At 58.8% G+C, this 95,169-nt stretch carries 77 protein-coding genes and 8 pseudogenes; 44 read left to right on the top strand and 41 right to left on the bottom strand.

Features of this window, described 5'->3' with window-relative positions:
• Window positions 1-174: 174 nt before the first annotated feature.
• The 11 genes and pseudogenes from OWC48_RS40505 to OWC48_RS40465 all read right to left on the bottom strand — a co-directional run bounded on the left by OWC48_RS40505 (window position 175) and on the right by OWC48_RS40465 (window position 13,117).
• Window positions 175-516 (bottom strand): transposase, encoded by a 342-nt coding sequence (locus OWC48_RS40505; protein WP_282525018.1) that lies wholly within the window; start codon window positions 514-516, stop codon window positions 175-177.
• Window positions 513-731, bottom strand: a pseudogene (locus tag OWC48_RS47245) (transposase); the annotation flags it as partial. The gene OWC48_RS40505 and the pseudogene OWC48_RS47245, both read right to left, overlap by 4 nt.
• A 326-nt stretch (window positions 732-1,057) precedes the next feature.
• Window positions 1,058-1,300: pseudogene (locus OWC48_RS47240) on the bottom strand (aldehyde dehydrogenase family protein); the annotation flags it as partial.
• Between the two features lie 776 nt (window positions 1,301-2,076).
• A complete protein-coding gene (locus tag OWC48_RS40500; RefSeq protein ID WP_282525017.1) occupies window positions 2,077-3,240 on the bottom strand; it encodes a M20 aminoacylase family protein in 1,164 nt (387 codons plus the stop codon).
• Entirely contained in the window at window positions 3,237-4,412 is a 1,176-nt protein-coding gene (locus OWC48_RS40495) for a Xaa-Pro peptidase family protein (RefSeq protein ID WP_282525016.1), read from the bottom strand. Before OWC48_RS40495 ends, OWC48_RS40500 begins: the two co-directional genes overlap by 4 nt.
• Before the next feature lie 683 nt (window positions 4,413-5,095).
• Entirely contained in the window at window positions 5,096-5,956 is an 861-nt protein-coding gene (locus OWC48_RS40490; protein WP_282525015.1) for an acyl-CoA thioesterase II, read from the bottom strand.
• Between the two features lie 987 nt (window positions 5,957-6,943).
• The gene (locus OWC48_RS40485; RefSeq protein ID WP_282525014.1) at window positions 6,944-7,804 is read right to left on the bottom strand and encodes a MaoC/PaaZ C-terminal domain-containing protein; all 861 of its coding nucleotides are present in this window, start codon (window positions 7,802-7,804) and stop codon (window positions 6,944-6,946) included.
• Between the two features lie 115 nt (window positions 7,805-7,919).
• Window positions 7,920-8,972: a KamA family radical SAM protein gene (locus OWC48_RS40480; RefSeq protein ID WP_404979886.1), complete on the bottom strand. Its 1,053-nt coding sequence runs from the start codon at window positions 8,970-8,972 to the stop codon at window positions 7,920-7,922.
• Between the two features lie 1,126 nt (window positions 8,973-10,098).
• A complete protein-coding gene (locus tag OWC48_RS40475) occupies window positions 10,099-10,800 on the bottom strand; it encodes a hypothetical protein (RefSeq protein WP_282525012.1) in 702 nt (233 codons plus the stop codon).
• A gap of 541 nt (window positions 10,801-11,341) precedes the next feature.
• Window positions 11,342-11,581 carry a hypothetical protein gene (locus tag OWC48_RS40470; protein ID WP_282525011.1) on the bottom strand — a complete coding sequence of 80 codons (240 nt, stop codon included), beginning with the start codon at window positions 11,579-11,581 and terminating at the stop codon, window positions 11,342-11,344.
• Between the two features lie 1,263 nt (window positions 11,582-12,844).
• Window positions 12,845-13,117 carry a hypothetical protein gene (locus tag OWC48_RS40465; RefSeq protein WP_282525010.1) on the bottom strand — a complete coding sequence of 91 codons (273 nt, stop codon included), beginning with the start codon at window positions 13,115-13,117 and terminating at the stop codon, window positions 12,845-12,847.
• A 536-nt stretch (window positions 13,118-13,653) separates the two neighbouring features.
• On the opposite strand from OWC48_RS40465, the gene OWC48_RS40460 reads away from it, so the two are divergent.
• The 4 genes from OWC48_RS40460 to OWC48_RS40445 are packed head-to-tail and all read left to right on the top strand — an operon-like array spanning window position 13,654 to window position 16,992.
• On the top strand, window positions 13,654-14,346 hold the full coding sequence (locus tag OWC48_RS40460; protein ID WP_282525009.1) for a DUF2604 domain-containing protein: 693 nt from the start codon (window positions 13,654-13,656) through the stop codon (window positions 14,344-14,346).
• Window positions 14,346-14,936 (top strand): putative metal-binding protein, encoded by a 591-nt coding sequence (locus OWC48_RS40455; protein ID WP_282525024.1) that lies wholly within the window; start codon window positions 14,346-14,348, stop codon window positions 14,934-14,936. The genes OWC48_RS40460 and OWC48_RS40455 overlap by 1 nt, the downstream gene beginning before the upstream one ends.
• An 8-nt stretch (window positions 14,937-14,944) precedes the next feature.
• Window positions 14,945-15,445 carry a Mov34/MPN/PAD-1 family protein gene (locus OWC48_RS40450; protein WP_282525008.1) on the top strand — a complete coding sequence of 167 codons (501 nt, stop codon included), beginning with the start codon at window positions 14,945-14,947 and terminating at the stop codon, window positions 15,443-15,445.
• Window positions 15,446-15,447: 2 nt separating this feature from the next.
• The gene (locus OWC48_RS40445) at window positions 15,448-16,992 is read left to right on the top strand and encodes an E2 ligase fold family C protein (protein ID WP_282525007.1); all 1,545 of its coding nucleotides are present in this window, start codon (window positions 15,448-15,450) and stop codon (window positions 16,990-16,992) included.
• Between the two features lie 695 nt (window positions 16,993-17,687).
• Here OWC48_RS40445 and OWC48_RS40440 read toward each other — a convergent pair.
• From OWC48_RS40440 to OWC48_RS40430, 3 genes are all read right to left on the bottom strand, one after another.
• Window positions 17,688-18,200, bottom strand: a complete 513-nt coding sequence (locus OWC48_RS40440) for a hypothetical protein (protein ID WP_282525006.1) — start codon at window positions 18,198-18,200, stop codon at window positions 17,688-17,690.
• A 610-nt stretch (window positions 18,201-18,810) separates the two neighbouring features.
• The gene (locus OWC48_RS40435; protein ID WP_282525023.1) at window positions 18,811-19,743 is read right to left on the bottom strand and encodes an MATE family efflux transporter; all 933 of its coding nucleotides are present in this window, start codon (window positions 19,741-19,743) and stop codon (window positions 18,811-18,813) included.
• Complete coding sequence (locus tag OWC48_RS40430) at window positions 19,640-23,488, bottom strand: amino acid adenylation domain-containing protein (protein ID WP_282525005.1); 3,849 nt, start codon at window positions 23,486-23,488, stop codon at window positions 19,640-19,642. Before OWC48_RS40430 ends, OWC48_RS40435 begins: the two co-directional genes overlap by 104 nt.
• Before the next feature lie 746 nt (window positions 23,489-24,234).
• On the opposite strand from OWC48_RS40430, the gene OWC48_RS40425 reads away from it, so the two are divergent.
• The gene (locus OWC48_RS40425; protein WP_282525004.1) at window positions 24,235-24,462 is read left to right on the top strand and encodes a hypothetical protein; all 228 of its coding nucleotides are present in this window, start codon (window positions 24,235-24,237) and stop codon (window positions 24,460-24,462) included.
• Window positions 24,463-24,584: 122 nt separating this feature from the next.
• Here the strand turns inward: OWC48_RS40425 and OWC48_RS40420 are convergent, their stop codons facing one another.
• The 3 genes from OWC48_RS40420 to OWC48_RS40410 all read right to left on the bottom strand — a co-directional run bounded on the left by OWC48_RS40420 (window position 24,585) and on the right by OWC48_RS40410 (window position 25,713).
• Window positions 24,585-24,767, bottom strand: a complete 183-nt coding sequence (locus OWC48_RS40420) for a hypothetical protein (protein WP_282525003.1) — start codon at window positions 24,765-24,767, stop codon at window positions 24,585-24,587.
• A gap of 203 nt (window positions 24,768-24,970) precedes the next feature.
• Window positions 24,971-25,135: a hypothetical protein gene (locus OWC48_RS40415; RefSeq protein WP_282525002.1), complete on the bottom strand. Its 165-nt coding sequence runs from the start codon at window positions 25,133-25,135 to the stop codon at window positions 24,971-24,973.
• A 92-nt stretch (window positions 25,136-25,227) separates the two neighbouring features.
• Window positions 25,228-25,713, bottom strand: coding sequence for a recombinase family protein (locus OWC48_RS40410; RefSeq protein ID WP_308777025.1), 486 nt, complete (start codon window positions 25,711-25,713; stop codon window positions 25,228-25,230).
• A gap of 471 nt (window positions 25,714-26,184) precedes the next feature.
• On the opposite strand from OWC48_RS40410, the gene OWC48_RS40405 reads away from it, so the two are divergent.
• Together OWC48_RS40405 and OWC48_RS40400 are read left to right on the top strand one after the other, a co-directional pair.
• On the top strand, window positions 26,185-26,910 hold the full coding sequence (locus OWC48_RS40405; RefSeq protein WP_282525001.1) for a hypothetical protein: 726 nt from the start codon (window positions 26,185-26,187) through the stop codon (window positions 26,908-26,910).
• Between the two features lie 14 nt (window positions 26,911-26,924).
• A complete protein-coding gene (locus OWC48_RS40400; RefSeq protein ID WP_282525000.1) occupies window positions 26,925-27,386 on the top strand; it encodes a hypothetical protein in 462 nt (153 codons plus the stop codon).
• A 1,751-nt stretch (window positions 27,387-29,137) separates the two neighbouring features.
• Here OWC48_RS40400 and OWC48_RS40395 read toward each other — a convergent pair.
• The 3 genes from OWC48_RS40395 to OWC48_RS40385 are packed head-to-tail and all read right to left on the bottom strand — an operon-like array spanning window position 29,138 to window position 32,135.
• Window positions 29,138-29,761 (bottom strand): hypothetical protein, encoded by a 624-nt coding sequence (locus OWC48_RS40395; protein WP_282524999.1) that lies wholly within the window; start codon window positions 29,759-29,761, stop codon window positions 29,138-29,140.
• A 9-nt stretch (window positions 29,762-29,770) separates the two neighbouring features.
• Window positions 29,771-30,703, bottom strand: coding sequence for a hypothetical protein (locus OWC48_RS40390; RefSeq protein ID WP_282524998.1), 933 nt, complete (start codon window positions 30,701-30,703; stop codon window positions 29,771-29,773).
• Complete coding sequence (locus OWC48_RS40385; protein ID WP_282524997.1) at window positions 30,684-32,135, bottom strand: hypothetical protein; 1,452 nt, start codon at window positions 32,133-32,135, stop codon at window positions 30,684-30,686. Before OWC48_RS40385 ends, OWC48_RS40390 begins: the two co-directional genes overlap by 20 nt.
• 713 nt (window positions 32,136-32,848) lie before the next feature.
• On the opposite strand from OWC48_RS40385, the gene tnpA (OWC48_RS40380) reads away from it, so the two are divergent.
• The 10 genes and pseudogenes from tnpA (OWC48_RS40380) (at window position 32,849) to OWC48_RS40335 (ending at window position 43,626) form a co-directional block, all read left to right on the top strand.
• Window positions 32,849-33,286, top strand: coding sequence for an IS66-like element accessory protein TnpA (gene tnpA, locus OWC48_RS40380; RefSeq protein ID WP_404979882.1), 438 nt, complete (start codon window positions 32,849-32,851; stop codon window positions 33,284-33,286).
• Complete coding sequence (tnpB, locus tag OWC48_RS40375; protein WP_282524996.1) at window positions 33,283-33,636, top strand: IS66 family insertion sequence element accessory protein TnpB; 354 nt, start codon at window positions 33,283-33,285, stop codon at window positions 33,634-33,636. Before tnpA (OWC48_RS40380) ends, tnpB (OWC48_RS40375) begins: the two co-directional genes overlap by 4 nt.
• Window positions 33,637-33,686: 50 nt before the next feature.
• Complete coding sequence (gene tnpC, locus OWC48_RS40370; RefSeq protein ID WP_282525021.1) at window positions 33,687-35,234, top strand: IS66 family transposase; 1,548 nt, start codon at window positions 33,687-33,689, stop codon at window positions 35,232-35,234.
• Window positions 35,231-35,845 carry a UPF0149 family protein gene (locus OWC48_RS40365; protein ID WP_282524995.1) on the top strand — a complete coding sequence of 205 codons (615 nt, stop codon included), beginning with the start codon at window positions 35,231-35,233 and terminating at the stop codon, window positions 35,843-35,845. The genes tnpC (OWC48_RS40370) and OWC48_RS40365 overlap by 4 nt, the downstream gene beginning before the upstream one ends.
• A 127-nt stretch (window positions 35,846-35,972) precedes the next feature.
• Window positions 35,973-36,716, top strand: a pseudogene (locus OWC48_RS40360) (IS5 family transposase).
• A gap of 2,933 nt (window positions 36,717-39,649) precedes the next feature.
• On the top strand, window positions 39,650-40,072 hold the full coding sequence (gene tnpA, locus OWC48_RS40355) for an IS66-like element accessory protein TnpA (protein WP_282524994.1): 423 nt from the start codon (window positions 39,650-39,652) through the stop codon (window positions 40,070-40,072).
• Complete coding sequence (tnpB, locus tag OWC48_RS40350; protein WP_282524993.1) at window positions 40,069-40,422, top strand: IS66 family insertion sequence element accessory protein TnpB; 354 nt, start codon at window positions 40,069-40,071, stop codon at window positions 40,420-40,422. The genes tnpA (OWC48_RS40355) and tnpB (OWC48_RS40350) overlap by 4 nt, the downstream gene beginning before the upstream one ends.
• A gap of 69 nt (window positions 40,423-40,491) precedes the next feature.
• A pseudogene (tnpC, locus tag OWC48_RS40345) lies at window positions 40,492-42,081 on the top strand (IS66 family transposase).
• A 196-nt stretch (window positions 42,082-42,277) separates the two neighbouring features.
• A complete protein-coding gene (locus OWC48_RS40340) occupies window positions 42,278-42,559 on the top strand; it encodes a helix-turn-helix domain-containing protein (RefSeq protein WP_282524992.1) in 282 nt (93 codons plus the stop codon).
• Window positions 42,560-42,717: 158 nt separating this feature from the next.
• Window positions 42,718-43,626, top strand: coding sequence for a LysR family transcriptional regulator (locus OWC48_RS40335; RefSeq protein WP_282524991.1), 909 nt, complete (start codon window positions 42,718-42,720; stop codon window positions 43,624-43,626).
• A gap of 249 nt (window positions 43,627-43,875) precedes the next feature.
• On the opposite strand, the gene OWC48_RS40330 is transcribed toward OWC48_RS40335, so the two are convergent.
• From OWC48_RS40330 to OWC48_RS40320, 3 genes are all read right to left on the bottom strand, one after another.
• A complete protein-coding gene (locus OWC48_RS40330) occupies window positions 43,876-44,412 on the bottom strand; it encodes a DUF2285 domain-containing protein (protein WP_282524990.1) in 537 nt (178 codons plus the stop codon).
• 46 nt (window positions 44,413-44,458) lie between these two features.
• Window positions 44,459-44,653, bottom strand: a complete 195-nt coding sequence (locus OWC48_RS40325) for a transcriptional regulator domain-containing protein (RefSeq protein ID WP_282524989.1) — start codon at window positions 44,651-44,653, stop codon at window positions 44,459-44,461.
• A gap of 163 nt (window positions 44,654-44,816) precedes the next feature.
• Entirely contained in the window at window positions 44,817-45,089 is a 273-nt protein-coding gene (locus tag OWC48_RS40320) for a DNA -binding domain-containing protein (RefSeq protein WP_282524988.1), read from the bottom strand.
• 618 nt (window positions 45,090-45,707) lie between these two features.
• Here OWC48_RS40320 and OWC48_RS40315 point away from each other — a divergent pair.
• Entirely contained in the window at window positions 45,708-45,989 is a 282-nt protein-coding gene (locus OWC48_RS40315) for a helix-turn-helix domain-containing protein (RefSeq protein WP_282524987.1), read from the top strand.
• A gap of 905 nt (window positions 45,990-46,894) precedes the next feature.
• Here OWC48_RS40315 and OWC48_RS40310 read toward each other — a convergent pair.
• Window positions 46,895-47,782 (bottom strand): TauD/TfdA family dioxygenase, encoded by an 888-nt coding sequence (locus OWC48_RS40310; RefSeq protein ID WP_282524986.1) that lies wholly within the window; start codon window positions 47,780-47,782, stop codon window positions 46,895-46,897.
• Between the two features lie 745 nt (window positions 47,783-48,527).
• Here OWC48_RS40310 and OWC48_RS40305 point away from each other — a divergent pair.
• A complete protein-coding gene (locus OWC48_RS40305; RefSeq protein ID WP_282524985.1) occupies window positions 48,528-48,668 on the top strand; it encodes a hypothetical protein in 141 nt (46 codons plus the stop codon).
• 308 nt (window positions 48,669-48,976) lie between these two features.
• Here the strand turns inward: OWC48_RS40305 and OWC48_RS40300 are convergent, their stop codons facing one another.
• From OWC48_RS40300 to OWC48_RS40285, 4 genes are read right to left on the bottom strand one after another with little or no spacing between them, the layout of a single operon-like run.
• A complete protein-coding gene (locus OWC48_RS40300; protein ID WP_282524984.1) occupies window positions 48,977-50,146 on the bottom strand; it encodes a Wadjet anti-phage system protein JetD domain-containing protein in 1,170 nt (389 codons plus the stop codon).
• Between the two features lie 2 nt (window positions 50,147-50,148).
• Complete coding sequence (locus OWC48_RS40295; RefSeq protein WP_282524983.1) at window positions 50,149-53,586, bottom strand: SbcC/MukB-like Walker B domain-containing protein; 3,438 nt, start codon at window positions 53,584-53,586, stop codon at window positions 50,149-50,151.
• Window positions 53,583-54,221 (bottom strand): DUF4194 domain-containing protein, encoded by a 639-nt coding sequence (locus OWC48_RS40290; protein ID WP_282524982.1) that lies wholly within the window; start codon window positions 54,219-54,221, stop codon window positions 53,583-53,585. The genes OWC48_RS40295 and OWC48_RS40290 overlap by 4 nt, the downstream gene beginning before the upstream one ends.
• Window positions 54,214-55,755 (bottom strand): Wadjet anti-phage system protein JetA family protein, encoded by a 1,542-nt coding sequence (locus tag OWC48_RS40285; RefSeq protein ID WP_282524981.1) that lies wholly within the window; start codon window positions 55,753-55,755, stop codon window positions 54,214-54,216. The genes OWC48_RS40290 and OWC48_RS40285 overlap by 8 nt, the downstream gene beginning before the upstream one ends.
• 179 nt (window positions 55,756-55,934) lie before the next feature.
• Between OWC48_RS40285 and OWC48_RS40280 the strand changes: the two are divergent.
• The 3 genes and pseudogenes from OWC48_RS40280 (at window position 55,935) to OWC48_RS40270 (ending at window position 57,321) form a co-directional block, all read left to right on the top strand.
• Window positions 55,935-56,451 (top strand): annotated as a pseudogene (locus OWC48_RS40280) (transposase).
• Between the two features lie 191 nt (window positions 56,452-56,642).
• Complete coding sequence (locus tag OWC48_RS40275; RefSeq protein ID WP_282525020.1) at window positions 56,643-56,963, top strand: type II toxin-antitoxin system HigB family toxin; 321 nt, start codon at window positions 56,643-56,645, stop codon at window positions 56,961-56,963.
• The gene (locus OWC48_RS40270) at window positions 56,938-57,321 is read left to right on the top strand and encodes a type II toxin-antitoxin system HigA family antitoxin (RefSeq protein ID WP_282524980.1); all 384 of its coding nucleotides are present in this window, start codon (window positions 56,938-56,940) and stop codon (window positions 57,319-57,321) included. The genes OWC48_RS40275 and OWC48_RS40270 overlap by 26 nt, the downstream gene beginning before the upstream one ends.
• 427 nt (window positions 57,322-57,748) lie before the next feature.
• Here the strand turns inward: OWC48_RS40270 and OWC48_RS40265 are convergent, their stop codons facing one another.
• Window positions 57,749-58,921, bottom strand: a complete 1,173-nt coding sequence (locus OWC48_RS40265; RefSeq protein WP_282524979.1) for a hypothetical protein — start codon at window positions 58,919-58,921, stop codon at window positions 57,749-57,751.
• 423 nt (window positions 58,922-59,344) lie between these two features.
• Between OWC48_RS40265 and OWC48_RS40260 the strand changes: the two genes are divergently transcribed.
• The 5 genes from OWC48_RS40260 to OWC48_RS40240 all read left to right on the top strand — a co-directional run bounded on the left by OWC48_RS40260 (window position 59,345) and on the right by OWC48_RS40240 (window position 62,739).
• Window positions 59,345-59,638: a helix-turn-helix transcriptional regulator gene (locus OWC48_RS40260; protein WP_282524978.1), complete on the top strand. Its 294-nt coding sequence runs from the start codon at window positions 59,345-59,347 to the stop codon at window positions 59,636-59,638.
• Complete coding sequence (locus OWC48_RS40255) at window positions 59,635-60,927, top strand: type II toxin-antitoxin system HipA family toxin (RefSeq protein WP_282524977.1); 1,293 nt, start codon at window positions 59,635-59,637, stop codon at window positions 60,925-60,927. Before OWC48_RS40260 ends, OWC48_RS40255 begins: the two co-directional genes overlap by 4 nt.
• Before the next feature lie 329 nt (window positions 60,928-61,256).
• Window positions 61,257-61,607 (top strand): hypothetical protein, encoded by a 351-nt coding sequence (locus OWC48_RS40250; RefSeq protein WP_282524976.1) that lies wholly within the window; start codon window positions 61,257-61,259, stop codon window positions 61,605-61,607.
• A gap of 7 nt (window positions 61,608-61,614) precedes the next feature.
• A complete protein-coding gene (locus OWC48_RS40245; protein WP_282524975.1) occupies window positions 61,615-62,232 on the top strand; it encodes a hypothetical protein in 618 nt (205 codons plus the stop codon).
• A 183-nt stretch (window positions 62,233-62,415) separates the two neighbouring features.
• Window positions 62,416-62,739 (top strand): hypothetical protein, encoded by a 324-nt coding sequence (locus OWC48_RS40240; RefSeq protein WP_282524974.1) that lies wholly within the window; start codon window positions 62,416-62,418, stop codon window positions 62,737-62,739.
• On the opposite strand, the gene OWC48_RS40235 is transcribed toward OWC48_RS40240, so the two are convergent.
• A complete protein-coding gene (locus OWC48_RS40235) occupies window positions 62,693-63,574 on the bottom strand; it encodes a hypothetical protein (RefSeq protein ID WP_282524973.1) in 882 nt (293 codons plus the stop codon). The genes OWC48_RS40240 and OWC48_RS40235 overlap by 47 nt on opposite strands.
• Before the next feature lie 1,029 nt (window positions 63,575-64,603).
• Here OWC48_RS40235 and OWC48_RS40230 point away from each other — a divergent pair.
• The 3 genes from OWC48_RS40230 to OWC48_RS40220 all read left to right on the top strand — a co-directional run bounded on the left by OWC48_RS40230 (window position 64,604) and on the right by OWC48_RS40220 (window position 71,629).
• Window positions 64,604-67,822 (top strand): hypothetical protein, encoded by a 3,219-nt coding sequence (locus OWC48_RS40230; protein ID WP_282524972.1) that lies wholly within the window; start codon window positions 64,604-64,606, stop codon window positions 67,820-67,822.
• A gap of 124 nt (window positions 67,823-67,946) precedes the next feature.
• The gene (locus OWC48_RS40225; protein WP_282524971.1) at window positions 67,947-69,302 is read left to right on the top strand and encodes a hypothetical protein; all 1,356 of its coding nucleotides are present in this window, start codon (window positions 67,947-67,949) and stop codon (window positions 69,300-69,302) included.
• 71 nt (window positions 69,303-69,373) lie between these two features.
• Window positions 69,374-71,629: a di-heme-cytochrome C peroxidase gene (locus OWC48_RS40220; RefSeq protein WP_282524970.1), complete on the top strand. Its 2,256-nt coding sequence runs from the start codon at window positions 69,374-69,376 to the stop codon at window positions 71,627-71,629.
• A 675-nt stretch (window positions 71,630-72,304) separates the two neighbouring features.
• Here the strand turns inward: OWC48_RS40220 and OWC48_RS40215 are convergent.
• Entirely contained in the window at window positions 72,305-72,658 is a 354-nt protein-coding gene (locus OWC48_RS40215) for a P-loop NTPase fold protein (protein ID WP_282524969.1), read from the bottom strand.
• Between the two features lie 357 nt (window positions 72,659-73,015).
• On the opposite strand from OWC48_RS40215, the gene OWC48_RS40210 reads away from it, so the two are divergent.
• Window positions 73,016-73,684, top strand: coding sequence for an XRE family transcriptional regulator (locus tag OWC48_RS40210; RefSeq protein WP_404979884.1), 669 nt, complete (start codon window positions 73,016-73,018; stop codon window positions 73,682-73,684).
• Window positions 73,685-73,819: 135 nt separating this feature from the next.
• Window positions 73,820-74,287, top strand: a pseudogene (locus tag OWC48_RS40205) (RES family NAD+ phosphorylase); the annotation flags it as partial.
• A gap of 712 nt (window positions 74,288-74,999) precedes the next feature.
• Here the strand turns inward: OWC48_RS40205 and OWC48_RS40200 are convergent.
• From OWC48_RS40200 to OWC48_RS40180, 5 genes are all read right to left on the bottom strand, one after another.
• The gene (locus tag OWC48_RS40200) at window positions 75,000-75,482 is read right to left on the bottom strand and encodes a hypothetical protein (protein WP_282524967.1); all 483 of its coding nucleotides are present in this window, start codon (window positions 75,480-75,482) and stop codon (window positions 75,000-75,002) included.
• Window positions 75,483-75,513: 31 nt separating this feature from the next.
• Window positions 75,514-76,227: a hypothetical protein gene (locus OWC48_RS40195; protein WP_282524966.1), complete on the bottom strand. Its 714-nt coding sequence runs from the start codon at window positions 76,225-76,227 to the stop codon at window positions 75,514-75,516.
• A gap of 102 nt (window positions 76,228-76,329) precedes the next feature.
• Window positions 76,330-77,613, bottom strand: coding sequence for a hypothetical protein (locus OWC48_RS40190; RefSeq protein ID WP_282524965.1), 1,284 nt, complete (start codon window positions 77,611-77,613; stop codon window positions 76,330-76,332).
• A gap of 174 nt (window positions 77,614-77,787) precedes the next feature.
• Window positions 77,788-77,964 carry a hypothetical protein gene (locus tag OWC48_RS40185; RefSeq protein ID WP_282524964.1) on the bottom strand — a complete coding sequence of 59 codons (177 nt, stop codon included), beginning with the start codon at window positions 77,962-77,964 and terminating at the stop codon, window positions 77,788-77,790.
• Window positions 77,965-78,023: 59 nt separating this feature from the next.
• Complete coding sequence (locus OWC48_RS40180) at window positions 78,024-81,227, bottom strand: NACHT domain-containing NTPase (protein ID WP_282524963.1); 3,204 nt, start codon at window positions 81,225-81,227, stop codon at window positions 78,024-78,026.
• Between the two features lie 411 nt (window positions 81,228-81,638).
• Here OWC48_RS40180 and OWC48_RS40175 point away from each other — a divergent pair, with 411 nt between their 5' ends.
• Genes OWC48_RS40175 through OWC48_RS40165 form a run of 3 tightly spaced genes read left to right on the top strand, consistent with a single transcriptional unit; the run spans window position 81,639 to window position 85,727 of the window.
• Window positions 81,639-82,946, top strand: coding sequence for a hypothetical protein (locus OWC48_RS40175; protein WP_282524962.1), 1,308 nt, complete (start codon window positions 81,639-81,641; stop codon window positions 82,944-82,946).
• A gap of 16 nt (window positions 82,947-82,962) precedes the next feature.
• Window positions 82,963-84,354, top strand: coding sequence for a caspase family protein (locus tag OWC48_RS40170; protein WP_282524961.1), 1,392 nt, complete (start codon window positions 82,963-82,965; stop codon window positions 84,352-84,354).
• The gene (locus OWC48_RS40165; protein ID WP_282524960.1) at window positions 84,351-85,727 is read left to right on the top strand and encodes a hypothetical protein; all 1,377 of its coding nucleotides are present in this window, start codon (window positions 84,351-84,353) and stop codon (window positions 85,725-85,727) included. Before OWC48_RS40170 ends, OWC48_RS40165 begins: the two co-directional genes overlap by 4 nt.
• Before the next feature lie 104 nt (window positions 85,728-85,831).
• Here OWC48_RS40165 and OWC48_RS40160 read toward each other — a convergent pair whose 3' ends face one another.
• Both OWC48_RS40160 and OWC48_RS40155 read right to left on the bottom strand, forming a co-directional pair.
• Window positions 85,832-86,236, bottom strand: a complete 405-nt coding sequence (locus OWC48_RS40160; protein ID WP_282525019.1) for a response regulator transcription factor — start codon at window positions 86,234-86,236, stop codon at window positions 85,832-85,834.
• 79 nt (window positions 86,237-86,315) lie between these two features.
• Window positions 86,316-86,774 (bottom strand): TIR domain-containing protein, encoded by a 459-nt coding sequence (locus OWC48_RS40155; RefSeq protein WP_282524959.1) that lies wholly within the window; start codon window positions 86,772-86,774, stop codon window positions 86,316-86,318.
• A 190-nt stretch (window positions 86,775-86,964) separates the two neighbouring features.
• Here OWC48_RS40155 and OWC48_RS40150 point away from each other — a divergent pair, with 190 nt between their 5' ends.
• The 5 genes from OWC48_RS40150 to OWC48_RS40135 all read left to right on the top strand — a co-directional run bounded on the left by OWC48_RS40150 (window position 86,965) and on the right by OWC48_RS40135 (window position 89,029).
• Complete coding sequence (locus OWC48_RS40150; protein ID WP_282524958.1) at window positions 86,965-87,303, top strand: N-acetylmuramoyl-L-alanine amidase; 339 nt, start codon at window positions 86,965-86,967, stop codon at window positions 87,301-87,303.
• Complete coding sequence (locus OWC48_RS47235) at window positions 87,272-87,628, top strand: N-acetylmuramoyl-L-alanine amidase (protein ID WP_368860683.1); 357 nt, start codon at window positions 87,272-87,274, stop codon at window positions 87,626-87,628. Before OWC48_RS40150 ends, OWC48_RS47235 begins: the two co-directional genes overlap by 32 nt.
• Entirely contained in the window at window positions 87,589-87,816 is a 228-nt protein-coding gene (locus OWC48_RS40145) for an N-acetylmuramoyl-L-alanine amidase (protein WP_282524957.1), read from the top strand. Before OWC48_RS47235 ends, OWC48_RS40145 begins: the two co-directional genes overlap by 40 nt.
• Window positions 87,817-88,377: 561 nt before the next feature.
• Window positions 88,378-88,668, top strand: a complete 291-nt coding sequence (locus OWC48_RS40140) for a type II toxin-antitoxin system RelE/ParE family toxin (protein ID WP_282524956.1) — start codon at window positions 88,378-88,380, stop codon at window positions 88,666-88,668.
• Between the two features lies 1 nt (window position 88,669).
• A complete protein-coding gene (locus OWC48_RS40135) occupies window positions 88,670-89,029 on the top strand; it encodes an addiction module antidote protein (RefSeq protein WP_282524955.1) in 360 nt (119 codons plus the stop codon).
• 628 nt (window positions 89,030-89,657) lie between these two features.
• Here OWC48_RS40135 and OWC48_RS40130 read toward each other — a convergent pair.
• A protein-coding gene (locus OWC48_RS40130) for an IS3 family transposase (protein ID WP_282524954.1) occupies window positions 89,658-90,760 on the bottom strand; the annotation gives its coding sequence in 2 pieces (ribosomal slippage) (window positions 89,658-90,499 and window positions 90,499-90,760; 1,104 coding nt in all).
• A gap of 282 nt (window positions 90,761-91,042) precedes the next feature.
• The gene (gene nodU / locus OWC48_RS40125) at window positions 91,043-92,704 is read right to left on the bottom strand and encodes a nodulation protein NodU (protein ID WP_282524953.1); all 1,662 of its coding nucleotides are present in this window, start codon (window positions 92,702-92,704) and stop codon (window positions 91,043-91,045) included.
• Between the two features lie 553 nt (window positions 92,705-93,257).
• Here nodU and OWC48_RS47095 point away from each other — a divergent pair.
• From OWC48_RS47095 to OWC48_RS40105, 4 genes and pseudogenes are all read left to right on the top strand, one after another.
• Window positions 93,258-93,542, top strand: a complete 285-nt coding sequence (locus OWC48_RS47095; RefSeq protein ID WP_308777024.1) for a transposase — start codon at window positions 93,258-93,260, stop codon at window positions 93,540-93,542.
• Between the two features lie 3 nt (window positions 93,543-93,545).
• Window positions 93,546-93,725 carry a hypothetical protein gene (locus OWC48_RS40115; RefSeq protein ID WP_282524951.1) on the top strand — a complete coding sequence of 60 codons (180 nt, stop codon included), beginning with the start codon at window positions 93,546-93,548 and terminating at the stop codon, window positions 93,723-93,725.
• Window positions 93,722-94,074: pseudogene (gene tnpB, locus OWC48_RS40110) on the top strand (IS66 family insertion sequence element accessory protein TnpB). The gene OWC48_RS40115 and the pseudogene tnpB (OWC48_RS40110) overlap by 4 nt, the downstream one beginning before the upstream one ends.
• 318 nt (window positions 94,075-94,392) lie before the next feature.
• Window positions 94,393-94,701: pseudogene (locus OWC48_RS40105) on the top strand (DUF736 domain-containing protein); the annotation flags it as partial.
• A 151-nt stretch (window positions 94,702-94,852) separates the two neighbouring features.
• Here the strand turns inward: OWC48_RS40105 and OWC48_RS40100 are convergent.
• A partial coding sequence (locus OWC48_RS40100; protein WP_282524950.1) for a DUF3422 family protein occupies window positions 94,853-95,169 on the bottom strand: 317 nt, incomplete at its 5' end.

Below are 95,169 nucleotides of genomic sequence, written 5' to 3'. Positions count from 1 at the left end.
GTGGTGGCGAGCAACAACAGGACAGCTCGATCGCGAAGGTCGATCGGCGTCGCCTTGCCGATCGCATCGATGGCGCGGCGAACATCATCCCACGAAAGCCGGGGCGGTAAATGGGCCAGTCGCCAATGAAGTCGACCGGATGGCTGGCCAGGAACACCTTCACACCAGAGGGAATCATGCCGAACGGACCGCCCGGATCACGCGCTGCAAATGCGCCTCGTCGACATCCCGGCCGGCGCGCACGACCACCTCGCCAATGGCAATCTCGATCACTGACATGCAAGCCATCGCGGCTTCGCGACTCGAACGCTGCGAGGGGTAAGTTCGTTCGGCCCGCGCATCACGGCGCCAGGCGAACAGCTGCGAAGGGTGAATGCCGATCCGGCGGGCGATCGCCGATACGCTCGCGCCGGGCTCGAGCGCCTCTGCCGCAACTTGCGCTTTGAACTCGTCCGACCAGCGTCGCCGAAGCTGCCGCGGCGCTCCCTCAAGACGCTCGGCGACCGCTTCGATCATATGGAAGGTTCTAGTTTCAGAACTAGGCGCAGACATAGAAACTCACATCGGCTCACAACTGAGCATCCGATAGCCGATCGCTCAGCCAGTCCGCCAGATGGGGTCTCTTTGTCGCTTACCTTGCAAAGCTCTTTGCGCCACCTGAACAGCTGGCTGACATGCAGGCCAGCCACGCGAGCTACCTGGGAAACACTCGCTCCGGGCTCGAGCGATGCTGCAACGAGCCGTTACTTCTCGTCCTGCGACCACCGGCGCCGCCGTTCGACCGATGTGATTACCTCCGCCCTCGAAATCGTCATAGCGCTCGTCCTAGGATTACCCCTAAGACCTGCAGCCATCCCGCTCATCAGGCAAGGCCGCCCTCAATGGAGGGATATGGAGAAGCGTAACCAGCGGCCTCTGCTTCTGCCGGCTTAAGAACAATCGTATTTCCTGAAGCTAAGATTGGCGGAAACTTCGCGCTGCATTTAGCAAGGGATAGTTCCGCGCCGGAATCGCGCCTACGCCCCCAAATCGCTCCCGATCGACAAGTGTCGCCGCGTCACTTCCGCACAGTGGGACCGTGCTTGTCAGTTAAGCCAGCGTAACAATCGAAAAGCGCAGCTGCGTGCTGCACGGAATCTGTTGTGGTCTCGCTGATCGGTCTTCCACTGTCTAGCGTCTCAATCGTTCCAAGCTCTTTGGCGTGTTTGCGGATCTCCCGCGCGATGCGGAGCATTAGCGTCGCACGCCTGCCGCTATCGTCAGCCCACGACGTTGTGACGGCCTCCGCTGCCCGCACTGCCCGATCCGCATCTTAGGCCCGCGCCCTCGAGGCCGCCATCAGATACCGACCGTCAATTGGGCTCGTCACTGCGAACGAGTCAGCATCCTCAGCGCAGCACCATTTCCCATCAATCGAAAGCGTGCCTCTGTCAAAGCATTCCGCTGGCAGTAGACCTCGAATCTCCTCGTGCATCTCCACCGCCGATTTCACAGACGCCTTTTGATATTTGTCGACAACTGACCGGACCCGTTTGATGCATCTGACTTGCCAACGCGCACATCTAAACGGGGCTGACTTTCCCCGAACATTTTTGGCTGGAGAAGGGTCCGCTGGCTGAGCTCAGTTGATTACGCTCCTCCACATTGCTCTTCATTTTCGCTCTCCCATGGCTATTAGTGCTGTGGCCCGTCCGCCGGCATTCGCAACTGATCTGCGAGACTGCTCGACGCGACCTAGGTCGTGCGGAAGCGGCAATGGCGGCGCGCAGAGCACGCGTGAGTTTGCGAGTGCCATGCTATTCATCGCCCGTCGCAGCTAGCGCCGATAAAAAACTCGCGTTAGCTAATGCCGCTTCACTCGAGTAGCCGACTCACTGACCAGCGGAGGTATTTGCATGTTCGGCGGCTTGTCCTTTTTTCAAGTTTCAAAGCGAGCATCAGCGGATCGCAGCGACCGACAGTTCGAGATTTGGAAGGAGCCTGTCGCGATTGCCAACACCGGAAATGCCAAGCAGTTCTATCGAACCTCTTCGCCCGACTAGATGTAGACGAGCACTGGTGCGGTCTCCGTGGTCTTTAGAGAGCCAGCACCGTCTCAACCACATTCGCCCTGTAGCCGATTCCATAAGGCAAGGCCTCATCATTGAAGTCATACCCTGGGTGATGTAGGCTAGCTGTCGATCCGTTACCCAGAAAGATGATTGCACCCGGCCTCGCTTCAAGCATGTAGGCGAAATCTTCCGAGCCCATCCGCGGGCTTATCTTTTCATCGACGCAAGCAGGTCCAACCAAGTCGCGCGCCGCTTTTACCGCCAAGTCAGTTTCTCCCGGGTGATTGATCGTGACGGGAGCGGACCTTCGGTACTCAAATTCGACATCTGCGCCAAATCCGCGCGCTATGCCTCGAGCCGCAGCAAAAATCTGCCCTTGTGCGAAGTCCTGCAGGTCAGGCACAAGAGTTCTGACACTGCCCGCCAAGTCTACTTGATCAGGGATGACGTTGTAGGCCTGCGCCGCCTTGAGTTTGGTGACAGATATTACGAGCGCCTCCATCGGGTTTGTCTTACGAGACACCAATGCTTGCAGCCCGACGACAATCTGTGCGGCGATAACTACCGGATCAATGGCCTCCTGAGGTTTAGCGGCATGGCCACCCCTGCCCTTCACAATAAGATCGAACTCGTCGAGAGCCGCCATGATCGGACCTTGGCAGATGCCGAAATGGCCGACTTTTATTCCTGGCACATTGTGCAGGCCGAACACCTTGGCTATTGAGAAACGGTCCATGATTCCTGCCTGAACCATCCTTTGGCCGCCCTCTCCACTCTCTTCAGCCGGCTGGAAGATCAAGGCGACCGATCCCTTGAAGCGCCGAGACGCAGCAAGGTATTTCGCGGCGCCCAATAGAATGGCCATGTGACCGTCATGCCCACAGGCGTGCATCTTGCCCGGTACTTTGGAAGACCAGAGTTTGTCGGACTGTTCAAGTATCGGAAGCGCGTCCATATCCGCGCGCAGTGCGATCGTGGGACCCTTTCGAGACTGGCCGTAAATCAGGGCGACGATCCCAGTTTCCGCTATCCCCGTCTCGATATGATCCACGCCGAAAGAAGCGAGCTTCTCGGCTACAAATCTGGCCGTCTTATCAAGCCGATAGTCAAGTTCAGGATTTTCATGCAGTTGGCGGCGCCAAGCAGTTGCCTCGGCCTGCAGATGCTGAAGCGCTTCGATGCCATTCATGCCGAGCCCACAGCTTGAAACAGCTTGCGATCTGTACAGCTGAGCACTTCGGCGCCCGATTCTGTAACAAGCACGTGCTCGCTGCAGCCGAACAGATGCCCAGTTTTCCCGAACAAGATAATCGGAAGATGAAAGGTCATTCCGGGCTCTAAAAGATCCTCCGCGGCAGGCTCCAGACTGAGGTTTCCACGTTCTGTCCAGTGGATGCCAGTTTGGTACCCGGTACGATGCCGAAAGGCCGCTGGCCGTCCAGATCGCTCAATCACCTCGCGGGCCGCGGCGTCCACTGCCTTCGCGGCCACCCCTGGTTTTATCGCGGCCATGGCGGATTCAAGAGCTTCCACCGAAAGAGCGTGCAGCGCTTCGGTCTCACGATGCCGACCAAGCACCGCGCTCCGGACCAGGCCTGCGGCATAGCCGTGCTTGACGCCGCCAATCTCGATCATGGCCGGTTCATTGTTTCGGATGGCGTGAGGCGTTGGGACACCGTGCGGCATCTTCGTCCGGTCGCCGAACACGAGAGTAACGGATCGCCATATTTCGCCGCCAGCTTTGCTGACTTCTCGAGCTATGGCAGCGTACGTTTCCGTTTCGCTTACACCTTCGGACACCGTGTTTTGAAACACGCGTACGGCGAGATCGGTTATAGCCATTGCTTGACGCATCACATCGATCTCTAGAGGGCTTTTCACTGCGGCGACTGATGCAACTAAATGAGAGGCGTCGGCGATTTTCATGCCCGGACACAGTTCTCGTATGGCACTCAGGTCAGCCGGAGCAAGATTCCAGCATCCGAATTCGAGACCCACTCTCCGATCCTGCAGCCGATGCTGGCGAAGAACATCGGCACAAGTCCTAGCAACATCACTTGGATGCCTATAGCAAACGACCTCGTCGACGCATCCCTCGGCACGGACAGCCTCGGCGTCGTACTCTCTTGCAACGAAAACCGGCGCGTACCCCGGTGCTAGAATTAATGGGAACGGAGCGAAGTACCCGCCAAATCCATGATAACCGGTAAGGTATCTGAGGTGACCAATAGCGGTGACCACAATTGCGTCAAGCTCGGCGCGCGCTACCGCTTCAAGCACCGTCCGCTGACGGCGATCGTACTCCGACGTTGGGAATGGAAGCCCAGCCCAGGGGATTTCCGAACCTGTCGTTGCGAGCATAGAATTCTCCAGCTTCGGCGATCCTGCGCCAGCGACTTTCCGCCAGCTCGCGTACTCGTCAAACACTCAGCGATTGGATGAGCCATCCGTACCTGGCCCCTCAACCGTCTGCAGCAAACATTGAAGCGCCTCGAGAAGGAGCTAGCAACTGCCCGGTTTAGTAGTTTCAGGTCTTTTAGAGAGCTGACCGGCTAACATTCAGGCAAAAGGAGTACGGTCAGGGTCACGTCTCAGTTGATCACCTGGATTAACTACACAAGGCGCCGAGCGGTCTGGCTTCATAAAGGGCATATTCGCACCCAAAAGCATTGCGAAGCAGCTCAACCGGCCAGTGCGCGACTTGAGTTTGCGCGAGGAACGCCACGCTCCAACAGCTGCTAATCCTGATGGTGCAGCGCTGGCGTCAGTCTGCGAAAGGTGTTTGACAACGGCACGACCAAATATGGTTATGGATAGAGTAAAGTTCTAAGGTGACCGCCTCTCTCGCAAAAAACAAGTTCCTTACACCCGGAACGACCGCGCTGACAGTCTCCTGCTGTAATCGTGAGGATGAGACTTGCTAGGATATCAACAAAGCGTTGATCCCGTCCTTTGTTTCTCGCGAAGGCAGGATAACAGGCGGCACGACAGAGCCGCCGCCGCGTTTGCTCACACAAGCCCCGAATTTTCCCGTTTGCGCAAGCTCAGCGCCGCTCGCGCACCGAGCCCTCCTGGGCGACCGACGCTACGAGCGTACCGTCTCGCCTAAATATAAGCCCTCGGGCGAGACCGCGTCCGCTCTGCGCGCTGGGCGAGTCCTTGGCGTAGAGCAACCACTCGTCGGCACGGGAAGGACGATGAAACCACATTGCGTGGTCAAGACTTCCGGACAAGATGCGTCCGTCAAACAGTGTGCGCCCATAACGTGCCATCACCGCATCCAGCAGCGACAAGTCCGAGGCATAAGCCAGTGCACATATGTGCAGGACCGGATCATCCGGCAGCTTTTTCGTGGCCTTCATCCACATATGAAGCCTTCCGTCCTCAATTCTTTGGCCAACATACCTGCCGATTTCGACCGGACGAAGCTCGACTGCACGATCGGGCTCATAGTAGCGGCGGACGATGTCGGGCAGATCGGTATGTAGTGCCATCTTGGACAACTTTTCCGCTGCGAAATGTTCGGGCGCTGGGACCGGCGGCATTTTATCCTGGTGTTCGAACACCCCTTCTTCGCCTCTATGGAACGAGACCATGCTCGAAAAGATTGTGCTACCGTGCTGGGTCGCCGTGACGCGGCGTGTCGAATAACTTTTGCCATCGCGGAGGCGCTCGACGCTGTAGATCAATGGCACCTGGGGATCGCCGGCTTGGATGAAGTAGCAATGCAGCGAATTCGGCAGTCCGGACTCGATTGTGCGACATGCCGCAAACATCGCCTGTCCAATGATGAGGCCTCCGAATACCCGTTGCTCCCGGACGTTTGGGCTCTTGCCGAGAAATACGTCGCCCCCAATCGAGTCAAGGTCGAGAATTGCCGCAAGGTCGATCAGATTTTTTTGCATTCAAGAACTCGTGTTCAGTGTCACTGCAGCGGTGCAGCCAAAGGGCCCCCTTGCACACAGCGAAACTTCAAATAGCCTTCCGCTTGTGACAATCATTTATGGCTGCTGCAATTGGCGTGCCGCTCCGCACATCAGCTCACCAGATGCACAATAACGAAGTTCTTGTGGCATCAGCATTGGGAGCGTTGAGAGCAATTGGTTCCGAGCATGTCGTGAACCAAACAGCCGGCATGTGATTGGCTATTCGTTGCGAAAGCTTATATAAGCTCCTTCCTAGATTCTCCGGCCGAAGGGCTCAAGGAACTCCGGATTTACGAAAGCGGCTTAAGCCGCTTCTAGCTTCATCTCGACGGGCTGCTGTAGCAATTGGCCGCGTGTCTGCGGTGGCGGTTGTAGAAGAGATCGATGTACGTGAAGATCTGGCGCTCCGCATCATTTCGGATTTCATAGTAGGCTGAGGGGTCAGTTCGGCCTTGATCCTGTTGAAGAAGCTTCTCACCGGGCATTGTCGTAGCGACCGGCCTTTACTTCTCGCCAGACGTCAGAAGCCTGCGGCGTTTGGCGACACTTGGTTCAATCATCTTAGATGCCGCGATCGGAGTGACGGATCATCTCCGCATCGGATTTTTGCCATTATCGCATATTCAATGCCGCAACCGGAAACTCGGCGCCCACATGCTGCGGATCTGCAAGCCGGCCCCTTTTCTTTAGAGCACACAAAGCGAGCTTGGACGTCGCCCACGCGTCGGCCTGGCTCCAAGAACGACGAAGCGGCTCACCGCGCTCTCTCGAGACCTCAGCGCGCGATCAGCCGGATCGTCCAGGCATAAAGGCCGCGATTCGAATGCTCATACATCGTAAGGTACATTCGTGCGGCGCCGCGCGTCCATGCGGACGTCGCCTCGGACCTTTCGTGCATGTCGGCGAGAACCGCTAAAGCGAGCCAAACTGGCAGCCGATCGGATGCTGGGAACCGACGCCCCCTGCTTAGTGCAGCACTGCCAGCCCATTCTTGACGACGGTAACTCGACGCACTCGTACGCAAGCTTCGAACGAGATGGAATTGCCGTCCTTCCAAAGATTGACGGTAACAACTTCTCCCGGGAAAACCGGCGCCGAAAAGCGGGCGCGGTGACGATTAAAGGCAGAGGGATCGTAGTCGGCGTAGGTCTGCAGGACCGCTCTGCAGGTCAGCCCATACGTACACATTCCGTGCAGAATGGGCCTTGGAAAGCCGGCTCGACAGGCGAACTCTGGATCACTGTGCAAAGGGTTTCGGTCGCCAGAAAGACGGTAGACCAGGGCTTGGTCAGGTCGGGTCGAGATATCGAGTGATCTATCTGGCGGCCGGCGCGGCACTCGATGTGGCTCGGGCATCCCATCCGATGGACCGCCAAAGCCGCCGTCCCCTCTGGCGAATGTCGATGAAACGATCGTGGCAATTCTATCGCCGCCCCTGTCTCTGACAACCACCTCGTTCTGAATGATCGCTCCTTTCTCTTTGCCTTTGTCGTAAATTCCCCTCACACGCGCGTCCGCTGTCACATTCGCCGCGGCCGGCATCGATTGGTGAAACGTGATGTCCCGCTCGCCGTCAACAACCATGACGCGATTGAGATCGATGACTCCAGGGCGAGCGCCCCAAACGCAGACGGAAGCAAACGTCGGCATCACTTTTAGTGGTTTGGAATTTGCAAATGCCTCATTGACAAATTGCAGCTCCTCCTTGTTCAAGGGATTTGACCCCATGCCCACTCCAAGCGCATAGAGCATGACCTCCCGGTCGCTCCAGGAATAAGGAGCTCCACAAGTCTTCAGGTTTAGCGCAGCGGGATAGTCGATCGGCATCCGAACCTTTCCACCCTCGCGACGCTGGGCGCCGCCAGGTTGTCAAGTGAATATGCTTCGTGGGGCAGCGTGTGTACAGCATGTGCTCCTTGACCTGGAGGGCGTGCGGCCGATCTCATTCGTCGGGCAGATCATCAAGCCAGCAGGCTGTCGCTACGTGCGGTCGGGAAAAGATCTTGCCGATCTTCTCGGGGACTTTATTTTGATGGTATCGCATATACACCCGCCCATCCTGTCCTAGATCCAATATCTCAATTTTTCCTGTGTAGTGGGACATGATGTATTTAAATGTCTTCTCAAGCCCGCTCAGACGTTGGTTGATGCCGCGCACAATTTCGAGTCCGCGCCCCAGCGCGACTTGGAAGTGCGAGGCGCCCTTCACCGGCCTCGCTTGAAATAAGTAGTACGGCCGCACTCCGATTTCGTGGCATTTGGCGAAGGTCGCAGCCAATATCTCGGGATCATCGTTGACTTTTGCGAGAAGCACAGACTGGTTAAGAAATTGCACTCCCTGTGCTCGCAAAGCGCGAACTTTGCGCTCCGCGCCGGATGAGATCTCACCGACGTGATCGAAATGCGCGACGATGATTGGGGATTTGCCCGCCTTGTGGATACGCTGGAATAGCGCCGGTAGAGCGGAGTCATCAAACCGCTTTGGCGCATAGGCCAGCATTTTCGTGCCAAATCTGATCGACTTCAAATGCTTTATTGAAAGCAGATGGTCGACGATCTTGTTCAGATTGGACGTGCTGAGCACGAACGGGTCACCTCCGGAAAGGAGTACGTTCGTCATCTCAGGATGGCATGCAATATATTGCGCGACCCGACCAAAGTCGGGTGCGATTTCATCCGAAACTTTGCCCACGATGCGCTTTCGAAAACAGTAGCGGCAATATGAACCGCAGCGTTCCGTGACCAGTAATAAGCCGGTTTGGGCGTACTTGTGCTGGAGTCCCGGCACGACCGTGTTGTCGTGCTCGCCGCTCGTATCCAAGGTGCCTGGGCTGTCAAACTCTTGGATTGAGGGCTCGACAATGTACTTCAGCTGATAGTAATACCCGCTCTTGATGATCTGTTCGCGATAAGACTTTGTGACATGATAAGGTGTTATATTGTTGGCTTGCAGTTCACTCTCGCTAACGACGCGGGTTTTTTCAATGAACTTCAACACGTGTGCTCCGCAACTCAGGGGATTAGCTGGTGTTTCCATTCCGCACCTCGTCTTGCCGTATCAGTGCGTTTGATTGAATGTGAGTTTCCTCGTCTACAATACAGCATCAACAGTGGATGGATACCTACCTGATGTGGTGAGGACTTCTTCGAGAGTTGAGAAAGGCGCACTTGGTACTCGTCAGATGGCTGCGCGCCGAGGACAACGGCGCGATGAGGAACCTAAGTTGCAGCCGTTAGATCGTGTTGAGATCGAATTGAATCGCAAGAGATTCCAAAGCGGGCGGCGCTTGATGCATCCTCGAGGCGGCGAGGGGGGCGGCGTGGCGCATGGGGAGGCTCTGGGTGAGGGTTCGAGGAAACGAGCCGCACAGCAGCTTTGCTAACCGGGCGCGGAGCGACGCTCCACGTTTGAAACGGCACCGCGATTAGCTTCTGGACGATCTGACGCTCGATGCGATCGCCGAGCGCGTGCTTCGCGCGCAGGGGGCGCCAAGACGAGTCGATGCTGTCGCGGTTTTTCGTCGGCGAGGAGGTCAGCTTCCTTGATGAAACTTGACCACAACCGTAATGGCGCGTCGTTACGGTTGACGATGGAAGTGATCTCGGAATAGCTGTCGTGCCGTATCGTGCTAAGTTGAGGGCAACCGCATGCCGGTAACGACCGGCACCAAAACGTTTTTGTTTCCCGGCCGGTCCTGCCCCTGCGGCAAATCCAACCTGGAGATTGCAATGCCTGCAAAAGCCCAGAAGCCGAGCTACGAGGTTGTCTCATCACAGGCGAAGTCGAAAGTGCGTTCTGGGCAAAGATTGGCGCGGCCTGGCCGCATGACGTGGCAAGGGCTTCAACGTCGATCTGATCGCCCTACCCATCACCGGAAGGCTGGTCATCCGTGTACGAAAGAAAGCCACCGGCTGATCATTCGAGGAGCCTGACTGCACCGACGTGGCTCTGTGCGATCCTTCCCGGAGCAGCGGTTGGGCGCGCTGGCGTAGCAAGGGAGACCATCCCCAAGCCTTGAAATGGTTGAAGTCCGTTGAGAGCTGATGACCCGCAAGGTGCAGAGCTACTTGTCCCGCATTGGAAACGATGCGGGGAACTTTTGTTGAACAAATATTCGGGCTCAGCCTTTAGGTTCGCTGCATTTCAGAGATGCATCGGAAGTGGTCGCCTTTGCTGGTGGGGCACCACCGACGGAGTTTCTGAGCAGATCGCCGAACCTTTGTTTCTCCTCGGCAGGGCCGATTACCGCCCAGTACGAGACGATCGTGCAGTGCCCATCCTTGCCGTGGCCCCACCCACTAAGGTTTCCAATGAAGATGTCATCGTTGTCGGTGTCGAGCCGCTGCCCCACAAATGCGCCCATCCCTAGTTTGTCAGTGCTCGATATGTACGTGAACATTAAAAGATCGCCGGAACGGGAGCCCTTTACTTTGAAGTTGCGGGGATTGTCTTTCCTATTGTCACGTTCAGCGACTGCTCGATCCTGGATCATCCTTCCGGACGCGAGAATATATCGGGGCACGAGAAATTCGTATTGATCGTCTGCACTGCCGGAAGGATCTGTATAGATGTACAGCGCCTGCTCGAGGCTCAACATTCTTATGAGCAGGGGAATGACGTTCTGCTCGAAAGGGTCACGTACAAAACCGACGACAACAGCTGCCACGACGAAGCCTAGCGCCGCCTTCAGGCCCTGACGAACCAGGTCAGGCGCCAGCGGCCGCACCGCGTCGCGAACCCGCTTCCAACACCTTTTTGCAGCCAGAAATCTCGGAGGTAATACGAGCTGCTTGCCCGCCCGTGCTTTGCGCGAATTGCCCATACTCCCCCTCAAAGATCTTCTCGGGCGAAAAACGCCCGAGAGCCTTTTGCATTCTTAACCGCCGCAGAGCGTCAAGTTTGCCCTGACGATGACCGGTGCCGACGGACGAGAGCAGCGCATCTGTTCCTCCATGCGAGCAGTCGAGTTACTCGCTCTTATTATGTTGGAAGGCGAAAGAAGCGGTTCAAGAGAGTCGATTAAAAAACCAGAGCTTTCCATCTAAGTGCCGGATATCATTTGCTTCTCACCGTCCGCCGCAGCGCAACACTACCAACCCCTAGGCCTACCGCGACATTACAAGCACGCCGCACGTCATTTTACAGCTCGCATATGATGTAGTCGATGATTCAGCACCTCGTTATTTTTTTGCTTTTTCCGAATTTTATCATAGCATCCCGCATCTCCGACACGTTAGCGTCGCAGCCGCCCAAAAGCGCCATAGCCGCCGCGCAAAAGCATTCGTCGGTCTAACGGTCATGGTCCGTTCGTAACTCAATCTTGCGCTCTACATCCGTATCCGTTCGGCGTAGGCCGCGCAGCGTCACCGCCTGAGCAGTTTAGGGTTTTCTTTGTAGAACTTGATGAGCTCGATCAAGTTGTCGATGCCGAAGTCGGTGAACGCCTGGACGCCGTCTTCTCCGACGCCATAGACCCAGATGACGCTATCCTCGATCTCCATCTCGTTGGCGATGTCCCACAGCCAATCTTCATCTTCGCCGAGGTCTTTGGCGACTTTGGCGAGGGTGGTGACGTGATGGACCTTGTTGATGTGCGTGGTCATGCTGCTTGAGCGGAGAGCGTTGATGCCAGCGTCCAATTCCAGGGCAGAAGCTCGTCCAGGCGATAAGCCGGGTGGGTGGCGATGCGAGCAAGGGCATCGGCCAGCCACATTGCCTCTTACCGGCGAGCATCACCTCAGAAAACAGCCAACCAACGGCGTGGCCGGCGGGGCATTCCGAACACTCGTATCACCGATCAAAACCCAATCCGGGTCTGCCCTGGCACGATCCAAGCAGGGGGTTCGCTTCTCTAGGGATAAGAATAGCTCGATCGTTGTCGTGGCGGAGGACCCAACGATGGAGAACGGTCGCGCGGCAGTAAATGCAGAATGCCTCACACCTTCAAAGCGTCAGAGCAGCGCCCCTTTGGGACATGGCTTGCTGAGGACGAGATGATGTTATCCTGGTGCGGCAGGGCTAGGCGGCTTAAACCCCGCTAAGAACGCGATTGAGCTGATCCTTTAGCCGAGAGCTTTCGCCAGACAATTGCTCGGTTGATTTGAGCACCTGCACCGCGCTCCTCCCGTTTCGCTTTCCCGGTTTTTGACTGCGCCCGCTCGAGGCCACCTGGACAGTTTTCGCTCGCAAGTTCAGCGCGATACTCTGCCCGGTCGCGTGCTGATCCTCAATTAAGGCGAGGGCACCTGTGGCGATGTCTGCGAGCGGTGATGACGCTGACCTCACTATTCTCTCGCACCGCTTCGCTCGTAGCTGCCTGAATAGCGCCAATCTGATCGCCAATTTCGACAGTAGCCTAAGCGGTTTGTTACGCAAGGGACTTCACTTCCTGGGCTACAATGGCGAAGCCTCTGCCCACCTCCCCCGAGCGCTGCTTCGATTATCGCGTTGAGCGCGAGTAAATTGGTCTGCTGCGCGATCGCGGCAATCAATTGGACCACGCTCCCAATCCCCTCCGCTGCGGCTGCGAGCCGGCCGACTTCTGCAATCGTCGCCGCCAATTTGCCCGTCGCGACTGCGACATGTTGAACATTCGCGGAAGCCTCTTCCGAAGAGACGGCGACCTCGACGTAGAGCTTCCGGCTTTGATCCGCCGAACAGGCGAGAGTTCGCGCGGACGCTTCCAGCTGCGTGGAGGCGGACGAGAGACCGTTTCAATCACCCGCCCAACCGCCTCCTCGAATTCAGCTGTGAGCCGAGCGACGTCGGCCCGACGCTGATCGGTAGCTGCTCGGTCCCGTTCGGTTGATGCATGGAGATCGGCCAGCGCCTTCTCACTCGCTCGCAGCTTGAACATCTCAATCGCTTCAGCCATATCCCCAAGGCTTGCGCTCGAATTCATTCGCCATTTGGCCGGACTCCAGGAACGTTTGCGACAACACTGTGACGTGAGCTTTGAATTCGTTACTTGCAGTCGACTCTCGTTGCGCCGCGCTGGCGGAGAGCATGGCGACAGGGCAGATTGCGCCTGTGACAATAACCCCTGAAATCCCCAGCAGTGCCAGCTGCTCGCGCAGCCCGCCGCCGCAGCCGCGAAGCAGTGACGATGTCCAACGAATTCTGATCACGACTTTGCGCATTGTGCCCCGCAAGTAAGTTTGTTCGACGCGGCTGGTGCTGGTACGCGCTGCCAGGACGCACAGCGATCATGCTGAATCGCGGACCGGATGTTTATCTGCCGCCTAATTGAGATTGATTTCGAAAGCCTGAGGCCAGCTCCATCAAACGTAGGGGCGGATATACAGATCTATGTGCACGATCACGATAGCCTCGATGAGCAGCACGCAACCTCGAACATTCTCGCGAGGACGGCTTCAGAACTGCAGTAGCTGCAAGCTGGCCGCCTTTTACGCACAAAAGCTGCAAGTTATCCCGGGGAACGCCGCTAATCCGCTCAATGAAATGAGTATGCGATGCTGGCTTGCACGATTTGACGACGTTTCGTGCAAGATTGGAGTTGCCAGCGAGTTCATCTACTCACTGCGCTCCTTTCAGTGCCCTTAGGGGCGTTTCCTCCCTGACTTGGCCGCGCGGTATCTCGCGCTGCCGTTTTTCGCTATCGACGACTAAAATCGGATCGCTCGGATTTGGGCGGAATAACTTGAGAGGCACATCAATGAGCGACTTGAAAGAAAAGTTTGCGTTCGAAGTCGACGGCGTAGAATACTATAGCGAAAACCATGAGATGAGCGGCCGTGACATCCGCTCGCATTCGGGGCACGACCCGGCGGCCGACTGGTGCCTGATCCAGGTCAACGACGGCTACACGAGTTCGGTCGGTCTCGAGGCGTCGGTGAAGCTCGGCGTTGGAGCCAAGCCGAACTTCCGCACCATGAAGAGCGATCGGGTCTTCGAGTTCACCGTCGAGGATCTCGGCTGGGAGTGGGGCTCCCCGACCATCGCCGAGGCGGACGTGCGTACCTACGGCAAGATCGCGAACGACCGCGAAATCGTGGTCGAGGTCATCGGTCAAGAAGAGATCGTCGTGCCGCGCGGCGGAGCAATCGATTTGGCAGGACCGAAGATCGAGCGCATCCATACCCGCGAAAGCCACTTGCCCAACAAGTTGCACGTCATCTTCGTGATCAACGGCGACCCCACCCCCGTTGAGGGCAAGCCTGCCGAGCAGTTGGTCAAGCTGCTCGAGAAGGCGCTCAAGGAGAGCGAAAACACTGGCCAGCCCGTCGATTCCTGGCAGGTGACCGACGAGCCTGGCAACGTGCTGGACGTGTCGAAGACGCTTGCCGAACTCGGCATCAAAGACGGGGCGACCCTGCTGGCGAGCCTCAAAGCCGGAGCGGCAGGTTGATGCAGGCCGTCGATAGCGAGGTCAGCCGGCGTAAATTCGAGCGCGAAGTCGGTCATCTCCGCGAGATCGAGCCCACGCTGATCTCGCGCGGCTGGTGGGTGATGTCGACCGAATTTCCGTACGTGAAAATCGCCTTCGCGACTGTCGGGATGCACCCGCGGGTCATCCCATTCGCGGTCAAGGTGGATTTCACCGACTACGACGTCCGGCCTTTGGCGATCACCTTCGTCGACCCTTTCGAGAATCGCGAGCTGGCTGCGTCGGAGATGTTGACACATCTTCCGCGGCTGCTGCCGGTCGATCCCGCCGTCCCGACAGAGGTCGCCGCACAAATGCCGCCGCAGAGGATTAACCTGTACCAGCACTATCCGCACATGCCGACCGCGCCGGGCTTCCTTTGTCTGCCTGGTACGCGCGCTTACCACGAGCATCCCGCGCATTCCGGCGATCCATGGGAGCTTCATCGGAACACTGGCGAGGGGCGCCTTTTCGCCTTGCTGGAGACGGTGTGGCGCTACGGCACGGCGCCCATCAAGCAGTTTCAGTTTGCGGTCAATGTCGTGCTCGTCCCATCAGAGGTTCCGGCATGAAGGTTCCCTTGACGGAGGTCGTCTCGGTTACGCTGCCGCGCTCCGTGGTGACGCGTACTCACGCGCACCTTACCGCGACGGGCATGCGTGGCCTCGAGGGCATGGCGCTCTGGGCAGGCGTGCAGGAAGGCCGGGTCTTTAACATCCGAGAAGTCATCATTCCGGAACAACAGGGCATTCGCAGCGATCACGGTCTAGCCGTCATGGTGCTGGGTCCGGAGCTGCAGCGCATCAACCTGCACCTTTACAGGTCAAAGTTGCGGTTGTTGGCGCAGATCCACAGCCATCCGACGCACGCCTTCCACAGCGAGATGGACGACGAGTACGCGATCGCGACGACGCTCGGTGCGTTCTCGCTGGTCGTACCGGACTTCGCACGCGATCCCTTCTCCATCGCGCGTTGCGCGACTTATCGGCTCACGCCGCGTCCTTGGTGGAAGCCCGGTATTCGCCCCGAATGGAAGTCGGTCGACGCCGCCGTCGGCATCTTCAACATCGTGGAGGGCTGACGATGGGCGTTGCTCCTTTCTTCGACCGCGCGCGCCAGAGCGTTGCGCAAGTGCTGCGCGACATCCATCCCGACGCCTTCGAGCGTCGATTGGCCGAGACGGTGGTGACCCTCGCCTTCGATTCGCAAGCGGCTTCGACCGCAGAGGGCCTGGCATCGCTCGATATGGCGGCGCGGCTCATTGCCCGGCTCTATGCGCGCGTTCGCGTGCGGATGCTCGATGGCGACGACGTGCTGGCGGACGAGCTGATCGCATTGATGCGAAACATCAATCCAAACCTGGAGATCGTGATCGAAATCGGCAACGAACTCCACGTGGCGGTGGTCGCCGGCGGAACGAACCTCGAGGCCGACGCGACAGTCTACATGGGGTCCAATCGGTGGATCGCCCGCGTCTCGACAGTCGCTCCGGTTGGCTCGGTCGAAAGTCCGAACCCTTTCGGGGCCGGCGCGGCGGCGTGTATCGCCATGGCGAACGTGTTCCGGGCGGTTTTCGCATCATGGATAGCCAAGCCGGGCCTCGACATCGAGGTCACGTTTTCTCTGCTCAACTTCGAGATGGGAGCACTTGCCGCCAATACCGACCTTCCGGCCGGTCTTGATTTTGGCTTGGTCCCGCTCGCCGGGGTGGGCGCGATCGGAAACGCTTTTGCGTGGGCCATGTCGCGGTTACGGGGCGTGAAGGGCAAGATCGACCTTATCGACCACGAAGCGGTCGATCTCACCAATCTGCAGCGTTACGTGCTCACCGCAATGACGGACGTCGACGCCTCCAAGGTTGCACTGGCGGCCTCGGCCTTGAAAGACAGCGGCATCGACGCGCGAATCTTCGCCATGCCATGGGCCGGATACGTGGAACAGACGGGCCATTATCGTTTCGACCGCGTCGCTGTGGCGCTCGACACCGTGCGCGACCGCATTCAGGTCCAAGGCTCGTTGCCGAGACGCGTGTACAACGCGTGGACCCAAGCCGGCGATCTCGGAATCTCGCGACATGGGTTTGACGGCAACGAGGCATGCCTGGCGTGCTTGTATTTGCCCACTGGCAAGCGCCGGAATGAGGACGAGATCGTAGCGGAGGAATTGGGGTTGGGGACGCAAGAACAAATTCTTCGCGTGCGTGCCATGCTTCATCTGGGCACACCCGTCGGGGAACAGTTTGTGCGGGAGATCGCCGCCAATGTCGGCACGGACGCGGCGACTCTCCTGCCGTTTGCTGACCTACCGCTCCGCGCGTTTCGTCAGAAAGCGATCTGCGGCGACGCCATCTTGCGCGCTGCCGACGGTGCAGGACCAGAACTCGAAGTACCCATGGCGTTCCAATCTGCACTGGCGGGCGTGATGCTCGCCGCCGAGATCGTCGCGTCGACACCTAATGTTCGGACAGCGCCGCCTGCAACGCGTTCGGTTGTCGATCTGACGCGTGCTCTGCCCAACCGCATCACGTTTCCTACGTTGAAGCGAGGGCCGGGACCGCTTCGGTGCGTCTGTCAGGACCCGGATTACGTCAGCGTCTACCGCGCGAAGTACGGGGCAGAATCTGTCTGACGCAGGCCTACGCCCGCTGGTGGTCGTGACAACTAGGAACTCCATCGAGCGGACCGCGCATACTATCGGCTTCCTCCTCGCAGTGGTCGCCATCGTCTGGATCGGCGTGCTGGCGGGCCGCCCTGCAGAGAAGAGCGGGAGCCGAAGTAAAGAGAGAACGTCTTTACGAAATCCGCCAGCCCGTGCACCGCAAGTAGCGGCGAGCAAGCAATCCAAACACCTCAACGCGAGAACTTACTCGTCCACGTCTAGTTTCACGACGACCGACCAATCGCCAGAACCTCAGAAACCCGCCTCTCCACTCAGCTTGACGTTGTAGACCCGGCGCCTGCGCAAGCACTCAACTCTTTGCAAATCGGCCGCCTACCCTCAGCAAGACTCTTGCAATTGGTTAGCTGCTCGGCCGCCGCGCCATGTCAAATGCGGAAAGAGGTACCAGCCTGTATCCGTCCCTCAGATGCTCCAACGTGTCCACACCGACCCTTGTCACGATGTGAACGTACCAATGCCAACTCTCCATTAGCAACACCCAGATCAGGATGCTCACCGCCTGGATAAATCCCCAAGTAACTTCGGCTGATCCGGCCCTAACAGAACTTTCTGGCGACATCACGAGGGCAAGCCCCAGCATAACAAAAATCCAAACGAGCCCGACAACTCCCCGCCGCCATTTCCAGGTGCCGCAGACTTGGTTCTCAACCAATCGCAACTGCTCCAACCCAATTGCGTCGTACGAGTGACTGTATACTTGGCGGGCGTGCTGAATCATGGGCTGAAGAAAAGTTACCATATTGCCACGCGGCATGGTCGGTAAACAGCGCCAGGACCCCGACGAACTGTAAGAATGTATCCACCCACACCAAGGCTGCACCAACAACGAGGATCGCAAAGGCCATTCCAAACGCCTGCAAGGGCATCTTGCCTTTGTTAGGTGCGTCCAGGTAAACCCGCTCCTGCAGCCCAACATCCCAGAGCGTTCCCCACACCCATGCGAAGAAATAGACGACGAGGGCGGTCTTCCAGACGATTCCACTGGCAGACGCGTTAGAGATCAGCTGCGCGATCTCTGACGAGGACAAATTACGGAGCTTCAGCCATGTGAAAGCGAGCGGCAAGACGAAAAATATCGAACGGACCATGAGCCGAGCAACGGCCGCGAGTTTCGTTCGAGAGGCAATGTTCGTCGATGTTACGATTGGATCGGTCATAGCCGGGCCCCCGGTCACTACCTTTCCTATCGGACGCGATAAGAAATTAACCCGAACGTGTCCGCAACGCAATTGTGGCTCAATCGTCACATCCGCACCAAAGCTCGAACACCTCAGACTGACGGCCAGTCGCGAACACCCCATTCTCGACAAGGGCATCGCTCCTGGAATCGCCGTTATTCTTCAGTGATGCTGGCGGCAGGAGCGCAATACACCGCCCTGACCAAACTCCGTATCCCATAGACTAGAGTAGCGGCGGCGCTGATTTTTTGCATTTCAGCCGGTACTTGCGATGAACAAGAGCGCGAGCTCTCGTTTTCTAGCCGCAAGACGTCGAAATCGAAAGTCGCTCGATCGCAGATTCGTCGCGGACTATCTCGGGCCCTGTGCCCGGCTAGCGCGTGTTACGGCCTGCAAGCCATCGCTGCGGTTCCTATTGACCGCTCGCGATCAGCTTTATCAGCACGGGACATGCGTCGGTGAGCGATTGGCGCGACGATGCAAAGAAGTTGATTCATTCGGAGAAAACTCTGCGATCGCAGCGTTTCGGCAACCAGCCCGGAACGGATGACGGCTAGCTGTTTCGCCGCGAGCCTGATGCCGGATCATGTCAAGGAGCCCTCTCGATTCTGGCTGAACGTGCTGGTCCTCCTCGCCTGAGAGCAGCGAATTGGCGCAACATAACGAATAGCGCGATCATTCCAGCGCCGAGCTCAGCGATGGCTTGACTGGCTAACAATCCACTGAAGCCCGATATGAGGGGGAATAGAAGTACCGCCGGTATGAAGAGATACCCCTGCCTAGCGAAAGACACCACCGCGCTAAGGCGTGCTCTCCCCAGCGACTGAAGCATTGTCGTCACGAAACTCTGAATACCGTAAAGGCCAAAAAACAAATGAAAGGCGATGCAGCTCGTGACGGCAATCTCGGTGACCTTGTCGCTATCGCTGAACAACCTGACCAAAGGCCGGACAAAAACCATAACAGCTGCGGAATACGCAAAGGAAAGCGCAACGGTGATAGGGAGCACGAACTTCGCAACCTTCAGTACACGGGCAAAGTCGCGGGCGCCCCAACCGAACCCCAGGACAGCTTGAGAGCCGATACAGAATCCGGTGATAGGCAACGCGCCGATTGTCAGGATTCTTACAGCTATTCCCACTGCGGCGATGAACTCGTCGCCGAACCGCGCAGCAGCTCCGTACAAGAACATACCGGCAAGAGCCGATAAGATACTCGTCATCGTCGCCGGTGCCCCAATGAGCGCGAGCTGTCTGATGCGATCTACTCGCAACGAGACCTGAGATATCCTGACGAGCACAGTGCCGAGCCGCTTGGTAAAATACGCGATGTAGAGGCTTATAGCGGCGATCTGAGATAGCAGCGTCGCTAGGGCTGCGCCTCGCACACCCAAGTCTAGTAAGAATATAAAAATGGGATCAAGCACGGCGTTCAATATGAAAGCGCTCAGCATCGTCCACATGCTGAATTGTGTGTTGCCTTCGGCTCTGGCGATGAAGCCGCTGACGACGTTTAGGAGCATCATAATAGCCCCCGGCGAGAGGATCGTGGCGTAGTCGAGCGCCATAGGATCCGCTCGTTCCTGGTGCGGGGCTCAGCTGATGGACTAGTTCCAAGAGCTTTGCCTGACTATCTCCCAGAATATGTTGGATCCGATCGCGCGGATAATCCGGCGCTATCTGCACAACAACAGCATCCAAGCTTCGCGCCGCAAGCATGACAGCGGCAACGTCCGGCGACCGGTCAACAAGCATGGCGACCAGATCGCCGGCCCCCACCTTCATATCCTGCAGTAACGAGCGGATAGCTGCTACGCGCTCACGCAGCTGGCCAAACGTGACCTCTCCGAACTCGCCAAAATATGCTACTTTGCCGGGATTAAAGACGCTGATCTGCTCGAAGGCTTCAACAAGCGGACATTCAGATTCGTATCGCTGGGTCGACCCATCCAGCGAATGCAGTAAAGTGAGGTCTGAGGCGCCAAGGCAGCTTAGTTCCTCAATGGGCACATGTGGTTTATCAACGCAGGCGGGAATCAGACAGCGCAGATTGTTGGCCATGCGGACAGCCAAATCACCTGAGATTATGTCTTCCGCATGCGCCAGCTGGAGCGCAATCTCATCGCCGTGATCTTGCGCGTACAGTGTTAAGTCGAATTTGACATAGCCTGTGTCGTACTCGCGGAATGTCAGAGCCACCTCGTCTTGACCAAGTGGCTCGGCGGCTTCGGAGTACATGTTGAACATGACTTGGAAGATCGGTGATCGACCCGGTTCGCGACATAACCTGGTGTCCCTGACCATCCATCCGAATGGATACGCCGAATGTGCGATGGCATCGCTGACCAGGCTCTGGATGCGCCTGGCATGAGCAGCAAAGGACTGACCGACATCGATCGCGGCTCGGATCGGCAGCATATTCAGGAAGAAGCCAATGATGTCGGCGCTGCCAGGTTGATCCCGCACAGCGTGTGGCATGCCGACGACAATATCGTCCTGACCGCTATACATTCGTAGCAGCAGCTGGAAGCACGCCAGCAGTGTCGTCGACGTGGTGCAGCTATTTTGGCGCGCGAATTCTCTTACCCGACTGGAGAGATCGCTGCCAAGCAGCGCCGGATGCGAGGCGCCGCGGTATGAAACTGTTTGCGGACGCGCTCTTCCAAGCGAAAGCACCGGCGGATCATTACCAATCTGGCGATGCCAATAGAGACGTTGGCTTTCCAGCGCCTCTGGGGAAATGTGTTGTTTCTCCCAAGCCGCGTAACCCGAGAGTGACGCACGATTCTCTGGCCAAGGCGCCGCGGCATCTAAATATCTCTGCTGAATATCTCTGAGCAGCACAGAAATCGACCAGGCATCAAGGATGATTTCGTGAGCGGTGATCAATATGAGATGATTGTCAGGATCAAACCGGACCATGCGCGCGCGAAACAAGTGGCCCTGTCCGATATCGAAATTGTCTTTCAGCTCCGTTCGCCGAAACTGTGCGATGAGCTCCTCAGCCTCGGAGGAGGTGAGATGAGATGCATCGATCAATTCAAGATTGGCGCATGGCGGAGCATCAAAGCATTGAACCGGACCGTTCTCGTCGATAAAGCGCGCCGAAAGTGCCTGGTGGGAATGAATGACCTCGGTCCAGGCGCGATTGAACCGAGCTAAATCGATGTTTCCCTTAATCCGCAGCCCGCCTTGAATGATGTAGTTCCGGGCAGATGGATCGAGCTGCGCCAGAAACCAAAGGTGCTCCTGGAGTCGCGTCAGAGGTGATCGGTCAAGCTTTCGGTATGTCAAGGCTGCGGAGGGATTGGGCTCAGCGCGAGCCTCGATCGAAGCGGCAACAGATCGGATCGTCCCATTCAGTACCAGCCTGAAATCCGCTCTCACTCCCAGCAAAGTCTGCAACTGTCCCAATATGAGCATTGCGCGGAGCGAGTCTCCGGCGAGGCTCATGAATTGGTCATTCACACCTATGTTCTCGATACGCAAAATGCCCGACCAGATTTGACGTAGCCGGACTTCGAGGTCTGATTGCGGCTCCTCGAAGGGCGTTGACAATGCCGACCGAACACTCCCCGGGTCAGGCAATGCTGAAAAGTCGACCTTTCCGTTCCTGGTCAGTGGAATACCGCCGACGTAGATGATTCTTTCCGGAAGCATGTAACTGGGGAGTGCCTCGGCAAGAAACTTCTGAAGGTCGCTTTCCGCCAGTTCAGCTGGAGCCGACACGTAAGCAACCAGCCGCCGCGATTCGACTTGCGCCTCCGCCCCAGCGATATCTCGCGCCGTAAGCTTTACACCTGCGCAAGAAGAGGCGACTGCGACGGCGCCATGCACCAAGGGATGACCGGACAAACGAGCTTCGATTTCTCCCAGCTCGATTCTGTGCCCGCGAATTTTGACCTGACGATCCCGTCGCCCGAGACACTCCAAAAGGCCGTCGGAACGTCGGCGCCCAAGATCACCCGTCCGATATAGGCGCCGGAAGGACAGGTCGTTTGAGAATGGATTTGGCCCAAACGCATCCTTGGTGCGGACCTGGTCATTGACGTAACCGGTAGCGACACCGACGCCGCTAACACAGATTTCGCCGACTTCTCCTACGTTGCAGAGCCGTGGTCCGTCCGCGACGTATACCTCAACGTTTTGAATTGGCCTGCCGATCGGCACATAGGGCTCAGCGAGCGCAGGCGGCACGGAAACCAGATGATGTGTCACGCCGTCTGCGCACTCGGTCGGCCCGTAATGATTAAGAATGGAAGCGCGGGGATACAAGGCAAGCCACGCACGCGCCAATCCGGGCGTTAGAGGTTCTCCGACCGTAGAAATGATCCGCAAGCCGTCCATGGCTCGCTCTGCCGGGGTAAGCGATTGCAGATATTCAACAAACACTGCCAGCATCGACGGCACGAATTGGACAACCGTAGCCCCGCATCGTTGAATTGCTTGAAGCAGCGATGGCGGCGATTTCAGTGTCGCATCATCGATGATTGATGTAGAGGCTCCGACGCAAAGCCCGGAAAGAAGCTGCCAAAGCGAGATGTCAAAGCAGTGCGATGCCGTTTGCGCGACGCAATCCGTCCGAGTGAGAGTTAGGGCATCAATCTTTGCCGCCAAATGATTGTTTAGGCCGGCGCGCTCGATCATTGCGCCCTTAGGCCGGCCCGTCGAACCAGACGTAAACAGAATATAGGCAAGTCCATCCACGTTCGGCGATGGCATAACGGACGGGGTCTGGATCCGGCCCAGTGCCGCCTCTATAGCTACGAATTGCGGAGCTGTCCTGCTGCTCCCCTCGAACAGGCTGAGCGAATCCGGACGCTCTCGGCCCATCAACAAAGCGCAGCGGCTCTGCTCGATCATGAATGATGTACGGGAAGCCGGCAGCGATGGATCAAGCGGTAGGTACGTTGATCCAGCCTTCAAAATTGCGATGACCGCCGTCGCCCAGTCGAGGTCCCGTTCCCCCCAATAGCCGACAACCGCGCCGCGAGCACCCTGTTCTCGTAAGGTCCTTGCAAGGGCATCCGATCTTGATCGTAGGGCCTCATATGTGAGTTCGTCTGCGCCGTGCCTCAGCGCAACTCTCTCCGGATCCGAACCGGCAAACCGATTGATCGCCGTGATCGCGTCAACCGGTTGACGTTCCATGGACTGCTTCTTGGCTGATTGATTTTGCGTAGTCACACGCCCCCGCCATTCGTCGCCTTCTTCGGCGCCAAAGTCGGAGCGCCGGAGCTCGTCATCAAGGTGTGCATGCGCAGCCACCCTGATTCCGCACGTCGTAAGGTTTTGTCCGTATGAGCTTCTCGGTGTTCGCTTCCGGCTCGGTGATCGGCAGAGGAACAGGAGGACGCTAGGACGGCGCGTCCACTTTGGCACCTACCTGCTCTTGTAGAGGACTCTGCATGGCGACCCCCAATCAACGCGTCCACAGGCTGGTCATGGCTTGTGATTATCGTAATTGTCCGATTTCCTGGCTCTTGAGCGGCACCACCAACCCATCGAGAGCGTGCTGGCCATCCCGGCGATACAGCTTGTACGGACGAGAGGCTTTTTACCGCAATCACCGCCAAACCGATGGTGTTCAAGCCGGTGATCGTCGCATCAAGGACCCGGCGGCGCTCAACATTCCAACGAGTTATCGAAGCTCGCAGCAGCAGCCCCGACCGCGGCCTTGAGGTCATCCAAGTACTGGCACCGGTAAACAAAGCGCCCGATCGCCTGGTCACCTACATCCGAATAGCTCAGCTTATTTGGCCGTTATCCAACGGAGATCTATTTATGAGTAAGGATAACGTGAGCTGGAAACTGAGACGTCGTGTCATCGACGTAGCGCGCGGAGGTGAGCACAAGCCGCTGTGGACAGGCGCCGAGGGCATATTTTCCAGGCGGCGCACGGTTGAACGGCTGGCCGTCTGCAGGGACGACGAAGACTCCGATCGACAGAGACGCAGCCTGCCCAGGGTCCTCTGGGTGAGGTTTAATCCCTCCAATGCGCTCGCCAGACTTGCTTGAGCTACTTCGAGCCCGTCGATTCAACTATGCTGGACTGCATTAGCAGCATTATCCATGCCACAAACCTCAGCCTGCTGATGCGACGAAGCGACGGAAGCTTCGCGTCGGCCCACAGCGGGGGAATGTTCTGGTGCGCAGGCACCCTGGTGATCCATCCCAAGATCCTCACCGACCTCGAGCCGCTGTGCGATCACCTCCTTCACCATCAACTCGAGGGCGATTGATGCCTCGCGTACGAAGCCATCGTACGCGCCATGTCCCTCCGCTCTATCCAGCACGCTGGCACGGTAGAGCGCGTTTGCAGACCTCCCCTCGAAATGCAGAGGCGCGCGGCGGCTTTCAAAGCTCATCCGCCCACTGCCGACACAACGGCGTCGTAGGCAAAGCGCAGTCCAAGCAGGAAGGCGACGAGAGACCCAACCAAGGGGACGTAGGCCAACCGGTGAAGTAGCTGCATCGGGCGTGTGGTGCCTTCATTGCCGTACCCAAGCTGCACCAGGTAAGCGATCAAGAACAGCACCACGCTCATTACCGTTCCGATCCCGAACGAAACCAGCGCAGAGCCGAACGAGGGCGTGACGACCCGGACACGGGCACCGAAGAACGTTAGCAGCGAAGCCGCAGCGCCGCCGTTGACAAGAGGAGCGACTTAATCGTCTCCAGGGCGTACTTATTGCCCTCGCCCCAGTGCCAACACTGCTCTTCGGGATTCGGTCTCGCCACCACAAACCCTCAGGAGTTCTCCAAGGCTTTCAGACGCTTGTCGATGTCCTCGAATGCTAACGCGATGTCCTGCAAGAGCGGTTGGAGGTCGCTGTATTTGACGACCACGCTTCGATCGGGACGGTTGGTAAACTGGAGCAGATTCGTAACTGCCTTGCGCACGTCGTCAGCCATCTGGCCTCCTGACGAATCGGGTGTGCGCAAGCTTAGATGCGCTCCAGTACTCGCGCAACTTGCACCGCAGACCAGGCGCCAGGATACCGCGGCTATTGAGCCCATCCGCGATCGCGCTCAGGCTGGCTGCGCCGGCGGCCTGTAATTCCGCGATCACCGGCGCGATGTCGGAGGCCCCTCGCGGTGGCCCGCTTCTGGAGGGCCGCCGTGGAGGCAGCGCGCATCTTCGCGGTGGGCTTCACGCCGCGGTGACCACCGAGCTTAACCCCCTTCCGCTTGGCGGCCGCCAACGCCTTCTTGGTTTGATCGGAGATCATGCCAGCCTCAAGTTCTGCCACAGCAACCATCTGCTGAAGCATAAAGCGGCTCGTTGCGCCATCGATCTGTGGAAGGTCTGCGAAGCGCACGTCGACACCGGCCTCCAGCAGACGCGAGAGGAAGGCCGCGGAGCGCGTCAAGCGATCGACCTTGCTAACAACCAGCGAAGCGCGGTGCAGCCGCGCAGCAGCCAGCGCCTTCTCCAGCGCCGGCCTATCCGATCGCTTGCCCGACTTGACCTCAGCGTATTCGTCGACGATCGTCCAATCGCCGCCACCTTCTGCGCCTCCAGGCCTAGGCCGCTCCTGCCCTGCTTGCCGGTGGAGACTTGGTAGTAAGTGACGAACTTCCCGTTGTTCTGAGCCATGGCCGCCCTGTTACAAAACGGGCAACCTATGGAGTCAAACGTCTCTTCGGAGTGCTCCTAGGAACATTTTGCGGGACATCGAGGGGACAAAGGGACATTGGGACGAGCCGAGCGTCTCCATTGGCGGGGCGCTGGAACGCCCGCCGGGCGCCAGATATAGGTGATGGCGTTGATCGGGCGGCCAAAAAAAAATTGCAAGGCTGGCGTGCCTATGTGAAGGCTATGTGGAGGCAAGTCATTGAGGCACGCAGGAAGCCCTGTTCGACAAGATTTGAGGATGGTCGGCCGCCCCAAGGAAGAACATGTAATGGCTCGTGATCCCCGCACTACTGATCGCCCGAGGCGGCGACGTCGCGCCCCACAGGTGGCCGCAATCCAAGAAGCGAATACAGCCGGCGCCGCCGATGGGATTTCGTCGGCCGCCGCAGAGGGTGCCGCGATTTCTGAAGCCGTCGGGACGGCGAAGGGCGATCCTCGCATTGCGATGGCTGGCATGGGACAAGCCGGTGCAATGATAGCGGGCTTTTCAGAAGGCGCTGAAGCCGTCGGCAACTCTAGTGGTAGCCCAATGAACCGGGGCGTAGCTGGTGGCGGAGTCGCCGGCATTATCACCGCTCGCCGCGAATCCCCCGACGTTGCCGAGATTAAGGACGACGTGACAAACCCCGATCCCGTCGATGCACTATGGGACAACGTTCGTGCGCAACGTGCGCTGATGCAGGCTATTCTGCAAAATCGCCCGCAGACGCCGGTGGGGCCAGGGCACAATCGCGGACCTGAATTTGCTCCCACAATTGCGCAGGATTTGGTCGAAACAAACCGTCTTATCGAGCTGCTCTCTGAAGCCGGTCCGCACAGCCGGGTAAGGGCCGGAGAGATTTTGGAGGTTGCGAGGTCGGCGGCGAATACAGCTGAGAGAGGCAAGACCGCGATCAATGCCTTCGCGCTTGCCGTGGTCGCAGGAGCTGGCCAATTTGTCGGTAATAAGGGCCTCGAATTGCTTACGAGTACGCCTTGGTTCAAGGCCTTTTACGCTCAGTTGGCCGATCTTGCTGCCGCGGCCATCGCGTTGGTCCACGCAATCCTATAGGCACCGCGGCAACCATGCCTTCACTTGATGAGGTCTACCAAAAGTTCGGCTTCGTTGCGGAGGCCGTGGCGCTTCTCGAAACCGAACTCGGCAATAAGCTCCTTTGGAGCCGTGGGACGGATCGGGGTCTGCTCGATAACCCGGATCCGGAGGCGGCTCGCGAGATTCTCGACAAGATTGATCGATCCACGCTCGGTCAATTGGTGAAGGGGGTTGGTGCTCAACCACCCGATCTGGAGGATCTACTTTCGAACGCTCTTAGCGTACGCAACCGGCTCTTCCACAGCTTCTACCGCCAACATAATTTCCGGCGGAACTCCGACGAAGGCAGGACCATCATGTGGAACGATCTCGATTCAATCCACGACGTGCTTCACAGAGCCTACGATGCGCTGGCGCTATTCAACGGAGTAGATATCGACGCCATGGTGGAATCCGGTGCATCGCCGCTGCCAACGGCCCATGTGGCCATCTGAGCGGCTACCTGGTTGGCCTATATCCTAGGGAAGCCCAAGGATCTTCGCGATCGACTTCCACAATTTTCGGCGCCGGCGCGATGTGGTGCGCGTTTTCCCGCACATAGTCGACCAGCCGTTCTCGCTAGCGCCGTGTAAGCGGCGCGCGTCGAGCGCGCCTCACGAACTCGGCGAAGGCGTTCGAAGCTCTTTCAGTCGGGCTTGGTGATCCGGCTTTCTTGTCTTGAGAGGCGGCGGCATCCAGCCAGCTCATCCGGTTCAAGCCACCACCGATCTGTGGCGCCGTCGTGCTTGATGCGCTCGGCGATCGCGGCTGTCACGCCACAATCCGTCCGGTCACAAATGTACAGATTGTCGCCGGACGCATTTTCCCGTGACTTCTCAGAAGAAGCAACACGTTCCCTACGCCTCCGCTGACGCTTGGCGGCTTGCGCCCTCTCGTGGATCAACCGCTGCTTTGGCGGAAGCTCCAAGCGCGGGCGCCCCGCGGTCGTCCGCTACTCTTCTTGCACGGTCTGTCCGCATGCGTGCGGCGTCCGCCTTCCGCTCAAGCACGCGGCGTCGATCGTAGTTGGGATCGTCGTCGGCTCCCAGGAAGTGCTGAAGCTTCAGTTCTCGACAACGATCGAGGCTTAGCTCGAGCACCACAGCGGACTGGTCATTGGTCCACTTGAGGTTCGGGACGCCTTTCAGCGCGCGGAGCATCGCTTTGAACTTGGTCTCGCTCGCCCACGGTGGCCAGTCACGGCAGAACTCGCGCACCGCTTGCTCGCGGTCAGATGGACGAGAGCACCATGCATGATCGGCAGCCCATCGTAGGATACGCCGTCCTCTCTCAGAGCTCGGAATCGCCTCGAGCATCGTGTTGCAAACAGCTGCTTTGTCTTGATCACGGTGAAGCGTGTGGAGATGCGGGGGGTGGTGCCCTGCTCTCGGACTTTCAGAAACCCCGTCGGTTGGCGCTGGCGGGGTTTTGCTTTTGAGCTACTGTTTCAGTATGCCGCCTTGACCGGCCTTAGGGCGTGCCCACAAAGGCTCAAGCTGGCCGAATCCGTTAGTCACTCGTCTCGGACGGCATATAGTTGCGAAATGGTTAGGATCGGTAGTCGCCCTAACCCATCGACAGAAAAGGCTCCTGCCCTTTCTGCCGGGATCGCCAACGCCCAAATGGCGGCTTGAAATCGTTGCGAAAAATGCGTTTCAGTTACCCCACTTTTTAGAACCTCTGTTCCGGTGAGTAACAAACGTGTGTCGCCCGCGCCGTCGGGGATGACTTTCCGTCAATCGAACAGGTGCCGGCTCGCATCTGGCCTGCTTTGGATATACGGCCCGGCGGGCTCTCCGGAGCCGGACGTCGGGCAAGCGACCGCGGAAAATGAGACCGACGCCCCGCAATCGTGACAGGCGATCAACCCCGGCGGCGCCGCGGCTTGGTGTCTGCTATTTTTCATCGGTTCGATCTACCGAGATTTCCGCAACTCGGCGGCAAAATCAAAGACTGGGCCTGGCGCCGAGGTCCCCGACCAGGCCCACAAGATGGCCAATTGGATCGCACCAACAAGCGGGCTGCGGAAGACCTATAATCCGGTCAGCGGCGTCGGTGCGCCGGTTTGACGAGGCGCTGGGTGGCCGGGGCAAAGGTCTTCAGGAGAAGCCGGCGACAACTGCGCCGGCACCAGCGCTATTCAAGCCTCTCTCACGTTAGAGATCGACTTTCTGGACACAGCGAAGCGGCGTCTCGGCGCTCTTCGTTATGCAACATCATCAATGCGACCGCCGCCCTTAGGCGTGGTAATCGCCCGGTCGTGCCGATACAGCCGATCCATCAAGTAATAAAGTCCGACGCCGGTGACGGTCGCAATGTGCGCTACGACTAGCGAGAACAAGATAATCGTGATGCTTCGGATTGACAGATAGAGGCCATCTCCACCAATTGCGATCAGATGAGAGACCAGCGTACTGTTCCTGCTCATGCCGACCGCAAACGCGGCTGCAAACGAGAAGAGAATGCTGGAAAAGGCGAGATAGCCAAAAATCGCGCAGGCGAGTTCGCGACGGGTTAGGTACTCCGTGATAGCGTGCCCATCCGCATCTTTTTCAATGAGCGCAATAGGTCCTGACCGAATGACCTTGTCTAAGTCTTCGTGCGTAAATGTTGCCGCAGCTACGAGCGCGGCTACATAGAACCCGCCGAGCGCAGCTGTAACGTTGATGAGCTTATCCAGGAACCCGTCTGGATTGAAAAAGACCCCTCCAAACGCAACGAACGGCCCTGCCATAAGCGCGGCTAGAATCACCGTCGGAATAAGATCTAAATGCGCCTTGCCATCAGCCCGGAGGCGGAAGTAGCGCAGCGGATAGAATAAGCGCCACATGGAGGGCCTTCAGCCTTTCTTGAAGAGTTCGATAGCCTTGCTCAGCAACTCTTCGTTTACGTTCTCAGTGCACGCGGGAAGGGGCTTCTTCACAGTTACCGGAACGGCGCGGACGAAAAGGACATCAGCCGCGTCCTGCACGCGGGCGACAGAAACAAGTCGCGAACGAGCTTCAGGCATATTAATACGAACGCGAACGTCGCTCCAATCCTTTCCCGCCCATTTCTTAATTTTATTTATGATCGGAAGTGACCGTTCGGGAGTGCTGCGGATGTACAATTTCCAGCGAACTTCCCGCGGAACAATGTGCTCCATATCGAGACCTCTCACGTCAGGCGGCTTCACCAATTCGACGTACTCAATTTCACTTCCTGCACCCATTGCCTTGTCGATCGTTTCAGACTTCACGCCGAGAAAATCGACTAACGTATATGTCTCTTGCTCCTTCCCGCGCCTGTCCTTGTAGTTGTACTTGTGGGCTCGTAGCACGTCTCCGAGGATGCCTTGGACATACGTCCTGCCAAGGCCCGGAATTTCTTCCAGTATTGCCCGATGGGTGGGTCGCGGACCGCCGTCGGTCTTCAACTCGACAAACAGGTGGGCCGACATCGTGATCGCGTCGTCTTCACCCTTGTCGGCTTCGCGAAGCTCGCGTGTTCGCTGGTTCTCCCAGACCGGCGTGGTCGCGTCAGGATCGGACCGCCGGAATAGAAAAATTGCCACACCTTTATCGCGCCTGACCTCGAATTTCGTCAGACGAATGACATCCTTGTTCCGCAGCGCCATCTTCGCGCGGTCGTCGCGAATTGCTCGCGTAACAACGTCCTCCACGTCGATGTTACCGTCTGTTGACAAGATAGGGAGCGCGGCGCCGTGATCATAGGGCGTTCGTAAACACAGGTCATGACGGACAAAAAACCGCTCATACGGGTCTACGATCATCTATTCCTCCCCCACCCGGCACAAGCTGAACTAGAAATCGCGGGGTAGCGCAAGCGCAACCCAGGGCTATCCATAGCGATTCTACCGAGGGATAGGCATGCGTGCCGACAGTGCCCAAGGATCTATATGAATGGGGCCAACGTCGGCCTCTTCCCTGCTGGAACCCAAAATCCGACCGATTCGGAGCGGATGAAGCGGTTTGCGGCGGATAAGTCCAGTGAGAGCGCGCGTCCATCCGCCGATAAACAAAGGTGTTGATGACCGAGCAATACCTGCCTGTGGTGGGACAACCTAAGAACTGAACCCGGCTATATCTCCTCTCAGGCGGTGTCCCCGCGGCTCCGCCTGTGGTCGCCGCCGAGCCGTTGGGGTGCGGCGGCTTCCAAGGTGATGCAGCCAGGCGCAGGGCCAGCAGAACGACCGGCAGCACGCGCGTCGAGTTCGCCCCGAGCAGCGTAGCGATCGGAGACATCCTGATCTGAGCGTATGCGCAGCCGACCCCGACGCTGAGAGCGATAGTCAGATCGAACGCGGCATTGCCGAAAACGCCGTCCCCGAGCCACTGCATCAGGCAGGAAAGGAGGCCGATCGCCGAGTGAAGAGCCGTCAAGCGAGATGCATAGCTGCCCCGGCTGAACCAAACCCAAATTCCCCAAAAGATCGCGGCGACCGCCAGCCACTGCAAGGACCCGATCTGACTCACGAGATGGCCCACGGAGTAGGCCTGGCTGGTCAGAAGGTTGGTGTAGAACGCCGCCCCGAAGATCACGCCGCAGGCGAACAGGCCGCCCCCCGCGGCGAGCGCACTGATGAGCGCAGGCCTCGCGCCAGTGCGCCAGTCGCGCAGCAAAAGCCACAGAACCGCGGTTGCAGATATCCCGATAATGTTGTGCTTCCAGAAGCCTGCTAGGACGATCACCAACAAAGCCGGGACAGGAGAGAGCCCCGACCGCTCGCGCTCGAGGAACCAAACGAATCCCGCGGCCATGTTCGCTTGCCCGACAATCTGCAGATTGTTCGCGCCCAGGTAGCTCGTCGCATTGTGCGCCATGATCGCGACGAACCAGAGGCCGCCGACGGCACCCGCCGGCAGCGACCCGGCCAAGATCCGCACTACCAACGCGATCTCTACCGCGAGCGTGAGAAGCCCAATAATCGAGAGCGCGCGCCCCACGAAGAGACTATCTCCGAAGAGACGTCCGAGCGCACCCACGATGAAGAATGAGAGCGGTGGGTAGTTGTTAACGATGAGCTGATCGGCGCTCGGGTACAGTGGCAAACCGGCCGCCGCAGCGTCCTGATGGAAGGCGTTCCGCGATTCCGAGAACCAAATCTCGACCGGGAATTGAGCCCGCCAGACCGACCAAATCAAAAAATAAAGCGCGAGCGCCGCAAAAGTGCCCAGGCTCAAGACGCGCGTACGACTATGCATTTCTCAGCCCTGCCGGACCGCACTCAACCGGGCGCGAGCGGCTGGCGAACACCCGCGGACAGAACGAAAAGACGAACGAGCGAACCCGCCGAGACCAGCACGCCCGGCAGTAACCGCTCGAATTGATATAAGCCCCAAAGCCCCGCTCCATTTGCCCGCAATGGATCCGCGCAATTACGAATCATTGCAGCAAACCTCTACCGAAAACTCCGTACGTTTCAGACGAAAACGAAGCTTTTCACGCGGGAAACGATCGCGCCCAGCGTGGAGAGGACGGAATATCTGCTTTGGTCTTCCAAGGCGCGGGCCTAAGCCCCACGCCGGTTGTCACCAACTCAGTTGACGCCGACCTACCGATTCAACTCAGTAGGCGTCACCACCAATTGCCTGAGAAGAGCGTCCGCCATTGGCGCTTCAGCGGCGCGCGCTGCCCCGACGGTGTCTGGCGCCAGGAACATATCCGGCAGTTGGCCCGTGCATCGGCCGAGCCAAGCGCGCTTGGCCCGATCACGAATGCCAGTCAGCGCCGATAGGCCGCCCGACTTGGCCGCAGCAGCGATCTCAGCGCTAAAATGTCGTAGTTGGGTCAATTTCGACGGATTTATCAGGGATCATCGGCAGGTTGATGGTAAGCGGCATGAGGCACCCACCTAGCCCCCCCTGGGCTTACGCGCGATAGAGGCTGGCATGAGCTGATCGGAGGAGGTGGATCGATGGTAAATGCCATGCTTGATGCCAGGCAGGAAGGTGACTCCTATCGTCGTGTTGAGGTGATCACCGGGGAGCGCCGGCGGCGGCGATGGACGGGCGAGGAGAAGGCCCGGATCGTGGCGGAGAGTTTTGAGGAAGGCACGAACATCTCCGAGGTGGCGCGGCGCAACGGCGTTTCCCGCGGGCTGCTCACGGTGTGGCGACGCCAGATTACGGCAATGGCCGGCAAGGTGCCGAGCTTCGTGCCGATCCAGATTGGCGCCGAGGGCGGCCAGCTCTCAGCGTCGGCGCAAGCGCGGCCCTTGAAGGTGACCGCGCCGCCGACCAGGGCCTGTGGGGTGGTCGAGATCGAGGTGAGTGGGGCGCGCATTCGCGTCGAGGGAGAAGTGGATGCTGCGACGCTTTGCACGGTGCTGTCGGTGCTCAGAGGCGATCGATGATAGCGCTGCGGCCCGACCTCAAGGTGATGCTGGCGTCCCAGCCGGTCGACTTTCGCAAGTCGGTGCACACGCTGTCGGCGCTGGTGAGCGAAGCGCTACACACGAGTCCTTATGACGGCAACGTCTTCGTTTTCCGTTCCAAACGTTCCGACAGAGTAAAGCTGCTGGCGTGGGACGGCAGCGGCATGGTGCTTGTAACGAAGTGGTTGCACGAAGGGCATTTCACCTGGCCGCCGATCCGCGACGGCGTGGTGCATTTGAGTGCGACGCAACTCGCGATGCTGGTCGACGGGCTCGAGTGGACACGTGTCTCACCCAAGCCTGTGAAGCAGCCAGCCGTTGTCGGCTGAGAGGTGAGGATTTCGCTGGAGCGTGTCGCGTGCGCATGTATCGTCTGATCATGGCGATTCGCCCCGACGCTCTCCCGACCGATCCGACGGCTCTGACTGAGATGGTGCTCGCGCTTGACGCCGAGAACGAGAAGCTGCGCGTGGCGATGCAGACGCTCAAGGAGCTGATCTTCGGGAAGCGCTCGGAGCGGCTTGCCGCGCTCGTGGCCGAGCAGCTCGCGCTTGATCTCGACGATCTTGAGACCGGCGTCACGCCACCTGCCGCTGCCAACGACGACGTGCCTGCAGCGAAGCCGCCCGGCAAGGTGCGCAAGAAGGCGCGCCGCAACATCGGCGCGCTGCCCAGGCATCTGCCGCGCTGTGAGCAGGTGCTGGAGCCGGAGGCGACCGCGTGCCCGTGCTGCCAGGGTCGGCTTCACAAGATCGGCGAGGACGTCAGCGAGGTGCTGGACGTGATCCCGGCGATTCTGCGCGTGCTGCGGACAATTCGTCCCAAGTACGGCTGCCGAAGCTGCACCGACGGCGTGGTGCAGGCGAAGGTGCTGCCGCGCCTCATTGAGAGCGGCATGGCGTCGACGGCTCTCGTGGCCCACGTGGTGGTCTCGAAGTTCGCCTGGTATCTGCCGCTGTACCGGCAGGTGCAGATCTTGGCCAGCCAGGGCATCCAGCTCGACCGCGCGACGCTCGCCGGCTGGGTGAAGCGTACCGCCTGGTGGCTCAAAAGCCTCTATGAGCTTCAGCTGAGGACAATCCAGAGCGCGCCGCGCGTGTTCTGCGACGAGACGCCGATGCCGGTGCTCGACCCCGGACGACATCGCACCCGCATCTGCCAGTTCTGGGCGCATGCCATCGATGACCGACCATGGGGCGGGCCCTCGCCGCCGGCGGTTGCCTACGTGTTCGCGGCCGGCCGCGGCACGGAGCAGATCGCCGGACAATTGACGGACTTTTCCGGCATTCTGCAGGTGGATGGCTATGCCGCCTACAAGGCGCTCGCCCGCAATCATGGCGGCGAGATCCAGCTCGCCTTTTGTCTTGCTCATGCCCGACGTAAGTTCGTCGAGGTGTTCAAGACGACGCAGTCGCCGTTCGCGCGCGAGGTAATCGAACGCCTGCAGGCGGTCTATGCGATCGAGGCCGAGATCCGCGGCTCGAGCGCCGAGCAGCGGCTCGCTGTCCGCCGCGCCAGGACCGCTCCGTTGATGGAGGCACTCAAGGCACGATTGACCACAATGGTTGGCCAGCTCTTCTCCCAGTCGAAGCTCGCAGAGGCCATCAACTACTCGCTCAATCACTATGCCGGACTGACGCTGTTCCTCAACGACGGCCGCGTCGAGGTCGACAGCAATACGGTCGAGCGTTCCATGCGCCCAATTGCTCTTGGAAGACGCAACTCATTGTTCAGCGGCAACGAAGGCGGCGCCGAGAGCTGGGCGATCCTGAGCTCGATTCTCAATACCGCAAAGCTGCAAGAGCTCGATCCGCAGGCCTATCTCACCGATGTGCTGGAGCGCATCGTTTCCGGGGGAACCAGAAGCCATCAGCTGCACGAACTGCTCGCCTGGAACTGGAAGGCGGAGCACCGGCGAGCCGCATGAGCCCGCGTCGCCGCAAAGCTTCGTCGTCAATGGCGGCAGCCGCGATGCCGCTTGAAGAGCTCGAGCGATGGCTCCAGGCTCGCGTCGACCGGCAGCCCGCCGCCACCAGCCTTCCCATGCTCGACGGCTACGTCGCCGCGATCGTGGCCGGACCGGTGTCGATGAGCCCGCTCGACTGGATCTGCCCGCTGCTCGCCATCGATGCCGATGCGTTCAATCACGGCGACACGCCGGAGTTCGCGGCGATCTCCGCCGTCGCATTGCGCCATAACGAGATCAGCCAGACCCTTTCGACCGCGCCGAACCAGTTCGCGCCAATGCACCGGCGTGAAGCCAATGGCGATGTCGACGCGCGTCCCTGGTGCCAGGGGTTCTACGCCGCGATGCGGCTCAGGCTACCGGCGTGGGCGCCGTTGCTGGACGCCAGCAACGTCAATCACCGCCTGCTGCGACCCATCCTGCGGCACTGTCGCGACGATCAAGGCCGTCCGCTGCTCGGGCCGCCACGAAACAGCCCCGACACCCACCGTAACGCCTGCGCCGATATTCCAGCAGCTGTGGAGGCGCTGCGCCAGTACTGGATGCCGATCCGCTACCCGCGCGCCCGCTGATCACCCGGACGTGGGAGCTCATACCGGTTACGGTTGATGTCCGCTTCTGCCCGTAAGCGCCGAACCGGGTCCGAGCCAGAAGCATTGCGTTTGGCCGGAGCCAAACTCCCAAACTCGGGGCTCGATCATGCGCTACGAAGTGGCCGACTATGAATGGACTGCCATAAGACCGATGCTGCCGAACAAGCCGCGTGGCGTTCCTCGGGTGAACGACCGACGCGTCCTCAATGGCATCTTTTGGATCCTCCGATCAGGAGCACTCTGGCGTGATCTGCCGGCGGCGTTTGGCCCATACACAATCGGTTCGTCCGGTGGCGGCGAGCTGGTGTCTGGAGCCGCATCATAGACGCACTTGTCGCTGCCCATGATGCCAGTGTCCAGGTAGTCGACACGTCTATTGTCCGCGTACATCAACATGAGGCCTGTATCACAAGGAACCAGCGCCAATCGATGGGAAAGTCCCGCGGCGGCTTGACGAGCAAAATCCACGCGGTGGTCGATAGCAATTGTCTGCCGGTGCGACTGGCGTTGAGCTCAGGCGCAGGCGAACGACGTACGACTTGCCGGAAGACTTTGTCTCTCGTCTGAAGCCCGGGTCAATGCTGCGTGCCGACCGGGGCTATGACGCCGACAGGATCAGGGAGCTTGCCATGAGGAAGGGAGCGTGGGCCAACATCCCGCCGAAAAGCACCGCAGCGATCCGGTCTGCTTTAGCCCGTACCTCTACCGCGCTCGCAACCACGTCGAACGGTTCTTCAACAGGATCAAGCAATGCCGTCGGGTGGCGACGCGCTACGACAGGCTTGCAGGAAACTACCTTGCCTTCGTCCAACTCGCATCTATCCGCCTATGGCTGGCCGCGCGTTATTAGTCCGCGCCTTAGTTCGGCTTGTGCGGTCTGCTCACGTATATCCTGGTGCTACTGTGTGCCCGCAGTCCGCCGGCACTCGATGTGATTGCGACCTTAGTGGGCTGGGGGAGACGTGAGACGTTTGGCGTTAGGCTGAGATTTTTCTGTCCGCCAGCCAATGCGCAACCTGGTGCAGTTTAGTACGGCAGTGCCAGCGCTCGCATGAAAGGTCGCCGATGTCGCGAGGCCTAAGTGCCGCAGCGGGATCTCTCCTAGACAATCGTGACCGCGGCAAGGGCCAACATCACGTCCTGATTGATGCCGAAATGGAGGCGATAGAGCCACCAGATTGCGCAGCACCGGTCGAAATCGGAGAGTGCCCGCGCGCGCTTTAATGCTGCGACCCGCGCTATTGGTTTCATGACACGTCTCATCTGGGAACCTGAACGTCTCGGGACCAGTGCTCCAAATTTGGTGCGTTTTTGGTCGGTGACGGTCCGCTGTCGCGCGCATGCGCCTGCAACGGATTGGGAGCTGAGATTCATGTTTGCCATGGCATGCGTCTCTCGAAGCCTATTGGGAACACCCATATGTGCATCCGACCTGTCCGTAACCTTACGATGCCAGTATTGCCTCCCCAACACCCGGATCTGGTAGTGACAATTGACAGCACTCTTATGCTACTGCGCGCGTTAATTCGCAGCCCCGATCCTGGCGCATCGAACCGATAGCGTTGGCTGCACCTCGGGAAACGGGGTAGGCTCTGGCGGCGCGAGTTCGGCGCCATGTGAAATCGTCTCTATTCATCGATGGCCCGTTGACGATCCTGAGCTTTATTCGCGCCTGATGACCCCGCCCCCGGCGACGGGCCGTTATTTGGAGGCGGTGATCCACTTCGACTTCCTGCCGCTGTGGGGATGCGGTCAACCAATGTGTATTCGTCATTGGCCGGCCGACCACCTAACCGATTGGACACGCGATATAGCCAAGTTATACGGCAAAGCTGCCCCGCCCATAACACTGGTCCGGTTACAGTCGACACCACGTCACGCAGCCTGATGCGGCCTTCACGAATCTTGAGGCCAAGCGAATGCGAATTTGGCGCGCACACCCGCTCTCTGAGGACGATCCTTCAACTGAACAGACTACCAATGCATTATCATGCTGTGCGCACACGCATGCTCTAGGACCAATTTTCTGGTCCCGGTGAGCGGGTTTGTTGAACTCTGTACTTGCGCCGCCTATACTTCATTCCAGGCTTGGGAGCGATCGGTTTCATTTTTGGCTGCGTGTGCTGATGGGGCGGTCAGCGGCCGTCAGTGAGCATAGTCCGCAATCGGCCACGACAGCTGCGGTTCGTTTGTGAATTGCCGCACGGGTTTCGTCAGCTTTTGGAAAGCTAGCGTGGGTACAGAGCCGCCGGGGTTAGCGACGCGTGGTAGAGACAGCGTCATTACCAGAATGGGACCGCGCCGAGTCACGTTCCTGCTAACCTCAATCTGCAGCGCAGGCGCGGCAGGGACAGCGCCGATCCAGTCCCAACCGACCGGCGCCGAGTCGCGCCCGCGCTAGTGCCAGCGTTGATGCCGAATGGGGCAAGGCTGGTGCTAAGGTTAGCGGCGCGTGGCAGGGACAGCGCTTTTCCAGGGATTGAGCGCCGAGTCACGTCGCCGTTAATCCTTGACGTCACTGGCACGCTAGGGACAGCGCCTTCGAAGGCTTGCCCGCTCCTACAGTTAGGTGCCCTGCGGTACCTTTCGGCAATACCAACACCGCGAGGGGCTTGCCCCTCACGGGAGCAAAGGTGGCCAGCGACACAGAGGCTTGCGGCATCGGCCAGGAACAGGGCTTTAAGGGCTTCACTAGCCGATCGCCGAGCCACCCGCTAGTTTCGCTCACATAGCGGCTAGCAGGAGCAGAATCGGATTCTTTCCATGGCGCCAGTCGCGTCTGTGCTGCTCTCCGTGTTCTGAACAACTCTTTCCTGACACCCTCGTCGCTCCTGGCACGCTGGGCAACATCGAAGTCTCTCAGCTGAGTAATCTAAAGGATATGCCAGCCCGCGACGTTCGAATGGACTGGACAACGCCCAAGCCGAAAATCTCTCAGCTAGTCTCAACGGCACGCCGAATCCGAATTCGTTCCGGCTCATACATCATGGGTAACGATCCGCGTGGCCATCTGTTCGACTTCAAAGTGGAGGATCCAATTCGCGACGCTCGCCGCTTGCCCTCGCGCTATCGCCTGCCCCTTCCAAGTCGACGCTGCGAGACTTTGCTCTCTGGACGCCACTCTTGTGCAGTCAATGGCTGCTGCCAAAGTAGGTTACGATTTGCCGCACCGCGTTTGCTCTGAACTGGTCGTTATACTTGATAACCCGACCGGCTCGCGTTCCTTGAGCCTCAGTTAAGAGAGTTCGCCGGCGTGCCTCTTGAGCGGACGGGAGCGCCTAAAATTCCGTATCATGGCTGGTGGCGCCGTGCGGAACGTCCACAAAGATTTTGTACCGGTATCTGAGTCGAGAGAATGAACAAGGTTAGGGTCCCTGAAACGTGCCGTCTGAGCGGATCCAGGGATACAGACCACAATAACCTTGGTTGAACGGCTGTCGCTGCGATCGCGATCGTCTGCGCCGGCTCATTTCATCGGAGCTGCAACTCCATTTCGATGAATGGAGGAGCATCGCCTCGCTCAGTCAGCATCTTTGCTTGCCTTAAGCCGTGGATGTCGCGCGACCAGCCGGTCGGCGCGCCTGCGTGCTTCCACTCGACATAGGTCGGATCGCTGTCTGGGGCGTTCGTGCAAGTTGGGCAGCGGAATCGAACCGCTGCCGAGGTGACAGTTCGGGTGAGCTTCGGCCAGCGCCGGGAAAACCGTAAGCGCTAAGCGAAAACCCTTGCTTCAGGATCTGGATAGCTGTGCGAAGAAGCCTCCGGGTTGGACGGAGGTTTGGGATGGAATTGGACAGCAAAAAGGATGTCCATTTGGACGGCTCATCGATACGGCCGGTTAGCCGGCTGGAGGTCCTTGAAGGGCCGTCGGGCCGCCGTGTGCGTTCGGAGGCTGAGAGAGCTCGGATTGTCGCCGAGAGTCTGTTACCGGGTGCCCAGGTGTCCGAGGTGGCGCGCAAGCACGGAGCGACGCGCTGGCAGATCTACGATTGGCGGCGGCGATTTCGACAGCGAGGCATGTTGCCGCCGTGCGAGGCGTCGGAGCCGACATTCGCGCCGCTAGTCGTGGAAGGCGCGTTGGAGGAGCGTCAGGTTCCGGCGATCAAGCTTGAGATCGCGATCGGCGATGTCGTGCTGCGGACGGACACAGCCATAGATGGCGAGCAGCTATCCCGGGTGATCCGCGCAGTGCGGGCGTCACGATGATCGCAGCCAGTGCCAATCTGAAGATTTACATCGCGACGCGGCCGATCGACTTCCGCTGTGGCCACGATGGGCTTGCGGCGAAGGTGCAGGAGATGCTTCGTCTCGACCCGTTCAGCGGCGCAGCCTTCGTGTTTCGATCGAAACGAGCGGACCGGATCAAGATTTTGGTCTGGGATAGAACGGGCCTGGTATTGGTGCACAAGCGTCTCGAAGGTTGCAAGTTCGTTTGGCCAACGATCGGAGACGGCGTGATGCGGATATCGCCGGCGATGTTCGCAGCCCTGTTCGAGGGGCTGGATTGGAGGTTGGTCCGCCCGGAAGAAGCACGGCGTCCCCAGGCGGCTGGCTAACTGCGGCAGAATGACTCGGAAGTTATTTTGAACGTGGCACGCGCGGCGGCGATGTGCTCGAAATAGCGTATGAGCATCGCGGCGTTGCGCGACGAAAATGAACAACTGAAAGCGCTTTTGGCGCAAACGCAGGCGGCCTTGAGCGAGCATCAGGGGGCGCTGGCGGCGTCGGAGGAAGCGCGGCGTCGGCTGGAGGTCATCCTCGGCGAATTGCGCCGCGAAAAGTTCGGCGCGAAGTCCGAGAAGCTGCGGCCAGATCAGTATCACTTACCGCTGGAAGACGTGGAGATCGCGCAAGGCATCCTGGACGCGGCGCAGGAGAGAGCCGAGGCTGTGATCAAGGGCCGATCGCGGAGCGTTCCGGATCAAGCTTCTCATCGCAATCGCGGCTGCTTGCCTGCCCATTTGCCGCGGGTGGAACGGATCATCGAGCCTGCGAGCACGCTCTGTCAGTGCGGTTGCGGCGCCATGACGAAGATCGGCGAGGACGTCAGCAAACGCCTGGACGTGATTCCGGCGCAATGGCGCGTGTTGGTCACGCGCCGCCCGAAATACATCTGTCGCCGCTGCTCGGGCCCTGTCGTGCAGGCGTACGCACCGGAGCATGTCGTGCCTGGTGGACTACCGACCGAAGCGGCGATTGCGCACGTGATTGTCTCCAAGTTTGGCGACCATACGCCGTTTTACCGTCAGGCCGAGATCTATGCGCGCCAGGGGATCCGGCTTGATCGGGCGACACTGGGCAATTGGTCCGGCCGCGCCTGCTTCCATCTCCAACCCGTTGCCGACCACATGCGCCGCCATCTGGCCGCGGCGGATCGTCTGTTCATGGACGAAACTACGGCGCCGGTGCTCGATCCCGGGCGTGGCCAAACGAAGAAGGGCTACTTCTAGGCGACCGTCTCCGACGACCGCGGCCATAGCGGCCCAAGTCCGCCGATCGTGCTGTTCCGATATGCCCCCGGCCGCAGCGGCGCCTTCGCTGAGCAGTTCCTGGACGGCTTTAACGGACGCTTCCTGCAATGCGATGCCTATGACGGTTATGACCGGCTGACCGAAGTCGCTCGACCGCAAGGGCCGTGGACGCTCGTGCATTGCTGGAGCCATTTGCGCCGGCGCTTCGTCAAATTGGCCCGCAACAGCAAATCGCCGATCGCCGAGGCCGCCGTCCGGCAGATCGCACAGCTTTACGCCATCGAAGCCATGGTACGTGGTTCATCGCCGGACACCAGGCTGGCCGTGCGCAAGGAGCACTCGCTGCCCATCGCCGCCGCGTTGAAGCCGTGGTTCGAGAAACAGCTGTCGATGATCTCCAGCGGCTCGAAGCTCGCCGAGGACATCCGCTATGCGCTCAATCATTGGCAGGGCCTGACCCGCTTCCTCGAAGACGGGCGTCTCGAACTCGACACAAACCCCGTCGAGAACGCCATCCGGCCAGTCTGCTTGACCAGGAAAAACGCGCTCTTCGCCGGTCATGAAGTCGGCGCGGAAAACTGGGCCTTGCTTGCCTCGATCGTCGCTACCTGCAAGCTCAACGACGTCAACCCGGCTGCCTACATCACCGAAACACTCGAGGCGATCATCGACGGCCATCCCCATAGCAGCATCGAAGACCTCATGCCGTGGCGATTCCGCAAAACGTCAAGTCAGCCTCAATAGGGTCGCGGCTAAGCGCTTACGGAAAACCTGTGCCGCCACGAATTGAAAGACGGTCGACATACCGGCGCATGTGCGGGCCGCTCCAGTAGCGTCCGGGAAAGGCGATACGGTGGCTCGCATACCATCCAATCCGGTGATGTTTTTAGGTAGGTTATAGCCAGTGGTTTGATGACCGTCGAAATGGCTGCTTTCGCGCATGAGAGCTCGTGCGCTTGTGGCTTACAATGTGCGCCGGATCCGCGTCCAGCGCGGTATTCCGCAGGAGCAATTGGCTTACGATGCAGGAGTTGATCGCTCCTACATGAGCGGACTTGAGCGCCAACAAGCGAACCCGACAGTCGATCTTCTTGATCGCCTTGCCAAGACGCTCGGCGTAGCTGTCTCCGAACTGTTTGTTCGGCCATCCAAGGGCGCCCCGCCACCTGCAACCTTACCTAAAGGCCGCAAGCCGAAGCCCGCACGCGGCAAAAGGACTTAACCCCTGACAGACACCATCTGAGACACTGATGTCGTGCGCTCCGGGCGCAGGTATCGCGTCATACGAGGGTTTTATGCGTGGCGGACGCTGATACGCAGCGATCCGGCCATGGGCATCGAATATTGTGATGGACTTTGATTCTGGCGCCGGAGCAGACAATGGCGGCTCGAGACGATGAAGTGCCTCTAAATGCCATCCGCGCTTTTGTGACCGTTGCCCGCGAAGGCAGCGTCACGCGCGCGGCCACCACTTTGGGGACAACGCAAAGTTCGGTGAGCCGTTATTTGGCTGTACTGCGGGATTATCTGGGGGCTGACCTCATCGAGCGGCGTGGACGGCGCAGCGATTTGACCGAGTTCGGAAGGCTATTCGCAAACGCAGTGTCTGAACCGCTCGAAACCGTCAGTTTCACGGCGAAGAGAATGCGACGCCGCGCAGGCGCAGGAACGAATCGGATCGTGGTCCGCACGTCACTATCGACCTTTTCTTTCTCTATCCTTATTCCAAATTTGCAGGCTTTCTCTTCTGAAGCGGGTGGCGTTATCGTGGACATCATCAGCTCGCTGGCGCACCCGACATCTTCGGATGATTTCGATATTTTGATTACACGGGATCTTTCCGTCATCGAACCCGCCGACAGTTGGGAGATTTACAAAGAGGAACTGGTGTGCGTCGGCCCGCCAAATCTGGTCGGAGGCCGAGAGCTCTCGATCGTTCGCACAACCCCGATACTGAACATCACATCCCGCCCCGACATCCTGCCGACATGGCTGAGAGCCATGAATCTGTCTTCGAGCGACATACGAGTGGGCGCCCGGTATGATCATAATTATCTTGCGCTGCCGGCAGTCATGACGGGAAAATGCCTTCTTGTCGCGCCGGAAATCATCGTCGGAGATCTAGTCAGAGGGGGCGCTTTGCAAATCATCCCTGGCACCCGCACTCCAAGTGGCATGCAATATCGCGCTTATGCCGTAGATCGCAGCGCGCACCCCGAGATCGCACGTTCGTTTTGCCGATGGCTGGCTCGTCTTTGCAAGAAGGTCGTACTTGCGCAGGCTGCCTGAGGTCTAGCGGTGCCTCAATCCGGTGCAGGGAGGAATCAATGTTCAGGTCGAGGGCGCCTCAACTTAAGAAAACCATTCACGCATAATCCGCAAAGCCTACGGAGATAGCGCCCCCTCTGTTGCAGCAAAGACGCCAACAATGAGAGAGCGGAGCGCAAAGACTTTATCCTATCCGCCCCCCATCGTGACAGTCAGCAGAAGAATTGGCTGGCAGAACGGAAGGTAGGCCATTTATCGCGCCGCAACCCACTACTTGTCATCCCTGCCCCTGCGTTTGTCGAGCAATGCTCGCCAGCGTAGGCGCATGAGGCGCTGCCCCAGCTTAACAAGTCGAATGGTTCGGCTGCGCAAATCGTCTGTTTTCCAGGCGCGCTCGGCAATACGATGACTTCCAAACAGGCCTTGCGCGATTTGGCGATAGCTATTTCCTTCCTGCCATCCATCCACTGCGCGCAACGCCAGGATCAGCCGACGCCGCTTCAAAGCAGGCAAAGCAAGTGGCGGCTCTCCGAGCGCCCGACGCTGAAGGGCAAGCCAAAATCGACGTGCGGCCCCCAGGCGAAGCTCGAAATCGGCATCGAGCGGCAGATCAACGACGACAGCATATCCGCTCGCCGGAAGCTCTCCTAGCCAAAGGCGATGCTTCGTGCCCCCGAGCGGCACGATCGCATGCCATCCATCCGGCGCACGGCGAAGCTCGCCGCCCGCCAGATTGTCGAAATCGAGCTGATAACTTTTGGGCGCAATGCGGTTGGCCGCCCGCACAGCCAGTACGGTCGGCAGCACCTCAGGCGCCCAAAAGACTGCTTGCTTGTCGAAAGTCTTTTGCGGATCAGCAGGAAAACGAGAGCCCCCACTTGCGTCGGAACTCGCCCGCCGCCGCGCTTGAACGTTCGCGGCGAGATAACCGCTTATAATCCTCTTGGTAGTCGTGATCCCGGCGCAGCCACTCCCAGGCCAGGTCGGCAGCATCTGCCGTCTTCAGGCCGCTGTACGCTTCCCCAGATCTCCAGTCAGTATCCGCCATCGCACCTTTCCCGCTCAATTTTCAGACGCGGCGGAATGCAGCCGATGATTGTGGCGCTTTCCGGCTGCTTGCTTACCGTGTGCGCGTCTTCCACGCAACTAATCGATGGAACAATCAACTTTTGCGATTGCGACGATTGCGACGACCTCGACATCCGCTCTGATCATTGTTTTGGCCAACCGCTACGTAGCAGATCACGATAGCCCTTGCCCGCGAGCCACTTGGCCCGCGTCAGATGACTTTCGAACGTGCGTCGCGCTCGATCCGGTTCAACGGTCGGGTCAAGCCCAAGCACGATCCGCGCAATTTCACGCCAATCTGCCTTGTCAGCGTCGGCATCAAGAAGTCGCATGTAGGCAACAGCGTGCTCCTTGTCATACGACGTGAGCTCGTCGACGCTGGGCGCCAATTCTGCGATCTTCGGCTCGGCTGGCACTGCTTGAAACTCCTACCCAGCTGAAAACTCTACCGAAATCAGAGCAACGATAACTAATTTCTGGTCGCTTTGGTACCTACCCAATGGTCGCACGCCAATCTCCTTTCGCGCCAAGACGGCAATCGCTATCAGCTCGCATTGGCCTGTTGGCTCCATGCTGCGCTTTCCCTTTTTCATCGCAGTCCATACTGGAAGCGATGGCACATGCGCCCCGCAACTAGGTTGTCCTTGCTGTTCCCGGCGGAAGGGCATGGTGGTTCGTGGTCACCGGCCTGATCGCACTTGTGAAAGGCAACAACCAGAACCAGCCAACTGGAGAATATTCGTTTCCCTTTCGAGCTCTAGTTGACCATTCGTCCTATCCAGTCGTGGTGCGCGGAAAACAGCGCAGGTACCTCTGACGTGGTGCCTTCTCTGCTGCTAGTCGCAAGCTATCGCCCCGCCAGAACGCTTGCGATGGTCAACCAGAAGACGGCGCGCGCTACTGGGGTCACCACCTCACCGTTGCCTGATTTCTCGAAGCAATTGGGGAGGACAGCCATCGCTGGGTGCGAGCTTATTGTAATAGTCTGGCTATAACCAGTGGTTTCATAGTCATCGGAATGGCTGCCTCTGCGCATGAACGCTCGTGCGCTTGTGGCCTGGAATGTGCGCCGGATCCGCGTAGAGCGCGGCATTCCGCAAGACCAGTTGGCCTATGATGCCGGGATCGACCGCTCATACATGGGGCGCATTGAGCAGAAGAAAGAGAACCCGACTATTGATCTACTGGAACGCATCGCCGCGGCTTTGGGTATTCACTTGTCCGAATTATTCACACAGCCGGCTAAAGGTGCAATGCCCCCCAGGCCGATGTCCAGAGGGCGCAAGCCGGCACGGCTTGGCCGAAACAAGACGTAATTATGCGAGCCGCTTTTCGGCTAACGCTTGGGCGGAATCGAGCCGGAGCGGCCCATGTGCTTCATCGATCTACAGCCGACGCTTCCGATCTCCTGCTCCAGCCGATGTACTCCCAGCAGGGTTCCGCTTAGCGCAGCCTCGGAGCGGCCTGTTATAAGGCGGAGCATCTTCGAAACAAGGGCTTGCGCCGCTCGCGTAATCCTGCCGAGGGACGCTTGAAACGGAGGTTCTCTAAGAGTCCGTTTAGAGCTTTGGTCGGTTTGTCGGCTAGGGTTCGGGTGATCGCAATGGACCCAACTGAAAGACTTCCGCAAGGGCATGGAGGGACTTGCTACCGTGGTGCGCAAGAGCCTGGGAGCAGATACGTCCTCCAGAGCTGTCGGTCGGAGGATCAAGCTGGTGCACGGCTCGAGGACGGGACCTTTCCGCTGGCCGAAGATCGGCGAGTTGCGATGCGCTTGGCGCAATTTGGGGGCTCTTGGAAGGCTCGATTGATGGCTTGTCCATGGACACTTAAGACGCCGGCACGATTGCCACGGGATCTGCCGGCGCGGCGCGATGTGAATCACGGCCGTCGGACGCCTCGCCAGTTGGCGAATATGTCTAAATTGGGTGTGAGCGACGTCAGGCCTGACTATCCCGAGACGATGAAACAAGCTGCACGCGGAACGAGAGCCAACGGATGCATCAGATCATCAAAAATGCAGCGTCATCGGTTTGACCGGGGAGCAGAGACGATGCCTGAAGATTAATGCTGTCGGGCCTGGAAGAAGCCTAGCAGTTGGCAGCTGCGCCCGTTAGCCGGTCCTCGCGCATAAGACGGGCGGCTCCGCTCGACATTGCAGGGCCACAACTTGGACTTTGGTCTCCAGGCGTCTGACGTGATCCGGGAGATGTGGACAATGTCAGGCAGCCTTTGCCGCCCTTGATTTCGACCTCTTCACGTGCGGTACGCGGGCGTCAATCGCAAGCTGGTCCATCATCCAGTGAGGGCTGCTGGATTTGCTGACGGGGTATGGCTCAGTCGCGCGATTGTCCCAGATTACGACGTCGCCTGATTTCCAGTTCCAGCACAGGGTATTCCGGGGCGCTATGAGATAGGATTGCAGCCGTTCAAACAGTCTTTGGCTGGGATAGCTTTGCAGGCCGACGAAGTTGTTCACGGAACGACCGAGCGATAGTATGCGTTCGCCGGTCTCGGGATGAACACGAACAATCGGATGTGTCGTTTCGTAGATCGTTCCAGTGGACACACCCCACCAAGGCCGCTTGTTGGCTTCGGTGGCCCTCTCTGTCGCAGTGAGATCAGATACGCCGAAGCTCACAGCCCAGAGATTATCTGCGAGCATCCGCAGGGGATCGGGAAGATCAAGGTAAGCGGCCGCCCTACTCGACCAAGCAATGTCACCGCCAAAAGGCGGGGCCGCTGCGAGCCGCAGCACCGAAATAGCTGCGCGGACCCGCTCATCGTTCATCTGGTTGAGATGACTGCAGGCGCGATCAGGCAGCTCCTGCCGGATCGCTAAACCGCCCATTGTGTCCGCCATTGTCAAATTCGGTGTCAGCGAGCCGAGCCGGAGCACGAAACGCTGTTGTTGGGCATCGTCGAGATGTCCCTGATCACGGAAGAAGATGACCTTATGCTCGAGCAGCAGCTGGCGGAACGCTACGATGACATCGTCAGGCAAATCGTCAGACAGCGTGATGTTCTTGATTTCGGCACCAAGCCGGTCCGCGTGTTTGACGATGTTTGCTCGCAGAATGATATTATCAACAGCCATAGTTTCACTCATGACGGTGCCTCTCTCTGGATGTCTAAACACGCTCCGTGGTGGTCGTGCCTGGCGACAAACCGGCAAGACAATCTTGATGATACGCATCCCATTTGCCTGCGCGTGGTCACTACTGCTCAATCAGGCGGCCGCATTCTGATACACACCACCAGTATTTTAGAATCCAACTCCCTCTGCGTGTCGACACGGCTAGTTCTCGAAGGACGCGTGCATATGAGGCCACCACATCGATTTGCAGCCTGATCAAACAGTCCAGATCATAGACGCGATCCATGTCCAGTCCATGAAACGAAACCAGCTTTCTTTTCGAGCTCGCGTAAGGTTCGCCTCGTCTCAGAACTGATGCTTGGAAAATCCTCGAACAACGACTGCGTCGTCCTCATTCAACCCGCACGACCTCATGCGCAGACGAAGATTGGAACTGGTTCGCGGCATGCGCTCGCGAAGCGGACAGGACCCACCGCCTCGGGAGCAAAATCTACCCCAAGATGTAGCGCAAGTAATAGACTACTTCAACGGGTTGTCGATCATTTTTTTGCGATTTGGAGTTATTCAATGCGCGACTTGTTTCATCAGCTGATCACTTGCTGCCATGCCTTGGACCAGCGGGAGAAGCGCAAAGGAAGAAGGCTGCAACTTCCAAGGCAGCTTAACAACGGACTTAATCCCTCAGTTTTCGAAACTTCTCGGCACCAATTCAGGCTGTTGCGGCGATGGCCTGCGTTTGGTCTACCTGGAGACGTAAATGCCCCTTACGGACTGCATGCTGTTTGGCTTCGCGGCGGTTGAGCACACACAACAAAAACAGCGCGCCGACGAGACGGTAATGCGTCTGCGCTTTCAGCTGCAAGCCGCAAATTCGGATGGCAATTTTGCCTCGCCATGAGCGCACGACACTGAATGCCACGCCGGATTACAGATCATAAGCCGGATCTTTTTCCTTATGGGTCTGACTGTCGCAACGGATCAAAGCCGCCGATTTCAGCATACTCGCCCGAGATCGACTTTGGCTTGTGGCCACCGATCTGGCTGGGCTCAACGCTGCCGGTCTCGTCGCCCGCTTCAAGCAGCCAATCGCCGTGCTGCTGGCCACCCCAAACTGCTTGGCTCTTGCAGAGCGCCAGCGCCTCAAAAGTCGCTCGGACTGGGAGGCGTGTCCGCAACGCAAGCTGACGCCCTAGTCAGTCCGAACGCCTACGGCGGCGTAGGAAGAATCGGATCAAGCTCCTCCTGCTCGAGGATCTTGGCTCCGTCTTTGGCCAAGTATGCCGCCAGTGAAGCGATGCCGGAGTCCGGTGGGCAACGGGCGGGTGCGGACTTTTTGGTCGGCACCTGCCCCGAGCGTTCGGCAATTTCGACGCTCATGAGATGCGGCAGGATCGGTCGTCCGACGGCGCGCTCGATCGTGTGGAATATCCAGGTGCCGTCCGGATCGATATCCGACCAGTGAAAGATCGGGGTCTGTTCGGACACCATTCCCGAGATCGTACGCAGGGCCTGTTGGGTGGCAAGCGAGGGATACCCGCCAACATACAGCGTAGCGCCCAGTCGACCGGGGTCGGCCTCGGCGACGTGCCTGTTGAAGCTTGCGAAGTTTTCGATTGTCAAAACGTACGCCGGCGGCTCCCGGAAGCGGACACGATCCGCCTCCTTAGGCGCGATCCCGAGATAGAGCGGAGTGGCTCCGGAGAGATTGGCCCCAAGGAGATCGATCTTACCCGCGATCAGCAGCGGCGGCGCAAAGCGTTCCAGCCCGATCGCCCGCAGTGCCTCGCGGGGCCGCGCGCCCGGAGGAAACTCGAGGACGCCGCTCAGGAGCCGAACCACGACGCCTTCGACGCGTTCCAGCGTCTTACTGTGCTTCACCGTCCGTCGCGAGAAGGTCTTATAGTCAACGTCGAGATGCTTGTTGTCCAGGATAGCCTGGGCGAGATCGAACGCGTGGCGCAGCGTATCGACATCGGACGAAGCGAAGCCGTGCCACGTTTTCCCCCGTCCCCACACTTCGGCGATCTGAGAAGCGCCTGTCTTCAGCGAATCGTGCAGCGCCGATCCGCCGACAAGCCGCGCGACGGCGTCCTGCGCGATCTGCGGCGCCGGGGTGCGGCCGAGGCATCGGTACAGGGCCTCCGCCGAAGCCAGCCGCGCGTGGGCGAGCTGGTCCCGCTTCGCGCCGCGGCCCCAACCAATTGAGACTGCGCCGGCAGCTTCGGCTTCGCGAATACGTTTCAGAAAGGCGTCGGCATCGACGACGGACGGGAAAGCCGCATAGTCCGGATGCGCGATCGGACTCGCAGCACCGGCTTCGAAACGATCGAGAAGATCGCCAAACAGGTCGTTCGCGTCTGTGAAGCGGCGAGGCATGATTATTCGGCAGCGAGCCGGGCGGCGAGATCCTGGTCGGACATGAGGTCAGGATCGATCGCCATGAGTTCGCGTTTGGCCTTTTCCTTCAGCGAAACCACGGTCGCCCTCGACTGCTCGCCGATCCGGTCGACTTCCACGATCGTATCCATGTGCTCCAGCACCGCCACCCGTTTCTCGAACGGCGCTGCGATGACGAACTGCAAGCCCAGTTTCTTGTAGAACGCCATCATCTGGCGCTGATTTCGGCCGTCCATCTTGGAGAACGCCTCGTCGAACATCGCGAGCGCGAAGCCGGACGGCTTGCCGGCGCGCCGTTCTGCGCTTCCGTAGACGGCGGCGAGCGAAGCCCCGATGGCGACGTAGATCGGCACCTGCTGCTCGGCGCCGGAACCGGTCCCACGACGTTGCTCCCATCGCGTCGAGCGACCGGTCGCCACGTCCTCCATGTGGATCTCGAAGGTGTAGAAATTCCGGTAATCCTCGAACTGCGTGAAGTCCTTCTGGGGATCCTCGAGCAAAGCCTCCAGCGCCTTGATCGTGTCCTTGTGCGGGAAGTCGTCGGGCACGTCGCCCCGGAAGAGCAAGTCCAGCGCCTCCGGCGAGGTCTTTCCGATCTCGATGATCTTGAGGATCGGCTGGAATTCCACGACCTGGGTGCGATGGAACGAGTAGCGCTCGTTGTGGAAGGGATGGGCCTGGAGGCTGCGGTTGAGCGATTGCAGGTCCCGTTCCATCTTTCCGATCCGGGACGTCAGCGCATTGATGAATTCTCCCCGGAGCAGCGTCTTGGCTTTCTCGGCGGCCTCGTGCGCCTGACGTTCGTACCTACGCAGCTCGTTGGACTCGATGTCGTCGATCAACTGCTCCATCCAAGGCTTTACCTCCTGGAGCGGCTCGCTTTCGATGCCGACTTGGGAGCTCGTGCCGAATTCTTCGAAGTATCCGTCCAGGAATTCCCGCACCTGGCGCTCGATGCGGTTGCGCTCCACATCCGACGCCGCCGCATCCTTCAGCGCCTTCTCAGCGATGGAACGATGCTTCTCCGCTTCGCTCTTCTGCGCGCGCCCATCGAGGCGGGACCGGTACGCCGCACGCCCCTTGCTCGCGGCGTAGAGCGGCCGGTTCTTGAGGAATATCGAGCGGGCGACCTTCAAGTTGAGCTCGGAGCCGGGCACATTCTCGCCGTCGCCGAGCTTGCCCTCGATGAGCCGCACCTCGCCATTGTGCTTGTTGAAGGCCTTCTGCTGCGTTTCCCGCTCGGAGCGGCGGCGCTCCTTCAGGTCGAGCTGCGCCTTCTTCTTCGCGCGAAGCCCGCCATCGCCGGCCCCGTCCAACGCCGATAATCTTGCCTGCGCATCGATCTTCTCGGCCTGCGCGGCGGAGAAGGCTACCGCGAAGTCCCTCAGGCCGGCGCTCCCGTCGACGCAAAGGGACTTCAGGGCCGCGAATGCGCCATCGGCCGCCTCAGCCTCCCTCGCCTTCTGCGTAAGTGCGTCCTCAAGCGCGTCCGACTGCTCCTGCAACGCCAGCAGCGCGTTTGCCTGGGCCGCCTTGCCGATCTTGTGCTCCTTGGGATCGACCGAACGGTGGGTCCGCACCAACCCGTCGTCGTACAGGCCGTCCTTCATGACGGCCCTGCCCGGCTTGTTGAATTGTTCGAGCGTATCGGCGAGGCGCACCGAGCCGTAGCGCCGCATGATGAACGACAACGCGTCCGGATCATCCGTACGGAAGATCGAAGGAAACGTTCCGCGGTCCGGCTTGGCCCTGAACTGCTCCAGCTTGTTGAGACTAACCAGCGAGGTGCGCCGGAATTCGCGGCGCCCCTCCTTGAAGATCGAAGTCGCCGCACCGATGTCCGGCCTGTCGACGAACACCGCGTCCCGGTCGCGGCCGAGAAGCGCCTCGGCGGCTGCCACCCATTCCGGATCGGCGACCTCGATCAGTTCGCAGAGCACCCGCGGCACCATGCCCTTTTGGCGGAGCTTGAGGCACAGCCGTTCGGTATCCGGCTCCAAGTGTGCGCGCGCACCTCCGGAGTCGTGCTGTTGGATGCGTTCGAGCAGTGCGCCGCGCTGCGCGCGCAGCTGAGACGCTTCGGCCATGATCGCCTGCCTCGCCTCGTCGACCTTGGCCGACCACGCCGGAGCCGAGGACACGAACGCCTGCTCGGCCGCAGAGAGACTGTCGGACACAGCGCCGATCTCCGCACCTTTGGCTTCGCCGACGAGCTTCTCGACGGCGGGAATGAACCCATCGAAGCCGCAGCCGTACATGGCGAGCAGCGGGCGAAGCCGCCGGATACTTTCCACCCGGCTCCTGAATTCGGAAAGGGTCCGCTGCGCGGCCTGATCCGCCACCATGGCGGTCTGCGACAATTCCTTCCGGCCCGTCTTGGCATCGTGTTCCGCGATCGCCGTCGTGAGCCGTTCAATCTCCTTGTCGATGGCCTTGACGTCCTCGTCGATGTCGGCGAGCTCGACGGTCGCCGCAGCACGCCGCGCCTGCTCGTCGCGCAGCCTGGCCCGCAGGTCGCGATTGGTCGCCCTTGCCGCAAGCCAATTGGCCCGCTTGGCGATCCACTCCTCGCGGAACCTGGTCTCCAGCGTCTCTTCAAGACTCGCCAGGATCGCCCGCAGCGCCTTCAGCGCGTCGAGCTTCTCCCGCATCTTGCGGATCGTCTCGCTGATATTGCGGTAGGTCTGAATGGATTCGCGCAGCTCTTTGATGCCGATGCGGCTATCCTCGAGGATGTAGTCCCGCACGAACTGGGTGGCGGTCTGATTGTGGTCGAGGGTCATCGCGTTCACGATGGACTTCTGCAAAGCGCTCGCGTTCTGCTCGCCGAAGGGCGCATGCGGCACCAGATGACGCATGTATTCGCGCACGTAGTCTCCGGCCCGGTCCCGGTGATTGACGAAGTTCGCCTCGCCGACCGCCGACACGATCCGCGCACGCGCGTCCTCCCAATGCGCCGGGAACTGCTGCGCACCCTTGCGCTCGATGAAGTCCTTCGCGGTCAGGACCGCACCGACGGCGACGAAGAGCGCGAGCACGGTCTCCTTGCTGTCGGATTTACGCGCCTCGAGGGCCATGCCGATCGTGACCGGAGGCCGGTCCCCGTCGGTATCCTCGAATCCGAGCGCGACGTAGGTTCGAGCCTCGTCCCGGCGACGCTGGTCCTCGCCGAGCGTACCGAGGCAGTAGTCGACGACACTGCGCTTGGATCCGCTGCGGGACTTTCCGCTATCCCCCGCGACCGCGTTCAGGCGCAGAAAGCGCCGGTTGCCGCCAGTGAGAACGACCTGGGCCATGTCGAGGATCGTCGACTTTCCCGACCTGTTCTCGCCCAGTACGCCGATGTGGCCGGCGACGTCGATGTCGGCGACGTCGAACAGGTGCCAGTTCACCATGGCGAGATGCCGCAACTCCATCATGCCTGATCTCCCGTGTCCCGGGGAAAGCGGACCTCCTCGCTACGGACGTACCGCTCCAGCCGCTGCAGGGCGTCACCACCGCTGATCAGCTTGATCATGGGTCGGATCCGGACCTCGCAATCCTGCTGCTCGTTGTCGAAGTCGCCGATCTCGACCAGGCTGCGCTGCGCCGCCTCCTTGAGAATGTCGCGGAAGCGCTGACTCGAGATGGCGCTGCCGCCGTTGGGCTGCACCATCTCCCGATAGCGGTCGAACAGATCGTTCAGGGTGGCAACCACGACCGCGCGGTCTTCCATCGCGCCCGCGTTGATCTCCTGCTGCCAGTAGGCGGCGAGGACGAGCATCACGATGGTTTCGTCCAATTTCATCCGCGGCAGCGGCACGTCCTCGTCCATGGCGACGATGCCCGCCCACTGCGCCTCCGGATCGCGGTGGACGCGGTAACCGCAGGTATCGAAAAAGCCGTCGACCGCCTCGCGGAAGCGGCCGTCCATGATCGAGTTGTAAACGATGCCGGTCCGGGGGTCGCCCGCGAACACGAACTGCCGGCGCAGCAGGAAGTGCAGCGCCTTGCGCAGATCGGCGGCCTTGTCGGCGCCGGCCGAGCGCTCAATGTTCTCGAATTCGCTAAGCACGCGCCGCTCCCTTACCAAAGCCGCTGCCAAGACCGCGACGACGGATCACGAAATTCGCGCATCGCAGCCATTCGCTGTCGTGCGGCGGCGTGTCGGGCGACGGTTCGAGTTCGAAGCTTCCGGCGATCTGCGGCGGCACCTCGCCGGTCAGGGCGTACCGGCGAGCGCAGTCGAACGCGAGGAACTCGTCGATCGTCCCGATTTCGAAGAAGCGCGCCTCCTTCGTTCCGGCCGGCGGGACCTGACCCTCGAGAAACGTTCGTACGTCCTCCGGGCGCGGCGCGATGCGCGCGATGTATTCGAGCCGGAGTTGCTTCCTCAGCTCATAGAGCGGATCCGAAGGCGGCGCTGAAAGCTCCCTCGCCTCGACCGGACGGCGCGGCTGGCGGCTCGGCGCCTGATGGTGCTCCGACCAGGGAGAGCGAAGCGGCTCGACGCTCCACTCGACGGTAGCGCGCTCATGACGTCCGTCTCGCAACAGCGCGTCGAGACGGCGGACGAGGTCGCCGGCGCGGCCCACCAGACCTTGTGCGCCCCGCTCGGCGTACTTGATGGTGTTCCGGACGCGCGCCTCAAGGTGCCGCCGAAAGGTCTCAATCCGATCGAACATCTCGCCGATCTGCTCGAAGATGTTCTCGATCGCCAACAGATCGTCCGCGGCGGCCATGCGTCCGTCCTCGACATCGGACGCCATACTGGCCGCGACGTATTCCTCGGCGAGCACCTGCATGGTCTCCGCAGTGTAGGAGATCCGTCGCGCGAGATCGACGATAGCGTCGCGGAACCGATACGGATGGTTGACGGTCAGGATGGACTCGAAATCCTTGAGCAAGAGCTGGTCGACAAATTCCTCGAAGAAGGCTTCGAGCCGGCTCCCGACGGTCTTTGATTCCATCACCGTTCGCCTGATGCGTTTGAGGTCGGCGAGAATGGCGCGCAAGCTCTTGGTGAATTGGTCCGCTTGGTTGCGAGCCTCTCGGACTGCGAGCGCGGCTTCGCGCTGCTTGCGATCGGTGACCTCGGGAGTAAGCTTCTCAACCGCTTCGAGGTTAAGGCGTATCTGGACGATCAGCCCCCCGAAGCGCTGTGACAGATCCTTGTTGAGGCTCGCCAACCGCTGGATGACTAGGAGAGGTCCCATCGCCATGTCCACGGTGACGCGCAGGCCATATTCCTCCTCCTCGAGCCACCCCCAGGCGAGAAGCCGGGCATAGAGCTGCCGTGCCAGGCCAAGCGCCTTTTCACCCTTCTCGGAGGCGAGCGCGACATCGGCCTTGCGAATGCGGCGGCGACCGGCCGAAATCATTTCCGGCAGGCTGCCGAAATCATCGGCTTCGCTCCACAACGTGGGATTGGCACGCATGACGTCGTAGATGGCGTGCACGACCTGCTGAGGGGTCGGGAATGCCGGCGCCCCCGAAAAAAAACGCTCATGGAGATCGAGCAGACAAGCGGCATAGAGGTGCTTGTGATCGCGCGAGAAGGCCAAGAACGCGTCGTCATGCAAATGGCGGAACAGGGACAATGATTGCACGCTCCTTGCGCCGACATCCCAAGATGTTAAACCCATGAAAATATGTAGGATATTAAAGCCAGAACAGGTTCAAGATTTGCAACTGGAAGAATGGTTCACAGTATGCTCCGGTATACTCTCGGCGATGACACCACAAACCGCAACCCCGAGGATTCAGGCAGTCCTAGGGAGTTGTGGGTATGTCCCAGTTCAGCGCGCCGCACTTTCAGAGCCACGAAGCAGCCCGCGAGTACCTTGAAGGTCTCCGCTGGGGCACTGAGCGCGTCTGTCCGCATTGCGGCGTGGTCAATCAGTCGTTCCTCACCAAGAAGCCCGGCGTCTACCGTTGCCGCGTCGAGGAGTGCCGCAAGGATTTCTCCGTCACCACCAAGAGCGTGATGGAGTCGAGCCACATAAGCTGCACGTCTGGTTGCAGGCGTTCTACCTGATGGCGTCTAGCAAGAAGGGCGTTAGCTCGCACCAGCTCCACCGCTCGCTTGGCGTACACCAACGGTCGAGGGCTACTACAGCATCTTCAAGCGCGGCATGAAGGGCGTCTATCAGCATTGCGCTGAAAAGTACCTTCACCGCTATCTTTGAGAATTTGACTTCCGTTACAGCAACCGCGTTGCGCTTGGCATCGAGGACGGGGAAAGTGCGGACCTTGCCGTCAAGGGCGCGGCTGGCAAGCGTCTGACGTATCGTCAATCTCACTAAACGCGACCTTGCAAGACTCGCCCGACGCTTCCTAAGATGGCGCCAAAAGCGTACCCGTTCGCGTACGGCTGGAACCCCAAAATAGTTACAGAATCGCTAAAAGGGCCGCGTACGGGCCCCGTACGGGCAGAAAACCCAGTTCCCACCTTGGGAATTTTAAATTGATCCCATATTGGGAACATGCTATGGCAATGAACGTAATAGCAAGGAAGGTACTCAAAGACTTTTGGGAACGATACCAAGACGCCGAGAAACCTCTCGGTACTTGGTATCAAATCGTTTCCAAGGGAACCTGGGGCTCTCCCGCAGATTTGAAGACGGCTTTTGGAGCCAATGTGGACTTTGTCGGAGATAATAGAGCTATCTTCGATATAGGCGGGAATAAGTACCGCCTCATCGTCCACTTTGCGTATCTACACAAGACCGCCCTCATCAAGTTTGTCGGCACGCATGAAGAGTATGACAGTATAGATGCGGAGCGGTGTGATGATGGATGTTCGACCTCTCCATAACGAGCAGGATTACGGTTGGGCAATTGGCGAAGTAACTCGCTATTTCGAGGCTCAGCCAGAGATCGGTACGGCAGATAGCGATAGATTTGAGGTGCTTGTCACTCTCATTCGAGAGTACGAAGACGCGCACTTTGAAATCTCACACACCGATCCGATTGAGGTCCTAGAGTTCGCAATTGAATCAATGGGAAAGACTCAGGCTGGCCTGAGCGAACTCATTGGACGGAATCGCGCGTCCGAAATACTGAACCGCATCCGTCCACTGACGCTCGACATGATCCGCACGATCAGCGCCGAATGGAAAATCCCCATTGAACTGCTGACTCCACAATACGAATTGGCTAAGGCTTACGCCTAGTGTCCAACCCCCGCTTTTGCGGGGGTTTCTTTTTAGCCCTTGGCTTTTCCTTCAACGGCTCATGCGGCGTTTTGAGCGCGCCACGTAGCGCCGTCTCAAAGCGCTTCTGAGCCTCCGCTTCACTATATTGGTCGTCTGGCCGTGGCTTGCTCACAGGATTCCTTGCATTTTCCCAAGGATTTAGCTATATAAAGCGGCGCAACGCCACACCAGTGGATCAGACCGGTGCAGCGTGACGCCTACTCTATGGTGGTTGCATTTGAACCACCTCCTTTGATCCCCGGGGTTCTCCGTGCCTCCCCCCGGTTCTAGACGAACGGGCCTCGCAACCCATCCATGCCCCCACTATTTCAGGGGACTGCCCTCTGCATCAGTGACACGGCCTCATGCAGACGGAATACGACGGCGCCTTCGGGCGCCGTTTGTTTCAGTGAATGCGCCCCTCATCGTTCGGCTGCATGAGCGCGCTGATCTTCACGTTCTCTGTTTTCACCACGACGCCATTGCTGACATCGCTGTTGCGGATATCCTTCGGGACACCGGCATAGTCGGCAATCCTTCGCCACTGCCGCCGATATTCGACGCCAGTGTACGGAAGGCCGTTGTGTTCGTTGATGATCATCGCCCCCCTCTTGGGAAGCACGCCGCCATAGATCCTCTGCAACTCCTCCAGCACCATTTTCGTATGCTTGAAGTCGAGGCCGGTCTTTTCGCCATCGATGGTTCCGCGAAGGACCATGTCGTCACCAACATCATCCCAGCGAAGGCCAGTCAGCCACTTCAATTCATTCGACACGATGTCGGAGTCGCCCGACTCCAGCATTGAAACCCACTCGCCAATGACAACCCGCTGGGGCAGCGAAAACTCGTACTGCAATGCCTGAGCAAGAGCGATTGACGGGCGCTGTATCCAATGCGCCTTCTCGCGCACTGCGTTGACCTGATCCAACGTTAGGCCAACCTTCTCGCGCGCGGTCGGGACAGGAAATTCCAGCCGATTCATGATGACGCTCAGACGTGTGCATGCCTCGTCATTCAGCGTGGTTACACCGAACGAGGCGAGCAGCCTGAGCTTCGTGACCATGCTGTGGCCAAGCGCGATCCTGCCATCCGCGACCCACTTCTTATGATAGCCCTTCAGGAACTCGGCATTGATCTGGTCGAGCGTCATCGATCCAATTTCATCGTGCATCCGGTTGATGACACTGTCGTAGTTCGCCCTAACCTTCGGCTTGAGGTTTCTGTAGGGGGAGCGAGGATCGGTCCGATAAAGACGAACAAGCGTCGCAATGGTCATTGCGCCCGTCTGGGTGTCGCTCTCACGGATCGTTAGACGATCTCTGAAGAAATCGGCAGGTTCCGGGTTCTTGATCTGGACGGCCATCCGCTGACCGTCGGGCATAGTGACCAATGCGTCCACGCCGGCATCAGCCTTGGCAGGAACGACCTGCAACTGATACTTAATGAGCAAGCGTTCCAGATCAGCCATGTCGCGCGCGATCTCGGCCTCCGCCTCCGCAAGGTGGCGGGCCTTCTGAAGTTCAAGCGCCCTTTTGATGGCTGTCGAATCTTTGGGGTCCATGGGTTGGTTGTAACCCATGTGCATTAACTCGTGCAATGTGCGAGAGGGTATGGTTCCCCTCTTTTCCTCCGCTATTCACACACGCGTTCTGTCGAGACCGCGAAAGTCTCATTTTTTATGCCCATGAGTTCCACCGCGCTCTCGAAGGCCGGGAAATGCGGCGTGCACCAAGCGGCGGTTACCCGCTTCAGCGCGAGCATAGAAACGTCCCCCAGGGTACTCACCCCGGCCGCGGCACGGTCATCGTTCGCGAGACCCGCAACAAGCCGGCGAAGTCGTTCAGATCGCTACGTCAGCTGATTCCCGGCCGAGACGAGCGCCGATTGCACCGGCATGAGTTTTAACTCATACCTCTGGATTATTAGATAAAACTAATATCGTTCGATATTGCGTAAAACTCATATCCGCCCTATATGTCTTAAATCTCATAGGGTGACTGGCATGATTTTGAAGACAATCAGCGACTTAGGACTGGCCGTCCGGGAAGCCCGCCATCGGCGGAAGCTGACCCAGAAGCAACTCGCCGAGAGGCTGGGGACCACCCAAGAGTGGATTTCGCAGTTCGAGACCGGCCGCCTGGAGAATCCGAGCCTCGGAACGGTGCTAAAGGCCTTCGCCACGCTCGGGATCGACCTGAACATCGACAGTCTGCCGGGGTCTGTACGAAACGACGACTTGGATACCGGTGATCTCGCGCTCGACGAGCCGAGCTTCCTCAAGGGACGGCGGCGATGAGCAAATTCATGAACGTCCTGATGGGCGGGGTCCTGATCGGCCGTCTCGAGCAGATGGATACCGGCGTCCTCGCCATCGAGTACGCCGATCGTTGGCTCGCGGCCGATAGGGTTCAAATTCCGCTTTCGATGTCCCTGCCTCTCGCCGCCAAGAAGCACACCGGCGCGAAGGTGGCCAATTATCTCTGGAATCTGCTTCCGGACAACGAACAGACCCTGCAGAAATGGGGACAGATCTTCGGCGTGTCGCCGAACAGCGCGTTCGCTCTGCTGTCGAAGGTCGGAGAGGACTGCGCCGGCGCGATCCAGATCGTCACCGACGAGTGGATGGCCGCCAACGCGGATTCGCCCGGGGATGTTCAGTGGATCGACGAGGCGGAGGTCGCGAACCGCCTCAAGCGCCTGCGCGAGGAGAGGACCTGGACGGGACGTCGCGACGGCGACCGGGGGCATTTCAGTCTCGCCGGCGCGCAGCCGAAGATGGCCTTACTATTCGACGGAAAGCGGTGGGGCGTACCGAGCGGCCGCCGGGCGACCACGCACATCCTCAAGCCGCCGATGCCTCACCTGCGAGGCACGACCGAGAACGAGTACGCGTGCCTGCGTCTCGCGAACTACCTCGGGATCACGGCGGCCGAAGCTAAGGTCGGGAAGTTTGGCGAAGAGGTCGCGATCGTCGTCACCCGGTACGACCGCGAGATCGACAAGGACGGCGTCGTCAGACGATTCCACCAGGAAGACATGTGCCAGGCGCTCGGCGTGCATCCCGCCGTCAAGTACCAGAGCGAGGGCGGACCCTCGATCGAGCAGATCTCCAACGGCGTGCTGCGCTACGCTACCGATCCGGAGGCGGACAAGGCGGCGTTCGCTGATATGATCGCCTTCAGCTTCCTGGTGCTCGGTACCGACGCGCACGCGAAGAACTTCTCAGTCATCCACCTCCCGGGCCGGCGGATGTTTCTTGCGCCACTCTACGACGTCCTAAGCTTCGTGCCTTACGACGACGACGAACATGAGCGGCGGCGGCTGCGCATGGCGATGAAGATCGGCGGCTACTACAAGTTCTCAGAAGTCCTGCCGCGGCATTGGAGACGCCAGGCGGAACTGATGAAAATGGATCCCGACGAGATGATCGCGCGATTGGTGGCGCTCGGCGAGAAGATTCCCGACGCGCTCAGCGACGTCGTGAAGGAGGCGAGGGTCGAGGGCCTGAAAGAACCGGTGCTTGACAAGATGCTGGACGGAATCTCCGCGCGCGGCAAAGCGATCGTGCAGCAATACTCGGCGTGAACGCGCCGCGCTCGGGATCGTCCACGAGGTAGGCGTGACGCCGACGGACGCCGCCGACGCCCGTTCCGGACGCTGAAATCCGATGACCAAATAACTATTATGAATCCCGCGGGGCTACCGCGGCCCCTTGATCGATCAACTACGGATCGACTGGAGCGCGCATCTGCACCTGAAGCGGTGGTTCGATCTGGTCGAGGCAGGCCGGGCGTGATGCGGGCGTTCATCGAAGCATGATCGCTATTCCGGCGCGACCCGAACGGTTGTCACCTTGCCGGGGTATGGTAGCCTTTCGGTAGCATCCCGCGCATGCGCGACCCTTGAGGTGATCCATGGTCATGATCGAGTCCGCCGCCCCCCATCCGCTCGACGGCATCTTCCTAGATTTCGAGAAGAAGTCGGGCTGGACGCTAAGCCAGCAGGCGAAGAACATCCTCAAGGAGGGTCTCGAGGCGGTCCATGTCGATACGCTCGGCCTCGGGGACTTCGCCGTGGCCGTCGACCGGGCTCCCATCGTCCATCGTGTCATCGACGCCCTGCCCGAGTTTCTGTTCGATCTCGCTAGGAAGGCCGACAAGCGCGACAGGGTCGAGACGTCCAAGCGGACGATCGGCGGCGTGTTCGTCCTCCAGAACATGAGGCTGTGGGAAAGCCTCGCGGGCTGCACCTGCTGGCCGGTCTGAGCTGGCCATGAACGATGCAGCACCTCCGCCTTCCGCGCCGATCAAGGACACGATCGACGCGAACTCCGGCCGGTTCGAGTTCCTCAAGCAGACGCTCACGCTCGGGCTCGCCGGTATCGGCGGCGTGGCGGCGCTCTTCACCGACCCGTCGCGCGTTCCGAGCGACACGTTCTCGAAGTGGGTGCTGGTGCTTGCCGGCGCCGGGCTGGTCTTCGTCGTGGCGTTCGCCGTCATGGGCCTCTCGACCTACGCCAATCTGCTGACTGTCAGCGCGAAGGTCCCTCGGAACACGAAGGATGTCGAAAAATATTCGAAGGGCGTACGCGATCATGCGCGCGTCGTAATCATCGCGCTTTCGGTGGCGCTGGCCGGTACGGTCACGTTCGCGATCAACCGGCTGTTCGCGCCGCAGAGCACGCCCGAAGGCGCGGTCACGGCCGCCGTCGGTTTCGTCGCCAAGGAAACGAAGCTCACTACCGACATGATCCATTTCGACAGGATGGAAACCGACAGCGACGCCTACATCGTGACGTTCTCGGTGCCGACGACCGGCAACGGCTTCACCGTCCGTGTCGCGAAGAAGGACGGCAGCGTCGCCCAGGCCACGCAGCAGAAGAAGCCCTAGCGGAGCAGCCTAAAACAATCTCGTGACCAACGGCTCCGATGTGGCGACTCACAGCGATCGCTACGGGCTCGCGACCTTCGACCTGTCGCCGGGTCAAACGGCTTCCCATCGACCATCCCGATCTTCTCGGACCGCGGCACTTGGCTTAATCGGCGCCCCCTGCGCCCGTACAGAGGATTGCAGATGAAGTTCGATCGTCACTCCAACGATATCGAATACATCAAGGATGCCCTTCAGGCATCGCTCCCCGACGTCAAGTCGTCCCACCGCGTCGAGGCGCTCGTGCGGCCCGGGCTGGGCGACGAACGCGTCGATGCGCGCGGCGCTGGGAGCGGCGCCGGCGGAGACCGCTCCGCGACGAAGGCCCTTTCGACTACCTGCGCGGGCATTCGTTCGACGCGCCGAGCGATAGGCTGCTGCGGGCGTTCGCGCAACGTCGTGGAGAGCAAGAACTCCTGGTTTAGCGAAACGCCCGATCCAGATAAGCGTCCAGACGCGCTTGAGTAACAGCATCAAGCGCACTCTGCTCGTTCGCTGATCGCACATTGGATCTTTGAAGGGCGGACCTTGCCGCCAATCCAGGAGCCACGATCGCAGCCGCAGCTGTCTGCCGTGGAGCCGTTCGTTTCGTCGTGTCGAGCGACAGACCAATGATCAGCGCGTGCTTATCCATCCTCGATCCGGAGACACCGAGGCTTGCTGCGCTCGCCAATCCCCACCGGTTTCCCGACGGTGCTACGATAACATGCGGAGAGGCTGATCCTGTAATGGTCGTGGTGAATGTCAATGTATCTGCAAAAACCGTCGCGCTCGTTTTGTCAGGCGACAAATTCTTGATCTCGTTGACCTCAAAGAACGTCGAAAGCAGTTCGTCGATGCCGATCTTTCCTGCGATCGGGTAAGTGTAGTTGGATGATTTGTAGTCGTAGCTCGGCCCACACTCCAGCCGGCCATTCTCCAAAAGATCTTCGGCTGTCTCACTGACAACGAAATGCCTGAGGTTCTCGCGCCTGAAATCGCCGCTTGCCGACAAGCCGAGTCCCGCAGCCCCATTGGTGAACAACTTGACGGGATCGGCGCCGCCGAAGGCGCCGTTGTCCTCAGTAATGTCGAAGGAAAAATCATAGGCTATGCCAGTCCGGATGTATCGATCGTAAATGACCTGCTCGATTCCGTTTAAGCGAGTCCTGAGGTTCGAAGGCCACTGTCTTCCACGGAGAGCGCTGAGCTCATCAATCAAAGGGTTGGCCTGATCCTCCTTCCGGAAGAGTGCGATCGCCTTGTCCTGGATTGCCAGTCGGCTTTCGCAACGAATGTATTGCACAAGCTCGGACGTGCGCACCCCGGTAACATCCTGTTGGACCGGATGGAGCGAACAGCCCGCAAGAAAGACCGTTGTGATGCAGGCCAAAGGTGGCTGCCATCGCGTTTCACCCCATGCTTGGCTGAAGAATTTCGCGCGAATGTTCGGATGCTTAGACCGCCTATGCAGCATGACTACTCTCAAGCAATTTGTTGAAACAAAGCATGAATACAGAACAAGCAACGAATGCCACTCCCGCCGGACCGCGGGCCGGGGGGAAATGTCTATGATAGCGTTTAAGTCGCCGACTACCTTACGGCAGCCATTAACAGAATAAATGCGTTACGGGTTTGCGCGCTACAAATTCTCAGCTTGTGACTCGATCGCCACATCCGCGAGGAACGCTTGAGTACGTGAGGCTGACGGCGGGTCGCAGCAGCCCGTCCTCGATCCTAATGAGCATCGCTCCTGAAATGGGCTGTGATTCTTCCGCGATGCGTCGGTGGGGTGCGCAACACAGCAAGCTTCCAAACTTCGTAGCCCCACAGCCTAGAGCAGCAGCGGCGCCGGTTTTTTGCGTTTCCGCCCCGAGTCACGCTGAACAAGAGCGCGAGGCCTTGTTTTCAAGCCGCAAGACGTCGCTATCGAAGGCCATTCAATCCTAACTTCGTCGCGGACCATCTTGCATCCTGTGCCTGGCAAGCGCGTATTCTTCCTACTGGCTAGATGCAGTTCGTACTGAGTGTTTGCGATCAGGCTTTGCCAGCCGCCTCAAGAGGAGTCATACGTCAGCAATCGATTTGCGCGACGATGAAGAAGTCGCGGCCATTCGGAGGAAAACTCTGCGAGAGCTGCCTAGAAGACATCGACAAACCTAGCACACTCCTGTAGGGAAGTGCACAATATTGAACGCGCTACCTAAGAGCGTGACCGTAATTCAATCTGTTTCAAGTCGCCCTGATGCTTGGGGCTCAATGCTTTCAATGTGAGCTGGCGCGAATGCCTGGTACCCGAGCCTATTTCAGTGGCTTGCCAGCGACCTCCATAAATATGTGAGGAGATCACGCGATGACTGTGCGCGAGCAGCTGTTTACTTTGTTGCGCAACCTTCGATGGATTATTGTTCTTTCGGTAGCTATCTCGGTGTTGCTCTACCTGCCAGATCAGATTCAGGAGCTCTACCGGATAGCCGCAGACGACCTTGGTTGGGTGACGTTCAAGGAGTTCGCTGCCTTGGGCGTGATCGCCATAGCGATTTGGGCAAGCGCTTTTCAACTCACAACTGCATCCCTGCCGCAAATCCCCAAGCCTTCGGGGCGCCTGGCTTTCTATATAAGACTTGCTCCCGTCCTGCTTGGAGCACTGCCGATCATCGCCGCCACAGCAGGCCAATTCGCCTCGCGGCCGGCGCGAAAGATTGGCGAGGTCGAGGAAGTCGGAAGTATCTTCCGCATTCAGGACCAGGCGCTCGCGTTTGAGCGGAACATGCTGTTCATCCTCGCAATCGCCATGCTGATCATGCTCGTCTGTTTCGTGGCATTTACTTGGCGGATAGGATCAAGGGATCGCTCGGTTGATCTCGCGAGCCGCGCCAACAACGCGTACTTCATCCGTTACAGGTTTCTCGCGCTCTCGATCGGCGGCATCGTGCTGTTGACAGCAGCATTCCTTATGCTGCCTGATAGGCTTGCACAATTTGTCGGATCGTTTGGCGTGATCGCCCTCTTTGCGGTTTGCGTCCTTGGTCTCACGGTCCATTTTGCTCTCTTAACGATCAGATTTACGTTTCCGTTTATTCCCGTTGTGTTTGGCGGCTTGTTTCTGCTTGCCTCCTTGTTGGGAGGTGACGACCACGAACTGCGTACTGTCTCTGAAGCAAACGGCCAGCCGGAAAAGGCGCGCATGTCCGCAGCCACCGCATTCCGCGAGTGGCTTTTACAAAAGCCGCGGGTGGAGGAAGCCAAGAGGCTCGGCGAATATCCCGTCTTCATTGTGGCGACTCAAGGCGGAGGGATCTATGCGGCCAACAATGCGGCGCGGTTTCTTGCGCGGATGCAGGATCTCTGTCCGGCATTTCGCCAACATCTGTTTGCGATAAGCGGTGTGTCCGGGGGCAGCGTCGGTTCGGCAATCTTCGCCGCTGCGCTCCACGCCGAAAATGCGTCCCTTGATACGAATGCCGTCGACGGCAAGACATGCCCCAAAATCGCGGATTTCCTGGCAGGGGTTGGACGGGTCCAAGACATTGATGCTCCTGGGCCGGTCGAGCAGCGCGTTGCAAGCGTCCTGGCTACCGATTTTCTGTCGCCTTTGGTTGCCGGCTTTCTGTTTACTGACTTCACTCAGATGTTTTCACCGTTCGCGATCCCGGCCTTCGATCGCGCCCGCTTTCTCGAATACACGTTGGAGAACGCCGGTGACAGAGTCCTCGGCAGCAACAAGGGCAGCGGCAATCAATCCAATCTGCTAAGGGCTGACTTCCAGTCCCATTGGGCGCCCGACAACAACATGCCGGCCCTGTTGTTCAACACGACGGATGCCGGCAGCGGCAAACGGGCCGTCATCTCTCCCTTTGATTTCAATCCGCTGCACCCCAAAGACACGGACCTGTGTGTTCTTGCCGCGCTTGAACGTGCGGGCACTGGGCCGGACCAAACCGTCAAGAGCCACTCGCTGCGTATTCCGCTCAGCACGGCCGCTTTCACGAGCGCACGTTTTCCGTGGGTGACGCCGGCGGCGACCGTCTCAGTCAAAAATGACTGCATAACCACTCATCCGCAGGCGCGCCTGGTGGACGGCGGATATGTGGAGAACTCTGGGATTGAGACCGCGCTCGACCTGATTGAGAAGCTTAACGCCATCAAGGGCACCTCCGATGCGCCGAAATTCAGGATTTACCTCCTGTCCCTCGTCAGCGGACAGTTCGGTGATCATGGTTCATTCATGTTCGGAGAGCTCATGGAGCCCGTACGCGCGCTTCTGAGCACGCGAACCTCCCGAACCTATGTCGCGCTCAATCATGCAACCAGCATCGACCGGCCCGACGCCGAAGTGATGCCCAGTGTTCAGCGCCTTCCAACGTTCGGCCGGACGGACATAACAGGTTTGTTTTATAGCCTTCCACTCGGCTGGACGTTGTCCCAGAAGACCGAGGATATCATCTCATTGAGCAGCGGCCGCTTTTGGGACTGCGTGCCGAAGGACGACTTCGATCAGTCCCGCGAAAGGCAGAGCAATGCAGATTGCCTGCAGGTGAAGTTGTTCCATCTTCTGAATGGATCGGTCGCGACCGCATTTGAAACGCTGAAGGATGCCAAACTTGCACGGGCTGCCTACGCCGACGAGCTCGCGAAGGAATATCAACCAACTCCAAAGATCAAGCCCCAGCCATTGCTTGCTTGTTATGAGAGCAATTGGTTGCAAAAGCGCGTCTATGAGGAATATCAGGAAAAAGTCGCCGCCTACGAGCACCAGCTGAGTGAATCGAGCAAAGATCATTCGCCGGCGCCTCCACCCCTTCCGCCATATCGCAAGAGCTATATGGCCTACTATCAGGCCGAGCAGGTCAAAGCCTTGTTGCAGGAATGGGATCGCGTCGAGGAAACGGATCCCCGTATCCTGGCCTATATTCTGGGATCCGTCTCTTACGACAGCGCCGATTTTACTCGCAGCAGCGAGAACTTTTCTTACAGCGCGGTTTCTCAACTCCCGCAGAAATGGCGCGATCGCATTGACAAAAACAACTCAAGGCTTCTGGCCGCAAACAAGCCCGCGGTCGACGTCAACTCTTTGCTTAATCATCCCAAGGAACTGGCCAATTTCGTGCTCGCTTACGATGACAACGACTTTGGCAACCAACCCGGAACGGAGGACGGCTGGCTGTTTCGCCCGCGAGGAATGTATCAATTGGTCGGCCGTGAGCAGTATCAGGAAGCGCAGGATCAAATGCAGCAGCTGGGCGAGCTGCAAGGACTTGATCTGCTAACGCTTCCCGACGCGCTATGGGATGTGAGGATCTCGGCCAAGGTTACTTTCGCTCACTTCCGATTGCACCGGTATAAGGATGACCGGTTAGCTCCGCCGAACAACCGCCGAACGCTGTTCGAATTGCTCAAGGATCGTGCGAACGACTGGACAGCGGTGCGCGCGTTGCAAACGGATATGGCGCATCCAGCCGACCGCGCGCGGGTCAATGCACGCAGTGAAATGTTTCTCGGCTGTATCGAGGAGGCGTTGCATCCGACGAAACTCAAGACCTTGCAAAGCCAATTCTACGGTGAGGAATGAAAGGCTTGATCCGGTCACCCGCATTGCCTTGGCGAAGCGCGTGGCGGCGAGATGTAGTTGTTCGACAGCTGATGTTTGAAGTTTTGGTCTTACAGGGGGATTTCCAATGATCGCGAGGGGTCAAATGCACGGATCTCTGTTTCCGCGACGGCTTGCAAGCTTGTTAGCGGCGGGGGTGATCTTCGCCGCAGCTTTGGAGGGAGGAGCGGCTCCGGCGCAAGCCGCGTCGAGGCCGCTTGCGCCCAATGATGTGTCCATCCTCTTTCCTCCGCCGAAGTCGGCGGGCGACCTCGCCAATCTGATCGCCGTGTCCGATCTTGCGGGCCCTTCGGGATCGCCGCAGCGGCTGTTTTCCGACGCGGACTTCGCGCACTTTATCGCTAACGCCGAAAATCCGGAGCATCCGGGCCTGCCGGATTCGGGTGCACGGCACATTCAGTTTCCCGATGCCGTGAAAAAGATCGACGCCTGGTTTGTGGCCGGCATCCGGATCGATCCGGGCGCGCCGGGATTGTCGCCGGAGATCATCGCCCAGTTTGGCCGGCAGCCACAAATCCGGCTCATCATTCAGCCGGTGACCAATGGGCCGGACGGCTTCAAGGTTCATGACACTGCAGGCCACCTTATCTTCAGCTTCACCCTCGACCCTGGCCCGCCTCTGGACGGTTGCGCGCCGTTCCCGCGATTCAAACCGGACGACGAAGCCTTCAAGGCGATCGTTCGTGACGTCGCGACCTTGCGCGATCAGCTTGGGGCCGGACATTTTGGCAATGTCAAAGTCTCGACTGCCGGTGATCTGAATGTGCATCCGGGTCTCGTAGGGGCATCGGCAAAGGCGTTTCGCGATGCACTCAAGGCATTGATTGAGAAGCATCTCTCGCCGCAGCGCCTCAACACCATGGCCGTGATGGGCATCGCACCGCCCGAACCCTGGATTTTCGTGTCGATGTTAAGGGTCCCGCAAGCAGGCCTAATCCCAGTCCCCGGCCCGACGCTTGATGGCATGCACGTGGCACAGATGTTCAGCGCTATCGGCGGAAAGCACGTGGTCCCGCAACCGGGCACGAACAATCAAAATCCGATCACTTGTCGACACGCTGCATTGCAAACTCCGCCCTTGCCCCAAGCTGATCGTAAGGGTGTTTCGACCTCCGAGTTCATCGATGGTAACGTGCCCAACAGCCGCATCATCGAGATCGTCAATACCATTGCCGATCCGAAGAAGAGCCACTTCTTCAATACCGATTGCGTGAGCTGTCACACCGAGACGGCACAGCCACTCGCCAGGAAAATTCCAAACTTCGCAGCGCTTGGCGTGAACCGCGCCGTCTGGCCGAAAGAAGACCGGAATGTTCGCAACTTCGGCTGGTTCCCATCCTTTTTGCACGGCGGCCCGGCAGCGGCGACGATAACCAGGCGCGCGGCAGCCGAGACGTCCGACGTGGTCGCCTTCATCAATAGCCAATTGCTGAACAAGTAACAGACGCCGCCGCCGTTTCCGGTAGCCTGCCGGGCCGGCTGGACGCACAAAATATGGATGGAGTCCTTGCTATGGGGAGACCTTCTTTTGGCTCTCGTCTTTATTCCGGGGTGATGCGCTGGCCTCATATCACCAGCCTGTTATTGGCAAGCGTCGTTGTCGTGATCGTGGCGGCCGGCCTGGTGTATTTCGCCCCGGAGAAGGTTCGCGACGCAGCCCTTAAGATAAAGAACGATGCTAATCTGGTCGCTCAATTACTGCCTGCGACCCTGCCCGAGCCATCAAAAATCGAAAGCGCTTATTGGCTGCCGCAAAACTGGAGCTCCCGCCAGCGTTACTGGTTTCACCACACATCGCAGGGGACAGCGACCATCCCTGTCCCTTATCAGTGGTTTTTGGCCCTGGAACGCCCGGAGCTGTCCTTCTCTTACACAAGCTTAACGGACGAGAACTACCTGCGCCGCCTCGGCTTCATTCCTAGTCCTAGCTCAAAGGACTTCGCCGGTAATGCGGCCGCCTACGGTTATCACGACGATGCGCCGAATGGGGACACAGCCAACCCCGGTTGGACTCCAAGCGCGCCCGAGAACCCGAATGCTTTGCCGGTCGGCTTTGCCATCCTCAAGGGCGGTATCGATCCGACGACTGGCGCCCCGTATGAAGATCAGATCGGTCTAACCTGCGCCGCCTGTCATACGGGTCACCTCGAATACAAGAATGTCAGCATACGGTTCGACGGCGGGCCGGCGATGGTCAATCTGGGCGAGGTAGAAAGGGCCATCGGGCTGTCGATTGGTTACACGTTGATCTTGCCATGGCGTTTCGAGCGTTTCGCCAGCAAGCTGGAGCAGATCAAAGGGCAGAGCGTCGATCGAAAGCAGCTGCGAAGCGATCTTGAGCTAGCGCTTCAGAAGATCAAGAACCAAAAGGGAGAGACCGACAGACTTTTGACGGGACAGGGAGTGACGGATCTCGATGAAGGGTTCGGTCGACTTGATGCGCTGAACCGGATCGGGAACCAGGTTTTCTATACAAACCTACTTGATCCCGTGACCGGCGAACTCTCCGAGCCACTCCTCAAGGGCAACTTTGCGCGCCATGATGCGCCCGTGAGCTTTCCGCCGATCTGGGACACCCCGTATTTCCTTTGGGCACAGTATGACGCTTCTGTTCTCAACGAACTCGTTCGCAATGCAGGCGAAGCGCTCGGTGTCAGCGCAAAAATCAATATGACCGCGGCCGCGCCCGGACGGCCGCTTTTTGCCTCATCCATACATCTATCCGACATCGCGCGGTTCGAAGAGCTTCTGCGCGGCACCGATCCCTTTTCGTCCGAAGATGCAGGAGGCAGAAAATTCACCGGGCTCGTAGCACCGCGATGGAAGGACGCGCAGGAGAAATTCCGCGGTGACCCGGCCTGGGCGATCGATGAAAAGCTCGTTGAACAGGGTCGCGATCTTTATCGTGCTCACTGCTTTGAATGCCACCGAGGCCCGGTGAACGATGCTGCGTTCGACAAAAAGTGGACGGAAGACTCATTCTGGCGCGCAGAGAACCCCGATCGCTCAGCCAAGAACGAGAAGAATTGGGTAGAGATCGGCGGACGGCATTATTTTAACGTGGTCCAGATGCCGGTCTCGGCGATCGGCACCGATCGCCAGCAATCTAACGTCCTCACGACGCGGCGCGTTCACCTACCCGAGTCACTCGGATTAAATCCTGCAGACGACCTCAACAAAGCCGGAGGTTGCGGCCTTCTGGCAGAAAAAGGCGCAGATCCTCTGTTTGTACTCGCGCTCATGGACGTCGTCGGCAAAACGATCGACCAATGGGTCATTGCGAACGGCACTTCTGAGGAAACCAAGCGGCAATTGTGGGGGCCGAGGAAGAACTGCCAAAACCAGCGAGTCTATGTCGGGGCGCGTGCGAGCCGCAACGGCAAGGACGAAGTCCTTCTCGCCCTTGAGCCTCAGTACCGGGCGCGCCCGTTGGATGGTGTTTGGGCAACGGCTCCTTATCTGCACAACGGGTCCGTTCCGACGCTGAGAGACATGTTGGTGCCGCAAGCCCAACGGCCGATGTCGTTTTGCGTCGGCAGTCGTGCGTTCGACCCGGTCAAGGTCGGGCTTGTTACGAAAGCAAAGGCGACCGAGAGCTGTGCGGCCGGCCTGACGAACTTTGATGTGTCGCTGCTTGGCAACAGCAATCGCGGACATTCGTTCGAGGGCAAGGAAACCGACTTAACGAAGCTACCGCCCGGAGTCATCGGACGAGAATTGACCGAGGCCGAGCGCCGAGCGCTTGTCGAGTATCTCAAGACTCTATGAGCGATGCGTGGCCTGCCGAACTATATGTCGGCGCCGCTACGTTGGACCTTCCCGTTGGGTTCGCACGCGCATCGTCAGCACGCGTGCCATTCGGGATGCGATCGAAACCTTGGTCCTGAGGGGATCGAGGACAATCTCGCTGACCCCGCGTAGCAGGCTCCCTGAGCAGGCTGCTGAATCCCCTACAGACTAAGGGTGTTGGTTGCCGGGAGGCGCAACACTCGGCTATTGCGATTGATTGAACAAGAGGTTCCAAGGTTTGTTGCATGAGAGGACGCGACGGGGCCGTTGATGAAGCGTCAGGCCCGGGTTGAGAACAATCAATGACTTACTGGTCGCACCACTGGGCTTATCCGACTGAAAGTGGGCATTCGCACGATCATAGAGATTGCACTGCCTTCTACCCGAACACGCGGGGTCAACTGCGACTACAAGGGCATCGATCGAAAGGGTCGAGTAGAGGCCTCGATCGCTCGACGCCTCCCTCACAGATCCGGACGTGCAGCTTTCCCGCATCCGGCTCCTCTGACGAGTAGCTTGATCAGACCATTTGGTGACGCCAGTCACCTACCTGCCCGATCGGTATCGGGAAGACCTTCAGGATCGCGTTGAACCGCTCCCGCGACAGCTTCGGCCGTTGGCTTCGCCGTAGTAGGATCCGCCGCTACGCCTTCATTACCTGAAGACGGAAGCGACCGAGGCAGGTGCTATTGCCAGGGATGCCGAAGTACCCGTAGTGCCCGCGCAGCACCGCAGCCAGCCGCCGGCATGGCCCGCCAGTTTCAGCCAGTCGACGCGCTTGAGCACCTTCTTGGCGGCGTCGGCGACCTTCGTTGAGACAGGGCGGGCGCGGCGCAGCTCGTCGACAATGGTTTCGATGACGACGGTCTTCGCATCCTCGAAGCCCTCGAACGTCCAGCCGTTGAACCACAGGCAGAGCACCCGGCCGTCCTCGGCGAAGGCGCCTTCCAGCATCTTGAGAACGCTTGATTTGCCAGCACCCCAGTCGCCGTGCACGCTGATCGTCACCGGGCGTCTGGCGTCTTCCGGATTAGACTGACGACAGTCTTGGCGATCGCCTCGTAATAGAGCAGATCGGTTGCCGTCTCCCGGTCATTTAAGAACACATCAAGTCTCCGGTTCGAGGTGGCTGGTTCCAGGCGCGCAGGTCGCACGGCTTAGTCCGCCGCCAAAAGAAAAAAATACGAACATATTAAACTAGCTTTACGGACTTGACGAACTTAACGGAATTTCCCACCTTGTCTAGGGAAAGCTGCCCGCGTTCCAGGACAGGAGCTGCCCATCATGGCAAAGGCGAAGAAATCAGCACAAGGAAAGACCGCGACACGGGTTCGCAAGCCCAAAGCGCTGCTGACCATGTCCTTCATGACAGACCTGAAGGGACTGCTATCCAGGCCTGTCCGGGACATCAAGGTCAATGCATCCGGCAGTGCCGCCAAGGCGATGGCCATGAAACCGAAATACGTCCGGCTGCTGATCGAGCGTTACGGAGAGGCCCTCGAAAAGAGCACCAAAGAGGGAAATCCCTTCAGCTTCCGCGTCAATGTCGATCCAACCGGCAACGCTGTCGCCGCGCCCCTCGAGCGGGTAACCTCCAAAGAAGATATCGCAATTGATGAGGAAAGCAGCCTCGAGCTTGATCAGGCGTTGGCTGCAGCGCGAGACCGAGGTCTGATCAGGGCTGCGGAGATCCTGTCTGGCAAGGACATGCGCAGTGCCGACGAACTTGCCGAGTTGGTGCACACGACGCGCGCAACGATCAACACCAAGCGACAAAACGGACAACTTCTCGGGTTGGACGGCGCCAAACGCGGCTTCCGCTTCCCGGTTTGGCAAATCGATCACAATGGAAAACCCTATTCCGAGTTGCCGGCCCTGCGGGAACGGCTTGGTAGCCCCTGGGCCATCTTCCGTTTTCTCGTGCAGCCCCACGATGAACTTGACGGCTTGACTGGCCGCCAAGCGCTGGAGCGCGGCCAGGGGGAAGCCCTGCTCGCTGCCGCAGAGAGTGTCGGTCGCGGAGATTTCCACTAGGTGGCTGCCAAGGACCCACCGGCGACGCCGCGACTCGAACTCAACACCGTGGCCGCGGGTGCGAGGTTCGGGCGGATCTATCTTGGGGGTTATCCGGACCCACTTGGATACGGAAAATGACCCAGCCGATTCAGCGATCCGCGACGCCGCGTCGAGGCCAATCGTTTCGGTGTGTTGTACCTCGGCGATACGCTGAAAGCTTGTTTCCTTGAGGCCGTCTTGCGCGACAGACGCGATGGTGCCGACGGATCGCTTCTCCTAGGTGGGGATGAACTCCATGAGCGGAACTATGCGGAGATCGAGGTCACGTCGGCCTTGACCATGGTCGACCTGCGGAACGATTGCGCCATCCGTATGGGAGTTCCGACCGATGTCGCCCGTGCTTCGGCGCAGACGCTCGCGCGTAAATGGTCCCTCGCCTGGCACGAGCACCCCAAGCAGCCCGACGGCATCATCTATCCCTCGCGGTTGAACGGTCAAACCAATCTTGCAGTTTATCACAGAGCAGTGCCAAAGCTGCGGGCCATTGGTGTCCGATCTCTGATCCGCGCGTCAGGCTTGGCGGCAGTACTCGATGATCTGCTAGTGGAATTGGCACCTTGACCAAGGCAAAACGGCTAGATTCACGGAGTTCTAGGCCCCTCGCATTTCCGCGCGGCTTTCACTCGAAACGGCCAAGCCCATCCCTGCTGATCGGAAGCTGCAGCTTTCGTCACGGCTGCGGCCATGAGAGCCTATGTGCAAGGGAACGAGCTAGCCCGGTTCAGTGAATGTGAACACCGATTTCGGCCCGATGAATCCGGGTCCCGGAACACCAATCGATGCTCGTGATGACGACATCGTCATCACCCCCGAGCAAGAATTTGGCATGTATCCTTCGGAGATACGCAACAATCGAACGACCCGTTATCGCAGGTCGGGCGCGAGGCCGGCCGCGCCAATCCCGGCCACTTGACCTGCTGTGCTGCCATACACAACGACTGCTCGAACTGAAACTTTGCACCCGTCGTTGTCTCACTTCGCCAAGGACCTAAATGCCTGCGGCCTCCAGAATGGCGCTCATTTCCGCTTCCGCGCCGCGATTGTCTGCGCCGCTTGAACCTTCAGTGCGTGATGCGCCTCCTCGGCGAGGTTTCGGATGATGGCAGCGGCCAAGATTGCGTCCTCCGGAGACCGGCATCCCTCCAAACTGACCGCAACCAAAGGCAGGGGAATATCCAAGGATTTTAGCGCGGCTGCCCAGACGGCTCCGTGGCCCTCCGGCTACGCGCGAAATCTTTCCACCATCCGGCGCATAATCCGGATAGCCGTAGTATCAGCCGGCCGCATCCATGCGGTTCGCAATCTGTCCAAGATATTGGTGTGCGCGACCAGCGTGCTCACCGGCTCGCTTCATCCATTCTACGGATTGTTCAATGCGACCGATCTCGGGTGGCACACCTCCCTTTGAGACAGCTAAAAGCTGTTGGCAGACAACCTCAAAGTCCTGTGTGAGATCATAGATCAGGTACGCGACGTTATCGAGCGTAAGCACGTTAGCAAAATACGGCTCTTGCTCCCCTTCCAATTTCATTTCGACAAACGGCACTAGTACCGTTCGGCTGGGCGCAACTTCCCGATCGGCAGACGGATTGCTCTCGTCTGCCACAGACTCGATGTCACCGACCGAAAGAAGCAAGGACATAAGCGAGTTCTTCACCACGCTCACATTGTCGAGGAAATCCCCGTACATGCGGATCGCGTCGGGATTTCGCTCTTCGCCTTCGGAAGGAGTATCTGTGGCTCGGCTACTCACCATCTAAAGCTCTCCGATCCGAGCCTACGCTCGCTCAACCAGCTACCGCCTTATTGAATGTAGCGGGCTCGTATTGATTGACACTTCTGGTAGGATGAAGAGACTCCTTGGAATAGATGACCTGCTTCGCACCCTCGTGCTTAATTGGATGCGAAGTTATTATTGTCGTCACGCCGGTTCGCCTTTGGCTAATGACAGGCGCCTCTCTCTCCGCGAGTATCTTCGCGGCTCTCAAACCGCCCGCAGTTAGACTGAAAGCCGCCTGCTTGCCGAAGCTACTTCGTCGTATCAGGCCGGCAACCGTCATCATATTCAGCACTCGGGAGAGATTTGCCTGACCAAGCCCGAAATGACGCAAAAGTGCTGCTCTGTAGATTCGACGCTGCGGCTCTCGGAAAATCTGCATGAGAATGTCACGGACATGTTCGCGTTGCAGCACTTCCGCTGATGACAGACGTTCGCCAGCGGTAATGGATTCCGAGACTAGCTCTTTCAGTGTGCTGATCTTGTTCGCAAAAGCCTTGTGATCGACCTCAAGGTAAGCCCCGGTTCGAGCCATAATCTCGTGCCAGTGCCGCAACTCCTCGTCTCGCCGACCATCGACCAGGCACTTCCAAGTCCACGCTCGAAGTGCCCGATAAATGCTTTCAGCCGCTCGCGGGCTGCCGTCCGTTAGGGCGGCACGAATAACGAGCCGCGCTTCGTCCGGGGAAGCGTCGCCTAGAGCGATACCGTCGAATGCCGACATGGAACCGTTACCCTATCTCCAGGACCCCTTATCCCATCTAAGGCTTAAGAGATCATTTCACAACGTTTTACACCCGATTTGGTCCCTAGGTAAATCTGTGTTTCATTCTGAAACAGACTGCCATTCCGCTTTTGATTTCAATGAATTAACCTGAATTCCCGCGGGTGCCTGCGGCATAGGCAGCACGTAACCGAGCTCATTTTTCGAGGCCAATCGGGCATCCGTTTGCTGCACCACGAGCGCGCGCGCCCCGGTCTTGGCCTGCACTTCAGCAGCAACATTGAGATGGGCAAGCATGGTGGATTCCTCTCCCATCGACGGCACGACGAAAAAATCCACCTGCAATGTCAGGTACGGCGACACCACCGACGCCCGGTCGCAAAAGTCGCGACAGATAGCCATAGCGATCACTTGGTGATCAGTGATCACGACTGGGATGAATTCCCCCGATTTGATGTCCTCAAGACGGCCAGCTTCGTCTCGCGCCGGCACGATCTTATCGAACGTTTTGAGCTCTCGTCCGTATCCATCCAGAACCCTCGCCCGATTGACGTAACCCGTGCCGGTTTCCTCATGCCAACTTCCGGCAAGCACCCAATGGAGTGGCAATTCGTCCTCTTCGACGATCCGTTGTCGCAGGAGTTCACAGATCTTACGCCGCGCCCCCGGATCGATCGTCAATTCCGGCCAAACGATGCCTGCGCAATCACCCTCCATTGATCGTCGAATATGATTGGCGAGAGTGCCGTCAACATCGTCCGCAGCTATGCCGTCAGCGATGAAGTTACCTTCCCGCGTCTGATGGGTGGCAAGCTGCAGGTTGGAGAATAATGAAGCGGCTATCCCCGATTTCGTCCCCAAAGCGCGCAGATCAATGCGGACGGGCACAATTTCAAGGCCACCGACTTCAGGCGGCAGAAGGCGATGCCTCAGCGTGCCTCGTTTGAGATAGGGACGTCCATTCAAACGAGACTCGGGCAAATTCTTCGGACGAGGCACTACGAGCATTTTTGTGGAAGAGCAACGCCAATCCTCCAACTCAGAATCAGGGTCGCCGAAGTCTGTGCCGGCCGTGGTATAGAGCAATTCATCCACGGCCCTAATCTGCGCGGCCAACGAGGACATCCAGGCCTCGGCAGTGCTCGTGTTAGGCAGTGTCCAACGATGAATGCCGCGTGTCATCGCCTCGATACGCCGGGCGGCCTGCTGTCGTAGCTGGCTCTCGGCAAGCCGCTCGTAGGCCGCTTGAACAGGAAGCGGCGCCTCGCAAGCAAGCAGATGAAGCCGACACAAGATCGCGGTAAGCGGCTTTTTTTCTATCGACGGCGAGGCAGCGATTTCCGCCTCAAGATCCCGTGCCTTATCAATCCATTCTTGGAAATTCATGCGGCGACTTGTGACTCCCCCGGCAAACAATGCTAGGGGTTGAAGCTCGGCGCAAGCTCTACCACCCTAGTAATTTCCCTAGGACGGTGGACAACCCGAGGCGGCGGATCGCCATGGGGGCATTAAGCCGATGTCAGGGCTTGCGAAAATCAGCCCTCGATCGCGCAAGGATACTCAGCCGACCGCAGCCGCATCCAGCTCGCCGTCAACTTGACGAATCCGAACTCCCAGCCTTCCCGCCAAAGGTTCAAGAACGCCCAATATCAAGTTCCTTAAGTTGCGATAAGCATAGCTCTCGTAGACTGAGAGCAACATGTCGAGCGCTGGTTGAGAACCGTGAGCTGCGATCATTTGCACAGCTCCGGACGCCCCATTGTAGGAGCAGCGGGCAACGACGGACTCCAAAAACGTCAGGCTGAGCAAATGTTGCCGCTCTCGCAAAGTCCTGAGCGCTCCACCGATGCGGGCGGCGACCATGTGGTTCTCAGATCGACTTCATTCGATGCAATGATCGCTTTTAGTCTCTGTTCCGTCGTCGCCAAGGCAGCCCGCGATCCGAGCTGCACAAGGTTCTCGGCGACGATCAGAGCTTGTTCGAGATCATAATCCTGCATCGTAGCCCAGTCTTCCAACAGCGGGCGAAATAAGTCAGCGCCAGGATGGAGACGGGCAGGCTCTATCCCTCCACCGAGGAAAGAGTCCATTTGGAATACAGATGTCATTCCGACAACAACGTTGCCCGACAACGCGGCGCGATCCATCGCAGACAATGACCTACCTTCAAGATGCCGAACAATTTTCTCGGCTAGCGCTCGCGATGGATGATGACCGAAGATCGAAACAACCGCCTTTAAGTCCTCGATCGGCACTCCAGCGGCGGACTCGATCAGGCTAGACATCGCGTCGCGATCGCCGTAACGCGCAGCGAACGTCAATAGGCGTCGCCGCAGAAACTCCTCAATGTGCATGTCGCTAGCTAACGAGCGAAGAACATCTAACTTCCTAGAATCGGGGAGCTTTCGCGGGAGGTATCCGATGATCTCGAGCTTATCCTTATCCGTCAAATCGGATCTCATGAGTGCCGACTTGAGCGCAGGAATTGGATCATCAAACCTGGCTATAACTTCAACTGCGGCGGATCTGTTGAAATAATCCGAACTTGCCAATCCGGCCTCGACCAGCGGTAGCACTCGATCATCTGCTGGCGTAGCCAAATGACCAAATGCCTCTAACCGGATCGGTAATGAGAGATCCTCACTTTGGCCAATAGCAAGTAGCCGCTCTCTCGACAGTTTCCCTGCATCGAGGTGCCCAATGAGTGAAGCGATGGCACACTGGTCTCGATCGGTCGTTCCGTCGCGGCGTGCTCTCCCCTCATAAATGTCGAGCGCTTCATCTCCCAAATCATTGACCGCGATTTGCAGCTCGCTGAGATTTAGCAAATTCTCGATGTCGCCAGCCAACAGATCCAAAAGTACTTCTTTTGTCAGGCCAGGGTCGCCGATTTGCGTTACGATTGCTCCGGCTCCGGCATGCAGCATGTAGCGATCAGAAAGCACCGCGCGCAACTCGGGAAGTAACGGCACACTGAATACTTCCCCAATGAGTGAACCAATACGCTCTTGCAGTGGCCAACCCATCGACCTCCACAGTTCGCTCAATCGCGGGCTGATTTCACTTCGGAGTTTCGTCGTTATGCCCATTCCATTGGCCGCGCAGCGCGCCACAAGCCGAAGTCCTGTTGCAAATGCATCGTCCTCCCGAGCCAAGAACCTCTCGAGCAATTCCGCAGGATCTGGATGCTTTTCAAGCACGAACTGCATTGCCTGAACCCACGGACGCCTTGTCGTTCCTATAAGACGGCTCTCTATCTCCCCCACTCTGTGCTCGAGGATGTGGCAGGCGGCGAGATATTCCTGGATGACAGGGTACGGGAACGTAAAGTGCACTGGACCCGTCCGACGTAACACGCCGCAGGCAACTAGCCGCTCGATAACCTGCAGAGGCGACGCTTCGGCCCCACGCACTTTGCGAATCGAACGCTCCAACCGTCGAGCATCTACTCCAATTTCTTCGCGCTCCAGCGCTTCATAGGCCACCACTTCGGCTAGCGACCTCAACGAGGTGGGATCCACCTCACGCGGTTCCACTTGCTTGAATTGCTCTGGGCGGAACAGTAGTTCTAGATAAGCCTCCAGCAATTCGGTTCTTTTGAACGGCATGTCATCGGCGCTTAATCCCGAAGCTAAGAGAAGAGCCAGAAAGAATGGAATCCGTATCAATCGCGCAAGATCAGGACGGGCTTCTGCTGCATTCCTCACACGATCGGCAACAGCAGCCCCGCTCTCGCCGTAGAATGAAATAAACCGTCCAACGTCGTCCGGATGCAAACTTTCCAATTCTACGCGGAGCGCGTCCGTCGGAGCAGCGAGAGCCGCGACGTCGCGAACCGTTAGCAACCAGGACACTCGTGGATGTCGACTTGAGAAGGTCTTAATGCGCTCCAGGACGACGGCTCGGCGATCGCTTGAGACCTCATCAAGGCCATCAAGAAACAGAACCAAGATTCCCGCGTCGGCCGCCACAGCCCAATCGATCGCGACATCGAACTCAGTGTTTAGTGGTCCGCGAAGATACTCGCTGAGTGTCGCATCGCTTCTTGAGAGATCCGGAATACGCACAACCGCAGGCAGGAGACCTCGCGAGAGCGAAGACTTGACCAGCGCTGTGATTAAGGTGCTCTTTCCTAATCCTTGACCCGCAACAACAATCAGGCGATACAAAGGAACACTTGGGAATTGCGAAAGATCCACTCTATCGGGAGATACACCATAGGAAGATGTGGGCACCTCATCGTCGAAATCAGGCCGACGCGCACGGTCATAGCGTCGCGCACGAGGCCATACGAAGGTGTCGTCGAGCGGCTTTACCAATCCAGTGCCGGGTACCTCGATGGTACACTTGTCGGTCATGACAGCGCGGTAAGACGCTATACCCCAACCCTCCGGCTCAGCAATGGCAACTCCGTGCTCCGTTCTTAGGCGCTCGAGCAGTGGCGCTGCGGAGAAGTCGCCTCGCACACTAGATTCTCCACCCACTATATCGCGGAGAATGGACAGCAACGCCGTCGGGTCAGCGGACGATTCCGGCATCCAAAGAGGCGCAAAGTCTCTCTCGATTGTGGTGTAGGGATAAATCTCCACATCCACGCGGGACAAAATCTTCAGGATCTTGTCTGACGAAATCGCTCCTCCAAAAGCAGCTTCGATCTTGTCTAGCGTCAGACGCTGATAGTCTGTTGCTCGCCCCAAATACTCGGCGAGATCGACGACACCCCTGGTACGCAAACAGCATTCACGTAACGCGACAACGGTCGGTAAGTGCTCGCCGAAAGCCAGAATGATACGATCTTCGTCAAGTATCGACGGGTCCACAAGCTGATCTCGGACTTGTGCCCACATACCAAGCCAGGCGTCCGAAGAAGTGTCGATAGACCGCTTTGCCTGAACGAAACGACGCGAATGGTCTCCCAGTCGGACCACCATGTCGTCGACACTCGTGGGGGCTTCGACGCGCAGGTGCAACACCCGATCGTGCCTGGCACGCGGCCTCATGTCCAACATCCGGCCTAGAAAAAGTGCGGCAATAGTGTTCTGGAAGAGTACGCCGGCCTGATTCGCCGGCCCTCCTAACTCAGGCATGTTCGGGCCTCCCAATCCACCGGATACCCGATTCATCGCGGGATGTGCAGCTTACGAATTCGCCTATCCCCGAGCCCAGCACCGTCGAGCAGCCTACTCCGCCCGAGTCGCTTGGGACGTGTCGGATGAAGGTCAAGTCGTGAGAGGGGGATGGCGGTTTCGATCTAGACCGACCAGCCTGCCAACGGGGCGGGATCCGACCTAGGGTTTTCCCTAGGTTGCGCCGAGACCTATCCCTCGGGCCGCGCCACTATCGTAAATTTCAGATTGTCTACTGTCACAACAACCATTTAAGATCGAGGATCGCTGTACGAGGGCCGGACAATGCCGCTTGTTTTCGTGCATGGTGTAAATAACCGCAGAGGCACTACCCAACAGGAGCAGCAAGTCTTCGATGATCGAAGTACGTTGCTGCAGCAACAGCTCGCGCACGTTGCTTTTGTCGACCGAGTGAAAGCGACTGACGGGCTCAAAACGTTTGCGCCTTATTGGGGAAACCTCGGGGTCAAGTTTGCTCGTAACTTAGCCAGCTTGCCGAAGCCAGGAGCTCAAACGCTGGCTGTTGGGCAGCCGGCGCGTATCGATTTAGTGAATTCAACCGCCGCAAAGTTGGATGGGGAGCTCGTTAAGCAACCCACCCTGACTAACGACCCGCTGTTGACCGTCGCAAGGACCCGCTCGTTGCCTGCCGCAGTGGATCTTCTCTTTGCGGGATCCTCGAACGCGCCGAAAGCGGGTCCGCTCGCGCAAGCGCTGACAAATGCGTTGCCGGATGTGGCACGATTCTCCTTGGTTGCCGAGGCTTACGCAGCCACCAACCGCAATCCCCCCTGGCTGGCGACGGTCAAGAACGACGGTGAGTTTGTGGAAGAGCTGTTTCGTTCGGTGACAGCGTTTTCCGCGGCTCCTACCGGTACGGATGGAGCGATCCAGACACTTGCGATTGGAAACACAGTTCTAAATTGGTTGAAGACCGGCGCGGCCGCGATCAAAGATGCCGTATCGGAAGTCACTAAAAACGTAAAAGACGCTGTGGGCGGCGTTGCCGTCGACGCGACGCGCGCGGCCTTCCTGGGCCTGTCCGAATACGTTCGTCCGTCCGCCTCCACATTTGCGGGACGGTTCGTCGGCGATGTGTTCACTTATATGGACAATCGACAGCCAATAGTCGACGAAGTCCTGGCGGCAATCAGAAAGGCGGACGCAGCCCGACGTGCGGGAGACGACGAGCTCTATCTTGTTGGCCACAGCTTCGGTGGCATCATCCTCTACGATATCCTAACCCATTTTGCGAAGGACTTACGGTGCGACCTCTTTGTTACCGTCGGTTCGCAAGTCGCACTGTTTGCTGAGATGGGCCGATTGGCAGCAGCCAGCGAACTCGAAGAGCCTTTCTCGAAAGGCGAGCCCGCAGATCCTCCCGCGGCCGCAGCGCGCTGGATTAATGTTTATGATCTGACCGACTACGTCGGATTCGCTACGAAGGGCGTCTTCAAGAACGTGCTCGATTTCGAGTTTGAGACGGATGCCTTGCCGATTGTCTCTCACGCCGCATATTTCGATACTCCTCGCTTCTTCGCCCGTTTACGTGAACGAGTGAAGGAGGCATTTGATCCAAAGCCCCAGGCTTAATCGGGAGGGGATACTCATGGCCCTGATCTGGGCCGAAGGGTTTACGGGCGAAAGCGCGCTCGCTCCAGCGTGGCTGGAGATGAGCAAGACCACCGCCAAACGCAGCAAACTGAAGGCTTCAGACGGGATCCCTTTTCTGGACGCGAGCAAGGCTGAAGAGCTCGCCGTCGAGAAATACGCGACGCTCGTCAGACAAGCAGAAGACGCGATGAAGAATGCTGCGATCGGAGGCAAGCCCCGGACGCACATAATGATCGTTGGCGTGGGCGAATACGATTCAAAGGACGTCATCCCGACGGTCACCACGTCAGTGAATGGAGCCAGGAAGTTCGCTGAGTGGGCGTTAACACAATTCTCCAAGGCTGATCGTCCATTGGGTTCTATCGAATTCCTTTGTTCGGCAACACCGGAACAAGGTGAATGGATACCAGAAGACGACGCGGCCAAAGCACTCGGTTTTACAATTCCCTGTACCGCCCTGTCGGCCGAACCCGCTACATTTGAGAATATCCGAAAGCGCTTCGGCGAATGGTTGGAGCGTTCCGGCACTATGCTGGAGAACGCAGCGATCTGGTATTTCGCCGGCCACGGCATTTTCAAATCCGAGCCGACGCTCTTTGCTCAGGACGCACGCCTTCCGACCAATGACAAAGAAGGAGGCAATCTAATCGCGACCATCGCGAGCGCGACTTATCTGCAAAATCGTATGCCGAGCGTTCAATGCTTCTTCGTGGACGCTTGCTCCGAGTATAACTTCGAGGCCATCGCAAATCAGCTCGAGGTCATAGGCCGGCCTCTCTGCACTCCTGTCAACGGAGCGGCTATTGCCCAGAGAGACGCGTCAATATACTTCGGTTCGTACGCCGGCGGTAAGGCCTACGGGAGTGCGAAAGATGCGCCTTACTTCACGCAGGAGCTCATACGTTGCTTGACCCAACGAGCCGGTGATCCGACGTTCGATGGAAGCCCGGTGACCATGTCTTCGCTGGCGAGCGCTCTCAAAGCGGCGGCTATGCACCGTGCGGAGACAGAGGGGAACAGTGGGATCATCTTCTCCGAGAGCAAACCCGGTGTCGTTAATACAACCGGCGTTCTCTGCGATCTCGTCGGCCCTCCAGAAGTTTTGGTCAAAGTGAGGTGCAGCCTCGGCATGGCAATGTCCGCCGCCGACCTGTTCGTCACTGAGGAAGCGCCGGGCAAGAGACGTCTAAGCCGAGCTAAACGCAGGGACGCGCTATGGTGTACGCCCGTCCCGAGCGGAAAGTGGGCGGCGAGCGCCGCCTTTGACACAGATCAATACGAAAGCGGCCTCAAGTTATTCGAACCGAGGCCTCCGGTCTCTGAAGTCATTATTGACATTAAGCCCAGCACCAAAGCGCCAAGCAAACCGGATGGGACAAAGCCGTGACCAGCTACATTGTCCGGATAAGGGCTGAGAATGTGCCAGCCGATCTAGCCGGAGCGCCAGTCGCCGTGGAGGTGTTCTCCGAGGCAGGGAAGGCAGAGCGAGCGGCGTTGCGGCTCTCAGGTCGTCCCACCGACGTTATGGTCACAGGACCGGGCTCCTATCTGGTGAGGACCGCGCTTCCATCTGGCCGCATCATCTCAATCACCGTGGCAACCCCGGAAACCGCCGACCCAGGCGGACTAGCCATTGGCGAAGCCGTGTTGGACATGAAGGAGAGCGATGCGATTGCTGATTTCTGGCGCGAAGCCGAATCCCTGATGAAAATCGCGACGGCGATACAAGCAGGCCGCAAACCTGGCGAGTCCATGCCGAGCTGGGTAGTCGAGCGCGGACGCGAGCTCGCGAACCGTGCAATGGAAAACCTGGCTGAACTTGCGGGAAATGCTATTTCGCGATTCCTTGCTCGCTTCCGAGCACCTGTCGATGACATTGGCGTCAGTTCGGCGGACCCCGCGTCACCCGGCGTTACTAAATCCGACCATCACGTTCAGGAAGAGTCCCAAACTGGCCACCCGATTGAACTAACCTATCGCTGGGGCACATTTTTGGAATGGACTGCTGGAAGAACAAACTCGGCCTTGGTCCTGAAAAAGCGTGGAGATGGAAGAGTCAGCCTGAATGGGGAAATACCGATCTCCTCCGAGATGCCCCCAAATAGCTGCTACTATATAGAGATTGCAGAGCCGTCGCGACGGAATGCAGCCTTGGTCATTTGGCTCCCCGGATCGACGGGAGGAGCCGTCAAACTGGGTATAAGCTCTGAGCTGAGCGGCTATAGGAGCGGGTCCATTCTATCCGCCTTTCCGTCTTCGCCCGACGATGCTGTCGCAACGACATTGTTCGAGTACGTCCGTCAGGGGGCGATTGAAAGTGCTCGCCTCTCGCTTGATGATCTCATCGATCGACTGCAGAATTCCCAAGAGACGCCAAGCGCAAACACCAGCATTTTAGCCGCCTACGTTCTCTACAAACTTAGGCATCCCTACGCGGATGAACTTATCTCGCGCCTCTGCGAGACAAATTCTGACCTACCTGATGCGCACGTGCTCCAATGCGCGCAATGGATAGCCACGGGTCGACAAGACAGCGTGCCGGACCAACTCATAGAGGCGATCAGATGTGGCATTCCCATCTACACCGAGGGCGTCAGACTGCTCCGGGACAGCTCAAATCTATGCCGCGACCTATTCCCGGACGACAAAAGATTTGGCTCCCAAGTACGCAAGGCTCACAGCGCGGCTTCAGCAGCCAATTTCGAGTCCATGTTGACCTGCTTGCGGCTCGGCGCCGATGTTGTGGCCGAATTTGTCTAGGAATGCGCTACACTTCGCCGGCCAGTCTCGCACTGCCGACCACCGTGACATTGCGCGTGCGGCGTTAGCCTCTCATCGCTCGGCCCACTGGCGAGCAAAAGTACTTAGAGCGATATAAGCCCGTGCCGAAGCCCGATGACGACCGCGCTGATTTTATTCGCAGCTCCAAGCTTTTTCTTCACGTTACTGAGGTGAAACTCGACGGTTTTCTCGGAAATTCCTAGAATTCCACCTATCTCCCAGTTCGTCTTCCCCTCTTTGCACCATTCGAGACACGCAACCTCTTGAGGTGTCAGGAGCGGACCATTCGCGCCGACTTCGTGAGCCGGTGATTGCTCTGCGAAAGATTCCGGACCCTCGAAAGGAAGAGAGTCTCCATCCAGTTGCGCGGCTATCGCCGCCGCATGCAAACGATCGGTATCTGAATGGGACTGGTGCGACACAGCGCAGCGCTGCCTCTGATATTGAGCCCCTTCGGGCGTCGAGATTGGAGATCGACTGGAGGGCATGCGGTGCAACACATTTTTTCCGGCGATTCCGCCCGGGAGCTAATGAATTTCGGATTTTCTAGAAACTCAAATTATGGCACTAGCTTAAATTGAGTTCACCTTCCAACGCAATGCATTTGTGCTGCAGTGAACGGAGCACGCGCCGCCTTTTGCTTGCTCGATCTTGTGGCGGCGTCTCTCTCCTGAGCAACACCGGCAGAACCAGCCGCCTTGACCGCCTGAGCACCGTCGCGATTTCGTTGCGAACCCAATCGTCCGGTGCATCGAGCCGACGCACGCCGGGTGATCGTTCGCAGGTGATCCATTGCGGTCCAATCAGCACCACTAAGACTTCACAAACCTCCAGTGCATCCTTCAGCGCTCTGTCCCAATCCGCACCCCAGGGAATGCTGCCGCCTCGCGAGTCCATAAACACCGAGCCGTCGCCGAACGATTGACGGAGATCCGCGTAAAGGTGGCGCCCCCTGATTCCATGGTATCGATGCGCCGATAATTGATGAAAATTTCGCGCATGGTCATGCTCAATTATAAATTTCAACCAGACCCGCCCGAGCGGATCGGTCTATAACGGTCTCTAATTCTAGTTGAAAGAATTGCCATCATCAAAGAGTCTAGATAGAATGCCCCGGCGCTGGCGAATGCCATTTCCCGGCGGATGAGAGATTGTTGCTCTGCCCCAACAAGGCTTCGCGTCTGACCGCTGGGACGTGGCGTTGATTAGGTGGCACATGAAAATAGCGCTCTACCCGGCGAGCGCCAAATACGAGCCATGGATGGGCCCGCACCGGCATCCTACTCTCCTTTCGGCACCTCAAGCCGACTTCGATCTTGATGCTCGTCCTGATGACGGCTTTCCAAACCACCACATGGTCACGAGAGGCCAGTGTCCCTTCGAAATGCGACCGCTCACGATTTCGGTCGTTCTTGATGTTGGACACACAGTCCAGGCGCCCGGCGCTCGGAGCGCTCGCAACATATCTGAATATGATTTCAATCTGCGACTGGGCCAGCGGATCGAGCGGCGGTTGATGGTGGATGGTTTCACCAGCACCACTGCTGGTTACTGACCGAGAAGCTAGACCAAGCTTGTTTAAGCGTGTGGCCACCGCAAACCAACTTCCGGCAGATCTATTCGTATCCATCCACCACGATTCAGTGCCCGACTGGCTTTATGAAGATTGGGAAGTTGATGGCACGCCTAGCCACTTCAATGATAGATTCAGCGGCTATTCGCGCTTCGTCTCCCGAGAAAATCAAGATTACGACGCGAGCCTACTTTTCGCCACGCTACTTGGGAAGCAATTGAAGGCGCACACAGTTTGCACTATGCTCGGCATTACACAGAGCCTTTCATGCAGCGTTACCAGCGCGAACTGGTGGACGTCGAACTAGGGATTTATCGGTACGATCCGCTCATCGTGCTCAAAGAAGCCAAGATGCCCTCTATCTTGCTTGAGGCTGGTTCGATCATTAATCGAGATGAAGAGATCCAAATGAATTCACTGGAACGGCGTGATCTAATCAGTGCTTCCGTGAGCAGTGCCGTGGTAGCGTTTTGTGATGCGCGGGCTGGCGGTTGATATCACTACATTGCGCATCCAGAGGCCTTGGGCTTGAGCCTTCCGGACATGCTTTTTTGGTTCGCGTCGCACCCCGATCAGGTACGTCACCGATGGTGAGCACCGCCAAGCCTTCTGGGAATGCGAAGCTACCAACAAATCCGTCGGCACCCGGACCTGCGGACGCCTGGACAAGATAGTCGACCTCGCGCCCGGCATGGCACGACGGTGGAGATCAAGACGGGCAATGGGCGAGCCCGCGTTACGATTTCTCTTGTCTTGAAACTCTGCGACTTCGGCAAGATACTGGCCAAGATCATTCCGAGGAAGACGATCATGGCGATCCAAATCGTGATGGACAGTACCGGCGACAGCCGTCACTTTTTCAATCCCAGTGTCGTTTCTCGCTCAATCGGAGTCGGTATGCGGAAAAGGGCAGATGGTTCAGCCTGCGTTAGAGTCAATGCTGGTTAGATCGGAGTCAGTTGACCGCGATTACACTTCCATCGGAGTCCCTTGGGCTCCGTCCGCGGTTGTGCATTATAGTTGACAATTGCAGACGAGTTGTGTACTGCAATACACATGTTCGAGGTCCGCCAGACAGACATCTTTGCGAGTTGGCTCCGGGCGCTCAAAGACGCAAACGCCGTTGCGCGGATCGCCGCCCGCATCCGCCGTCTCGAACTCGGCAACCTGGGCGATGTGAAACCGGTTGGCGAAGGCGTCAGCGAGCTGCGGATCGACTACGGGCCAGGGTATCGCATTTATTTCATTCAGCAGGGCAACACCGTGGTTATCCTGCTTTGCGGTGGCGACAAGCGAACCCAGAACAAGGACATCAGGACCGCCAAACGGATGGCGAAGGAGGTTTGATATGTCCCTTAGAACAACCAAGTTCGACGTTCAGGAGTATCTGAAGACGCCTGATCAGCAGGCAGCCTATTTGGAAGCAGCGCTTGAGAGCGATGATCCTTCGTTTATTGCTGCTGCTATCGGAGATCTGGCCAAGGCTCGGGGAGTTTCGAACTTCTCCCGCGAGACGGGACTGAGCCGCGAAGCGATCTACAAGACATTTCGCGTGGGCGGCAATCCAACGCTTGATACATTGAGCAAGGCAACGAACGTTCTCGGCTACAAACTAGCTCTTGTGCCGAAAGATCGGATCGCTAATTCGGTAGTTCGCCGCCTGAGCGGCCAGCGCGTTACTACCGCCAAGGCAAAGAAGCGCGCTTGAGGCGCGGGCGTGACCTGACGTGTCGCCATGAGCTCGGAGCGACGCGCGCCGGAGGGACCGCCTTGCAGGTTCGCGGCCACCGCTACGAGATCCGGGCGCGAAGGTGCGCACCGACTGGTTTCATGTTCCGACGAAGTCGGCTGCTGGTTGAGCCGCGCCGGCCCTTGCTTGAATATCGGCGAAAGATGTGGCGTAGCCGAGGTTGTGCTGAATTCGCTGGAAACCTGCATGACGACAGCGACTAAGCCGAAAATTCGAGCCTACGTCGTCCTCGGCGACTTCCGTCCCCTTCAAGAGACTCCGACGTGGTCCTGAGGGGAGCATGAGATTCATGTTGGAGATAATGTCAGTCGGCTCAAGCAGAATCTCTTCGGGCCGCTGAACTGGCCGAAGGCGCGAGATCGAAGGCGGAGTCAGAGTTCGCTCGCGGCCCGGCGGCGACCGCGCCAACAGCTAAAGCGTCCGGCGCCAGACGAAGGCGAAAGCTTGCCTCTATACCGCATCGGTCAGCCAAGGTGCACAGGGCCTGCAGCGAGACCGAACTTTGGACCACCCAGAACTAGAGTTTTGCGCCTCCTGCTCTGAGACCATTCTTTGGACCGCCGGAGGCTGGAGTTTTCCGGCTTCGTCATGATGGCGGGCTGGCTGCGTCATCACGATTGAGCAAGGTTATCGGGGGGTTTTGCCCGATTGCCCCATGCGGGCGCTCTTCGTTGTAGTATCTGCGCCAATCCTCCAATTTTGTTCGGGCATCGTCAAGGGTTAGGAACCAGTGCGCGTTCAGACATTCCGCCCGGAAGCGTCCGTTGAATGCTTCGATGAAGGCATTGTCGGTGGGTTTGCCCGGCCTAGAGAAGTCCAGCGTGACGCCGCGTTGATAGGCCCACAGATCCAAATCGCGCGAGACGAACTCGGTGCCCTGATCGACGCGAATCGTTGCCGGGAATCCCACTTTATTGCAAACCCTTTCCAGTACCTCCACGACGTCGGTGCCGCGGAAGGTGAACCCTGGCTCCAGCGCCGGCGAGAAGCGGGAGAAGGTATCGACTATCGTGAGCACGCGCAGCTTGCGTCCCGTAGCCAGCTGATCGTGTACGAAGTCCATCGCCCATGTCTCGTTTGAGCGCGTCGCCGGCTTTCGATCGTCGCGCAGCTTGGCCTTCACGCGTCGTTTTGGTGTTTTGTTGCGCAATTGCAGGCCTAACTCGCGGTAGACCCTGCGCGTCTTCTTCTGGTTGATCGACCAGCCCTCGCGGCGCAGCAGCACGTGGACGCGCCGGTAGCCGTAACGGACCCGCGTCTGGCAGATCTCCTTGATCCTGTTCTCCAGGTCGGCCTGTCCGGGCCGACGCGATTTGTAGTGATATGTTGACCTGTCGAGTTCGAGTAGCTGGCAGGCCCGCCGGATCGAGACATCCCATTCACCACAGACCACATCGACAAGCTTGCGCTCGCGGACAGGCCTCAGAGCTTTCGGCGGATGACGTCCTGCAGCATCTCCTTGTCCAGCGACAGGTCCGCCACGATCCGCTTCAGCTTGTTGTTCTCGTCCTCAAGCTGCTTCAGCCGCCGCATCTCGGTCGGCAGCAAGCCGTCGTACTTCTTCTTCCAGTTGAAGTAGGTCGCCTGGCTGATCCCGGCCTTGCGGCAGATATCGGCCACCGGCACACCGTCCGCGCCCTGCTTCAAAATAAACGCCTTCTGGGCGTCCGAAAACTTCGAAGCCTTCATCGTGCTCCGCTCCTCCCAGCCAGGGAATCTGGCGCGGAAGACTCTAACCAAAAACGGTCCAGTTTTAAGGGCTCAGAGCAGTGGAGTGGTACTGAAGAAACCCCAGCCGAACAACCTCGTCTACAAGCGGCACTCGCCGCATGGATTGTGGATTCTTTAGCGTATGGTGCTTGTTTGCAGCGAACGCGTTCGTCAAACACGGCGGCCTCTGGCGGAGGTATACGATCTTCGGCGTACGGTCCCGCTTCCGCGCGCTGAGAGAGAGATGCCGTTGGCCAGCGCTCAGTCGCCGCCCGCGCGTTTCGTCCACAGCATGCCATCGCACCACACGTGGTCAACGCGGTCCCACTGGCAGGCAGATGCCGCATTCGGGAAAAACCCGCGTCCATTGTGATTGGCGCTGGTATTGCATAGTAGCGGAATGCCCGTCAGGCCTTCGTATTCGACGAGAAGTTCGGCGATTTTGTGCTGAGAGGTTCTGCAAATAGTCTGCAATCTCGCAGATCCGTCCAGATGCACAGCAGCGGGAATCTTGTCCCGCCATTCTGCTCGTGTTAGGTGCTCGAAAAGCATGTAAGGGTCTGGCGTTCCGGGACTAAAAATATCCGGCGCACGATCCTCCAGGCATATTGGTGCTACAGGCCGGAAGTGCTCGCGAAGTTTGATGTCGTTGAGATGGTCCTTCATTCGTGGCGATGTCGCCGCGGCCAGTATGCTTCTGCTACCCAAAGCCCGAGGTCCAAGCTCCGCGCGGCCGGCAAGGAAAATGACGGGCTTGTTGCTGGCGAGAATGGTTGCAAGTTCACGCATGCTACATGGTGAGCCGCCCCATCCGGGCGGCACGTCGCCTCGTTCCACAGCCGGACCACTATAGACGGACCATTCCAATGGTACAAAGCCTTGATCCGCCGCCAATGCGGAGCAAGCGGCACCTATTGCCGAGCCACTGTCATTTGGAAAGGGTGGCACCCAGATAGCATCGAACAAGCCGGCCGCTCGTAGTGCGCTATTCCATTTTATGTTGAGACCGCAGCCGCCGGCTATGCACAGATTGCGGGCGGAAAGCCTCGAATGTCTCTGTATAGCATTCGCGAGTTTGGTAACGAGCAGACGCTCTTGGAAGCAATGAAAGGATGCAAGCACATTTGCGGGGGGGTTGGCCTTTAACCGTAGCGCGCTGGCGTCGAAGAACTCGTGGACAGGCTCAAGCGCGGCGTCCTCGCTGCAACGACCGACTGGCTCCGTAAACGTGATAAAGTGCTTTTCGTAGAGCTCCTGAAACACCTCGACGATGCTTTCATCGACCGAACCGAGCGCGATGTAGGCCATCAACTTGCCCGCAACACCGAGGTCCCACTTGGTCCGGTTCGCCTGCTTGTATGGTCCGAAGTGATAGCCTGCGGCAGCATAAGCATGCCCGATCAGCGGGAAGAGGCACTCGAGGAACCTGGCTGCGCGGCGTTCTACATGGTAGAGACGCGGAAAGGAGGCGCCGTCCCACACCAGACAGAACGCGGGCTGCCCGGCCTTGGCGAAAGGGCTAGTACAAAAAGCGGAAGCTACATGGGCTGTGACATGCGGATAGCTTTGATAAGGGAAGGCGCTCTCGTTGAGCATCAGCCCAGAGCCGTCGTGCGCTATGAGGAGGCCTTCGGCATCGCCCTCAACATACGGTGCCCCTTTAAGGCTAATGGGTGCAGTCCCACTGAGAACCTGAAATTGTGACTCGACCTCGCCCCACCATCCGTCGATGACGAACCGATCAACGTCTCGCGGATCTAAACCGTGCTCTGCCAAGGCGACAACAACTGCCTCGAGATTGTCGATTTTTTGATATCGCGGATTATTGCCCCGCTTCTCCTGCTCGATACAAAACACAAGCCGTCCGTCCTCGATAAGGGCGACTGCTCCGTCATGGGTCAGTTTGATACCGCAGATGCGCATACTGTCTCCGAACCTAATGTCGGTGATCCACTCGATTTGAAGGTGCCGCAACTGTTGCTCATGTCGCGAGACTCAGATTGGCTCCCATTTGTCACGATGCACGCTCTGGGCCAGTTCCAATCAGAGGAATGGCTGGCGATTGTCTGATCAAAGTCGGGGCCGGAAGTGGCTTGGCCGATTCGTGACACCGGACGCGTTCGGTTTCGGACCAAGCACTCCCGCCTACGACGACAATATGCGTGCGCGCGACCTGCGGCCCGTGCGCCTTCTCCGAGGTCGAGCGAACGAGCGCAGCGGGGCTCCCTACCGGATGAACGAGATCATGGCCGCGCGATGCCGCCGAGTGGCTCACGGTGACACAAACCCACTTTGTAATTCAGTTAGAACCTAGGCATTCGCGCTAGCACGACCTCAAATAGGCCGTGGCGAACCGCGCGTATCATAGGCGCCCTATACCGAGATGGCGGAAGTCAGGAAGACCGAATGCGCTTGTCTGCACCGGTCTTGGGTTGAAGGGTAAGCGCCGTTCAGGGGCCACCTACCGGGTGACGGGGTGATCTGCGAGTCTGCCGTTCGGTTTGGACCTTTAGGCTTAGAATGGACACAGTGCATACTGCTATCACGGAGCCGGTGCGGCGGCTCGAGGTCTTCACCGCAGCCGGCCGTCGGCGGAAGTGGAGCGACGAGGACAAGGCCCGGATTGTTGCGGAGATCGTTACGAGTGGCGACTCGGTGCTTGGTAGCGCGACGGCATGGATTGTCGCCGCAGCGGCTTTTTGGCTGGCGCCGTCAGTTGCGAGAAGCAGCGCGCGGTCATTTCGAAGCAGAAGAAGCGTAGTTTGTGCCGGCGGTGGTGGATGCCGTGGTGCCGGCGCCAGCTCTTGGCCGTGAGCGCTGCAAGGCCAAGGCGGATACCGGGGTCATCGAGATCGAAGTTGACGGCATCACGATCCGGGCTGGCCGTGGTGCGGACCCGACGATGATTGCGTCGATCGCCCAGGCGCTGAAGGCGAGCCGGTGATCGGTCCGTCGGGTGCGGTCCGGGTGATGGTGGCGACCAAACCGGTAGACTTCCGCAAGGGAATGGAGGGCTTGCTACCCTGGTGCGCGAGAGCTTGGGGGCGGACCCATTCTCGGCAACTGTTTATGTGTTCAGGGCCAAGCGGGCGGATCGGATCAAGCTGGTGTTCTGGTACGGAACGGGCCTGTGTCTGTTCGTCAAGCGGCTCGAGGATGGGATCTTCCGCTGGCAGATCGAGGATGGCGTGATGCGCCTGTCGGCGGCGCTATTGTCGGCATTGCTCGAAGGTCTCGACTGGCGGGCGTATCCACGAGGGACGAGAGACGCCGGCGCCAACGCAAGCGGATAGTTGTTGGCGGCACTGCGGCGAAGTGAATCAGGCGTCGGCCGCGTCGCCAGATGACGGCGAATATGCTCTGAATTGGGTGTTAGCGACGCCCTGCCTGACGATCCCGACACGCGCAAAGCGATGCTGCTTGCCGAGTGGCGGGAGAGCGAACGACTGCGTCAGATCATCAAGGAATTGCAGCGGATCGGTTTGGCCGCGCCTTCGCGCCGAGGCTGTAGACGCCTGCTCATCATAAGTTGCACCGCCTGTTGAGAGCCGCTCATCCAACCTAAACAACACCGGCTTGCAGACTCTGGTTTTCAAGTAGAGCGAACTACCATGGCAACCATCGGCACCTTCAAGAAGACTGGCAACAACGAGCTCACCGGCGAAATCGTCACCCTCTCGCTCCAGGCCAGGAACGTCCGGATTGTCCCTGAAACCAACCGCTCCGGCGACAACGCACCGAGCCACCGGGTCTATGTCGGCCGTGTGGAGATCGGGGCCGCCTGGTCCAAGCGCTCCAACGAGGACCGCGATTATCTGGGTCTGAAGCTCGACCATCCGAGCTTCACCGCTCCGATCTTCGCCGACCTCTTCGCCGACGAAGATGAGGGCCTCAGCCTGATCTGCTCCCGCCGCAACCGTCTAGCGGCGACTGACCCGATCCACAACGCCTCGCCCGGTTGGGCCGGGCCGGGCATTACGTTGCGCAGGAGCCTGCCGCCATCTTGCGGCAGCGTCGCACCCCGACCATGCGAGCTTCGCAGGACGGATGAACCGATTGCCTCAAGGAGCTTTAGTCGCAAGTAACCGAGGGCGCGTCGTCGTGCTTGAGGTGTCGCTTTCGGACATTGTAACTGACCAGCCAGATCACGCCGACCGCGATCGGCACGAAGGCTGCGGTCAGGAACGAGGGCTCTACTCGCAGTCCGACATCATGCGCGCCCTTGGCAAGATAGCTGAACAGGCTGACCACATAATATCCTATCGCCCCGACCGACAATCCTTCGACCGTGCACTGCAGCCGAAGTTGCTGTCTCGCGCGCTCGTTGATAGCCTGCAACAGGTCACGATTCTGTCGTTCGATTTCGACGTCGACCCGGGTTCGCAACA

It is taken from the genome of Bradyrhizobium sp. Arg816 (genome assembly GCF_029989365.1).
In the GTDB taxonomy this organism is placed as follows: Bacteria; Pseudomonadota; Alphaproteobacteria; order Rhizobiales; family Xanthobacteraceae; genus Bradyrhizobium.
The sequence above is the reverse complement of the archived record's forward strand: the minus strand, read 5'-3'. Positions and strand labels throughout refer to the sequence as shown.

Coding starts and splice junctions, on each gene's coding strand:
- OWC48_RS40505 (WP_282525018.1), bottom strand. CDS start 516: ATGATCGAAGCGGTCGCCGAGCGTCTTGAGGGAGCGCCGCGGCAGCTT.
- OWC48_RS40500 (WP_282525017.1), bottom strand. CDS start 3,240: ATGAATGGCATCGAAGCGCTTCAGCATCTGCAGGCCGAGGCAACTGCT.
- OWC48_RS40495 (WP_282525016.1), bottom strand. CDS start 4,412: ATGCTCGCAACGACAGGTTCGGAAATCCCCTGGGCTGGGCTTCCATTC.
- OWC48_RS40490 (WP_282525015.1), bottom strand. CDS start 5,956: ATGCAAAAAAATCTGATCGACCTTGCGGCAATTCTCGACCTTGACTCG.
- OWC48_RS40485 (WP_282525014.1), bottom strand. CDS start 7,804: ATGCCGATCGACTATCCCGCTGCGCTAAACCTGAAGACTTGTGGAGCT.
- OWC48_RS40475 (WP_282525012.1), bottom strand. CDS start 10,800: ATGGGCAATTCGCGCAAAGCACGGGCGGGCAAGCAGCTCGTATTACCT.
- OWC48_RS40470 (WP_282525011.1), bottom strand. CDS start 11,581: ATGACCACGCACATCAACAAGGTCCATCACGTCACCACCCTCGCCAAA.
- OWC48_RS40465 (WP_282525010.1), bottom strand. CDS start 13,117: ATGCGCAAAGTCGTGATCAGAATTCGTTGGACATCGTCACTGCTTCGC.
- OWC48_RS40460 (WP_282525009.1), top strand. CDS start 13,654: ATGAGCGACTTGAAAGAAAAGTTTGCGTTCGAAGTCGACGGCGTAGAA.
- OWC48_RS40455 (WP_282525024.1), top strand. CDS start 14,346: ATGCAGGCCGTCGATAGCGAGGTCAGCCGGCGTAAATTCGAGCGCGAA.
- OWC48_RS40445 (WP_282525007.1), top strand. CDS start 15,448: ATGGGCGTTGCTCCTTTCTTCGACCGCGCGCGCCAGAGCGTTGCGCAA.
- OWC48_RS40440 (WP_282525006.1), bottom strand. CDS start 18,200: ATGACCGATCCAATCGTAACATCGACGAACATTGCCTCTCGAACGAAA.
- OWC48_RS40435 (WP_282525023.1), bottom strand. CDS start 19,743: ATGCTCCTAAACGTCGTCAGCGGCTTCATCGCCAGAGCCGAAGGCAAC.
- OWC48_RS40420 (WP_282525003.1), bottom strand. CDS start 24,767: ATGAGCGTGGTGCTGTTCTTGATCGCTTACCTGGTGCAGCTTGGGTAC.
- OWC48_RS40415 (WP_282525002.1), bottom strand. CDS start 25,135: ATGGCTGACGACGTGCGCAAGGCAGTTACGAATCTGCTCCAGTTTACC.
- OWC48_RS40400 (WP_282525000.1), top strand. CDS start 26,925: ATGCCTTCACTTGATGAGGTCTACCAAAAGTTCGGCTTCGTTGCGGAG.
- OWC48_RS40395 (WP_282524999.1), bottom strand. CDS start 29,761: ATGTGGCGCTTATTCTATCCGCTGCGCTACTTCCGCCTCCGGGCTGAT.
- OWC48_RS40390 (WP_282524998.1), bottom strand. CDS start 30,703: ATGATCGTAGACCCGTATGAGCGGTTTTTTGTCCGTCATGACCTGTGT.
- OWC48_RS40385 (WP_282524997.1), bottom strand. CDS start 32,135: ATGCATAGTCGTACGCGCGTCTTGAGCCTGGGCACTTTTGCGGCGCTC.
- tnpA (WP_404979882.1), top strand. CDS start 32,849: ATGGTAAATGCCATGCTTGATGCCAGGCAGGAAGGTGACTCCTATCGT.
- tnpB (WP_282524996.1), top strand. CDS start 33,283: ATGATAGCGCTGCGGCCCGACCTCAAGGTGATGCTGGCGTCCCAGCCG.
- tnpC (WP_282525021.1), top strand. CDS start 33,687: ATGGCGATTCGCCCCGACGCTCTCCCGACCGATCCGACGGCTCTGACT.
- OWC48_RS40365 (WP_282524995.1), top strand. CDS start 35,231: ATGAGCCCGCGTCGCCGCAAAGCTTCGTCGTCAATGGCGGCAGCCGCG.
- tnpA (WP_282524994.1), top strand. CDS start 39,650: ATGGAATTGGACAGCAAAAAGGATGTCCATTTGGACGGCTCATCGATA.
- tnpB (WP_282524993.1), top strand. CDS start 40,069: ATGATCGCAGCCAGTGCCAATCTGAAGATTTACATCGCGACGCGGCCG.
- OWC48_RS40340 (WP_282524992.1), top strand. CDS start 42,278: ATGAGAGCTCGTGCGCTTGTGGCTTACAATGTGCGCCGGATCCGCGTC.
- OWC48_RS40335 (WP_282524991.1), top strand. CDS start 42,718: ATGGCGGCTCGAGACGATGAAGTGCCTCTAAATGCCATCCGCGCTTTT.
- OWC48_RS40325 (WP_282524989.1), bottom strand. CDS start 44,653: ATGGCGGATACTGACTGGAGATCTGGGGAAGCGTACAGCGGCCTGAAG.
- OWC48_RS40315 (WP_282524987.1), top strand. CDS start 45,708: ATGAACGCTCGTGCGCTTGTGGCCTGGAATGTGCGCCGGATCCGCGTA.
- OWC48_RS40310 (WP_282524986.1), bottom strand. CDS start 47,782: ATGAGTGAAACTATGGCTGTTGATAATATCATTCTGCGAGCAAACATC.
- OWC48_RS40305 (WP_282524985.1), top strand. CDS start 48,528: ATGCCCCTTACGGACTGCATGCTGTTTGGCTTCGCGGCGGTTGAGCAC.
- OWC48_RS40300 (WP_282524984.1), bottom strand. CDS start 50,146: ATGCCTCGCCGCTTCACAGACGCGAACGACCTGTTTGGCGATCTTCTC.
- OWC48_RS40295 (WP_282524983.1), bottom strand. CDS start 53,586: ATGATGGAGTTGCGGCATCTCGCCATGGTGAACTGGCACCTGTTCGAC.
- OWC48_RS40275 (WP_282525020.1), top strand. CDS start 56,643: ATGAACGTAATAGCAAGGAAGGTACTCAAAGACTTTTGGGAACGATAC.
- OWC48_RS40270 (WP_282524980.1), top strand. CDS start 56,938: ATGATGGATGTTCGACCTCTCCATAACGAGCAGGATTACGGTTGGGCA.
- OWC48_RS40265 (WP_282524979.1), bottom strand. CDS start 58,921: ATGGGTTACAACCAACCCATGGACCCCAAAGATTCGACAGCCATCAAA.
- OWC48_RS40260 (WP_282524978.1), top strand. CDS start 59,345: ATGATTTTGAAGACAATCAGCGACTTAGGACTGGCCGTCCGGGAAGCC.
- OWC48_RS40255 (WP_282524977.1), top strand. CDS start 59,635: ATGAGCAAATTCATGAACGTCCTGATGGGCGGGGTCCTGATCGGCCGT.
- OWC48_RS40250 (WP_282524976.1), top strand. CDS start 61,257: ATGGTCATGATCGAGTCCGCCGCCCCCCATCCGCTCGACGGCATCTTC.
- OWC48_RS40245 (WP_282524975.1), top strand. CDS start 61,615: ATGAACGATGCAGCACCTCCGCCTTCCGCGCCGATCAAGGACACGATC.
- OWC48_RS40240 (WP_282524974.1), top strand. CDS start 62,416: ATGAAGTTCGATCGTCACTCCAACGATATCGAATACATCAAGGATGCC.
- OWC48_RS40230 (WP_282524972.1), top strand. CDS start 64,604: ATGACTGTGCGCGAGCAGCTGTTTACTTTGTTGCGCAACCTTCGATGG.
- OWC48_RS40225 (WP_282524971.1), top strand. CDS start 67,947: ATGCACGGATCTCTGTTTCCGCGACGGCTTGCAAGCTTGTTAGCGGCG.
- OWC48_RS40220 (WP_282524970.1), top strand. CDS start 69,374: ATGGGGAGACCTTCTTTTGGCTCTCGTCTTTATTCCGGGGTGATGCGC.
- OWC48_RS40210 (WP_404979884.1), top strand. CDS start 73,016: ATGACAGACCTGAAGGGACTGCTATCCAGGCCTGTCCGGGACATCAAG.
- OWC48_RS40200 (WP_282524967.1), bottom strand. CDS start 75,482: ATGGTGAGTAGCCGAGCCACAGATACTCCTTCCGAAGGCGAAGAGCGA.
- OWC48_RS40195 (WP_282524966.1), bottom strand. CDS start 76,227: ATGTCGGCATTCGACGGTATCGCTCTAGGCGACGCTTCCCCGGACGAA.
- OWC48_RS40190 (WP_282524965.1), bottom strand. CDS start 77,613: ATGAATTTCCAAGAATGGATTGATAAGGCACGGGATCTTGAGGCGGAA.
- OWC48_RS40185 (WP_282524964.1), bottom strand. CDS start 77,964: ATGATCGCAGCTCACGGTTCTCAACCAGCGCTCGACATGTTGCTCTCA.
- OWC48_RS40180 (WP_282524963.1), bottom strand. CDS start 81,227: ATGAGGCCGCGTGCCAGGCACGATCGGGTGTTGCACCTGCGCGTCGAA.
- OWC48_RS40175 (WP_282524962.1), top strand. CDS start 81,639: ATGCCGCTTGTTTTCGTGCATGGTGTAAATAACCGCAGAGGCACTACC.
- OWC48_RS40170 (WP_282524961.1), top strand. CDS start 82,963: ATGGCCCTGATCTGGGCCGAAGGGTTTACGGGCGAAAGCGCGCTCGCT.
- OWC48_RS40160 (WP_282525019.1), bottom strand. CDS start 86,236: ATGCCCTCCAGTCGATCTCCAATCTCGACGCCCGAAGGGGCTCAATAT.
- OWC48_RS40150 (WP_282524958.1), top strand. CDS start 86,965: ATGAAAATAGCGCTCTACCCGGCGAGCGCCAAATACGAGCCATGGATG.
- OWC48_RS47235 (WP_368860683.1), top strand. CDS start 87,272: ATGGTTTCACCAGCACCACTGCTGGTTACTGACCGAGAAGCTAGACCA.
- OWC48_RS40145 (WP_282524957.1), top strand. CDS start 87,589: ATGCAGCGTTACCAGCGCGAACTGGTGGACGTCGAACTAGGGATTTAT.
- OWC48_RS40140 (WP_282524956.1), top strand. CDS start 88,378: ATGTTCGAGGTCCGCCAGACAGACATCTTTGCGAGTTGGCTCCGGGCG.
- OWC48_RS40135 (WP_282524955.1), top strand. CDS start 88,670: ATGTCCCTTAGAACAACCAAGTTCGACGTTCAGGAGTATCTGAAGACG.
- nodU (WP_282524953.1), bottom strand. CDS start 92,704: ATGCGCATCTGCGGTATCAAACTGACCCATGACGGAGCAGTCGCCCTT.